The organism is Actinoplanes sp. TBRC 11911 (assembly GCF_012933445.1).
In the GTDB taxonomy this organism is placed as follows: Bacteria; Actinomycetota; Actinomycetes; order Mycobacteriales; family Micromonosporaceae; genus Actinoplanes.
Genome location: NZ_JABBNC010000003.1, coordinates 113,840 through 229,182 on the forward strand (window position 1 = coordinate 113,840; position 115,343 = coordinate 229,182).

Annotated in this window: 99 protein-coding genes and 1 pseudogene (2 of these 100 running past the window's edge); 47 read left to right on the plus strand and 53 right to left on the minus strand. The window is 70.1% G+C overall.

Annotation, left to right across the window (positions count from 1 at the left end; all coding sequences use genetic code 11):
• Both HH310_RS06300 and HH310_RS06305 read left to right on the plus strand, forming a co-directional pair.
• Positions 1–502, plus strand: the 3' portion of a protein-coding gene (locus tag HH310_RS06300; protein WP_169174465.1) for an MOSC domain-containing protein. Its footprint begins 311 nt before the window's first position; the window shows 502 of its 813 coding nt (coding positions 312–813); its start codon lies beyond the left edge, outside the window; the stop codon is at positions 500–502.
• Between the two features lie 43 nt (positions 503–545).
• Positions 546–1,538 carry an expansin EXLX1 family cellulose-binding protein gene (locus HH310_RS06305; RefSeq protein WP_312033870.1) on the plus strand — a complete coding sequence of 331 codons (993 nt, stop codon included), beginning with the start codon at positions 546–548 and terminating at the stop codon, positions 1,536–1,538.
• A 39-nt stretch (positions 1,539–1,577) separates the two neighbouring features.
• Here the strand turns inward: HH310_RS06305 and HH310_RS06310 are convergent, their stop codons facing one another.
• Entirely contained in the window at positions 1,578–2,123 is a 546-nt protein-coding gene (locus tag HH310_RS06310) for a cyclopropane-fatty-acyl-phospholipid synthase family protein (protein ID WP_169174466.1), read from the minus strand.
• Between the two features lie 81 nt (positions 2,124–2,204).
• Here HH310_RS06310 and HH310_RS06315 point away from each other — a divergent pair, with 81 nt between their 5' ends.
• Positions 2,205–3,443 (plus strand): hypothetical protein, encoded by a 1,239-nt coding sequence (locus tag HH310_RS06315; RefSeq protein WP_169174467.1) that lies wholly within the window; start codon positions 2,205–2,207, stop codon positions 3,441–3,443.
• Here HH310_RS06315 and HH310_RS06320 read toward each other — a convergent pair.
• Both HH310_RS06320 and HH310_RS06325 read right to left on the minus strand, forming a co-directional pair.
• Positions 3,440–6,361: a LodA/GoxA family CTQ-dependent oxidase gene (locus tag HH310_RS06320; RefSeq protein WP_169174468.1), complete on the minus strand. Its 2,922-nt coding sequence runs from the start codon at positions 6,359–6,361 to the stop codon at positions 3,440–3,442. The genes HH310_RS06315 and HH310_RS06320 overlap by 4 nt on opposite strands.
• A gap of 11 nt (positions 6,362–6,372) precedes the next feature.
• On the minus strand, positions 6,373–7,908 hold the full coding sequence (locus HH310_RS06325) for a S8 family serine peptidase (protein ID WP_248293757.1): 1,536 nt from the start codon (positions 7,906–7,908) through the stop codon (positions 6,373–6,375).
• Positions 7,909–8,033: 125 nt separating this feature from the next.
• On the opposite strand from HH310_RS06325, the gene HH310_RS06330 reads away from it, so the two are divergent.
• Entirely contained in the window at positions 8,034–8,441 is a 408-nt protein-coding gene (locus HH310_RS06330) for a hypothetical protein (RefSeq protein ID WP_169174470.1), read from the plus strand.
• Positions 8,432–9,487 carry an NAD(P)/FAD-dependent oxidoreductase gene (locus HH310_RS06335; RefSeq protein ID WP_169174471.1) on the plus strand — a complete coding sequence of 352 codons (1,056 nt, stop codon included), beginning with the start codon at positions 8,432–8,434 and terminating at the stop codon, positions 9,485–9,487. The genes HH310_RS06330 and HH310_RS06335 overlap by 10 nt, the downstream gene beginning before the upstream one ends.
• Here the strand turns inward: HH310_RS06335 and HH310_RS06340 are convergent.
• Positions 9,478–12,393: a helix-turn-helix transcriptional regulator gene (locus HH310_RS06340; protein WP_169174472.1), complete on the minus strand. Its 2,916-nt coding sequence runs from the start codon at positions 12,391–12,393 to the stop codon at positions 9,478–9,480. The genes HH310_RS06335 and HH310_RS06340 overlap by 10 nt on opposite strands.
• 156 nt (positions 12,394–12,549) lie before the next feature.
• Here HH310_RS06340 and HH310_RS06345 point away from each other — a divergent pair, with 156 nt between their 5' ends.
• Positions 12,550–13,149 (plus strand): adenylate/guanylate cyclase domain-containing protein, encoded by a 600-nt coding sequence (locus HH310_RS06345; RefSeq protein WP_169174473.1) that lies wholly within the window; start codon positions 12,550–12,552, stop codon positions 13,147–13,149.
• A 10-nt stretch (positions 13,150–13,159) separates the two neighbouring features.
• Here the strand turns inward: HH310_RS06345 and HH310_RS06350 are convergent, their stop codons facing one another.
• A complete protein-coding gene (locus tag HH310_RS06350) occupies positions 13,160–14,314 on the minus strand; it encodes an NAD(P)/FAD-dependent oxidoreductase (protein WP_169174474.1) in 1,155 nt (384 codons plus the stop codon).
• A 288-nt stretch (positions 14,315–14,602) separates the two neighbouring features.
• A complete protein-coding gene (locus tag HH310_RS06355) occupies positions 14,603–15,439 on the minus strand; it encodes a hypothetical protein (RefSeq protein ID WP_169174475.1) in 837 nt (278 codons plus the stop codon).
• Between the two features lie 189 nt (positions 15,440–15,628).
• Between HH310_RS06355 and HH310_RS06360 the strand changes: the two genes are divergently transcribed.
• Positions 15,629–16,726 carry a helix-turn-helix domain-containing protein gene (locus tag HH310_RS06360; protein WP_169174476.1) on the plus strand — a complete coding sequence of 366 codons (1,098 nt, stop codon included), beginning with the start codon at positions 15,629–15,631 and terminating at the stop codon, positions 16,724–16,726.
• Complete coding sequence (locus HH310_RS06365) at positions 16,723–17,898, plus strand: hypothetical protein (protein WP_169174477.1); 1,176 nt, start codon at positions 16,723–16,725, stop codon at positions 17,896–17,898. Before HH310_RS06360 ends, HH310_RS06365 begins: the two co-directional genes overlap by 4 nt.
• Here the strand turns inward: HH310_RS06365 and HH310_RS06370 are convergent.
• The 8 genes from HH310_RS06370 to HH310_RS06405 form a co-directional block, all read right to left on the minus strand.
• Positions 17,873–18,334: an N-acetyltransferase gene (locus HH310_RS06370; RefSeq protein WP_169174478.1), complete on the minus strand. Its 462-nt coding sequence runs from the start codon at positions 18,332–18,334 to the stop codon at positions 17,873–17,875. The genes HH310_RS06365 and HH310_RS06370 overlap by 26 nt on opposite strands.
• 116 nt (positions 18,335–18,450) lie before the next feature.
• Positions 18,451–19,986 carry a histidine ammonia-lyase gene (gene hutH / locus HH310_RS06375; RefSeq protein ID WP_169174479.1) on the minus strand — a complete coding sequence of 512 codons (1,536 nt, stop codon included), beginning with the start codon at positions 19,984–19,986 and terminating at the stop codon, positions 18,451–18,453.
• Complete coding sequence (gene hutI, locus HH310_RS06380; protein WP_169174480.1) at positions 19,983–21,134, minus strand: imidazolonepropionase; 1,152 nt, start codon at positions 21,132–21,134, stop codon at positions 19,983–19,985. The genes hutH and hutI overlap by 4 nt, the downstream gene beginning before the upstream one ends.
• Entirely contained in the window at positions 21,131–22,408 is a 1,278-nt protein-coding gene (locus HH310_RS06385; protein WP_169174481.1) for a formimidoylglutamate deiminase, read from the minus strand. The genes hutI and HH310_RS06385 overlap by 4 nt, the downstream gene beginning before the upstream one ends.
• A complete protein-coding gene (locus tag HH310_RS06390) occupies positions 22,405–23,574 on the minus strand; it encodes an allantoate amidohydrolase (RefSeq protein ID WP_396027498.1) in 1,170 nt (389 codons plus the stop codon). Before HH310_RS06390 ends, HH310_RS06385 begins: the two co-directional genes overlap by 4 nt.
• Complete coding sequence (gene hutU / locus HH310_RS06395; protein WP_169174483.1) at positions 23,574–25,208, minus strand: urocanate hydratase; 1,635 nt, start codon at positions 25,206–25,208, stop codon at positions 23,574–23,576. Before hutU ends, HH310_RS06390 begins: the two co-directional genes overlap by 1 nt.
• A gap of 16 nt (positions 25,209–25,224) precedes the next feature.
• A complete protein-coding gene (locus HH310_RS06400) occupies positions 25,225–26,055 on the minus strand; it encodes a MurR/RpiR family transcriptional regulator (RefSeq protein ID WP_169174484.1) in 831 nt (276 codons plus the stop codon).
• A gap of 32 nt (positions 26,056–26,087) precedes the next feature.
• Positions 26,088–26,348 (minus strand): hypothetical protein, encoded by a 261-nt coding sequence (locus tag HH310_RS06405; protein WP_169174485.1) that lies wholly within the window; start codon positions 26,346–26,348, stop codon positions 26,088–26,090.
• 1,197 nt (positions 26,349–27,545) lie between these two features.
• Here HH310_RS06405 and HH310_RS06410 point away from each other — a divergent pair.
• Both HH310_RS06410 and HH310_RS06415 read left to right on the plus strand, forming a co-directional pair.
• Positions 27,546–27,983, plus strand: coding sequence for a hypothetical protein (locus HH310_RS06410; RefSeq protein ID WP_169174486.1), 438 nt, complete (start codon positions 27,546–27,548; stop codon positions 27,981–27,983).
• On the plus strand, positions 27,980–28,810 hold the full coding sequence (locus HH310_RS06415) for an HTTM domain-containing protein (RefSeq protein WP_312033871.1): 831 nt from the start codon (positions 27,980–27,982) through the stop codon (positions 28,808–28,810). Before HH310_RS06410 ends, HH310_RS06415 begins: the two co-directional genes overlap by 4 nt.
• Here HH310_RS06415 and HH310_RS06420 read toward each other — a convergent pair.
• Genes HH310_RS06420 through HH310_RS06430 form a run of 3 tightly spaced genes read right to left on the minus strand, consistent with a single transcriptional unit; the run spans position 28,769 to position 31,493 of the window.
• Positions 28,769–29,164 carry a thiol-disulfide oxidoreductase DCC family protein gene (locus tag HH310_RS06420; RefSeq protein ID WP_169174488.1) on the minus strand — a complete coding sequence of 132 codons (396 nt, stop codon included), beginning with the start codon at positions 29,162–29,164 and terminating at the stop codon, positions 28,769–28,771. The genes HH310_RS06415 and HH310_RS06420 overlap by 42 nt on opposite strands.
• Positions 29,165–29,209: 45 nt before the next feature.
• Positions 29,210–30,043 (minus strand): MIP/aquaporin family protein, encoded by an 834-nt coding sequence (locus HH310_RS06425; protein ID WP_169174489.1) that lies wholly within the window; start codon positions 30,041–30,043, stop codon positions 29,210–29,212.
• The gene (locus HH310_RS06430) at positions 30,003–31,493 is read right to left on the minus strand and encodes a class II fumarate hydratase (protein ID WP_312033872.1); all 1,491 of its coding nucleotides are present in this window, start codon (positions 31,491–31,493) and stop codon (positions 30,003–30,005) included. Before HH310_RS06430 ends, HH310_RS06425 begins: the two co-directional genes overlap by 41 nt.
• Positions 31,494–31,649: 156 nt before the next feature.
• Between HH310_RS06430 and HH310_RS45245 the strand changes: the two genes are divergently transcribed.
• The gene (locus HH310_RS45245) at positions 31,650–32,933 is read left to right on the plus strand and encodes a LuxR C-terminal-related transcriptional regulator (RefSeq protein WP_169174491.1); all 1,284 of its coding nucleotides are present in this window, start codon (positions 31,650–31,652) and stop codon (positions 32,931–32,933) included.
• On the opposite strand, the gene helR is transcribed toward HH310_RS45245, so the two are convergent.
• A complete protein-coding gene (helR, locus tag HH310_RS06440) occupies positions 32,926–35,115 on the minus strand; it encodes an RNA polymerase recycling motor ATPase HelR (RefSeq protein WP_169174492.1) in 2,190 nt (729 codons plus the stop codon). The two genes, HH310_RS45245 and helR, sit on opposite strands and share 8 nt — an antisense overlap.
• A gap of 174 nt (positions 35,116–35,289) precedes the next feature.
• On the opposite strand from helR, the gene HH310_RS06445 reads away from it, so the two are divergent.
• Together HH310_RS06445 and leuS are read left to right on the plus strand one after the other, a co-directional pair.
• The gene (locus HH310_RS06445; protein ID WP_312033873.1) at positions 35,290–36,624 is read left to right on the plus strand and encodes an FAD-dependent oxidoreductase; all 1,335 of its coding nucleotides are present in this window, start codon (positions 35,290–35,292) and stop codon (positions 36,622–36,624) included.
• A gap of 10 nt (positions 36,625–36,634) precedes the next feature.
• A complete protein-coding gene (leuS, locus tag HH310_RS06450) occupies positions 36,635–39,034 on the plus strand; it encodes a leucine--tRNA ligase (protein WP_169174494.1) in 2,400 nt (799 codons plus the stop codon).
• 78 nt (positions 39,035–39,112) lie between these two features.
• Here the strand turns inward: leuS and rdgB are convergent, their stop codons facing one another.
• The 4 genes from rdgB to HH310_RS06470 form a co-directional block, all read right to left on the minus strand.
• Positions 39,113–39,730 carry an RdgB/HAM1 family non-canonical purine NTP pyrophosphatase gene (gene rdgB, locus HH310_RS06455; protein ID WP_169174495.1) on the minus strand — a complete coding sequence of 206 codons (618 nt, stop codon included), beginning with the start codon at positions 39,728–39,730 and terminating at the stop codon, positions 39,113–39,115.
• Positions 39,727–40,455, minus strand: coding sequence for a ribonuclease PH (gene rph, locus HH310_RS06460; RefSeq protein ID WP_169174496.1), 729 nt, complete (start codon positions 40,453–40,455; stop codon positions 39,727–39,729). Before rph ends, rdgB begins: the two co-directional genes overlap by 4 nt.
• A 354-nt stretch (positions 40,456–40,809) precedes the next feature.
• A complete protein-coding gene (locus HH310_RS06465) occupies positions 40,810–42,015 on the minus strand; it encodes a glycosyltransferase (RefSeq protein ID WP_169174497.1) in 1,206 nt (401 codons plus the stop codon).
• A 59-nt stretch (positions 42,016–42,074) separates the two neighbouring features.
• A complete protein-coding gene (locus HH310_RS06470) occupies positions 42,075–42,821 on the minus strand; it encodes an MBL fold metallo-hydrolase (protein ID WP_169174498.1) in 747 nt (248 codons plus the stop codon).
• Positions 42,822–43,083: 262 nt separating this feature from the next.
• Here HH310_RS06470 and HH310_RS06475 point away from each other — a divergent pair, with 262 nt between their 5' ends.
• The gene (locus HH310_RS06475; protein WP_312033876.1) at positions 43,084–43,494 is read left to right on the plus strand and encodes a hypothetical protein; all 411 of its coding nucleotides are present in this window, start codon (positions 43,084–43,086) and stop codon (positions 43,492–43,494) included.
• Position 43,495: 1 nt separating this feature from the next.
• Here the strand turns inward: HH310_RS06475 and HH310_RS06480 are convergent, their stop codons facing one another.
• The 5 genes and pseudogenes from HH310_RS06480 to clpS form a co-directional block, all read right to left on the minus strand.
• On the minus strand, positions 43,496–44,461 hold the full coding sequence (locus HH310_RS06480; RefSeq protein ID WP_169174499.1) for a PLP-dependent cysteine synthase family protein: 966 nt from the start codon (positions 44,459–44,461) through the stop codon (positions 43,496–43,498).
• Positions 44,462–44,466: 5 nt separating this feature from the next.
• Positions 44,467–44,781: a MoaD/ThiS family protein gene (locus HH310_RS06485; RefSeq protein ID WP_169174500.1), complete on the minus strand. Its 315-nt coding sequence runs from the start codon at positions 44,779–44,781 to the stop codon at positions 44,467–44,469.
• A gap of 71 nt (positions 44,782–44,852) precedes the next feature.
• A pseudogene (locus HH310_RS06490) lies at positions 44,853–45,343 on the minus strand (Mov34/MPN/PAD-1 family protein).
• Positions 45,344–45,406: 63 nt separating this feature from the next.
• Positions 45,407–45,907 carry a DUF2017 domain-containing protein gene (locus HH310_RS06495; protein WP_169174502.1) on the minus strand — a complete coding sequence of 167 codons (501 nt, stop codon included), beginning with the start codon at positions 45,905–45,907 and terminating at the stop codon, positions 45,407–45,409.
• A 21-nt stretch (positions 45,908–45,928) separates the two neighbouring features.
• On the minus strand, positions 45,929–46,219 hold the full coding sequence (gene clpS / locus HH310_RS06500; RefSeq protein ID WP_169174503.1) for an ATP-dependent Clp protease adapter ClpS: 291 nt from the start codon (positions 46,217–46,219) through the stop codon (positions 45,929–45,931).
• A gap of 94 nt (positions 46,220–46,313) precedes the next feature.
• On the opposite strand from clpS, the gene HH310_RS06505 reads away from it, so the two are divergent.
• The 5 genes from HH310_RS06505 to HH310_RS06525 all read left to right on the plus strand — a co-directional run bounded on the left by HH310_RS06505 (position 46,314) and on the right by HH310_RS06525 (position 51,145).
• Entirely contained in the window at positions 46,314–47,600 is a 1,287-nt protein-coding gene (locus tag HH310_RS06505; RefSeq protein WP_169174504.1) for a nicotinate phosphoribosyltransferase, read from the plus strand.
• A 12-nt stretch (positions 47,601–47,612) separates the two neighbouring features.
• Positions 47,613–48,191 carry an isochorismatase family protein gene (locus HH310_RS06510; protein ID WP_169174505.1) on the plus strand — a complete coding sequence of 193 codons (579 nt, stop codon included), beginning with the start codon at positions 47,613–47,615 and terminating at the stop codon, positions 48,189–48,191.
• Between the two features lie 58 nt (positions 48,192–48,249).
• Entirely contained in the window at positions 48,250–49,530 is a 1,281-nt protein-coding gene (locus HH310_RS06515) for an MFS transporter (protein WP_169174506.1), read from the plus strand.
• 116 nt (positions 49,531–49,646) lie between these two features.
• Entirely contained in the window at positions 49,647–49,967 is a 321-nt protein-coding gene (locus HH310_RS06520; RefSeq protein WP_169174507.1) for a multidrug efflux SMR transporter, read from the plus strand.
• Between the two features lie 443 nt (positions 49,968–50,410).
• Positions 50,411–51,145, plus strand: coding sequence for a TetR/AcrR family transcriptional regulator (locus HH310_RS06525; RefSeq protein WP_169174508.1), 735 nt, complete (start codon positions 50,411–50,413; stop codon positions 51,143–51,145).
• A gap of 1,819 nt (positions 51,146–52,964) precedes the next feature.
• On the opposite strand, the gene ctaD is transcribed toward HH310_RS06525, so the two are convergent.
• Positions 52,965–54,722 (minus strand): cytochrome c oxidase subunit I, encoded by a 1,758-nt coding sequence (ctaD, locus tag HH310_RS06530; protein WP_169174509.1) that lies wholly within the window; start codon positions 54,720–54,722, stop codon positions 52,965–52,967.
• A gap of 122 nt (positions 54,723–54,844) precedes the next feature.
• Positions 54,845–55,960 (minus strand): FAD-dependent monooxygenase, encoded by a 1,116-nt coding sequence (locus HH310_RS06535; RefSeq protein WP_396027499.1) that lies wholly within the window; start codon positions 55,958–55,960, stop codon positions 54,845–54,847.
• Between the two features lie 129 nt (positions 55,961–56,089).
• Between HH310_RS06535 and HH310_RS06540 the strand changes: the two genes are divergently transcribed.
• Complete coding sequence (locus HH310_RS06540) at positions 56,090–56,461, plus strand: VOC family protein (RefSeq protein ID WP_211191863.1); 372 nt, start codon at positions 56,090–56,092, stop codon at positions 56,459–56,461.
• Here HH310_RS06540 and HH310_RS06545 read toward each other — a convergent pair.
• Positions 56,458–57,123: an AraC family transcriptional regulator gene (locus HH310_RS06545; protein WP_169174512.1), complete on the minus strand. Its 666-nt coding sequence runs from the start codon at positions 57,121–57,123 to the stop codon at positions 56,458–56,460. The genes HH310_RS06540 and HH310_RS06545 overlap by 4 nt on opposite strands.
• Before the next feature lie 39 nt (positions 57,124–57,162).
• Between HH310_RS06545 and HH310_RS06550 the strand changes: the two genes are divergently transcribed.
• Both HH310_RS06550 and HH310_RS06555 read left to right on the plus strand, forming a co-directional pair.
• On the plus strand, positions 57,163–58,230 hold the full coding sequence (locus HH310_RS06550; protein ID WP_169174513.1) for a DNA polymerase ligase N-terminal domain-containing protein: 1,068 nt from the start codon (positions 57,163–57,165) through the stop codon (positions 58,228–58,230).
• A 42-nt stretch (positions 58,231–58,272) separates the two neighbouring features.
• On the plus strand, positions 58,273–59,616 hold the full coding sequence (locus HH310_RS06555) for an MGH1-like glycoside hydrolase domain-containing protein (RefSeq protein ID WP_169174514.1): 1,344 nt from the start codon (positions 58,273–58,275) through the stop codon (positions 59,614–59,616).
• On the opposite strand, the gene HH310_RS06560 is transcribed toward HH310_RS06555, so the two are convergent.
• From HH310_RS06560 to HH310_RS06570, 3 genes are read right to left on the minus strand one after another with little or no spacing between them, the layout of a single operon-like run.
• Positions 59,613–60,698, minus strand: a complete 1,086-nt coding sequence (locus tag HH310_RS06560; protein ID WP_169174515.1) for an S-(hydroxymethyl)mycothiol dehydrogenase — start codon at positions 60,696–60,698, stop codon at positions 59,613–59,615. The two genes, HH310_RS06555 and HH310_RS06560, sit on opposite strands and share 4 nt — an antisense overlap.
• Before the next feature lie 18 nt (positions 60,699–60,716).
• Positions 60,717–61,175 carry a MarR family winged helix-turn-helix transcriptional regulator gene (locus tag HH310_RS06565; RefSeq protein WP_169174516.1) on the minus strand — a complete coding sequence of 153 codons (459 nt, stop codon included), beginning with the start codon at positions 61,173–61,175 and terminating at the stop codon, positions 60,717–60,719.
• A gap of 35 nt (positions 61,176–61,210) precedes the next feature.
• On the minus strand, positions 61,211–62,905 hold the full coding sequence (locus tag HH310_RS06570; protein WP_169174517.1) for an EAL domain-containing protein: 1,695 nt from the start codon (positions 62,903–62,905) through the stop codon (positions 61,211–61,213).
• A gap of 365 nt (positions 62,906–63,270) precedes the next feature.
• On the opposite strand from HH310_RS06570, the gene HH310_RS06575 reads away from it, so the two are divergent.
• A complete protein-coding gene (locus HH310_RS06575) occupies positions 63,271–64,890 on the plus strand; it encodes a restriction endonuclease (protein ID WP_169174518.1) in 1,620 nt (539 codons plus the stop codon).
• Here HH310_RS06575 and HH310_RS06580 read toward each other — a convergent pair.
• Positions 64,858–69,021 (minus strand): AAA domain-containing protein, encoded by a 4,164-nt coding sequence (locus HH310_RS06580; protein ID WP_169174519.1) that lies wholly within the window; start codon positions 69,019–69,021, stop codon positions 64,858–64,860. The two genes, HH310_RS06575 and HH310_RS06580, sit on opposite strands and share 33 nt — an antisense overlap.
• 100 nt (positions 69,022–69,121) lie before the next feature.
• Here HH310_RS06580 and HH310_RS06585 point away from each other — a divergent pair, with 100 nt between their 5' ends.
• Positions 69,122–69,949, plus strand: coding sequence for a hypothetical protein (locus tag HH310_RS06585; RefSeq protein ID WP_169174520.1), 828 nt, complete (start codon positions 69,122–69,124; stop codon positions 69,947–69,949).
• Positions 69,950–69,991: 42 nt separating this feature from the next.
• Here the strand turns inward: HH310_RS06585 and HH310_RS06590 are convergent, their stop codons facing one another.
• Both HH310_RS06590 and HH310_RS06595 read right to left on the minus strand, forming a co-directional pair.
• Positions 69,992–70,354 (minus strand): DUF2795 domain-containing protein, encoded by a 363-nt coding sequence (locus tag HH310_RS06590; RefSeq protein ID WP_169174521.1) that lies wholly within the window; start codon positions 70,352–70,354, stop codon positions 69,992–69,994.
• An 83-nt stretch (positions 70,355–70,437) separates the two neighbouring features.
• A complete protein-coding gene (locus HH310_RS06595) occupies positions 70,438–71,106 on the minus strand; it encodes a hypothetical protein (protein WP_169174522.1) in 669 nt (222 codons plus the stop codon).
• Between the two features lie 1,156 nt (positions 71,107–72,262).
• Here HH310_RS06595 and alr point away from each other — a divergent pair.
• From alr to HH310_RS06625, 6 genes are all read left to right on the plus strand, one after another.
• On the plus strand, positions 72,263–73,396 hold the full coding sequence (gene alr / locus HH310_RS06600) for an alanine racemase (protein ID WP_312033880.1): 1,134 nt from the start codon (positions 72,263–72,265) through the stop codon (positions 73,394–73,396).
• The gene (locus HH310_RS06605) at positions 73,393–74,712 is read left to right on the plus strand and encodes an AAA family ATPase (RefSeq protein WP_169174524.1); all 1,320 of its coding nucleotides are present in this window, start codon (positions 73,393–73,395) and stop codon (positions 74,710–74,712) included. Before alr ends, HH310_RS06605 begins: the two co-directional genes overlap by 4 nt.
• Positions 74,713–74,716: 4 nt before the next feature.
• Positions 74,717–75,835 (plus strand): beta family protein, encoded by a 1,119-nt coding sequence (locus HH310_RS06610; RefSeq protein ID WP_248293759.1) that lies wholly within the window; start codon positions 74,717–74,719, stop codon positions 75,833–75,835.
• On the plus strand, positions 75,768–76,619 hold the full coding sequence (locus HH310_RS06615) for a bifunctional DNA primase/polymerase (protein WP_169174525.1): 852 nt from the start codon (positions 75,768–75,770) through the stop codon (positions 76,617–76,619). The genes HH310_RS06610 and HH310_RS06615 overlap by 68 nt, the downstream gene beginning before the upstream one ends.
• A gap of 27 nt (positions 76,620–76,646) precedes the next feature.
• Positions 76,647–77,324: an activator of HSP90 ATPase gene (locus tag HH310_RS06620; RefSeq protein WP_169174526.1), complete on the plus strand. Its 678-nt coding sequence runs from the start codon at positions 76,647–76,649 to the stop codon at positions 77,322–77,324.
• A 300-nt stretch (positions 77,325–77,624) separates the two neighbouring features.
• Entirely contained in the window at positions 77,625–79,367 is a 1,743-nt protein-coding gene (locus HH310_RS06625) for a SpoIIE family protein phosphatase (protein ID WP_312033882.1), read from the plus strand.
• 117 nt (positions 79,368–79,484) lie between these two features.
• On the opposite strand, the gene HH310_RS06630 is transcribed toward HH310_RS06625, so the two are convergent.
• The 3 genes from HH310_RS06630 to HH310_RS06640 are packed head-to-tail and all read right to left on the minus strand — an operon-like array spanning position 79,485 to position 82,482.
• The gene (locus HH310_RS06630) at positions 79,485–80,906 is read right to left on the minus strand and encodes a hypothetical protein (protein ID WP_169174528.1); all 1,422 of its coding nucleotides are present in this window, start codon (positions 80,904–80,906) and stop codon (positions 79,485–79,487) included.
• Entirely contained in the window at positions 80,903–81,931 is a 1,029-nt protein-coding gene (locus HH310_RS06635) for a hypothetical protein (RefSeq protein ID WP_169174529.1), read from the minus strand. The genes HH310_RS06630 and HH310_RS06635 overlap by 4 nt, the downstream gene beginning before the upstream one ends.
• Positions 81,928–82,482: a hypothetical protein gene (locus tag HH310_RS06640; protein ID WP_169174530.1), complete on the minus strand. Its 555-nt coding sequence runs from the start codon at positions 82,480–82,482 to the stop codon at positions 81,928–81,930. The genes HH310_RS06635 and HH310_RS06640 overlap by 4 nt, the downstream gene beginning before the upstream one ends.
• A gap of 152 nt (positions 82,483–82,634) precedes the next feature.
• Here HH310_RS06640 and HH310_RS06645 point away from each other — a divergent pair, with 152 nt between their 5' ends.
• A complete protein-coding gene (locus tag HH310_RS06645) occupies positions 82,635–82,919 on the plus strand; it encodes a DUF427 domain-containing protein (RefSeq protein WP_169174531.1) in 285 nt (94 codons plus the stop codon).
• A 16-nt stretch (positions 82,920–82,935) separates the two neighbouring features.
• Here the strand turns inward: HH310_RS06645 and HH310_RS06650 are convergent, their stop codons facing one another.
• Positions 82,936–83,331 (minus strand): hypothetical protein, encoded by a 396-nt coding sequence (locus tag HH310_RS06650; protein WP_312033883.1) that lies wholly within the window; start codon positions 83,329–83,331, stop codon positions 82,936–82,938.
• A 426-nt stretch (positions 83,332–83,757) separates the two neighbouring features.
• Between HH310_RS06650 and HH310_RS06655 the strand changes: the two genes are divergently transcribed.
• A complete protein-coding gene (locus tag HH310_RS06655; RefSeq protein WP_169174532.1) occupies positions 83,758–84,984 on the plus strand; it encodes an NAD(P)/FAD-dependent oxidoreductase in 1,227 nt (408 codons plus the stop codon).
• Here the strand turns inward: HH310_RS06655 and HH310_RS06660 are convergent.
• Positions 84,981–86,270, minus strand: coding sequence for an MFS transporter (locus tag HH310_RS06660; protein WP_169174533.1), 1,290 nt, complete (start codon positions 86,268–86,270; stop codon positions 84,981–84,983). The two genes, HH310_RS06655 and HH310_RS06660, sit on opposite strands and share 4 nt — an antisense overlap.
• A gap of 71 nt (positions 86,271–86,341) precedes the next feature.
• Between HH310_RS06660 and HH310_RS06665 the strand changes: the two genes are divergently transcribed.
• From HH310_RS06665 to HH310_RS06710, 10 genes are all read left to right on the plus strand, one after another.
• The gene (locus HH310_RS06665; protein WP_211191832.1) at positions 86,342–87,316 is read left to right on the plus strand and encodes a GlxA family transcriptional regulator; all 975 of its coding nucleotides are present in this window, start codon (positions 86,342–86,344) and stop codon (positions 87,314–87,316) included.
• An 84-nt stretch (positions 87,317–87,400) separates the two neighbouring features.
• The gene (locus HH310_RS06670; protein ID WP_169174534.1) at positions 87,401–89,068 is read left to right on the plus strand and encodes a GspE/PulE family protein; all 1,668 of its coding nucleotides are present in this window, start codon (positions 87,401–87,403) and stop codon (positions 89,066–89,068) included.
• Between the two features lie 115 nt (positions 89,069–89,183).
• Positions 89,184–90,311 carry a type IV pilus twitching motility protein PilT gene (locus HH310_RS06675; protein WP_169174728.1) on the plus strand — a complete coding sequence of 376 codons (1,128 nt, stop codon included), beginning with the start codon at positions 89,184–89,186 and terminating at the stop codon, positions 90,309–90,311.
• 4 nt (positions 90,312–90,315) lie between these two features.
• Positions 90,316–91,548: a type II secretion system F family protein gene (locus HH310_RS06680; protein ID WP_169174535.1), complete on the plus strand. Its 1,233-nt coding sequence runs from the start codon at positions 90,316–90,318 to the stop codon at positions 91,546–91,548.
• A 78-nt stretch (positions 91,549–91,626) separates the two neighbouring features.
• Positions 91,627–92,121, plus strand: a complete 495-nt coding sequence (locus tag HH310_RS06685; RefSeq protein ID WP_169174536.1) for a prepilin-type N-terminal cleavage/methylation domain-containing protein — start codon at positions 91,627–91,629, stop codon at positions 92,119–92,121.
• A 78-nt stretch (positions 92,122–92,199) separates the two neighbouring features.
• Entirely contained in the window at positions 92,200–92,982 is a 783-nt protein-coding gene (locus tag HH310_RS06690) for an A24 family peptidase (protein ID WP_169174537.1), read from the plus strand.
• Between the two features lie 30 nt (positions 92,983–93,012).
• Positions 93,013–94,038 carry a type IV pilus assembly protein PilM gene (pilM, locus tag HH310_RS06695; protein WP_169174538.1) on the plus strand — a complete coding sequence of 342 codons (1,026 nt, stop codon included), beginning with the start codon at positions 93,013–93,015 and terminating at the stop codon, positions 94,036–94,038.
• Complete coding sequence (locus tag HH310_RS06700) at positions 94,038–94,733, plus strand: hypothetical protein (protein WP_169174539.1); 696 nt, start codon at positions 94,038–94,040, stop codon at positions 94,731–94,733. The genes pilM and HH310_RS06700 overlap by 1 nt, the downstream gene beginning before the upstream one ends.
• A 5-nt stretch (positions 94,734–94,738) precedes the next feature.
• Positions 94,739–95,314: a type 4a pilus biogenesis protein PilO gene (gene pilO, locus HH310_RS06705; RefSeq protein WP_169174540.1), complete on the plus strand. Its 576-nt coding sequence runs from the start codon at positions 94,739–94,741 to the stop codon at positions 95,312–95,314.
• Positions 95,315–95,370: 56 nt separating this feature from the next.
• Positions 95,371–96,021 carry a GntR family transcriptional regulator gene (locus HH310_RS06710; RefSeq protein ID WP_169174541.1) on the plus strand — a complete coding sequence of 217 codons (651 nt, stop codon included), beginning with the start codon at positions 95,371–95,373 and terminating at the stop codon, positions 96,019–96,021.
• Between the two features lie 43 nt (positions 96,022–96,064).
• Here the strand turns inward: HH310_RS06710 and HH310_RS06715 are convergent, their stop codons facing one another.
• On the minus strand, positions 96,065–97,681 hold the full coding sequence (locus HH310_RS06715) for an esterase-like activity of phytase family protein (protein WP_169174542.1): 1,617 nt from the start codon (positions 97,679–97,681) through the stop codon (positions 96,065–96,067).
• A gap of 146 nt (positions 97,682–97,827) precedes the next feature.
• Between HH310_RS06715 and HH310_RS06720 the strand changes: the two genes are divergently transcribed.
• Complete coding sequence (locus HH310_RS06720; RefSeq protein ID WP_169174543.1) at positions 97,828–98,265, plus strand: PleD family two-component system response regulator; 438 nt, start codon at positions 97,828–97,830, stop codon at positions 98,263–98,265.
• A gap of 39 nt (positions 98,266–98,304) precedes the next feature.
• Here HH310_RS06720 and HH310_RS06725 read toward each other — a convergent pair whose 3' ends face one another.
• Genes HH310_RS06725 through HH310_RS06735 form a run of 3 tightly spaced genes read right to left on the minus strand, consistent with a single transcriptional unit; the run spans position 98,305 to position 102,363 of the window.
• The gene (locus HH310_RS06725; RefSeq protein ID WP_169174544.1) at positions 98,305–100,569 is read right to left on the minus strand and encodes a hypothetical protein; all 2,265 of its coding nucleotides are present in this window, start codon (positions 100,567–100,569) and stop codon (positions 98,305–98,307) included.
• A 43-nt stretch (positions 100,570–100,612) separates the two neighbouring features.
• Positions 100,613–101,644 carry an S-adenosylmethionine:tRNA ribosyltransferase-isomerase gene (locus HH310_RS06730; protein WP_169174545.1) on the minus strand — a complete coding sequence of 344 codons (1,032 nt, stop codon included), beginning with the start codon at positions 101,642–101,644 and terminating at the stop codon, positions 100,613–100,615.
• Positions 101,641–102,363: an SDR family oxidoreductase gene (locus tag HH310_RS06735; RefSeq protein ID WP_169174546.1), complete on the minus strand. Its 723-nt coding sequence runs from the start codon at positions 102,361–102,363 to the stop codon at positions 101,641–101,643. Before HH310_RS06735 ends, HH310_RS06730 begins: the two co-directional genes overlap by 4 nt.
• A gap of 137 nt (positions 102,364–102,500) precedes the next feature.
• Here HH310_RS06735 and HH310_RS06740 point away from each other — a divergent pair, with 137 nt between their 5' ends.
• Positions 102,501–103,931, plus strand: a complete 1,431-nt coding sequence (locus HH310_RS06740; protein ID WP_169174547.1) for a hypothetical protein — start codon at positions 102,501–102,503, stop codon at positions 103,929–103,931.
• Here HH310_RS06740 and HH310_RS06745 read toward each other — a convergent pair.
• Genes HH310_RS06745 through HH310_RS06765 form a run of 5 tightly spaced genes read right to left on the minus strand, consistent with a single transcriptional unit; the run spans position 103,901 to position 110,039 of the window.
• A complete protein-coding gene (locus HH310_RS06745) occupies positions 103,901–104,782 on the minus strand; it encodes a protein phosphatase 2C domain-containing protein (RefSeq protein ID WP_169174548.1) in 882 nt (293 codons plus the stop codon). The two genes, HH310_RS06740 and HH310_RS06745, sit on opposite strands and share 31 nt — an antisense overlap.
• Positions 104,772–105,449 (minus strand): VWA domain-containing protein, encoded by a 678-nt coding sequence (locus tag HH310_RS06750; protein WP_169174549.1) that lies wholly within the window; start codon positions 105,447–105,449, stop codon positions 104,772–104,774. The genes HH310_RS06745 and HH310_RS06750 overlap by 11 nt, the downstream gene beginning before the upstream one ends.
• On the minus strand, positions 105,446–107,089 hold the full coding sequence (locus tag HH310_RS06755) for a hypothetical protein (protein ID WP_169174550.1): 1,644 nt from the start codon (positions 107,087–107,089) through the stop codon (positions 105,446–105,448). The genes HH310_RS06750 and HH310_RS06755 overlap by 4 nt, the downstream gene beginning before the upstream one ends.
• On the minus strand, positions 107,089–109,275 hold the full coding sequence (locus tag HH310_RS06760) for a hypothetical protein (RefSeq protein WP_169174551.1): 2,187 nt from the start codon (positions 109,273–109,275) through the stop codon (positions 107,089–107,091). The genes HH310_RS06755 and HH310_RS06760 overlap by 1 nt, the downstream gene beginning before the upstream one ends.
• A complete protein-coding gene (locus tag HH310_RS06765) occupies positions 109,272–110,039 on the minus strand; it encodes a hypothetical protein (protein WP_169174552.1) in 768 nt (255 codons plus the stop codon). The genes HH310_RS06760 and HH310_RS06765 overlap by 4 nt, the downstream gene beginning before the upstream one ends.
• 241 nt (positions 110,040–110,280) lie before the next feature.
• Between HH310_RS06765 and HH310_RS06770 the strand changes: the two genes are divergently transcribed.
• The 3 genes from HH310_RS06770 (at position 110,281) to HH310_RS06780 (ending at position 112,766) form a co-directional block, all read left to right on the plus strand.
• A complete protein-coding gene (locus tag HH310_RS06770; protein ID WP_248293760.1) occupies positions 110,281–111,699 on the plus strand; it encodes a GAF domain-containing sensor histidine kinase in 1,419 nt (472 codons plus the stop codon).
• Positions 111,692–112,318 carry a response regulator transcription factor gene (locus tag HH310_RS06775; RefSeq protein ID WP_312033884.1) on the plus strand — a complete coding sequence of 209 codons (627 nt, stop codon included), beginning with the start codon at positions 111,692–111,694 and terminating at the stop codon, positions 112,316–112,318. Before HH310_RS06770 ends, HH310_RS06775 begins: the two co-directional genes overlap by 8 nt.
• Before the next feature lie 148 nt (positions 112,319–112,466).
• Entirely contained in the window at positions 112,467–112,766 is a 300-nt protein-coding gene (locus HH310_RS06780) for a hypothetical protein (RefSeq protein WP_169174554.1), read from the plus strand.
• 300 nt (positions 112,767–113,066) lie between these two features.
• On the opposite strand, the gene HH310_RS06785 is transcribed toward HH310_RS06780, so the two are convergent.
• The 3 genes from HH310_RS06785 to HH310_RS06795 all read right to left on the minus strand — a co-directional run.
• Positions 113,067–113,219, minus strand: coding sequence for a hypothetical protein (locus HH310_RS06785; protein ID WP_169174555.1), 153 nt, complete (start codon positions 113,217–113,219; stop codon positions 113,067–113,069).
• A gap of 557 nt (positions 113,220–113,776) precedes the next feature.
• On the minus strand, positions 113,777–114,433 hold the full coding sequence (locus tag HH310_RS06790) for a hypothetical protein (RefSeq protein ID WP_169174556.1): 657 nt from the start codon (positions 114,431–114,433) through the stop codon (positions 113,777–113,779).
• A 41-nt stretch (positions 114,434–114,474) separates the two neighbouring features.
• Positions 114,475–115,343, minus strand: the 3' portion of a protein-coding gene (locus HH310_RS06795) for a glycosyltransferase 87 family protein (RefSeq protein WP_169174557.1). It continues 283 nt past the right edge of the window; 869 of the gene's 1,152 nt are visible here — the last part of the coding sequence; its start codon lies off the right edge, out of view; its stop codon occupies positions 114,475–114,477.

The following is a 115,343-nucleotide window of genomic DNA, read 5'->3' on the forward strand; positions in this document are numbered from 1 at the left end:
CGGGTGGATCGGGGCGTTCCTCGGGCGCGAGGCGCGGCTGGTCTGGCAGGCCGATCCGACGGTGCGGCCGATCAGCTCGCACGCCGAACCGGACGATCGGGTCAGCTTGGCCGACGCCTTTCCGGTGCTGCTGTCGAACGAGGCGTCCCTGTCGGCGCTCAACGACTGGCTGGTCGAGGCCGGCCAGGAACCGGTGCCGATGACCCGCTTCCGGCCCAACCTGGTGGTCGGCGGCGCCGCGGCCTGGGACGAAGACACGTGGCTGGGCAAGCGGCTGCGGATCGGGGAGATGACGTTTCGGGCGGTGTCCGCGTGTGGGCGTTGCGTGGTCACGACCACCGATCAGGAGACCGGGGACCGCGGCCGCCAACCGCTGCGGATGCTCGGCGAGCGGCGCCGCTTCGGTACCGAGCTGCGGTTTGCGATCAACCTCATCCCGTACGGGCCGATGGGCCTAATCCGCCTGGGTGATCCGGTCTCGGTTGTCTTAGCGGACTCTTAGAAGAGTTGCCGTCCGTACGGGGTGCCGCGCAGCATGGCTCAGCGTGACCGGACGTTGGATCGGCTTTGTTACGCCTCGACGACTCGCAGCGAGCGGCGCCGTCCTGTTCGCCGCCGTAGTCGGCATCGCGCTGCTGCTGCAGAACGGCGGGTCGGCCTGCGCGGCACCGCCGTCCACGTCAGCGATCAAAGGCGACGCCAAAGCAGCACTGTCCACCTCGGCGATCAAAGGCATGGCGCCGCCGTCTACCTCGGCGAGCAAGGGCAAGGCCACCTTTTACGATCTCGGCGGCGGGACCGGGAACTGCTCGTTCCCCAGCGCCCCGGCCGATGATCTCTTCGTGGCGCTCGGGCCGGTGCAATACGCGGCGGGGGCGGCCTGCGGCACGTATCTCGACGTCACCGGGCCCAAGGGCAAAGTGCGGGTCAAGGTCATCGACTCGTGTCCGCCCTGCGAGCCGGGGCACATCGACCTGAGCCGCACGGCGTTCAAGAAGATCGGCGCCGAGGTGGACGGGGTCATTCCCATCACATACAAAACCGTGAAAAATCCGGTTTTGTCGGGGGCGCTCGGCGGGCTGAGTGTGCGGATCAAGGAGGGCGCCTCGCGCTACTGGTTCGCCGCGCTGATCGACAACCACGGGACGCAACTGACGTCGGTCAAGGTGGCGACCGGCAGCGGCGCGTTCCGCACGGCCCACCGCGAGGACTACAACTACTGGATCATCGACAGCGGCGCGGGGCCGGGACCGTACAAAATCAAGGTCTCTGATGTGTACGGGCGGACGGCCACGCTCACCGGCATCACGATGACCCCGGAGCGAACCCAGAAAACGACGGTGCGCCTGGGTGGCACCCCGAAGCCCGCCGCCACCAAGAAGCCCGCGAAGAAGGCCGCACCCGCCGCGACGCCACGCCCGCCTTCGTCCCCACCCGTGACAACCGAGGCAGCACCGGCCGCGCAACCTCTGACGACAACCCTTCCCGCCGACGCCGCAGCAAACCTCGCCGCCCGTCCGGCCTCCTGCCAGGGCTGACCGCCTACTTCACGGAACGCGCCCGCCGGGCGGGACCGGTCAGGCGGGGCGGGTTGCCTTTACGCACTGCAGGCCGTTTTCGGTGATTACCTCTGTGGTGAAGCCGGCCTCTGCGAAACGGTCCCGGGCGCGCGCCGCGATCTGGTCCGAGCGCCCCGGCGTCGGCCCCCGGCCCCAGCAGGCGAACATCGCCCCACCCGGCACGAGCAGCCGCCGGACCTGGGCGAACTCCGCGCGCGCCGGGCCGATCCAGAACAAGCTCACATTAATGGAGAAGATTTTGTCGAAGGCGCCGTCCGGGAAACCGGCCTCGCTGAACTCCGCCACCTGCACCACCGCCCGGCCGTCCTCGATGTAGGACGCGTTGCGGGCCGTCGTTCGCTTGACCGCCGTCGCCGAGCGGTCGATCGCGGTCAGCACGCCGCGGCCGGGGGCGAGGCGCTCGGCGACCAGGGACACGGCCGTGCCGCCGCCGCTGCCGATCTCCAGGATTCGGTCGGCGGGCTGGATGTCGAGGCGCTCGACGGTCCAGCGGATCCGGGCGCCGGCGTCGCCATTCAGGCCGGCGGACGGGCTAGGGGCCATTCCCCCACGATAAGCGCAAGATCCCGGACCAGCCACGGGCAGAAAAAGACCAAGATCACGAACCGGCTATGGTCTGCGGCCGTGAAACTTCTTCCCGTTGCGGCGGGCATTTTGATACTGGCGCTCTCGGCGTGCTCGGCTGCCGAGGGCGCTAGCGCTACCCCATCGACGTCGCCCGACTTGCTGGAGTACTCGGCGCCGCCCCAGACGGCCTACGAGAAAGCCGCTGATCTCCTCGACGACCAGGCCCAGGCCATGCTCGACGGCAACGAGCAGAAGTGGCTGGCGGCGATCGACCCCGGCAAGCCTGCGCTGGTGGCGCAGTACCGGGCGATGTTCGAGTCGTTGCACACGCTGGGCGTCGCCAACTTCGGGTACCGCCAGAAGAATCTGCGATCGAAACCGTCCTCGCCGAAGATCGAGATGGCCACGACGATCGAGTACTGCATGAGTGCCTGCGGTCTCGGGTCGGTCGATCCGCCGACCCCCTCGGTGCATCAGTACGTGACGGTCGAGACGGTCGCCGGGCAGCAGCGGATCACCGCGATGCGGGTCGAGCAGAGCAAGGACAACCTCGACCCGGTCCCGTGGGAGGAGAAGGACCTGGTCGTGCGCTCCGGTAAGCGGGTGATCGTGGCCGGCCCGCACAGCGAGGCGAGCAACCTCGACAAGGTGCTGGCCGCGGCCGAGCAGGCGGCGACGCTCAACGACCGGTTCGCCGCGATCGAGGAGAACCCGCAGACGCGGTACCGGGTCTACGTGGCGGACGCCAAGGCGTGGAAGCGCTGGTTCGGCAAGGCCGGCACGAACGGCGCCGTCGGTTACGCGTACAACATCGGCGGCCCGGACACCGAGGTGGTGCTGCGGATGGACGAGTTACGGCGCAGCAAGCAGGACCTGATCTCAGTCGTGAAGCACGAGATGGGTCACGTGGTCACGTTGAGCGACCTCAACACGCAGAACGACGACGACATGTGGCTGTCCGAGGGCGTGGCCGAGTACATCGGGGAGTACCCGAAAGCGGCGACGCAGAGCCTGCGCATGGCGGTGGTCCGCGCCTCCGGGAAGCGGCTCACGACGATCGCCCAGCCCGCCCTGGCCGACGACGCCTCGATCGTCGCTGCCAATGTGTACTACGGGTTCAGCCACCTTGCGGTCGACTGCATGGCCAAGACGTACGGGGAGAAAAAGCTTTTCGATTTTGTGAAGGTGAAGATGCGGGAGGGCTTCAGCTACGACGACGCGTCCCGCAAGGTCTACGGCAAGCCGTTCAAGACCGTCGACAAGACGTGCGTGGCGCGGATCCGCAACCAGGTCTAATGCGCGGAGCCGTGCCCGAGCAGGGTGCCGCGCGGATGGTCGGCCACCTCCTCGGCCGATGACGCGAACACGAGGTGCCGGACGGTCCCGGTCGGTGCGGGTGGTGCCGGCGCCTCGGTCGCCGGTTTGAACGCGACCCGCCGGCCGGGAGGCGGCGGCGACGACGGCAGCGAACGGATCCAGTCCGCCCAGTACCGTTGCTCCTCGTCGGTGAAGACGCGGTACATGTGGCCGCCGAACCGCATCTGCGCCATGAACGGGCTGCCGTCCGGGTCGCCCGGCACCACCTGACCGCTGCCCACCAGCGCGTCGAGCATCTGCCCCGGGTTCTCGAACAGGTTGTTGGACATCCCGGTCTGCGGCGCCACCCGGGCGTGGTTCAGGCTTCCGTACTTCTTCTTGTGCTCGATCATGGCGATGACCCGATCCCGCGTACGCGTCGGCGACGTCACCTTCGCGGCCAGGTCCGCGCCGAGCGTGCCGGTGGTGCGGAACGCCACGTACCCGTTCCACACGCGCCGCCACTGCTCCTGCCGGCTGTCGTCGGGGAAGCGTCCCAGGTAGCGCTTCACCGCCCGCTTCGCGATCCCGCCGTGCCCCTCGTGCGCGTTGTCGATCGCCACGTGCAGCGCGTAGTACGTCGAGTCCAGCTTGTGGTGCTCGAGCAGCCGCTGCGTCGTGGTCAGCTCCACCGACTCCCACTCCAGGAACAGGGTCATGCCGAGGATCTCGGGGAAGAACTGCTCGGTGAACTGGGAGACGACCAGCTGGAACAGCGGCAGCGTGAACGCCGATTCGAGCAGGGTGTCGTCCTGGGCGTACTCGATGCTGGACAGCGGTGCGGTCTGGATGCGGACGCTCTCCAGCGTGCGGGTGAAGACGTTGGCGTGGTTCTGGCCCGGGTCGCCCTCGCCCACCTCGTCCAGCCAGATGCGGGTGAGGAAGCCGGTCAGGTCGTCGATCGGCCCGATGGTGGCGACATTGCGCAGCCACACCCCGTCGGTCTGGTTCAGCGGTCCGGACTGCCGCAACCTTTCCACCACATCTTCCCGCGTACGGAACAGCGAGTCGGACGCCGGATCGTAGCGCCCGGCAGTGTCCACGAGAGCGTCGTAGATGCTGTCCATGCGGGCGTCGAACGCGCGTTCCTCGTACCGGAAAGGCTTGAGGTCGGTGTCGGTGAACGGGTCTTTCTGCTTCGCCGCCGCCGCCTCGAGGAAACCGTTCGCCAACTTCCACGCCATCGGCAGGAAGTCCGGGTACTGGTACAGGTTGAGCATGATGTGGAAGTAGTCGCGGTGCCGGAGCCCCACGTACGAGGGGCGTTCGGTCTCGACAACGACGCCGTCGGCGGTCGGCTTGAGGAAGCCGAGCTGCGGCCATTCGTCCACCATCTCGCGGTGCCTCCTGTCGTTGCGGCCCTGCGCCGGGGAGACCGGCAGCTGGTCGCCGATGCCGCGATCCCACCGCCACCGGGGGAAGGCGGTCGTCTTGATCGCACGGTCCGCGGTGCTGCCGTCCGGGAACAGCGCCGCGGCCACCGCGTGGTAGTCCTGCTCGACGATCACGTCGTCCGGGCGCTGAGCCGGCCACCACAGATGCCGGCAGTCGGTGAAGTCGGCCTGCCACGGCACGGCCATCCGCTCGGTCATGCAGCCGGGCACCTGGTCGCCGCGGAACCGGAACGGCGCCGCGTACCGGTCGGGGTCGCGGCAGAGCGAGCTCATCTCGATGCCGGGGAAGAACGGCCCGCCCACGCAGGCTTCGAGGGCGGCCCGGTCCAGTCTTTCCGGTTCGGTCGCCGTGGCCGGGGGATCGCCCACGGTGAAATGGCCGTCCGCCCACAAGGTCAGCCGCTGATATTGCAGCGGGGTCACCGTGAACCAGGTTTGCGGTTCGCCCGGGGTGCCGGCGCCGCCGTCGCCGGAGAGCTGCGGCATGTACGCCGGGGTCGCCTGCCGACGGGCGGTGGCCTCGTCCGCGATGGTGTGCGGCACCCGGATCAGCCCGACGATGCGGCGCCGCGCCTGCGCGCCCGCCTCGCCCGGGTCACGCAGCAGCGCCAGGTGATCCGGTTCGAGGAAGTCGCCGAAGCGTTCCACCACGCCGTCCCGGCTCGCGGCGTACCGGTGCCCGCGGGTGGCCGGCCCGCTCACCCACTGGTAGCCCATGGCCCGCGCGAGCAGCGGCACGATGTCGTTGTCGAAGGACACCTCGCCGGGCGGTTTGATCCAGTCCTTCTCCCAGGCGACCTGCTCGGCCACGTCGTACAGGGTGACGAGGTTGCTGATCGCCGGGGCGAAGTCGGGCGGCGCCACCACCACCCAGGCCGGGCGCACCTCGATCTCCTGGCCGTCGACCACGACGCGGGCGGTGACCGGCCCGTCCGCGGTGTCGTCGTGCCAGCCGTCGTTGTCGGCGAAGCTGGGCAGTGGCTTGTCGTCCGGTTCCGACCCGGAGCGTCCGTGACCGCCGAGCACCAGCAGCCGGCCCTGCTCGTCGGTGCGCAACTCGCCCAGGTAGACCGGGTGGCCGAGGAAAGTGCCGCCGTCGAAGGTGGCCTTGGCGGCCGGTCCGCTCACCGACCGGGTGCCCGGGTCGATGACCAGGCGCTCCTCGGCGACGCCCTCGTTGCGCCGCGACGGTCCACCGCGGACGGGCAGGAAGACCTGCGCGGCGCCTTTGCGGTTCACCAGGTGTGCGGTCCAGGTGATGTCCGCGTCGGTGCCGGTCAGCTCGCGTACGGGCTGGTCCTGCTCGTTGTAGGCGAAGATCCGGAACCGGACCGCCTGCCGCTTCACCCGCCCGGCCGCGTCTTTGTAGGACGAGGGCTCGTCGAGGAAATACTCGTCGGGGCTGTCGCCGACGCGGGCGATGCCGATGGCGGGATGAATGGCGCAGTAGGCGATCCGGTCCATGCGTGCCACCTCTATCCGGCGAGTTTGACTGCTACCTGAACGGCGTTGCCCGCGTTCACCCGGCCGAAGCCGTACCGCGCACTGTGGCCTCGCACGTCGTACTCGCCCGGGGTGTCGTCGATGCGGTCGGACGTCTCTCGCAGGATGTTCTTCACCTCGTCCCAGCGCAAGGCCGGATTGGCCGCCAGGATGAGGGCCGCGACGCCGGCCACGCCCGGGCAGGCGCTCGACGTGCCGCCGAACGAGTTGGTGTAATCGCCCGCGGCGTCGCCGAGCGTCACGTCACCCGAGTTGTAGCCTTCGCGTCCGGTGCGGTCGGTGGTCCAGATCCCCGGCGTACGCGACGGCTCACCGTTGCTGCTCGGGAAGGTGCACCAGACGGCGTCGCCGAAGTCGCTGTACCGGCTCTGCTGCCCACGGTCGTTGCATGCGGCGACCGCGATCACCTTCTCGTAGCTGGCGTAGCCGTCGTTGTCGACGCTCTCGGCACCGTTGCCGGCCGCCCAGGTGATCACGCAGCCCTTACCGCCGCGACCCTTCGTGACCGCGTACTCGATGGCCAGCCTGGTGTTGTCCGGCAGCGGCACCACCTGCTGATGCACCGGGTCGTTGGGCACCCACCACTTGCCGTCCATCGGGCCCCAGCTGCACGAGATCACGTCGGCGCCGTGGTCGGCGGCCCAGACGAACGCGTCCGCCTCGTCCTGCGAACCGAGACCGGACACCAGCCGCACCGCCATGAGCCGCGACTCGGGTGCCACCCCGGACGCCTGGCCGGTGCCGTCCCCGCAGGCCACGCCCGCGCAGGCGGTCCCGTGGTTGTCGCCCTCGCTGGGCCGCGGGCTGTCCGTCCGCGGCCGGCTGACCGAGTGCGGGGCGACCAGCTTGCCCGCCGAACGGAACTCCTGATGGTCGATGTCCACGCCGTCGTCGATGACGCAGATCGTGGTGCCCTTGCCGCGGGTCACATCCCACGCCGCGACCACGTTGGCGTGCTCGTCGATGTCGGCGCCGCCGATCATGGCCCGGCCCAGGTGCCACTGCTGCCCGAACATCCCCATCCGGGCCACCTCGCGGATCAGCTCGGGATGGCAGTAGTCGACGTCGTCGCGGTCCAGCAGCGCCTCGGCCACCGTGAAGATCTCGCGCCCGGTCCCGGCCGGCGCGCCGGCGAAATACCCGAACGGAGCCCGGCTCTTGATCTCCAGGCCGGCGTCGGCGAGCACCCGCTCGGCAACCTCGGCACGCACGTCGTCGCGGAACTTGACGAAGACGTTCTCGGTGTAGACGACCGGCGCGCCGAACTGGTCGCGCAGTCCACGCCCGGCGAACTCGACCTCGGGGTCCGCGTTGATCGCTTCGGACAGCGCGGCGGACGACCCGGCCTCGGCGGCGTAGACGCCGACGCCCGCGGACGCGAAGCCGAACAGCGGGGCGAGCTGTTCCTGGGCCCGCCGCGCGTCCTCGGACAGCGGGGAGACGTCGTGCCGCGCTCCGCGTCGCGCCGACCGGATGACCACAAGGTCGTCGTTGTCCTGGAGTTCCATTCGGTATCCGGAACTGCCTCCGAACCGGCAGCTGAGCATGGCGATCCCCCTTCAGTCAGGATGCATGCCTTCACCCTGCGCAACTCAGCTCTTGCGGACAGCCTGGTTCACGACAGACTGGGGTGGTGAAAGCGTCGGAAATCCTTCCCGGTGCACCCGTTCGGCTGAGTGGCGACCTCCGTCTGGCCGAGGACCTGGTCGCGGTGCACGGCGACGCGGAGCCGGTGGTGGTGCCGGTCGCCGCCGCCGCCGGCCGGCTCGGCCCGGTCTATCGGCGGGTGCCGGGCGGCGATCCGGTGGTGCCGACCGGGCGGGTGCTGGTGCGGTTCGCCGGCGACGCCGACCGGGCCACGATCCTGCGGGCGGCCGGGTACGAGGTCGCCGGGACGCTCGGCTACGCGCCGGACGCGGTGTGGGCGCGGGCCAGCGACGGCGGTGTGCTGGGCGCACTGTCGCATCTCGACGAGCTGGCCGCCGCGAAAGACGTGGTGCACGCCGAGCCGGAGCTGCTCGGCGAGCGGGCGTGGCGCTGACCCGCACCGTCGCCGTGCTGGGCTGCGGCCCGTCCGGGACGGCCACGGCGATCACGATGACCCACGCCGGGCTCGACGTGATCCTGATCGATCCGGACCGTGCACCGGACTGGGAACCGGGCGAGGGCCTGCCCGCGGTGGCCGCCGGTGCGCTGCGCACGCTCGGCGTCTGGCCCGCCTTCCAGACCGCCGGGCACCTGCGCAGCAGCGGTTTCCTGTCGTGCTGGGGCTCGGACGAGCCGGCGTTCCGATCCGCCATGCTCGACCCGCGCGGGCCGTCGTGGCAGCTCGATCGGGCCCGGTTCGTCCGGATGCTGCGCACCGCGGCGGGCTCTCCGGCGGCGCGCCGCCTCACCGGGGCCCGGCGCGACGGTTCGGTGTGGACGATGTCGTTCGCCGATGACAATCCGCCGATCACCGTGGATTTCGTGGTGGACGCAACCGGCCGCGGCAGCGTCCTGGCCCGCCTGCTCAACGTGCACCGCCGGGTGGACAGCCGGTTGGTCGGCATCGCGGCGGTGCTGGCCAACCCGGACCCCGCCGACGCGGCCAATCTGCTGGAGGCCGTGCCGTACGGCTGGTGGTACGTCTCGCGGGTGCCCGGCGACCGCCTGGTGGTGGCGCTGTTTACCGACGCGTCGATCGCGGGCCGGGACCGTCTGACCGCGCTCGAGTCGTGGACGCTGATGCTGGGGGCGACCCGCCGGGCCGGGCGCCGGGCCGGGTGGCCGCGGCTGCGGATGCTGAGCGCACTGCACACCGCGGCCTCGGGAAGTTCGGCACTCGAACGGTTCGCCGGTCCGGGCTGGCTCGCCGTCGGGGACGCGGCCTGCGCACACGATCCGCTCTCGGCGCGCGGCCTGCACGACGCGCTGACCGGCGGCATCGCGGCGGGCGAGGCGATCGCGGGCGGCTCGATCGACGACTACGCCTCGGACGTGGCCGCCGGATACCACCGATACCTGACCGAACTGGACTGGTATTACCGCCAAGAAACCCGTTTCCCCGGTACGCCGTTCTGGACCGCTCGCCAGAGTCAGTCCTGACCGCCGAGATGCAGACGATGGGCGATGGCCGCCGCCTCGACCCGGTTCGCCGCGTTCAGCTTGCCGAGAATGTTCGACACGTGCACGCTCGCGGTGCTCTCGCTGATGAACAGGGCCCGCGCGATCTCCCGGTTGCGCCGCCCCTCCTTGAGCAGGATCAGCACCTGAAGCTCGCGGTCGGTGAGGTGGAACGGATGTTCCGGTGCGGCCGGGTCCGCCAGGGCCGGTGCGCCGAGGTCGATACGCGCCCGGTCGGCGAGCGCGGTGATCTCCTTGAGCAGCATCCGGGCGTCCAGCTCGGTTGCCGTGCGGTGGGCGCCGCGCAGCACCTGGGCGGCCCGCGGGTCGCGCTGCCGGACCAGGCCCTCGCACTGGCGCCACCGCGCGTACGCCGCCGGATGCGGTCGTTGCAGGCCGTCCCAGCCGTGCGCCACCTCGCCCCACACGGCTGGGTCGGATTCGCCGGTCAGCCGCGCGAACTCCGCCTCGCCCATCGCCGCGTCCACCGCGGCCTCCGGGAACGACCGCTGCCGAATGTCCATGCCCTGCCAGAGCGACGCGGCCCGGGAACGCAGTTCGGTGCCGCGCTCCCGCACCTGGGCGACCGGCCGGCCGCGGGCCCGCCGCCGCTCCGCCTCGTCCGCCTCGATCCGCAGCCCGAGCACGCATAACGCCACCGCCTGCTGGTCGTCGCCCCGGCCGCCGACGATCGCGAGGCCGGCCTCGACCTCGTCGTGCGCGGTCGGATAGTCCTCCTGCCACATCGCCCGGACCGCCGCCGCCGCGTGCACGAGGCCGTGGTTGAGCGGGTCGTCGTTGTTCTTGAGCTGCTCCATGGCCTGCTTGATCTGCTGCGCCGACTCCTCCGGCCGGTCGCGCGCGGCGGCCAGCTCGGCGAGCGCCACGAAGGTCATCAGGGCGCGTGCGGTCGCGTGATGGCTGGCCAGCAGCAGATCGGCGACCTGCTCGGCGCGCTCCCAGTGGCCGGTGCGCCACAGCACCAGGACGATCGAGTCCAGCATGTCCAGCATGGGCGGGAACATCACGCCGACGTCGCCGCTCCAGGCGAGCGCCTCCTCGGCGGTGGCCACCGCGTCCGCCGTCCAGCCCACGAAGTCCAAGGCCAGACACAGATGGTTGTACGCCCCGCAGACGCCCTCGACGTCGTCCTCGGCGCGCGCCACGCGCAGTGCCTCGCGCATCCGGCCGATTCCGGTCTCCGGATCGCCGTGCATGGCGAAATGCCAGCCGGACGTCTTGAGACCGAGGACCTCTTCCCGTCGCCGGCCGGCGTCGCGGGCCAGCCGCAGGGTCTCCTCCCACAGCGGCGCCGAGTCGACGTACCGGCCACGGTTCGACAGCGACTGGGCCAGGGCGGCGGTGACCCGGGCGTGCTCGGCGGTCGCGTCGCTGCCGGCGAGGAGGCGATAGGCCCGGGTGTACGCGGTCAGCGCGCGAGCGCCGTCGACCCGATCCAGGTAGGTGCCGAGTGCCTCGTGCAGCAGGGCGCGGCCGACAGTGTCTCCCTGGTCGGTCGCGGCCAGCGCTCGTTCGACCAGGTCGACCGCGGTCTCGTGCTCGCCCGAGTCGTGCGCGCAGCGGGCCGCGGCGGCCAGCACCGCCGCCTTGTTCTCGCCCGGTTCGTCCACTTCGTCCCAGAGGTCCAGCGCGCGCAGGAAGTACGTGAGCCCCTCGCGGTACGCGCGCACCTCGGCCGCCGCGCGACCGGCGGCCACCACCGCGGTGAGCGCGCGCGGCAGGTTTCCGGCGGCCGCCCAGTGGTGCGCGACCACCGCGGTGGCCGTGGATCGCGGGCCGTCCCGCCGTTCGGACAGCACCTCGGCGACGTGGCCGTGCAGCCGGGCGCGCTCGCCGGGGAGCAGGTCGGAGTAGACGGCCTCCTGCGCGAGGGCGTGCCGGAAACGGTACGAGTCGGTCGTGTCGATCTGGAGCACCCGGTTGGCGACCAGCTCGCGCAGGGCCGCCAGCAGCGCGTTCTCCTCCAGGTCGCTCACCGTGGCGAGCAGCGGGTGGCCGATCCGGCGGCCGATCACCGAGCACAGGCGCAGGACCGACTGCGCGTCGGCGGAGAACGTGGCGACCCGGAGCAGTACCACGTCGCGTACGTGCGGAGGAACCTGCTCACCGAGACCGCGCGCCTCGAAGATCTCCTCCGCGAAGAAGGCGTTGCCGCCGCAGAGATCGGCGATCTCGTCGACGGCGGCCGCCGGAAGGGCGGCACCGGCCAGGTTGGTCAGCAGAGCGCCCAGCTCATCGGCGTCCAGCGGGGACAACGGCAGGTGGTTCATGAACCCGCCGCGGAACAGCTCGACCAGCGCGGCCGGCAGCGGACCGGCGGCCGGCTCGTCGTCGCGATAGGTCACCATCAGCAGGACGCGCTCGCGCCGCAACGCCACGGTGAGGAAGCTGAGCAGGTCGAGACTCGACTGTTCGGCCCAGTGCACGTCCTCGATCACGAGCAGAACCGGTTTAGCGATGGCGAGCTGCGCGAGTAGCGCCAGGAACACATCGAACAGACGGGCTTGATGGCTCTTGTCGCCGTCGTGCGGTTCGAGCAGCTGATCCAGCACGGCGAAGCGAGGCCCGGCCAGCTCGGCCAGCGACCCGGCGTCGTGATCGCGCAGGAGCCGGCGCAGGGCGTCGAGAATCGGACCGTACGGCAGACCGCCGGTGCTGATGCGGAAGGATGCGCCGGCCACGACCTGACCGCCGTCGGAGAGCACCCGATCAACGGTCTCCTGCACAAGGCGCGTCTTGCCGACCCCGGCCTCACCGGAGATCAGAATGCCCGAGGCCTGTCCGTCGCGGACGTCGCGCCACACGCCGTCTATCTCGGCGAGCTCCGCTTGCCGGCCGACCAAGGGGGAGAAACGTCTCCGCCGCACGTCCGGATTATGGCAGCCCGATTCGAACAGTGGCATCCGCTTTACCGCTAGTGGAGCTTCTAAGGGTTCTGACGGCGTGATCCTAGGAGTTCTTCGGATACCCCTTATCCGCGCGCACGTCACCCTCGATGTCGGGAATCCAACAGAGGGGGGAAAATGATCGACACTCTGGCTCCGGTCCCGCTCATTTCCGTGCCCGGTGGTCTGCCGCCGTTGAACATCCGGCCCACCGCCGAGCCTCGTCGCCGGAACGTGGCGGTGCTCTTCGCCGACATCTGCGGGTTCACCAAGCTCGTGGAGAGCGTCGAGCCGGAGAAGGTGTACGACATCATGCGGCCGCTTCTCGACGTGCTGGTCGGCTGCGTTCACCAGCACGGGGGCGAGATCCAGCAGGTGCTCGGCGACGGCTTCATGGCGGTCTTCGGGCTGCGGCACGCACAGGGGAACGAGACGTCACGGGCGTTCGCGGCGGCGCGCGCCATGGTGCGCGCGGTCGGACTCGGCCAGCCGGACGTACACATCGGCGTCGAGTCCGGCGAAGTGCTGGTCACGAGCTCGTGGGAACCGGCGACCTTCGGCGTGTGGGGGCACGCCGTGAACCTCGCGCAGCGGTTGTGCACGGTGGCCGGTCCGGGCGAGATCGTGCTGGGCCCGGCCGCGTTCGCCGGCACGCCGTGTTCGTCGACGGTGGTCGACGCCCTGGTCCAGGTGAGGGGGATAGCGGACCCGGTGCCGGCGCACCGCATCATCGGGTAACCGGCGCTGCTCACACCGGAGGAGCGACCTCCGGTGTGAGCCGCTCCCGGCCGAACCAGCGACGCACCCGGTCGGCGCCGAACTCGTGCTTGTCGGCACGGTAGAGCTCGGAAGCGTCGTCGAACCGGCCGGACGGACGCTGCCCTTGCACGAAGGTGACCTCGACCCGGCCGACCTTGTCCGCGCCGAACTCGACGTAACAGATGCCCCGGCCGCCGTAGGTCGCGGTCGCCTGGCCGTCGCTGTGCCGCGCGATGATGCGCTCGGCCACGATCGCCGCCTGCCCTTCGGCGAAGACCCCCGCCTTGGGGGTTCCGACGCTGGTGACGTCGCCGATCGCGTACACGCCGGGGTATCGGGTTTCGAGGGTGAGCGAGTCGACCGGGATCCAGCCGTCGACGGCCATGCCGGAGTTTCGCACCACCTCCGGAACGCGATGGACCGGTACGCCCAGGAAAAGGTCGAACGGCATCTCGTCACCGTCGGCGAAAACGGCCACCCGGCGCTGCGGGTCGAGCGAGCGCACGATCCGGTTCGGGTGCCAGGCGATGCCCCGCTCCGCGAACGCGGCGAGCAGCGCCGCGGAGGCGTCCGGCGACGGCGGGATCGGGGCCGGTAGGGGCATGACCAGCGAGATCTCGTGCGGGATGCCGCGGGCCGTGAGGTAGTCGTCGGTCATCAGGGCCGCTTCGCTGGGCGCCGGCGGGCACTTGAACGGCGTCGAGGTCACCGCGACGATCACCCGCCCGCCGGTGAACCGCTCGAGCACGTCGCGGGTCTGGAAGGCGCCGGCCTCGGTGTAGAACTCGTGGCCCGCCTCGACCAGCCCCGGGGTCGCCTCGGGGTGCAGGTCGGCACCGAGCGCGACGACCATGATGTCGGCGGTGAACCGCCCGGCGTCGGTCTCGACACTGCGCCCCACCGGGTCGATCGCCCGGATGGCGGCCCGGACAAATCGGACGCCGGGCTTGACGACCTCGGCGTAGGGATGGTGCACCGCCGTGGGGGTGGCGCGGCCGAACATGACGTCGAGCTTGGCGAACCCGAACACGAAGCCGTCGGCCTTGTCGATCAGGGTGACCTCGGCGTCACCTCCGAGGGCGGCCGAGAGCCTGGTGGTGAGCTCGAGCCCCCCGAAGCCCGCCCCAAGAACAAGAACACGCATGTCAGCCCCCTGGATCTTCCGCAGCTCGCCCCAGTGTGCCGGACAAATTTGGATCCCGTGTGACGTCGTTTCGGCGGATGCGGGGCCGGATATCGACGGCGTACGGTGCGACTGTGGCCAGACACACCCGCCAGCTCTGGTACGCAGTCCTCGCCACGTGGGCGATCGCCCCGGTGGCGGTGGGGTTCGGGATGCTCGCCGCCCGGCTCGCGCGACCGGATCACCGGTTCGCGGTGGCGCTCGGGGCGACGGTGGTGTTCGGTTTCACTGCCGCCGCGCTGGCGGCGTCTATGGTGCGCCGTCGGACCCGCTGGCTCCGCCCTGCGGACCCGCCTGCCGAGGCCCACCGGGTCTGAGAAGTTGCCGGGCGAGCACGAGGCCGGAGCCGCCCAACACGGAAACGATGCCCGCTCCGGCGACAATCATGTCTTGATGCACGGTCATATCGGGTGCGGCGTGGTATAGGGCCAAGAAGATCGCGACATACAGCGCGCCGAGCGTTACCACGATGGCGACGACCTTCAACAGTTCGAATGTCTCGTAGAGGAGATACCGGAATAGGGTCTGGTCATCATCTGTCGCTCGGGTCTTGTGCCAAATGCGAAATTGCCAGTAGGTGCGGGGTCCCGGAGTGGGCGCGGCGGTTGCGGCCCGCCGCTGCTCTGCGCGACTCCGCGCGACGGCCTCGCAGACGACCGTATCGATCATCGAGCGGACGTCCTCGTCGACCGGTGCGACAGTCGGCCACGGTTCGCAGTTGTGCAGGATGACCTTGCAGACCTCGAGCGGCGCCTTGCCCTCCCGAAGACTCTCCTGCTCGCGCAGGTCAAGACCGAGAACCGCGTCGAACCGCTTCGAGGACGCTTCGATCAGTTCGAAGACCAGATCGCCAAGCCGGTCGGCCCGGGTCGCAAGTTCGAGAGCGTCCGCCTGGACGTCGGCGTCCACCGTCGACTCTGCCGTGAGATGCACAAAATGTCGCTGTTTCTGATTGAGCCAATGCGCGGGGAGGCTCTCGTCGCCGGACAGAAGGGCCAAGGCGAACTCGCGACGATATTTGATCTTGATATGCCGAAAGCATCTCACTAGCAGCAGCTTTTTCGTAAGCGGCGGCCGGTTCGGCATAGGAGGCCACCCCCCAGCCATTACCTTTAGGGCGTAGTGTTTAATGCACCGTAACACAGTAGACAACACACGAATCAGCACCGCTAAAGTTGATTATAGTTGAGTAAAGTGGCCTTTGTTTAGCGAGTAAGAAATGTCAAGCGCGGTGTCGGACGGGAAATGCGCAGGCCGCGACGGGCAGGAGGTGCAGTGGTGATTACCCCGGCGGCGGAACAGTTGGCCCACCGGCTCCGAGTGCTTCGGGACGAGTCCGGGCTCCGGCAGAGTGAGCTGGCGGAGATCTTTACCAAGGACGGCAGGAAGGTCGGCGCGGCCGCGATCTCCTCCTGGGAGAGGCAGCGGAATCCCGTCCTGGTGCCGGAAAACCGGATCGAGCCGTACTCACGGTTGATCGCCCTCACCGGCAACCCACCCAAGCTGCCGGCCGAGGACGACCTCACCGCACCGCAGCGCGCGAAACGCGACGAAGTCCTTCTCGACCTCACCGTGCTCTTCGACCAGGCCCGTGGCTGGTCCGGAACGACCGAGTCGTCTCGCGTCCCGACGTACCGGTCGTGGTTCTTCGCCGACAACGGACCCGTGGTGATCATCGCGCCGGACGCGGGAGACGAGGCTCGCGGACCGCTGGCCGAAAGCACCCATCCGAACTACACCGCGCTGCACCGGTTCGCCGACCAGGATGCGCTGGTCGAGCTGCACGGCCACATCCGGGCCGAAAACGATCCGGCGCTCCCGGTGTTCTTCAAGCGTGCGTCGAGGGTCATCGCCGATGATCTGTCCGGCCACCTCGTCCTGATCGGCGGAATCGGATGGAACGAGGTCACCCGGCGTCTGCTCAAGCTGCTGGAACGTCTACCGGTACGCCAGTTCGAGAGTCCTGAACTGACGAGCGGGGACATCTTCGCCGTCGGTCACGGCGCGGCGGAGCAGCGCTTCCTCCCGGTGTGGTCCCGCGCCAACGGTGGATCGGCTCCCGAGCTCGAGGAGGATGTGGGGCTGCTGGCGAGGGTGCCGAATCCGTTCAATTCGAGCAAGACGTTGACCCTGTGCAACGGCATCCACAGCCGCGGTGTCCTGGGCGCGGTGCGGACACTCACCGATGCCCGGATCCGGGAGGCGAACGAGTCCTACCTCGCCGAGCATTTCCCGGACGACGAGTACGGCCTTCTCGTACGGGTCCCGGTCTTTCGTGGTGAAGCGCTCTCGCCCGATCTGCAGGACCCCGAGAACATCCTCTATGCCTGGCCGCAGAACCCCGGCTCGAAGCCCCGATGGGATCGTGTATGAGCAGGCACCACGCCCATCACCACCGGCTGCTGCGCAAGCTCGACTGGGGCCCGGCCACGCTCTCGTCGCGGCGGCCGCTCGACGCGATCATCATTCCCGCGTCGCGTAAGGCGCATCGGCTCGGCCCGCTGATCGACCTCGCCTCGCTGTGCGACACGCCGCTCGTCCTGCTCGCCTCGCATGACTGTGACATCAACGAGGCGGCAACGCTGGTGGCGAGCCGGCCCGGCAGCGCTCGGGTTGTCCTGGTCGATGTGCCGACCGAGATTGACCAACCCGCCCTTCGGCTCGCGACCTCGGACAAGCGGGTGCGGGCGTTCAGCGGCGATCGGGACAGCAACCTCAGTCTGAAGCGGAACATCGGTCTCCTGCTGGCCCGGCACCGCGGCTGGCAAAAAATCATGTTTCTCGACGACGACATCACCGACATCACGCCGGACGACGTGAATCGCGTCGCCTACTACCTCGACACCAACTTGTTCGCCGGCTTCAAGACGCTGCAGTTTCCGGACAACTCGGTGGTCTGCCATGCCAACCGCCTGGCCGGCCGGCCGCAGGGGATCTTCGTCAGCGGCGGCGCGTTGGGTGTGAACACCGCCGGCGACCGTGCCCTCGACGTTTTTCCGGACGTCTACAACGAAGACTGGTTTGCGTTCGCCGGCGAGGTGCAGCGGCACGGCGTCGCCCACGTGGGGAACATCGGGCAGCTCGAGTTCAATCCGTTCAAGGACCCCGCGCGGGCGACGTTCGAAGAGTTCGGCGACTTGCTCGCTGAAGGGCTCTACGCGCTCTTCACCGACGTCGGCGGTCTCCATCGGGCTACCGAGAACTACTGGGCGAGGTTCATCGAGGACCGCGCGAAGTTGATCGAAGGAATCCAGCTTGACCTCGCGGGACACGAGACACACGAGAAAGTTCAGGCCACCGAGTCCCTCAAGGAGGCATGGAAGCAGCTGCACACGATCCAGCCCGCCGACTGTGTGGAGTTCCTCGGCGTCTGGGAACAGGACCGCCAGCAGTTCGGCCAAGCGAGTCGCCAGGCCACCAGACGCACGCTCGACTACCACGCCGCCTTCGAGGAGCTCGGCTTGAAGAGCTGGCAGGAAGCACGATTCGGAGTGGCGAGAATGCCCGAGCTCGCAGAGGTCAACTCGGCAGGAGCGCCGCGCTGAGCCGAAGCTGCTCCTCCACCCGGCCGCTCGGATGCAGCTTCTGGCGTACGTCAGTCCGCTCGAAATGCAGCGACTCGTAGAGGCGGATCGCGGCCGGGTTCGGGTCCAGGACCCATACGAAGACGTCGTGGTCGTGCACCTCGTGGAGGAGCCGCTGAATCAGCCGCGAGGCGATGCGCCCCCGGCGATGTCGCGGGTGCGTCCACACCGACTCGACGTGCGGTCGTCCCTTCGCCTCCTCGGTGAGGCGGGCCAGGCCGACCGTCATACGGTCGGTCCGTGCCACCACCCAGAGTCCGGTCTTGAACGAGCGACGCCACGAATCCTCGTTCCAGGTCGATTCGTGCGGGTCAGTCGGCAAGAGGGACTCCGGGGCGTCCTGCAGTGCGGCGAGGCGGGCGTCGCGCGCCAGGCGCCAAGCGTCCTCTCGGGTCAACAGCCGGACCGCTGTCGACCCAGGGTGTTGGCCGGCCATCCGCACCCCTTCACATTCGGTGACCACCTCGGAACACTGGGCCTCCTCAATGTGATACCCCGAACGCCGCCGCGCGACTAGGCCAGCGGCCCCACGCTCGCCTCGATCTCCGCGCGCAACCCCCGCCCGAACACCACCCGCCGCGCCTCGTCCATCACCGGGGCCAGGAACAGGTCAGGACCGGGCTCCCCCGCCGCCGGGGCCAGCGCCGCCATCGCCGCCCGACCGGCGGGGGACGGCCGCAGCGGCGCGCGCAACTGCAGCCCGCGCACCGCGGCCAGCAACTCCACCGCCAGCAGACTGCCCACGTTGTCCAGCACCGTGCGCAGCTTTTTCGCGGCGGCCCAGCCCATCGAGACGTGGTCCTCCTGCATGCCGCTGGTCGGCAGCGAGTCGACCGACGCCGGTGCGGCCAGCCGGCGGTTCTCCGCGACGATGCCGGCCGCCGTGTACTGGGCGATCATCAGGCCCGAGTTGACGCCGGCGTCCGGGGAGAGGAACGGCGGCAAGTTGCGCGAACGGGTCACGTCCAGCAGGCGGTCCACCCGGCGTTCGGAGATCGCGCCCACCTCGGCGGCCGCGATCGCCAGGTAGTCGGCGGCGAAGCCCAGCGGCGCGCCGTGGAAGTTGCCGGTCGACTCGACCCGGCCGTCGGGCAGGACCACCGGGTTGTCCACCACGGACACGAGCTCGCGGGCGGCCACCGACCGGACGAAGTCCAGCGTGTCGCGCGCGGCGCCGGCGACCTGCGGGGCGCAGCGCATCGAGTAGGCGTCCTGTACGGCGTGCGCCAGGTCGTCGCGGTGCGAGTCCATCACCGCCGAGTCCTGCAGCAGCTTGAAGATGTTCGCGGCGGACGCGGCCTGGCCGGGGTGCGGGCGGATCGCGTGCAGCTCCGGCAGGAACGGGCGTTCCGAGCCGAGCATCGCCTCGATCGCCAGCGCCGCCGTCACGTCGGCCATCGCGAACAGGTGCGACGCGTCGTCGATGGCCAGCAGCAGCATCCCGAGCATGCCGTCGGTGCCGTTGATCAGTGCGAGGCCTTCCTTCGCGGCCAGGTCCAGCGGCGCGATCCCGGCCTGGTGCAGCGCCTCCGCACCGGCGACCCGGTTGCCGTCCTTGCCGAGCACCCAGCCCTCGCCGAGCAGCACCAGCGCACAGTGCGCGAGCGGCGCCAGGTCACCGGAGGCGCCGAGCGAGCCGTGCTCCGGCACCCACGGGGTGATGTCGTGGTTGAGCAGGTCGGCGAGGCCGTGCGCGAGGCGCGGGCGGACGCCGGAATGGCCGAGCGCGAGCGACCGCAGGCGCAGCAGCATCATGGCGCGCACCACCTCGCGGGGCATCGGGGCGCCGACCCCGGCCGCGTGCGAGCGGATCAGCGCGTGTTGCAGTTCGGCGCGCCGGCCCGGTTCGATGGACGTGTTCGCGAGGGCGCCGAAGCCGGTCGACACGCCGTAGACGGGACGGCCGGACGCCTCGATCGAGTCGACGATGGAACGGCTGCGGGCCATCGCGGCGACGGTGGCGTCGGCGATCTCGACCCGGGCATCGCCGCGGGCCACGGCCTGGACGTCGGCGGCGGTGACGCCGGTGGGCTGAACGGTCACGATCATTGCGGCACTCCGTCGAGCAGAACGGTTCTGATCAGGGGAACCCCGGGCCGGTAGGCCAGGTGCAGGTGGGACGGCGCGTCGAGCACCGTCAGGTCGGCTTTCGCGCCCACCGCCACGCGGCCGATGTCACTACGGCGCAGGGCACGCGCGCCGCCAAGCGTTGCGGCGGCGATGGCTTCGGCGGGGGTCATCCGCATGTCGCGGACGGCCAGTGCGATACAGAACGGCATCGACGTCGTGTACGACGAGCCGGGGTTGCAGTCGGTGGCGAGCGCGACGTGCACGCCGGCGTCGATGAGCTGGCGCGCGTCCGGATAGGGCGACCGCGTGGAGAACTCGGCCCCGGGCAGCAGCGTCGCCACCGTGTCCGAGCCGGCCAGCGCGTCCACGTCCTTGTCGCTCAGATGCGTGCAGTGGTCCGCGCTGGCCGCCCCCATCTCCACGGCGAGCCGCACCCCCGGCCCCTCGACCAGCTGATTCGCGTGCACCCGAAGGCCGAGCCCGTGCGCCAGCCCGGCGGTCAGCACCCGGCGGGCCTGGTCCTCGTCGAAGGCGCCGCGATCACAGAAAACATCGACCCATTTCCCGTACGCCGCGGCAGCGTCCATCATCGGCCCACAGACCAGATCGACGTAGTCGTCCGGCTTGTGCCCCTCGGGAACGACATGCGCACCGAGGAAGGTGGTCTCGGCGGTCAGCGAGGCGGCGATTCGCAGCGACCGGGCCTCGTCCTCGACGCTCAGCCCGTACCCGCTCTTGATCTCGATGGTCGTGGTGCCCTGCCGCCGGGCCTCGGCGACCAGGCGGGCGGCGTTGCGGCGCAGTTCGTCGTCGGTGGCCGCGCGGGTCGCCGCGACCGTCGTCCGGATGCCGCCGCCGGTATACGGCTCGCCGGCCATCCGCGCGCCGAACTCGGCCGCCCGGTCCCCCGCGAAGATCAGGTGGGCGTGGCTGTCCACGAAGCCGGGCAGCACCGCGGCACCCTCCGCGTCGATGCGCCGGTCCGCGGCGGGGGCCTGCGCCGACGGTCCGACCCAGGCGATCCGGTCACCCTCCACGGCGACGGCGGCGTTTTCCCGTACGCCTAAGAGCCCTTCACCATCCGCGTTGGTGACGAGTTCGCCGATGTTGTCGATCAGCAGGCTCACCGTGCCTCCACCAGCTCGCGGGCCACGTCGATGCTCGTGTGCCGCCCGTCCGCGACGATCGTGCGACCGTCCGCGATCACGTGCGTGACGTCCGAGGCGGTGGCGGCGAGCACCGCCTGCGCCGGATCGCTGCCCGCGGTGTGCACCCCGTCGAGGCGTACGCACACCAGGTCGGCGCGTTTCCCGGCGGCGATCTCACCGGCGTCGGACCAGCCGATCGCCGCGTGCCCGGTGGCCGCCCCGACCAGGTCGCCGACCGTGAACCGGCCGCGCTCCTCGCTGGCCAGCCGCTCGTTCATCTCCAGAGCGCGCAGCTCTTCGAACATGTCGATCACCGCGTGGCTGTCGCTGCCCAGGCTCAGGCGGGCGCCCGCGTCGGCCAGCCGCCGGGCCGGTCCGATGCCGTCGGCGAGGTCGCGCTCGGTGGTCGGGCAGAAGCACACGTGCTGGTCGCCGAGGATCTCGACGTCGCGGTCGGTGAGGTGGGTGGCGTGCACCGCGACCGTCGCCGGCCGCCAGACACCGTGCGCCGCCAGCAGTTCCGCGGGCGTACAGCCGTGGACCGCCTGGCACTGCTCGTTCTCGGCACGCTGCTCGGAGAGGTGGACGTGGACCGGTAAGCCGTCGGTGCGGTCCGCGAACGTCGACATGACCTCGTGCGGGACGGCCCGGACCGAGTGCAAGGCGGCACCGATCTTCGAATGCTGGTCCGCGCGCAGAAGATCAGTCCGCGCGGACCAGCCGTCGAGGTCGCCGTCGCCGAACCGGCGCTGCACCCCGTCGAGCGGCTTGCCGTCCACACCGGACGTCAGATACAGCGTGTCGAGCAGCGTGATCCGGATACCCGCGTCGGCGGCCGCGGCGATCAGGGCGTGGCCCATCGCGTTCGGATCCGCGTACGGCCGGCCCTCGGGGTCGTGATGCAGGTAGTGGAACTCGCCCACCGCGGTGATCCCGGACAGCGCCATCTCGCCGTAGACCGCGCGCGCCAGCCGGTAGTAGCCGTCCGGATCCAACCGGCCGGCCACCTCGTACATCAGATCGCGCCAGGTCCAGAAGCTGCCGCGGTTGCCCTGCGTACGCCCCCGCAACGCCCGATGGAACGCGTGCGAGTGCACGTTGGCGAAGCCGGGCAGCACCAGGCCGTCGAGCCGCTCCCCGGCCGGCGCCGCGTCGGGCGTGACCGCGTCGATCGTGCCGTCGGACACGTCGATGCGGACGTTCCGGGCCAGACGGCCGCCTGTCCAGGCGTACGGGGAAAAGAAGGTTGTCATGTCAGATCCCGCAGAACCTTCGCGAGGGCGTCGATGCCGGAGAGGCAATCCTGCTCGTCGGCGTGTTCGGCGGGTGAGTGCGAGATGCCGGTCGGATTTCGCACGAAGAGCATCGCCGTCGGCACGTGCGCGGAGAGCACCCCGGCGTCGTGACCGGCACTCGTCGGCAGGATCGGCACGCCGCCCAGCAGGTCCGCGAGCCGGTCCGCGAGCGAGGTGTCGAAGTCGACCTCCGGGCTCTGCGACTCGGGCGTGACGGTGAGCTCGGTGCCGTCACGCCCGGCCCGCTCGGTCGCCCGCTTCACCACCGCGTCCACGACCGCGCTCAGGGTGGCGTTGTCCTCGGCGCGCGCGTCCAGCCAGCTGCGCACCACCGACGGGATCGCGTTGGTGGCGTTCGGCTCGACCTCGACCCGGGCCATCGTGGCGTGCGCCCCGGCCAGCCGGGCCTCCTTGTTCGCCGCCAGCACCGTGTACGCGTAGGTCAGCATCGGGTCGCGACGGTCCGACATCTTGGTCGTGCCCGCGTGGTCGCCGTGCCCGGTGAAGTCGAACCGCCACCGCCCGTGCGGCCAGATCGCGCTCGCCACGCCGACCGGCACCGCCAGCGCGCGGCCCTGTTCGATGTGCAGTTCGACCAGCGCGCTGATCCGCCGGTCGAGCCCGGGCAGCAGACCGGCCGGCAGATCGCCCAGCGCCTCGCCGAAGGTGACGCCGTCCACGTCCCGCAGGGCGGCCGCCCGCTCCGGCTCGATCGCGCCGGTCAGCAGCCGGGAGCCGAGACAGGGCAGCCCGAAGCGGCCGCCCTCCTCGTCCACGAACGCCACGATCGCGATCGGTTTCGTCGGCGCGTAACCCTGTTCGCGGAGACGGTCCACGGCGAGGAAGCCACTGACGATTCCTAACGGCCCGTCGTACGCCCCGCCGTGCGGCACCGAGTCGAAGTGCGAGCCGGTGAGCACCGCGTCGTGTGCCCACGGGTCGCCCCACCAGGCGAACAGGTTGCCGTTGCCGTCGTCGGTGACCGGCATGTCGCGGCGTGCGGCCTGGTTGCGGAACCAGTCGCGCAGCACCAGCTCGGGTTCGGTCAGCGCGTACCTGAGGTAGCCGTTGGCGCCCCGGCCGATCGGCGCGATACCGTCCCAGAGTTCGCGGAACGTCGGCATCATTTTTCCGCTTTCATCGGGATATGTACGTCTTTGGCGGCGTCGGAGGTGTAGCCGGCGTCGACGTGCCGGATCACGCCCATGCCCGGGTCGTTGGTGAGCACCCGTTCGATCTTCTGCCCAGCCAGCGGGGTGCCGTCGGCGACGCACACCTGCCCGGCGTGGATCGACCGGCCGATGCCCACCCCGCCACCGTGGTGAATGGACACCCAGCTGGCCCCGCTCGCGGTGTTGACCAGCGCGTTCAGCAGCGGCCAGTCGGCGATCGCGTCCGAGCCGTCGAGCATCGCCTCGGTCTCCCGGTACGGCGAGGCCACCGAACCGGAGTCCAGGTGGTCGCGGCCGATCACGATCGGGGCGCTGAGCTCGCCGCGGGCGACCATGTCGTTGAACCGCACACCGGCCTTGTCCCGCTCGCCGTAGCCCAGCCAGCAGATCCGCGCCGGCAACCCCTGGAACGCGACCCTCTCGCCGGCCATCTTGATCCAGCGGGCCAGGCCCTCGTTCTCCGGGAAGAGATCCAGGATCGCCCGGTCGGTCTTGGCGATGTCCGCCGGGTCGCCGGAGAGCGCGGCCCAGCGGAACGGCCCCTTGCCCTCGGCGAACAACGGCCGGATGTACGCCGGGACGAAGCCCGGAAAAGCGAACGCTCGTTCATAGCCGCCGAGCTGCGCCTCGCCGCGGATCGAGTTGCCGTAGTCGAAGACCTCGGCGCCGGCGTCCAGGAATCCGACCATCGAGGCGACGTGCCGGGCCATCGAGGCGCGGGCCCGGTCGGTGAACTCCTCCGGCTTGGCGGCGGCGTAGTCACGCGCGTCCTCGAGCTCGACGCCGACCGGGAGGTACGACAGGGGGTCGTGCGCGCTGGTCTGGTCGGTCACGATGTCGATGCCGACGCCCTTGACCAGCAGCTCCGGAAACACGACCGCGGCGTTGCCGACCACGCCGATCGACAGCGGCGTCTTGTCCTTCTTGGCCTGTTCGGCCATCCGGACGGCCTGCTCGAGATCATCCGCGATGACATCCAGGTAGCGGGTGTCGACGCGGCGCTGCAGCCGGGTCCGGTCCACGTCGACGATCAGGCAGACGCCGCCGTTCATGGTCACCGCGAGCGGCTGCGCGCCACCCATGCCGCCGCATCCCGCGGTCAGCGTCAGCGTCCCGGCGAGCGAGCCGTTGAACCGCTTGGCGGCGACGGCGGCGAACGTCTCGTACGTGCCCTGCAGAATGCCCTGCGTACCGATGTAGATCCAGGAGCCGGCGGTCATCTGGCCGTACATGGTCAGGCCCAGCTTCTCCAGCCGCCGGAACTCCGGCCAGGTGGCCCAGTCGCCCACCAGGTTCGAGTTCGCGATGAGCACGCGCGGCGCCCACTCGTGCGTGCGGAACACGCCGACCGGCCGGCCCGACTGCACCAGCAGCGTCTCGTCGTCGGTGAGGTCGTCGAGCTCGCGCACGATCGCGTGGAACGACGGCCAGTCCCGGGCGGCGCGACCCGTACCGCCGTACACGACCAGGTCGTCGGGCCGTTCGGCCACGTCGGGGTCGAGGTTGTTCATCAACATCCGCTTGGCGGCTTCTTGCGGCCAACCCTTCGCCGTGTACGCCGTGCCGCGTGGAGCCCGGATCACCATGCTTCGTCGTCCTCCCTCACGCTACGAAAATGTGTCGTCGGGCCACGGCGGCCTCGAACTCTTCCAGACGCTGCTGCACCGACTCGGGTGCCGCGTCGCACATCGCCTGGAGCAGCACCATCGCCATCGCCATCGGCCCGGTGTGCAGGTCGAAGACCAGTTGCGTGCCGACCGCGGCGGGCAGCACCACGTCCACCTCGTGGGCCACCGGGCTGAGCGCCGAGTCGGTGATCGCGACGACCCGGAACCCGGCTTTCTTGGCCTCTCCGATGGCGTCGAGCGACTCGCGCGGGTAGCGCGGCAGCACCAGGGCCAGCATCGCACCGGCGCCGGCCGCGCGGGCCTGATCGAGCTGGTCGAGCATCTCGGTGCCACCGTTGGCGATGACCCGGACGTCCGGGTGCACCTTCGCCGCAAAATATCCGAAATATGCGGCCAAAGGGGCCGCCGATCGCAGCCCGAGAACCGGCAGTGGCCGGCTCCGAATCAAAAGATCAGCAGCCTTCTGTACGTCGTCGAGCCGTTCCAGCTGATCCGTCAGCCGCCCGAGATGCTCCGCCTCGGCCTGCAAGGCGAGCTGCATCGCGTTCCGCTTCCCGTTCCCGCTCGGCCCGCCGGTCATATGCCGCAGCTCCCGCCGCAGCGCCGGATAGCCTTCGTACCCGAGCGCGACCGCGAACCGCGTGACCGACGGCTGGCTGACCCCCGCGAGGTCGGCAACCTCGGCCGCGGACAGATAGGCGGCCTTGCCGGAGTGCTCGACCAGGCAGTGAGCGATGCGCCGCTGGGTGGGCGTGAGGCGCGCCCCTTGAAAGAGCTCCCCCACGCTGACAGGCACGTCATTCACCCGCCCAGCGTATGCATAAAAACTTTCAGAGGCTAGCCCCGGCACGCGCGCACCCACTTCCCGCCGCCCGCCCGCCCAACCGCCAGCCCGCCCAACCGCCAGCCCGCCCAACCGCCCGCCCGCCCAACCGCCAGCCCGACCGCCAGCCCGACCGCCCGTCCGTCCGCCCGCCAGCCCGACCGCCCGTCCGCCAGCCCGTCCGTCCGCCCGTCGCGCAGGTCGCGCACGTCGGTGATCATCGCGCGCCCACTCCCCGTCCGCCCGCTCGCCCGTCCATCGCCAATCCCTCGCATATCCGACATTTCATTAAATTGTGGTATCGACTGGGCCGCTGGACGGCTGGGCTCAGCTCGCGGCTGCGCCGGCGCTTCCATTCCGTGGGACGGGCGGCCGCCTATTGAGACGCGCGCCCGCATCTTGGAACCACCGTCCGCGATGTGGGATTCCTGTCCATCGTAGACAGTGTTTTGTCGCGTAACGAGGCTTTCGTCCAGCAGGTTTTCCCGGCCGAATGTAGACCTTGGATACTTATGGCTCGTATGTGGGCGCAACTCTCCAAGGTTCACAAAAATCCACGATGTGACCGCGGTGTCCACATAGCGGAACTGTTCAGCTGTTTCTCGCGCCGCTCACGCTCCGATGAGTTGACCATGCGCGGCGGACCTGCGCGGACCGTCGCTGTGGGGAGCCGGGACCTTCCGGTCGTGGCGGCTGCCCACACCGGGGTGGGGGTGCCTGCGGTGTGGGCAACCGCAACCTCCTCGGCGTCGCGACTGCCCACACCTGGATGGGGGTGGCTGCGGTGTGGGCAACCGCAACCTCCTCGGCGTCGCGACCGCCCACACCTGGATGGGGGTGGCTGCGGTGTGGGCAACCGCAACCTCCTCGGCGTCGCGACCGCCCACACCTGGATGGGGGTGACTGCGGTGTGGGCAACCGCAACCTCCTCGGCGTCGCGACCGCCCACACGAGGGTGGGGGTGACTGCGGTGTGGGCAACCGCAACCTCCTCGGCGTCGCGACTGCCCACACCTGGATGGGGGTGGCTGCGGTGTGGGCAACCGCAACCTCCTCGGCGTCGCGGCTCCCCACGCCCGGGTGGAGCGGCCACTGTGGGGAGCTGGGACCTGCCCGGGCCTGGCGGCGTCGCCTCGCACGGGGACTCGCGGCCGACGGAACCAGCTGAACGGTTACAAATAGCGGGACTGCCCGGTGCCGAGCGGATCGCCGCAGCGCGTCAACTGGCACAACCGCGCTACCGGCCCGGCCGTGACCAGGTCGTCACTGATCGCCTGCGACCACGGTTAGGACCTTCTCGTCCAGGACTGAGCAAACCGCCTCGGCTCACCGTCGACTTCGGGCAGTCGCCGGTCGTGGTGAGACCTGGGAACGCAAAAGGGGTCGGCGGGGGCGAGCCGACTGGCGCACAAGAACTTCGACTCATACAGGCGGGTCTGCGCCTGTTGCGCGCCGGCGGTACGGTGCCCGTCGATGATTCAGCTCTCTCGGCGGGGTCGGCGGGCCCGCGTCGGCCTCGCGCTCGCCGTGTTCGGCGTGCTGCTGGTGGGCACCCTCTGGGGCACCGACGACGACTTTCCGTTCGGGCCGTTCCGGATGTATTCGACCGCCCCTGGGCCCGACCAGGATGCCAAGGACACCCGGGTGGAAGGGGTCGACGCGGCCGGGCGGACCGTGGCGCTGACCGAGGCGAACACCGGGATCCGGCGGGCCGAGATCGAGGGGCAGGAGCAGGCGTACGCGGCCGACCCGGCGCGGCTGGATCAGATCGCGGACGCGTACCTGGAGCACACGCCCGGGGCCGAGCCGCTGCGGCAGGTGCGGATCGTGGTGCGCTGGCACGGGGTGCACGACAGCCGGCCCACCGGCACCTACCGTGACGACGTCGTAGCACAATGGACGATGCCGTGATCTCGCGATGGTTCACCGCGCCGGTGCCGCTCGGCCGGGTCGCCGCCTTCCGGACGCTGGTCTATCTGTTCGTGGTCGGTGACCTGATCGTCTTCACGCCATGGATTCGCGGCCACGCCAACACCCCGGGCGATCTGTACCAGCCGCTTCGCGTCGGGCGGATGCTGCACCTGCCGGTGCCGGACGCGGCGCTCGTGCACGGCGTTTTCTGGGCGCTGCTGGTCGCGGCGCTCGCGGCGGCGACGGGACGCCTGCCGCGGCTGCTCGGTGTGCTGGTCTTCCTGCTCTACAGCGAGTGGATGGTCATCGGCATGAGCTACGGGAAGGTGGACCACGACCGGTTCGGCTTTCTCGTGGCGCTGGCCGTGCTGCCGACGGTCGGTGCCGCGCGGCACGGCGACCAGCGCACCTCCGAGGCTGCCGGATGGGCGTTGCGCGTCACGCAGATCGCCGTGGTCTGCACGTACTTCCTCGCCGCGCTCGCGAAGCTGCGGTTCGGCGGGATCGACTGGCCGACCAGTTCCGTTCTGGCGCAGGCCATCATCCGCCGGGGCACCCCGCTGGCCGACCTGATCGCCGGGGTGCCGGGGCTGCTGATCCTCGCGCAGTTCGGCATCCTCGCGTTCGAGCTCGCCAGCCCGTTGATCTTCTTCGTGCCGGAGCGGCGGCGAAGCTTGGTGGTGGCGTTCTTCTACTCGTTCCACCTGGTCACGTTCGCGACGATCACGATTTCGTTCGCGCCGCACCTGGTGGCGCTGGCCAGCTTTCTGCCGTTGGAAAAGCGCCTACGAGCCGCGGAGCCGGTCGCGAGCACTCTGCGGGAGTGAACACGCCGCGGTGCCGCCGGGCATGAGGTGGCGATGCTTCGCGACCCAGCGGTACGCGGGCCACGCCACCGCCCGCACCGGCCGGAGCCCGAGGACCGCGCCGATCGGGCGCCAGCCCTTTCCGGCGTCGCGCAGCAGCGCGGCGATGCCGTCCGGGCCCGCCGCGATCACCGAGTGTTCGGGGTCGACCCACTGCACGGCCGTCTCGGCCTGCTCCTGGGTGAGGCCGAGGGCCGCGAGATCGGTGAACTGCCACGGCACCACCGAGGCGCGGGTCGGGATGCGGCGCTCGATGAAGCGGGCGCACGACGAGCAGAAGGCGCAGTCGCCGTCGAAGACGAACACCGGATTCACACGACGAAGCCTACGCCGATCAATTCCCGGCCCACCCGCAACGGCTCAGGCCGCCCGGTCGAGCGGTGTTCCCTCGGCGGCGACGGCCTCCTCCACCTTCGCCGAGCCGCGCAGCAGGTATGCCACGCCGACCGCGACGGCCGCGCCGACCACCGGCCCGACGAGATAGACCCACCACGTGGACAGGTCGCCGATGGCGAGAGCGGGCCCGAAACTGCGGGCCGGGTTCATCGACGCGCCGTCGTACGGGCCCCCCATGGTTCCCCAGGCCAGGATGTACGCCCCGACGGCCACCGGAACGAACGGGCCGTTGAGCTTGGGACCGTTGGCCAGGTTGATCACCATCAGCACCAGCCCGAACGTGATGACCGCCTCGAACGCGGCCGCCTGAGTCGAATGGCCGGGCTTGGGCAGGGTGGCGGCGAGGTTCCCGGCGGTGCCGAAGAACGCCCGCGCCAGATAGGACCCGCAGACGGCCGCTCCGAACTGGACGATCCAGTAGGCACCGGCCATCACCCAGCCGATGTCGCGCCGCAACGCGAACGCCAGCGTGGTCGCCGGGTTGAAGTGTGCCGAGATGTCGCCGAGGAAGTAGACGGCGACCACCAGCCACAGCGCCGACACCAGGGAGAGCACCAGCACGATCTGCCACGGCTGCAGACCGCGCCCACCGTATCGGGCCAGGATCGCCGCCCCGCCGGACAGGATGAAGGTCAGCCCGGCCGTGCCGAGGAACTCGGCGAGCAGTCGCCGCAGCCGGTGCCGCGGGTTGGCCCAGTCGGCGTAGCCGCGCTGCCCGCCGACCGATGCGATCAGCGCGGCCTTGCCGATCGGCTCGTCAGCCTTTGCTGGACTGTGCGACAACATTGTCGGCGACATCGGCGGTCCCGGGGCGGGTGAGGGCGAGCGGGTTGACCACGCGGTCGAACAGGTCCTCGCTGACGCCGTTGGCGAGCGCGGCCTGCTTGAGGTCCAAGTCGTGGTCGATGGCGTAGTACGAGATCGCGGCGGCCTTGTCGTATCCGATGACCGGGGACAGCGCGGTCACCATCATCACCGAGCGGTCGATGTTCTCGGTCAGCCGCGCCTGATCGAGCTCGGTGCCCTCCACCATGAACTCGCGGAAGTGGTCACACATGTCCCCCAGGATCAGCGCCGAGTGCAGGTAGTTGCTGATCAGGATCGGACGGAACGCGTTGAGCTCGAAGTTGCCCTCGGCGCCACCCATCGTCACCGCCACGTCGGACGCGATGACCTGGATGGCGACCATGAGCATGGCCTCCGCCTGGGTCGGGTTGACCTTTCCCGGCATGATCGACGACCCCGGCTCGTTGGCCGGAAAGACCAGCTCGTGGATTCCGGTGCGCGGGCCCGATCCGAGCCAGCGCAGATCGTTGGCGATCTTGAACAGGGTGACCGCCGCCGCCTTGAGCGAGGCATGGGCGCGGACCATCCGGTCCAGGGTGCCTTGCGCGACGAATTTGTTGGCCGCGGTCTCGTACGCGACGCCGGTCATCGACGCGATCTCGGCGGCGACCTGCTCACCGAAGCCGGCCGGGGCGTTGAGCCCGGTGCCGACCGCGGTGCCGCCCATGGCCAGTTTCCGCAGGCCACGGGTGGCGTGCTCGACCTCGGCGATGGCGTCGTCCAACGCGCCCGCGTAGCCCGACCATTCCTGGCCCACGGTCAGTGGCGTGGCGTCCTCCAGATGGGTACGGCCGATCTTCACCACGTCCGCCCACCGCCGCGACCGGCGTTCCAGCGCGTCTCGCAGCCTGCGCAGGGCCGGAACGGTTTTCTCGGTCGTCATGGCGTACGCGGCAATGTGCATGGCGCTCGGGAAGGTGTCGTTGGACGACTGGCCCATGTTCACGTGGTCGTTGGGGTGGATGGGCGCCTGGGAGCCGAGGGTGCCGCCGACCAGTTGGATGCAGCGGTTCGAGATGACCTCGTTGACGTTCATGTTCGACTGCGTGCCCGACCCGGTCTGCCAGACGTACAGCGGAAACTCGCTGTCCAGCGCCCCACTGATGACCTCGTCGCACACCCGCTGGATCAGCTCGCCCTGCCACGCCGGCATGCGCCCGGCGCGGGTGTTCACGACGGCCGCGGCTTTCTTCACATAGCCGTACGCGTGGTACACCTCCTTCGGCATGCGATCGTCGCCGATGTTGAAGTGCTGCAGGCTGCGTTGCGTCTGCGCGCCCCAGTACCGGTCCGCCGGCACGTCGACGTCACCCAGGCTGTCGAACTCGCGCCGCGTCCCGGCCACCCGTAGTCCGATCGGCACGTCGAGAATCCTCGGCGCGGTGTGGTTCTGTTCCGACACGATAAGAACCTTCGTTCTCGCGGCAACTTTCATGATTCGTTGGACCGGGCAAGGCTCACGCCCGGTTTTGTGATGAGGCATCGCACGATTTTGGTGATTCGCCAGTGCGACGCAGATCATTCCGATACGAAGAGTGGTCACACATATCCTGGGCGTGTGCAGCCTTCCGCCTCGGCTCCCGTCCGGTGCGGGCTCATGGCCCGCTCGGCGCCCCTGGCGCTGCTGCGCGACGCTGGTCGCGTGACCGTGCTGTCCGCGCCTCCGGGCAGCGGCAAGACGATGGTGCTGCGGTCCTGGATCGCCACCGATGACCTGGCCGGACGCGTCGCGTGGGTGTCCGCGCCGCGGGATGCGCAGCGTTTCTGGATCTCGATCGCGGACGCGCTGCGCGGCACGGCGGCCGGGTCGGCGCTGGTACGGCCGCTGACGCCGGCCCTCGGCCTGGACGGCTGGGCGGTCGTCGAGCGGCTGCTGGCCGATCTCGCGCCGCTGCGGGAGCCGGTCTGGCTGATCATCGACGACATGCAGGACCTGGCCGCGGACGCGCTACACCAAGTGGAGCAGGTGGTCCTGCGCGCGCCGCCCGACCTGCGGCTGGTGCTGGCGAGCCGGCACGACATGCGGCTGGGGCTGCATCGGCTGCGGCTGGAAGGCGAGCTGACCGAGATCCGTGCCGCCGATCTGCGCTTCACCGTCGCGGAGGCGCGGGACCTGCTGACCGGCGCGGGCGTCCGGTTGTCCGACGCCGCGCTGGCGCGTCTGCACGAGCAGACCGAGGGGTGGGCGGCCGGGCTGCGGCTGGCGGCGTTGTCGCTGGCCGGCTGCCCTGATCCGGAACGGTCCGCGGACCAGTTCTCCGGCGGCGAGCGGACGGTCGCCGAATACCTGCTGGCCGAGGTGCTCGACCGGCAGGACGAACGGGCGCGCCGGCTGCTGCTGCGCACCTCGGTGCTGGACCGGGTCAACGGCGAGCTGGCCGACCTGCTGACCGGTGGGTCCGGCGGCGAGCAGATCCTGCACGACCTGGAACGTGGTGGTGCGTTTGTGGTGTCGCTGGATGCGTACGGGAGCTGGTTTCGTTATCACCGGCTGTTCGCCGAGCTGCTGCGGCGGGAACTGCGGCGGACCGCCCGCGACGACATCCCGGCGCTGCACGCGGCCGCGGCGACCTGGCTGGTCGAGCACGACTGTCCGGCCGAGGCGGTCCGGCACATGCACGAGTTGCCGCAGGCTCCGATGCTGCCCGAGCCGCTCACCGGCAGTGAGGCTCGCGTGCTGCACTATCTGCCGACGCACCTCACCGCCGCGGAGATCGCCCAGCAGCTGCACCTGTCGGTGCACACCGTCACCACCCACCTGCGGCATCTGTACGCCAAGCTCGGCGCGCACCGGCGGCACGAGGCGGTCGACCAGGCTCGCGCCCTCGGGCTGCTCACGTGAGGACGACCAGCCGCTGGGTCGCCCGGGTCATCGCCACGTAACGGTCCACCGCTCCCTCAATTCCTTCCCCGTACGCCTCCGGTGCCACCAGGATGACGAGGTCGAATTCGAGCCCCTTCGACAGCTCGGGGGTGAGGAAGCGTACGCGGGAACGGGTTGTCCTGACGTCCGTTGTGCTGATGACGCAGGCGATGCCCTCGTCGTGGGAGTCGAGCCAGGTGTCCAGGATGGACTCCAGGTCTGTCGTCGAGCCGTGCGTGACCGGGACGCCGCCGGTGCGGATCGAGGTGGGTACGTTGGCGTCCGGGAGCACGGCGCGGATGACCGGCTCGGCCTCGGCCATGACCTCGGCGGGTGTGCGGTAGTTGATCGTGAGCGACGCCTGGTTGATCCGGTCGAAGCCGACCCGCTTGAGACGCTCCGGCCAGGACTCGGTGAAACCGTGCCGGGCCTGGGCGCGGTCGCCGACGATGGTGAAGCTGCGGGACGGACAACGCGATAGCAGCATCTGCCACTGGGCGTCGGTCAATTCTTGGGCCTCGTCCACCACGATGTGCGCGAACGGGCCGCTCAAACCGCTTACCACTCCGGTCGGCAAACCAGCATCATCGACCAATGACTCCCGCATATCCTCGCCCCGCAGCATCGTCATCAGGCCTTCCCCATCGTCGAAGACATTGGAGTCGAGCAGGTCGTCGACGACACGTGACATGCGCTCGCGCTGGGCCGTGAGCGCGGCGTCGCGCTGGTGCTTGATGCGGGACGCCGACGAGTCGCCGAGCCGCTGGGCGGCCGCGTCCAGGAACGGCAGGTCATCGACGGTCCACGCCTGAGCGTCGGCGCGTTGCAGCCGCTGGATCTCGTCGCGGGTGAGCCACGGCGCGCACCTCCGGAGGTAGGCGGGAACCGACCACAGGTCGCCGACGATGTCGGTCGCTTCGAGCAGGGGCCACGCGCGGTTGAAGGCGGTGCGTAGGTCGCGGTCCTCGAGAAGCGACCGGCGCACGAATGCCTCGGGTTCGTCGCCGTCGTATTTGTCCATCAGGAGGGAAAGGAGTTCTTCCCAGACCTCGTCGCGTGCCTCGTTGTGCGGCGTGCCCGGGCCGGGCGCCTCGAACGCCCGGGCCCAGTCGGCGGCGCTCAGCCGGATGCCGGACTCGCCGGCCGAGAGAGTCATGCCCTCGGTGGGTGGCTCCTCGTAGAACCGGACGGCCGCGTCGATGGCCTTCACCAGGTCGGCAGACGACTTGAGGTGAGTCACCGACGGGTCGGTCTCGGGCATGGCCGTGGCACCCTCCGGGACGAGGTCGCGCAGGGTGCAGGACTGCACGCCCTCCTCGCCCAGGCTCGGGAGGACGTCCGAGACGTAGGCCAGATACGGCTCGTGTGGACCGACGAAGAGCACGCCACCGCGGCGGTGCCCCAAGCGTGGGTCGGAATACAGCAGGTAGGCGGTGCGGTGCAGGGCCACGACGGTCTTTCCGGTGCCGGGACCACCGTCGACGGTCAGGGCGCCGCTCGAGCCGGCTCGGATGATGGCGTCCTGGTCCGCCTGGATCGTGCCGAGGACGTCGCGCATCCGGGCCGAGCGGTTGGTGCCCAGGCTCGCGATGAAGGCGGACTGGTCGTCGAGCGCGGCGTTGCCCTCGAAGCCGTCGGGGGTGAACACTTCGTCCCAGTAGTCGCTGATCCGGCCTTGGGTCCAGCGATAGCGGCGGCGGCTGGCCAGGCCCATCGGGTTGGCGTGGGTGGCGCCGAAGAACGGCTCGGCGGCGGGTGAGCGCCAGTCGACCAGCAGCCGTCGGCCCGAGCCGTCGGTGAGCCCGAGCCGGCCGACGTAGACAGGCCCGGCGTCGTCCGCGGCGGCATCGCCGCGGCCGTTTACGGCGGCGTCGTCCGCGGCGACCATGCGGCCCAGGCACAGGTCCAGGCCGAAGCGGCGCAGGGCGCGTAGCCGCGCGGTCAGGCGGCGGATCTCCTGGTCGCGGTCCAACGCCCTTCGGCCGATGCCGCCGGGGCGCTTGCGTTCGGCGTCCAGGCGGTCGGCGAGGTCGGCGATCGACTCTTCGAGGCTTTGCGCGATGGCCGCGAAATGCTTCTCGTCCGCGCTGATGAGGTTCGGGTCGGCCTTCGCGGCGAGGTTGGCGGGCAGGGCGAAAGCGCTGGCGATCAGCGGTGGCATGTCATGAGCTCCGAACGTTTCCGCAGGTCACTGGCTTCGAGTGACGATTCTGCGGCACCACCCGGGTCTTGCCGCAAGCCCCGTACCGTGCTATATGTTGGAGGTGGAAAGGTGTGGTTTCTCCCTTTCCACCTCTCCCAGCAGACTCCCCCGCCACACGGTTTACTTGCCACTGTGGAGGACAGGGCGGTAGTCATCGGGGCCGGCATCGCCGGTCTGGCCGCCGCTCGGGTGCTCAGCCGTCGATTTTCGAGCGTCACCGTCCTCGATCGCGACACGCTTCCCGACCAGGCCGAGCCGCGGCGCGGGGTGCCGCAGGGCGCGCATCCGCACATCCTGCTGATCTCCGGGCTGAACGAGCTGAACGAGCTGTTCCCCGGCTTCGAGGCGGAGCTGATCGCGGCCGGCGGCAGCAAGTTCGACACCGGGCTGGGCCTGGCCACCTTCCGGTACGGTCGCCGCTCCCGACGCATCCCGACCGGACTGTCGCTGGTCTCGGTGAGCCGGCCGCTGATCGAGACGATCGTCCGCAAGCGGGTGGCGCGGCTGCCCGGCGTGGCGATCCGCGACGAGATCGCGGTCTCCGGCCTGGCCGGCTCCAAGGGCGTCGTCACCGGGGTCGTGCTGGACACCGGCGAGACGATCAGCGCCGATCTCGTGGTGGACGGCACCGGCCGGGGCGCGCGATCCGATCGGTGGCTGGCCGCCCTCGGCTTCCCCGCGCCGGACCAGGCCGAAGTCAAGATCGGGGTGGCGTACTCGACGCGGGTCTATCGCCGCCGGCCCGGCGACATGATCGACTGGCAGGCCGCGTTCACCGTGCCCGAGCCGCCGGCGCAGAAGATCGCCGGGATGGCGCTGCCGGTCGAGGGCAACCGCTGGCTGGTCTCGATCGGGGGCTGGCACGTGGCCGAGCCGCCGGACGACCCGGAGCAGCTCGATCGGTACGCCAAGGCGCTGCCGGACACCCTGGTCGGCGACGTGATGAGCCGGGCCGAGCCGCTCTCCGAGGTGGCGGTCGCGCGTTTTCCGTCCAGCCGGCGCCGGCTCTTCGAGAAACTCGACCGGCTCCCGGCCGGATACGTCGCCGTGGGTGACGCGATCTGCAGCTTCAACCCGATCTATGGGCAGGGCATGACCTGTGCGGTGCAACAGGCCGGGGCCCTCGGGCGCGTCCTGGACCGGCACGAACGGCGGTCGGACGCCTCGATGGCCCGGGACTTCTACGCCGCCGCCGCGACCGTCATCAGCACGCCGTGGCAGTTCGCGGTGGGCGGCGACTTCAACTATCCGGAGACGACCGGGCCGCGGCCGCGAGGCGTACGGCTGCGTAATTGGTATGCACGGCAGATCTCGTACGCCGCGCAGATCGATATCGGTACGAGCCGGATATTTAACGCGGTGCAACAATTGCTGATCCCGCCCGGGGTGCTGTTCCGGCCGGTGTTCGTCGTCCGGACGCTGCTGCTGGCGAGAAAACGTCGGCGCGAGGACACGGCGGCACGATAGCTTCGCGACCATGGCGGACTACGATTTCGACGCGATCCAGCAGCGGTGGCGGCCGGTGTGGGACCAGCTCGACCTGTTCGCGGCCGGGACGGGGACGGGCGAGCGGCGCTATCTGCTCGACATGTTCGCCTACCCGTCCGGCGATCTGCACATGGGACACGCCGAGGCGTACGCGTACGGGGATGCGATCGCCCGGTACTGGTTCCATCGCGGCTACGACGTGCTGCACCCGATCGGCTGGGACTCGTTCGGGCTGCCCGCCGAGAACGCGGCGATCCGGCGCGACCTGAACTCGGCCGACTGGACGTACGCGAACATCGAGACGCAGGCCGCGTCGTTCCGCCGGTACGCGACGTCGGTCGACTGGCGCGCCCGGCTGCACACCAGCGACCCGTCGTACTACCGGTGGACACAGTGGTTGTTCCTGCGGTTGTTCGAGCGGGATCTGGCGTACCGGAAAAGGTCCGCGGTCAACTGGTGCCCGGTCGACCAGACGGTGCTCGCCAACGAGCAGGTGATCGCCGGGCATTGCGAGCGCTGCGGCAACGAGGTCACCAAGCGCGACCTCACGCAGTGGTTCTTCCGGATCACCTCGTACGCCGATCGCCTGCTCGACGACATGGCCGGGCTGGAGGGGCACTGGGCGGCGCGGGTGCTGACCATGCAGCGCAACTGGATCGGGCGCTCGCCGGGGGCGTACCTGGACTTCGTCGCGGGCGACACCACGATCTCGGTGTTCACGACCCGGCCGGACACGGTTTTCGGGGCGACGTTCCTGGTGCTGGCGGCCGATTCCACACTGGCCGCGTCGTTGTGCACCGACGCGTTGCGGGACGAGTTCGAGGCGTACCGGGAACAGATCGGCCATGAGTCGGAGATCGACCGGATGTCGCCGGAGCGGGCCAAGACGGGGGTGTTCCTGGGGGTGTATGCGCGGCACCCGTTCAGCGGGGTGCGCGTGCCGATCTGGGCCAGCGACTACGTGCTGACCGGCTACGGCACCGGCGCGATCATGGGGGTGCCCGCGCACGATCAGCGTGACCTGGAGTTCGCCCGCGCGTTCGACCTGCCGGTGGTGCCGGTGAGCGCGGACTCGCCCGACGGTGCCGGGGCGACGCCGGCCGACGGGATGCGCGTCAACTCGGACTTTCTGGACGGGCTGATGCGCGACGCCGCGATCGAGCGGGTGGTCGAGGAGGCGGTGGCCCGCGGCGTGGGGCGGCCGGGCGTGAACTACCGGCTGCGGGACTGGCTGGTGTCGCGGCAGCGGTTCTGGGGCTGCCCGATACCGATCATCCACTGTCCCCGGTGTGGGAGCGTGCCCGTCCCGGACGATCAGCTGCCGGTGACGCTGCCCGACCTGCGCGGCGCCGACCTGGCTCCGAAGGGTGTGTCGCCGCTGGCCGCGGCCCGGGACTGGGTCGAGGTGTCCTGCCCGTCGTGCGACGGCCCGGCGACCCGGGACACCGACACAATGGACACTTTCGTCGACTCGTCCTGGTATTTCCTGCGATATTGCTCCCCGGCGTACGAGTCCGGACCCTTCGACCCGGCGGCGGTGGCTCGGTGGGCGCCCGTGGACCAGTACGTCGGCGGCATCGAGCACGCGATCCTGCACCTGTTGTACGCCCGGTTCTTCACGAAGGTGCTCAAGGACATCGGGCTGATCGACTTCGATGAGCCGTTCCGGTCGGTGCTCAACCAGGGTCAGGTCATCCTGAACGGCGCCGCGATGAGCAAGTCCAAGGGCAACATGGTCGACCTGGCCGAGCAGATCGACACGTACGGTGTGGACGCGGTACGCCTGACGATGCTCTTCGCCGGCCCGCCCGAGGACGACATCGACTGGGCGGACGTGTCGCCGTCGGGTTCGGTACGGTTCCTGACCCGGGTGCTGCGGCTGGCCGGCGAGGTGGCCGCGCCGCTCGGCACCGACCCCGCGCACGGCGACCCGGACCTGCGCCGGATCACGCACCGCCTGCTGCGCACGATCACCGAGCAGGTCGAGCAGCATCACTTCAACGTGGCCGTGGCCCGCACGATGGAGCTGACCAACGCGGCTCGCCGGATCGGGGCGGCCGACCCGGCCGTGCGCGAGGCCGCCGAGGCGATCGCGGTGGTGTTGTCGCTGTTCACGCCGTACGCCGCGGAGGAGATGTGGGCGCGGCTGGGCCACGCGCCCGGAATCGCCCGCGCCGGCTGGCCGGCGATCGACCCTTCGCTGGCGGCCGAGCCGACGGTGGTGTGCGCGGTCCAGGTCAACGGCAAGGTCCGCGCCCGGTTGGAGGTCCCGGCCGACATCTCCGCGGCCGAGTTGGAGACGCTGGCCCTGGCGTCCCCGGCGGCGCAGGGCGTGACCGTTGTCCGCACAGTCGTGCGCCCGCCCCGGCTGGTCAACCTCGTCGTCTGAGGCGCGGAGGTCAGCCCGCCGGGTGCCGCGCGGCGAGGTCAACCCGCCGGACGGCGCGCGAGGTCGGCCGATCAGAGGTCAGCCCGCCGGCAACTCTTTCGCGATCACCTTTGCCAGCTCTCGGAACGCCTTGCCCCGATGGCTGATCGCGTCTTTCTCCGCGGGGCTGAGCTCCGCATTCGTCCGGGTCTGGCCGTCGCCGAGGAAGATCGGGTCGTATCCGAAGCCGCCCTCGCCGCGCCGCTGCCGCAGGATCCGGCCGGTCTGGCGGCCCTCGACCAGGTGCTCGCGGCCGTTCGGCAGCACCAGCGCCGCCGCGCACACGAACGCGCCGCCGCGGTGGGCGTCGTCCACGTCGCCGATCTGCGCTAACACGAGATCGAGGTTGGCCGCGTCGTCGCCGTGCCGGCCGGCCCAGCGCGCGCTGAACACCCCGGGCATCCCGTTGAGCGCGTCCACCGCGATGCCCGAGTCGTCGGCCACGGTGGGCAGTCCGGTGCGCCGCACGCCCTCGCGGGCCTTGATCAACGCGTTCTCGCCGAAGGTCAGCCCGGTTTCCGGCACGTCGGGATAGTCCGGGAAGTCGGACAGCCCGACCAGCTCGATCCGGCTCGCCCCGAGCGCGAGGTCGAGAATGCGCTGCAGTTCGACAAGCTTTTTCTTGTTCGCCGTGGCGAGGAGCAGCCGTGCGCTCATGCCGCGAGCGCCTTCTGCTGCGCCGACGCGAGCTCCACACACCCGAGGACGGCCAGGTCGAGCAGCGCGTCCATCTGATCTCGGCGGAACACGCCGTTCTCCCCCGTGCCCTGCACCTCGACGAAGTCGCTCTCGCCGGTACAGACGACGTTCATGTCGACCTCGGCGGCGACGTCCTCGTCATACATCAGGTCGAGCCGCGGCTCGCCGTCGACGATGCCGACGCTGACCGCCTGGATCGAGCGGTGCATGACCCTCTCGATCTTGCCGGCCAGCGCCTTCCGCTCGGCCAGCCAGGTCACCGCGTCGTGCAGGGCGACATAAGCCCCGGTGATCGCCGCCGTCCGGGTGCCGCCGTCGGCCTGCAGCACATCGCAGTCGAGCACGATGGAATTCTCGCCGAGCGCCTTCAGGTCGATGCAGGCCCGCAGGCTGCGCCCGATCAGCCGGGAGATCTCCTGCGTGCGGCCGCCGACCTTGCCCTTGACGCTCTCGCGATCGCCGCGGGTGTTGGTGGCGCGCGGGAGCATCGCATACTCAGCGGTGACCCAGCCCAGACCGGAGCCCTTGCGCCAGCGCGGCACCCCCTCGGTGACGCTGGCGGTGCACAGCACACGGGTATTACCGAACTCGACGAGCACGGACCCCTCGGGGTGCATGCTCCATCGCCGCGTGAGGGTCACGGGTCGCAGCTGGTCGGCCGATCGGCCATCGGGTCGCGCCATGCCCGCAACCTTATGCGGAACCCGTCAGCGACGCTCAAACCGGTCCCCGCCCTGTGGATAACTCGAAGATCAACTTCCGGATTCCGTACGGGATCGCGAAAAGTGACGCATCGGGATTCCCGGCCGGGCGGTCCCTTACGGCCGCTTCTCGCCTCCGGCCGATGCGTTGCCCCCGAATTAATTCTTCGGCCGCGACGATCACCGATCCGAAAGGGACAGAAAGCTTAAGCAAGGCAGAAATCCGACAAATATGCGAATCGGCGCATGCGATATAGCCACGCGGCAATGGCCCGCTGCCTCGAAAAAGAGACAGAGGTCGATAACTGTTGCGATTACCTGGGGCTACGTCAGCGATTAGGCGTAACGCGGCGTGGTCGCGTCGTCGGGCGTCGCCGGACGCGGAACGGCCGGACGGAGGATGGCGCCGGGACCCTTCCGGGCGACGGCCGCGGCCACTTCGGGCAACGCGTGATGAGCCCGCAGAAAACCGTCCACAGCGCGCTGCCAGCCGAACTGCTCGGCGCGCTCACGAGCCGCCCGGCGGCGCTCCTTCGCCGGACGGTCGATCAACTGGCGGACACCCTCGGCGACGGCCTCCGCCGTGCCCGCGACCGCGACCCCGGCGTCGGCCACCACCTCGGGCAACGCGCTCGAAGCGTTGACCACCACGGGCGTACCACAGGCAAGGGCCTCGAGGGCCGCGAGGCCGAACGTCTCCACCGGGCCCGGCGCCACCACCACGTCGGCGCTGGCCAGCAGCGTCGCCACCGCGGACCGGTCGGCGATGTGCCCGGCGAACCGGACCGGCAGGCGCGCCGCGCGATAGGCCAGCGCGGTCCGCCTGGCGCCGTCTCCGGCGACAGCGAGCACCGCGGGCACCTTCTGGTTGCGCAGCACCCCGATCGCGTCCACGGCGAGCTCAGGGCGCTTCGCGGGGGACAGCCGGCTGCAGAAGACCACGAGCAACTCGTCCGGCCGGGCGAACCGCTCACGAACCGCCGGGTCGGCCCGGTCCGGGTGGAAGACATCGAGGTCGACGCCGAGCGGGACCTCGGTCAGATTTTCCACGCCGACGCGGCGGAACTCGTCGGCCGCGAACGCCGTCGTGCACAGGATCTGATCGAAATGCTCGGCGGTGCGCAGGTTGAGGTGGTCGGCGACCGAGTCACGCTTCGGGACGCCCCAGACGCCGAGCAGGCCGGCCAGGCTCTCGTGCGACACCATCATCGACCGGACGCCCCGGCGCCGCGCCCACAGGCCGGTCCAGCCGAGCGTGGCGCGATCGGAGACCTCGAGGCGGTCCGGCTCCAGCGACTCGAGCAGCTCGGCGAGCTTGCGGCGCCCGGTCATCACGCGATGACCGCCGGTGCGGGGAAGTGGCGCGCTGGGCATCGTGATGACCCGGCCCTGCGACGTCATCCGGTCGGTGCGCTCTCGTCCGGGAACGATCAGCACCGCCTCGTGGCCGGCCCGTTGGTATCCCTCGCCGAGGTTACGCAGCGCCGTTCGGAGGCCACTGGAATGCGTCGTCACGAAGTTGGCCAGGCGAACGATGCGCATGCAGCAACTCCAAGATCACGACCCGGTGGTGCGACAGCTCGCCCGATGGGGCCCCGGGCTCAGAGATCGTAGCGAGCACCCGGGCGCACGACCTCCACCGGCCCCGCGTAAGCGGCAACGGCGCCATCCACAATAGATGCCTCGCTGGCCCAAGCGGGAACGAGATGGGTCAGCAGAAGGCGCCCGACATCGGCCTTGGTGGCCGCCTCGCCCGCTTCACCCCCGGTGAGGTGCAGTCCGGGCGGATTGTTCGCACCGTCGACGTAACTAGCCTCACACAAAAACAGGTCCGCTCCGGCCGCCAGACGCACGAGCGGCTCGCACGGCGCGGTGTCCGAGGAATACGCCAGCACCCGGCCACCGTGCTCCACGCGTACGCCATAGGTCTCGATGGGGTGGTTGACGCGGTCGACCGTGATCGTGAATGGGCCGATCGGGAACGTGCCCGGCTGCAGCCCGTAGAACGTATAGACGTCGTCGAGCGGCTCGTTGTCCGCGCTGTACGCCGCGGAGATGCGCTCGGCGGCACCCAGCGGCGCGTAGACCGGCACCGGCGGCCGCGGCCCGGCCGGGTCGTAGCGGCGCACCACGATGTACGTGCAGGCGTCGAGCATGTGATCGCAGTGCAGATGCGTGAGCATGATCGCGTCAACGCTGTTCATGTCCGAATAACGCTGGAGCGCGGACAGTGAGCCCGAGCCGAAATCGATCAGCAGCCGGAAGCCCTCAGCCTCGACGAGGTAGGCGGAACAAGCCGACTCGGGGCCGGGAAAACTGCCGGCGCAGCCGAGGACGGTCAGTCGCATACGGGTCCCTCTGGCTCACGCTGGGTCGACCACGCCCCGCCCGACCGGTCCGTGGTGACGTCGTCAGACCAGTCATTCACGAGGCGAAGCGTACGCCGGGACCTGCGTGCCACGTAAACGTCTGATCGATTTGTCGCTAAATCGACAACGTACATCACATCATCGGTGACCTCGACCATTAGCGCATTTCCCGTTACGTCCGGTGAGTCGTTTCCGTTGCACAAAGTGAGGAACTCGCGAGACGGAACAGACGGAGGCACTTGTGACCACGGTCGAGCAAAGCCGCACCTCGCGTACCGAAGCAGTGGAGATCATGCCGTTCGGTGGCTGGGAGCGTACACCGGCAGCCGTCGTTTACGGCGAAGCTGAGACGCTTTTCCGGTTTCCGGCACCCGACGATCCGGCGCCCAGCACGGCCCGTTTGCTGACCATGTCGCTGTACTCGGCGGCGCTCGGTCTGGCCGGGGTCGGCGTGTCGGTCCGGGCATTCGTCACCGTGCTCGGCGGCGCCTCGGTCTGGTACGTGCCGGTGCTGGCGTTCCTCGGACTGGTCAGCGTGGCCCTGGCGGTGGGCTCGTTCTTGTCGATCCACCGCCCGGCCCTGCCGTGGCTGCTGCTGATGGCCGCCACCGGCCCGCTGGCGATCGATGTGATGATCGCCGTGATGTACTGACCTACGCCCAGAGCTGCCCGTCGAGGGCTTCCTCGGCGTCGTTGAGGGTGCCGACGTAGGCACCCGTCGACAGGTACTTCCAGCCGCCGTCCGCGACCACGAACGCCACGTCCGCGCGCTTGCCCGCCTTGACCGCCTCGTGGGCGACGGCGAGGGCCGCGTGCAGAATCGCGCCGCTGGAGAAGCCCGCGAAGATGCCCTCGACCTCGACCAGCTGGCGGGTCCGCAACACGGCGTCGCGCGTGCCGACGGAGAACCGCCGGTCCAGCACCGACGGGTCGTACAGCTCGGGGACGTACCCCTCGTCGATGTTGCGGAGTCCGTAGACCAGCTCGCCGTACCGCGGCTCGGCCGCGATGATCTGGATGCCCTCGACCTTTTCCCGCAGGTAGCGGCCGGTGCCCATGAGCGTGCCGGTGGTGCCGAGACCGGCCACGAAATGCGTGATCGTGGGCAGGTCGTGCAGCAGCTCCGGACCGGTAGTCTCGTAGTGCGCGCGGGCGTTGGCCGGGTTTCCGTACTGGAACAGCATCTTCCAGTCGGGGTGCTCGGTGGCGATCTGCTTCGCCGTCGCCACCGCCTGGTTCGAACCGCCCGCGGCCGGCGAGAAGATGATCTCCGCGCCGTACATGCGGAGCAGCTGGACCCGCTCGGCGGACACGTTCTCCGGCATCACGCAGACCAGGCGGTAGCCGCGGAGCTTGGCCACCATGGCGAGCGAGATCCCGGTGTTGCCGCTGGTCGGCTCGAGAATGGTGTCGCCCGGGCGCAGATGGCCGGATTCCTCGGCCTCGCGCACCATGAACAGGGCCGGCCGGTCCTTGATGCTGCCGGTCGGGTTGCGATCCTCCAGCTTGGCCCACAGCCGTACCGGCGGTGCCCCGTCGGGCACCGTCGGCGAAAGGCGGGGCAGGCCGACCAGCGGCGTGCCGCCACAGGCGTCCAGCAGGCTCTCGTAGCGAGCCATGACGGCTAGATTCCCAGGAACGCGGCCGCGGCCGCGAAGCCCAAGGCACCGCCGGCGACGGCCGGCAGGATGGTGATCGAGTCACCGTCGTTGAGCGTGGCGTCGAGCGAGCCGAGGAAGCGGACGTCCTCGTCGTTGACGTAGATGTTGACGAACCGGTGCAGGCCGCCCTCGGGCGTGAGAAGCCGGCCCTTGAGGCCGCCGTGCCGGGTGTCCAGGTCGTCGATCAGGGCGGTGAGCGTGCCGCCGGAACCCTCGACGATCTTGGCACCGCCGGTGTAGCTGCGCAGGATCGTGGGCACGCGAACTTCGATAGCCATGGTTATGAGGCTCCTACTGGTTGAGTCGATACAGCGGGTCGAACGTCGAATTGGCCGGATGAGGTCGTTTCTCAACGACACTCGTAGACGACCGACACGGGGCTCTGCCCGAACATGTACGACTGCACAGCGCTCGCAATCACGCTTCCACCGTCGCATCCACGATGTTGATCTCTTCCTCGGTCACCGCACCGTCCACGATGCGGAACGAGCGGATCTCCTCCGAGTCCGGCTCACGGGTCGAGACGAGCATGTAGTGCGCGCCCGGCTCACCGGCGAACGAGACGTCGGTCCGCGACGGGTACGCCTCGGTCGCCGTGTGCGAGTGATAGACGACGACCGGTTCCTCGTCGTTGTCGTCCATCTCGCGCCAGACCCGCAGCTGCTCCATCGAGTCGAACTCGTAGAACGTCATCGACCGCGCCGCGTTGTCCATCGGGATGAGACGTGTCGGCAGGTCGCTGCCGATGGGCCCGGCGACCACGCCACAAGCCTCGTCCGGGTGGTCCCGGCGAGCATGGGCCACGATCGCGTTGACGATCGCGCTGTCGATGGTCAGCACGCCAAACACCCTACCGTGCGTGTTATCGGGCCGTCTCAGGCCGGACAGTGGCCGTGACCACACCTACTCGATCTCGGGCAGCGCGTTCAGCAGCGATTCCTGCAGATAGCCCAGGTACGCGTAGACGCTGAGCTGGAAGACCCGGCTGGACCCGGGGTCGTGCAGCACGGCCTCGTCGAGCTCCTCGGCGAGGTCCGTGTCGGCCCGGATGTCCAGTCGCGTGCCCATGGCCAGCCGCGCGTCGTTGATCGCGCGCAGCCACGCCTCGGCGGCCTCCCCGTCCAGGCGTACCTCGCCCTCGCCCTCGTCCGGCAGAGCCGCCAGGATCGCACCGGCCTGATCGATCTTGCCGGTCTTGAGCTCGCCTTCGGTATACAGCCGGAACTCGGCGGAATCGTCCGGCCGTTCCGGATAGATGTCCGGGAACAGCCGTGAGACCACCGGGTCGGTGTGGTCCATACCGTCGGTCAGCAGACCGACCACCTCACCGGCGACCTTGCGCAGCACGCGCACCTCGTCGACCGCGAACGTGGCCACACACTGTCTGCCGTTGCGTCGGAACATCTGCCCTCTCCCCGCCGGTGCTCAGTCCCGGTCCACCGTCGCCCAAAGACCGTATCCGTGGAGCTGATTGGCGTCCATCTCCATGCGCTCGCGAGCGCCGGACGTGACGACCGCTTTGCCCTTGTTGTGCACGTCGAGCATCAACGCCTCGGCTTTCTCCCGGCTGTAGCCGAAGAGCTTCTGAAACACCCAGGTCACGTACGACATGAGATTCACCGGATCGTCCCAGACGATCGTGACCCACGGCCGATCGACGGCCGGTGCTTCCTCGACCTCCGGCGTCTCGACGGGAGCGACCTGTGGCAACGCCATGCCCCCCATGGTGCCACCGGATTCGCCGCATCGGTGAACCGGAACGCCGATCCGCAGGTCAATGCACCCTTCGTAAGGGGCATAGGGTGGTCTCGTGAACTCCTTCGCTCCCGCGTTGATGACCGACCAGTACGAGCTGACCATGATCAGCGCAGCCCTGCGGGACGGCACCGCGGACCGGCACTGCGTCTTCGAGGTCTTCGCGCGGCGGCTGCCCATCGGCCGGCGCTACGGGGTGGCGGCGGGCCAGGGCCGGCTGGTCGAACTGGTCCGCGACTTCCGGTTCACCGCGGCCGAGATCGACTTCCTGCGCGACGCCGGGATCGTCGACCCGCCCACCGCCGACTGGCTGGCGTCCTACCGCTTCACCGGCGACATCGACGGGTACGCGGAGGGCGAGCTCTTCTTCCCCGGTTCGCCGATCCTCACGGTGTCCGGCACGTTCGCCGAGTGCGTGCTGCTGGAGACGCTGGTGCTGTCGGTGCTGAATCACGACTCGGCGATCGCGGCGGCGGCGGCCCGGATGGTGACCGCGGCGCGCGGCCGGCCGATCATCGAGATGGGGTCGAGGCGTACGCACGAGGACGCCGCCATCGCCGCGGCCCGCTCGTCGTACCTGGCGGGTTTCGCCTCCACCTCGAACCTCGCGGCCGGCGCCCGCTACGGCATCCCCACCACGGGCACGTCGGCGCACGCGTTCACGCTGCTGCACGACGACGAGTCGACGGCGTTCGCGTCCCAGGTGGCGGCGCTCGGCAAGAACACGACACTGCTCGTCGACACGTACGACATCGCGCAGGGCATCCGCAACGCGATCGCGGTGGCCGGGACCGACCTGCGGGCCATCCGGATCGACTCGGGCGACCTGTCGGTGCTCGCCCAGCACTCCCGCGAGCTGCTCGACTCCCTCGGCGCCACCGAAACGAAGATCATCGTCTCCGGCGACATGGACGAGTACTCGATCGCGGCGCTGGCTGCGGAACCGGTCGACATGTACGGCGCGGGCACGGCGGTGGTCACCGGGTCGGGCGCGCCGACCGCCGGGCTGGTCTACAAGCTGGTCGAGGTCGACGGCAAGCCGGTGGTCAAGCGCTCCGAGCACAAGGCCACGGTGGGCGGCCGCAAGACCGCGGTCCGCCGGCACAAACCGACCGGCACGGCCACCGAGGAGGTCGTGGTGTCGCAGGGCGTGCCCGACCGCGAGCCCAACGACCGCCTCCTTCAGCAGCCCCTGGTCACCAACGGTGAGATCGTGGACCAGGCGACCCTCGCGCGGTCGCGGGAACACCTCCGCGAATGCCTGATCTCGATACCGTGGGAGGGGCTCAAGCTCTCGGCCGGCGACCCGGCCATTCCCGTCACCATCGTCCCGACCGCATAGGGGTTGGTTCCCGTGTCTCGCGCGTTGATCATCGTCGACGTCCAGAACGACTTCTGCGAGGGCGGTTCGTTAGCCGTGGCCGGCGGCGCCGCGGTCGCCGCCGGCATCTCGCTGGTCTTATCCGGTACGCCCGAGCGGTGGGACCACGTGGTCGCCACCAAGGACTGGCACATCGATCCGGGCGGCCACTTCAGCGACCACCCCGACTACCTGGACACCTGGCCCACGCACTGCGTCGTCGGCTCCACCGGGGCCGACTTCCATCCCGAGCTGCAGACCTCCCGGATCGAAGCGATCTTCCACAAGGGTGAGCACGCGGGCGCGTACTCGGGCTTCGAGGGCCACACTTCACAGGGCGAGGAGCTCGCCACCTGGTTACGGTCGCGGGACGTGACCGAGGTCGAGGTGGTCGGCATCGCGACCGACCATTGCGTACGCGCGACCGCGCTCGACGCCAAGGGCTTCGGCTTCGACACGACGGTCCTGCTGGATCTCACCGCCGGGGTGTCCGACGGCACGACGCAGGCCGCGCTCAAGGAGTTCGAGACGGCAGGCATTTCCACCTCCGGTACGCCCGTGGTGGCCCCCTAATCACTTTGGTTTTTGTCGTACCCCCATAGCAGGATGTCGTTCGGAGGTCAGGAACGACATGCTGCTCAAGCCTTACCGCGAAACGCTCGCCCTGCCCGGCATCAAGTCGCTGCTGGCGGTGGCGACGCTGGCGCGCATCCCGATCGCGGCCGGCGCCGTCGTGGTCACCCTGCATGTCGTCACCGACCTGGGCCGGGGCTACGGCGCCGCCGGGCTGGTCGGCGCCGCCCTGACCATCGGCGGGTCGGTCGGCGCCCCGGTGATGGGCCGCCTGATCGACCGCCGGGGCCTGCGCCCGGTGCTGTTGCTGACCACGATCGCCGAGGTCATCTTCTGGACCATCGCGCAGTCCCTGCCGTATTGGCCGTTGCTCGCGCTGTCGCTGCTGGGCGGCTTCCTGGCGTTGCCGGCCTTCTCGGTGGCCCGGCAGTCGATCGCCGCGCTGAGCCCGGAAGAGCATCGATTACCCGCCTTCGCGCTCGACTCGATGACCACGGAGCTCAGCTTCATGGCCGGGCCGGCCCTGGGCGTGCTGATCGCCACCGGCGTCAACCCGCGCGCGGCCATGCTGACGCTCGCCGCCGGCATCCTGCTGGCCGGCGTGGGGCTGTATAGGCTGAACCCGCCGATCCGCGCCGCCCACGAGGCCCCGATCGCCGCCGGCGAGCACGTGTCCCGCCGCACGTGGCTACGCCCCCGCTACGTCGCCGTCCTGGCCGTGACGATGGCCGCGACCCTGGTCCTCTCCGGCACCGACGTCACGGTGGTCGCCGTCCTCCGGGAGAACGGCGAGGTCGGCTGGACCGGCTTGGTGATGTCGTTGTGGGCGTTCTACTCGCTGCTGGGCGGCTTCGCGTACGGCACGCTGCACCGGCGCCTCTCCCCCGTGACGCTGCTGGCGCCGATGGCCGTCCTGACGATCGCCGTCTCGCTGGGCGGCGCCCACTGGTGGCTGCTCGCCATCCTGCTGCTGCCGTGCGGCGCCCTGTGCGCTCCGACGATCACCGCCACCGCCGACGCCGTCTCCCGCATGACGCCCGCCTCGGCGCGTGGCGAGGCCATGGGTTTGCATAATTCGTCGCTGACCGCCGGGGTGGCTCTGGGCGGCCCGCTGGCCGGTCTGGCCGCCGACTCGCTGGCCCCCGTGTGGGGTTTCGCCGCCGTCGGCGGGGTCGGCGCGCTGATCGCGTTGGCCGTGCTGCCGGCCGAGTTGCGCCGCTCCGCTTCCCCGCAGCCGCCGATCCCCAGCCAGCCCACGCCCGAGGCGGTCGCCGACGCACTGCAGACGGGCGCCGCCGGCCCCGCCGACCAGTTCCCGACGTCGGCCGGCCGCACCTGATCTTGTTTACTGTGCGTTTGCTTCCAAACACGAAGTGACAGACGTAACTCTTTGCAGGCCGCCACCCATCTTGTACGTTCGTACTTGTACGGACGTACAAGACCGGGGAGGCAACCGTGGCATACGTTTTCCTCCTAGGCGCGATCAGTGCCGAGGTCGTGGCAACCAGTCTGCTCAAGTCAACAGATGGATTCACCCGCCTGTGGCCCACCGTGGCGGTGCTCGGCGGCTACGCGATCTCCTTCGTGGCGCTGTCCCAAGCTGTCAAGGGCGTACAGGTCGGCGTCGCATACGCGGTGTGGTCCGCACTGGGCACCGCCGCGATCGTCGGCATCGGAGCAATATTCCTGGGAGAGCCCATCACTTTGGTCAAGACGATCGGCGTAAGCCTGATCATCGCCGGCGTGGTAACCCTCAACCTGGGCGGCGCCCACTGATGCCCACCACCGACACCCCGCCCCCGACAAGCCAGCCCGTCCCCACCCGCGCGGCCCCCCACCGCGCCGGCAAGCACTAATGCCCACCAGGCAAGCCCCCCGCACCCCCACCCGCGCGCCCCACCAGGCCGCCCGGCGCCGCCCGACGCCAGGCGCAGGGGGCTCGCGCGCCCCCTACCACCGCGAAAGCCCGCTCACCCCCGCCCCCGCCCCCGCGAAACGCCTGCTCGCCCCCGGCACCCCGAAAGCCAGCTCGTCCCCCGCTATCGCGAAATGCCTGCTCGTCCCCCGCAGCGTGAAGAGCCTGTTCGTCCCCCGCACCGCGAAAAGCCTGCTCGTCCCCGGCACCGCGACCCGCAACCGGGTAGGTGCTCCCTAATGCCTACCGAAAAAAGCCTGCTCGTCCCCGGCACCGCGACCCGCAACCGGGTAGGTGCCGCCTAATGCCTCCTTACCCCACCCCCCGGGTGGGCGGCTCCGACTCGCAAACCCCCATCGAGCCGGAGTCGCCCACCACCCCGGGAAGTGCGCGTAAGCGCGCCGGCGCGGAAACCCCGGCCGGGTCCGAACCGCGGGAAGCGACAGCGCCCGGCACCGCCGACCCGGCCACTCGGGAGCGACGGGTTCAGCGGGCACGCGATCCGGAAGCGCGCAAGCGAGCCCTGGCCGACGCGGTCATCGAGATCGTCGCGGAGGTAGGCATCGGCCGGACCACCCACCGCGCCGTAGCCGCACGTGCCGGCCTCCCGCTGGGCGCCACCACGTACTACTTCCCCACACTGGACGATTTGATCGCCGCTGGCCTGGCCCAGGCAACCGACGCCATGACCGCCGACCTGCACTCGTGGGATGAACGCCTACGGTCAACACCCGACCTGGCCAAAGCTCTCGTCGAACTGGTAGCCGAATACCTGATCGACCGCCGACGGGTCCAAATCGAGTACGAGCTCTACGTGGCCGCCGCCCGCGACGTCGAACTCCGCTCCTTCGCCCTGGCCTGGCTCGACGGCCTCAACGACCTCCTGGTCCCCCGGGTAGGCCTCGACGCCGCCCAAAACATCTCAGCCTTGGTCGACGGCGCAATGATCCAGTCCGTAGTAACCGGCAAGCCCTTGAACGAGCCCCTCCTGACAGCCGCCATCAAGCAGCTGACCCCACCAGCCCCCTCCCCAACCTGACCCCACCGCCCGCAACCCGACGACCAGCAACCAGCTCGCCCGCCCGGTCCGGCGTTGCGATCGCGGTTGCCTGCGCCGGTGGCAGGTCGCCGCCCGGCGCCCCGGTCCGGCGTCGCGATCGCGGTTGCCCGCGCCGGTCGCAGGTCGCCGCCCGGCGCCCCGGTCCGGCGTCGCGATCGCGGTTGCCCGCGCCGGTCGCAGGTCGCCGCCCGGCGCCCCGGCACGGCCCCTCGCCTTCGCGCGGACCGCACGAGCCACGCGACGGCGCGGGCCACGCAGACGGCAAGTCGCCGGGTAGGCGGTGCGCCGCGGCCCATGCCACGCATATCCGAAATTTCCGATGCTGGCCCGACCGACTGGGCACGCAAGGCACCGCCGGGGCCGCCGGTGGCAGGTGGGGCGTCGAAGGCCCGATGGGTCCGCCGGAGACCCGATGCGTCCCGGCGCAGACCCGATGCGTCCCGGCGCAGACCCGATGCGTCCCGGCGCAGACCCGATGCGTCCCGGCGCACACCCGATGCGTCCCGGCGCACACCCGATGCGTCCCGGCGCACACCCGATGCGTCCCGGCGCAGACCCGATGGGTCCCGGCGCAGACCGGTGAGCCCGGCGCCGACCGGGGCCAGCCCCGCCGCGCGCGGCGCTTCCATTTCGTGGGACCGGCGACCGCCTACTGAGACCGGCGACCACGTTCTGGACGCGGCGTCCGCGATGTGAGACCGTCGTCCATTGTGGAGGGACGGTTTGCCAGAAAATATGGCTTTCGCCCAGCGGGCTTTCCCGGCCGGGCGCGAACCTTGGAGAGTTATGGCTCGTATGTGGGCGCAAGTTTCCAAGGTTCACAAAAGTCCACGATGTGACGGCTATGTCCATATAGCGGGACGGCCAGCTCGCGCGAGCGGCACGGCCAGCTCGCGCGAGCGGCACGGCCAGCCCACGCTCGGCCCGCTGATCGACGCGGCCTGGGCCGCGGCGGCGAGCAGCACGTTTGAGGCAAGTGGATCATGCGCAAGCCTGACGATCGCCGCAGGCGCAGCGGTCCGGGTTGCTTGATCAGGCGGCCGAACGGCCCCGGGCCGCTCATCAAGATGGCCGAAACGGTGAGCCACCGCCAGGCACAAGGTAGCCACCCGGCCCGGCCAAGCAGCCAGCCAAGAGCGAGCCACCACCAGGCAAAAGATGATCGCCCAGCTCAGCCCGGCACCCAGACCCAAGCGACCACCCGCCGACCGCGACGCGACCGACCAGCCCAACCCGGCACCCCAGACGCAAGCGACCACCCGCGAGCCGGGACGCGACCGCCCAGCCCAACCCGGCACCCAGACCCAAGCAACCACCCGCTAGCCGGGAGGCGACCGACCAGCCCAACCGGCACCCAGACGCAAGCAACCACCCGCTAGCCGGGAGGCGACCGACCAGCCCAACCGGCACCCAGCTGCGAGTAAGCCACCGCCCAGGCGTGACATGCTGAGCGCAAGGCGGCACGGTTCGCTCCCTTAACCCACCACCCAGATCTGCCCGCAGAAACTGAAAGGCAAAGGCCGACCCCAGCGCGGCAGCCGGATCATTCACCGCAAGGGGACCGGCCAGGCCAGCCATGCACGAAGCAGCGAGAAAGCCACCGCTCAGCCGCCACCTGACACCATGCAAGGTGGGGGGACGAGGGTGCCCCATCACGGCATAAAAGCGATCCACCAAGCCGTGATGGGGCACCCTCGTCCCCCCACCGTCCAAGCGTGAGAAAGCCGTGACAGCCCCAAGGGCGAACAGCAAAACGGCCCGCCCCCAAACAGCGGGGAGCGGGCCGGAAAGGCTGCGACTAATGGTCGCGCGGGTCGGAGATGTCCTCGTGGTACGAAGCGCCACCGTCGGAATCGCGGGTCAAAACCCGCGCCCCACCCTCAGGCGGCCCGGCAATCGACTGCTCCCCGGCGGCCAGCTCGGGGAACTTCGCGTCGAAGGCCGGCCGCTCGGAGCGGATCCGGGGCATGCGGTCGAAGTTGCGGAGCGGCGGCGGTGAGGACGTGGCCCACTCGAGGGAGTTGCCGTGGCCCCACGGGTCGTCGACCGTCACGACCTGGCCGGTCTTGTACGACTTCCACACGTTGTAGATGAACGGCAGCGTCGACAATCCGAGGACGAAGGAGCCGATCGTCGAGAACGTGTTCAGGAACGTGAAGCCGTCGCTCGGCAGGTAGTCAGCATACCGGCGGGGCATGCCCTCGGTGCCGAGCCAGTGCTGGACCAGGAACGTGCCGTGGAAGCCGATGAACGTCAGCCAGAAATGCACCTTGCCCAGCCGGTCGTCGAGCATTCTGCCGAACATCTTCGGGAACCAGAAATATATGCCCGAGAACACCGCGAACACGATCGTACCGAACAGCACGTAGTGGAAGTGGGCGATCACGAAGTACGAGTCGGAGACGTGGAAGTCGATCGGCGGGGCCGCGAGCAGCACGCCGGAGAGGCCACCGAAGAGGAACGTGACCAGGAAGCCGATCGCGAACATCATCGGTGTCTCGAAACTTATCTGGCCCCTCCACATCGTGCCGATCCACACGAAGAACTTCATGCCGGTCGGCACCGCGATGAGGAAGCTCAGGAAGCTGAAGAACGGCAGCAGCACCTGGCCGGTCACGAACATGTGGTGGGCCCACACGGACATCGACAGCGCGGCGATCAGCAGGGTCGCGGCGACCAGGCCCTTGTAGCCGAAGACCGGCTTGCGGCTGAACACCGGGATGACTTCGGTGATGATGCCGAAGAACGGCAACGCCACGATGTACACCTCGGGATGGCCGAAGAACCAGAAGAGGTGCTGCCAGAGCAGTGGACCGCCGGTATTCACGTCGAAGACGTGGGCGCCGAGGATGCGGTCGGCGGCGAGGGCGAACAGCGCGGCCGCGAAGAACGGGAAGACCATGACCACCAGCAGGCTGGTGACCAGGATGTTCCACGTCAGGATCGGCATGCGGAACATCGTCATGCCCGGCGCGCGCAGCGTCAGGATCGTGGTGATCATGTTGACGCCGCCGAGGATGGTGCCGAGTCCGGACAGGGCCAGGCCGACCACCCAGAGGTTTCCGCCCATGCCGGGCGAGTGCAGCGAGTCGCTCAGCGGCGTGTATGCGAACCAGCCGAAGTCGGCCGCGCCGCCCGGCGTCACGAAGCCGCTGATCGTCGTTATACCACCGAACAGGTACAGCCAGTAGGCGAACGAGTTAAGCCGCGGGAACGACACATCCGGCGCGCCGATCTGGATCGGCACCACGAAGTTCGCGAAGGCGAAGACGATGGGCGTCGCGAAGAACAGCAGCATGATCGTGCCGTGCATCGTGAACAGCTGGTTGTACTGCTCCGGCGAGAGGAACTGCATGCCCGGCCGAGCAAGCTCGGCGCGCATCAGCAGTGCCATCAGGCCACCCAGCATGAAGAACACGAAGGCCGTGATCATGTACATGATCCCGATCTGCTTCGCGTCCGTCGTGCGCAGGATCCTGGCGATCGCCGAACCCTTGACCTGCCGTCGGACCGGATAGGGCCTGGTCACGATCGGCTTAGGCGCAACGGTCGTCACGGATAGCCTCCGTCGTCTCGTTCGTACCGCTCGGCACGTCTTGATCTAGTAGGCGTACCTCGCAGGCAGAATAGTCCCCCACGGACCCTGTCCGGGCGCGGGGTTACCAAAGAGGTCTTCGCCTATAGCGGCTGTACGAGCTCGCGATAGTGCTCGGCGAAGATCCGCAGGCCGCGACGACGGAGCATCGGATCCCGCAAGGCGGGCGGAACATCACGTGTGCGGTCGCGCTCCCTGGTACGGTCACGAACTTCTCCGCACCGAGGTCGGCGGCGGTTTTCGTACGCCCGCAGGGCCGCCCCCACGTCCTCCGGGGACTTGCGCAGCTCGTCGGCGAGCACCACCGCGTCCTCGAACGACATCGCGGCCCCCTGGGCGAGCGTCGGCGCCGTCGCGTGTGCGGCGTCACCGACCAGCACGACCGGCCCGCGCGACCACGTGTCGAGGACCACTTCATCGGTGCGGGCGACCGACACCGTCTCCATCGCGTCCAGGATCGCCGGCACCGGCCCGCCGAAGGCCCCGAACTGGTCGCGCAGGTGCGCGAGCGGATCCGCGGGGTTCGGCGCGTCCGGCGCCGTCTCGTCGATATAGCAGTACTGCTTGCGCCCGCCCATCGGCATCGCCACGAAGGACGACCGGCGCCCGAGCAGCGCCGTCCAGTCGCTGAGCGGCGGGCCCCCGGCGACCACCGAGCGGTAGACGATCTGTCCGGTCGGGACCGCCGGACCGCCCAGCCCGGACTTGGCCCGGATCGTCGAACGCCGCCCGTCCGCCCCGACGACCAGGTCGTACTCGGCGACCCCGCCGTCCGAGAACTCCACCTTGGCGGCGCTGTCGAAGACCTCCAGATCCCGTACGCCGGTCTCGTAGCGCACCTCGCCGCCGACTCCGGTGAGCAGGACCTGCTGCAGGTCGGCCCGGGACAGCGCGCGGGACTCGCCGACCCCGGCCCAGAGCCCGGCGACGTCCATCTCGAACAGCCCGCGCCCGCGCGAGTCGAGGAACACCTGCCGGAAGATGAGGTCGCCGAGCGGCCGAAGCGGGGCGTCGAGCCCGAGCTGGCGCAGGGCGCGTGCGGCGTTCCCGGGGAGATAGATGCCGGCACCCGGCACGGTGCTGGCCGGTAGCGCTTCGACGACATCGGGCCGATAGCCGGCGAGCCGCAAGGAACGAGCCACGGCCAGACCGGCGATACCGGCGCCCACCACGAGGATGCGCAACCTCATCGCTGCAATGCCTCCCACCGGTCGGACACGCGTCGGAGCCAAGACACTACCCCGAGCCACGAGATCGGGAAACCCGCGATCATCGACGCGTCCGATATGTTCAAGACGACCATGCTTTCCCCCAGTAGCGTCGACGGCATGTCACCAACCTTCGATGCAATCGGCCTGGCGGTGGCCGACATGGCAACCTCCCTGAAGTTCTATCGGCGGCTCGGCTTGGACATCCCGGCCGAGAGCGATCACGGGCCGCACGCCGAGGCCACGCTGCCCGGCGGCATCCGGCTGATGTTCGACGCGCAACCCGATTCGGCCGGGCCGAAGAACGGTCCGAGCCTGGCCTTCCTCTGTGAACACGCGAGCGAGGTCGACAAGGTTTACGCCGACCTGTCAGATGCCGGATATGTCACCACGAGGGCGCCCTGGGACGCCGAATGGGGACAGCGTTACGCGGTGCTGAAAGACCCGGACGGTTACCAGGTCGAACTGTTCGCCTGGCTGCCGAAGAGCTAGACGGCCAGCAGCGCACCCAGCGGGACGCCGGCCATCGCCCGCACCTCACGGGCGAGATGGGCCTGGTCGGCGTATCCCGCGTCGGCCGACACGGCGGCGAACGGCTGCCCGTCACGCGCGAGCGCGACCGCCCGCTGCAACCGGTAGACCCGATGCAGGACCTTCGGTCCGTACCCGAACGCGAGATTGCTTCGCCGTTGCAGCTGGCGGGCGCTCAGCTCGAGCCGCTCGGCAATCGCCCCGACCGGCAGCCCGCGCCGCGCGGCCCCGGCGAGCGCGACCATCGCCCGATCCGGCTCCCGCCAGCGCCGTGCCGCGGCGGCCTCGAGCGCGGCCAGCGGGTCGGCCGCCTCGGCGAGCCGGCGCACCGCGGCCGCGGGCCACAAACTGTCCAGCGGCACCTGAGCATCGACGAGCTCGGAGGCCGGCACGCCGAGCACGCCCGGGCCGGTACCCGACCCGAACCGCAGCGCGAAGCACCGGGTGCCCACCGGCATGGCGGACACCTGGGCCGTCGTGTCCGGACCCGCGACGAAGACCGTGCCGTCGCGCCAGATGATGTCGAGGCAGCCGTCCGGCAGGATGCGTTTCCGCTCGCCCGCTCGAGCCGAACTCCACCAGGCGACCACGTGCGGCAGCATCGACGCTCGTTCGTCGTACATGAGTTCACCCTGCCAGAGGGGTACGACAAGAATGAACCCATGACGGACCGGCTCGACGAATACCGCCGCAAGCGAGACGCCGCGCGCACCCCCGAGCCGATCCCGGACAGCCACCCCGCCGAGACCCAACGGCAGCGCTTCGTCATCCAGCAGCACCACGCCCGCAGCCTGCACTGGGACGTGCGTCTGGAACGCGACGGCGTCCTGGTCAGCTTCGCCGTCCCGCGCGGTCTCCCGCGCGACCGCGAGCGCAACAACCTGGCCAAGCACACCGAGGACCACCCGCTGGAGTATCTGGTCTTCGACGGCGAGATCCCGGCCGGCGAGTACGGCGGCGGCCGGATGACGATCTTCGACAGCGGCACCTACGAAACCGACAAGTGGCGCGACGACGAGATCGGCGTGACCTTTCACGGCGACCGCACCAACGGGCGGTACATCTTCTTCCAGACCGACGGCGCGGACTGGATGGTCCGCCGGATGGACCCGCCCGAACCCGGCTGGGAACCGATGCCCGACCGGATAAGCCCCATGCTCGCCGTCGAAACCGAGGCACTGCCCGCCGATGACGACGAGTGGGCGTACGAGATGGGCTGGGGTGGGCGCCGGGTCGAGGCGTACGTGAGCGGTGGCCGGGTGCGTCTGCTCGACGCGAGCGGGACCGATGTGACCAGCTGGTATCCGGAGGTCCGGGCGATGGGTCCGGCGCTCGCGCCGACCGAGGCCGTGCTGGACGGCGAGATCGTGGCGTTCGACGGCGCGCGACCCGACGCCCGGCTGCTGGAGAGGCGCACGGCGCCGAGGGACGCGGCGGCGGCGAGACGGGCGGCCGAGCGGACCCCGGTGCAGTTTCTGGCGTACGACCTGTTGTGGCTGGAGGGGCACGCGACAGCGGAACGGGTCCGTTACGCGGAGCGACGGGAGTTGCTCGAAGGTCTCGGCATCGAAGGTCCGAATTGGCAGACCCCGCCGTATTTTCCCGGAGGCGGAGAATTCGCGGTGGAAGCAGCACGCGCGCAAGGTTTGCCCGCCGTGGTGGCGAAGCGCCTGGACTCGCCATACCTCCCCGGCCAACGGAGCCGGCTGTGGCGGAGAGTAACGTCGTAAGCGTCTGCGCCGCTCCCCGTTCATCTACGATTCACAATTGAGATGTCTGCAGAACTCTGGAATTCCGCTGCCCACGTCCTCGACGACAACTGGTCCGGCGACCACATGGTCCCGTCCCGCCGCCTCTACCCCCACCAATGGAGCTGGGACACGGCCTTCATCGCCGTCGGCCTGGCCTATGTGAACCCCAGCCGCGCCTGGCGCGATCTCCGCAGCCTGTTCGAGGCCCAGTGGCCGGACGGCCGGGTGCCGCACATCGTGTTCGACCCGGCCACCCCGGAGAACAACTATTTCCCCGGCCCCGCGTTCTGGGACGTCCCGGCGTACGGCCGGCGCCCGGCGCACGGCAGCACCGGCATCGTCCAGCCGCCGCTGCACGCGGTCGCCGCCTGGGAGGTCTACCGGCACGCGTCGGCGCACGGCGCGACCTGCGCGCACGAGGCGCGCATCGAGCTGGAGTGGCTCTACCCGAGGCTGGTCGCGCAGCAGGAATACCTGCTGGTCAGCCGGAATCTCAGCGGCTCCGGGCTGGCCGCCATCGTGCACCCGTGGGAGTCCGGTCTGGACAACAGCCCGGCCTGGGACGCCGCGATGGCCAACGTGCCGGCCGACATGTCGCTGCTGGCCACGCACAGACGGCGAGACCTGGAGGTCGCCGACGCCACGCACCGGCCGACCGACGTGGACTACGCGCGGTACATCGGTCTCGTGATCAGCTATCGCGACGAGGGCTACTCGGACAGCGCCCGGCACGCGTTCGCGGTGGAGTGCCCGTCGTTCAACACGATCCTCGCCTCGGCCGAGCTCGCGCTCGCGCAGATCGCCGGTGAGCTGGGCATGCCGGCCGAGGCGGACGCGCACCGCGAGCGGGCGCACCGGATCACCACGGCCATCGTCAAGCACCTGCGGAACCCGGCGACCGGCACGTTCCACGCGCGGGACGTGCGCACCGGCACCCTCAGCCCGGAGCATTGCGTGAGCGGGCTGATCCCGCTGATGCTGCCGGATCTGGACCCCGAGCACGTCGAGGCGATCGTGGCCGAGGCCCGCTCGCCGCGGTTCGGCCTGCCGGAGCAGACCGAGCTGCCGGTGCCCAGCTACGACCGGACGGCGCCCGGCTTCGACACGCTGCGGTATTGGCGCGGCCCGATCTGGATCAACATGAACTGGCTGCTGCGCCGCGGCCTGCTCGTGCACGGCCGGATGGACGAGGCCGAGGACCTGCGCACCGCGATGATGCGGCTGGTGCACCGCAACGGCCACTTCGAGTATTTCCACCCGATCAGCGGGAAGGGCCTCGGCGCGCCGGCGTTCAGCTGGACCGCGGCCCTCGCCCTGGACCTGCTGGCGGACAGGTCGGTGCCCGCCTACGCGAGAGCGGCCTAGAGGACGACCACCGAGCGGAGCACGCCGCCGGTGGTCATCCGGGCGAACGCGTCCTCCACGTCGTCCAGCGTGATCTCCTCGGAGACGAACGCGCCCAGGTCCAGGCGGCCCTGCAGGAACAGCGACGTCAGCATCGGGAAGTCCCGGGTCGGCAGGCAGTCGCCGTACCAGCTGGACTTCAGCGCCCCGCCGCGCGCGAACACCTCCAGCAGCGGCAGCTCCAGCTTCATGTCCGGCGTCGGGACGCCGACCAGCACCAGCGTGCCGGCCAGATCACGGGCATAAAAGGCTTGCTCGTACGTCTCCGGGCGCCCCACCGCCTCGATCACGACGTCCGCCCCGAAGCCCCCGGTCAGCTCCCTGATCGAGGCGACGACGTCGGCCGACCTCGCGTTGACCGTGTGGGTGGCCCCGAACTTGCGCGCCCACTCGAGCTTCTGGTCGTCGGTGTCCACCGCGATGATCGTCGTAGCGCCGGCCAGCTGCGCCCCCACCACGGCCCCGTCCCCGACCCCGCCGCAGCCGATCACCGCGACCGAGTCGCCCCGGGTCACGCCGCCGGTGTTGAGCGCCGCCCCGATCCCGGCCATCACACCGCAGCCGAGCAATCCCACCGCGGCGGCGCGGGCCTGCGGATCGACCTTTGTGCATTGTCCGGCGGCGACCAGCGTCTTCTCGGCGAACGCGCCGATCCCGAGCGCCGGCGTCAGCACCGTGCCGTCCTCCAGCGTCATCTTCTGCTTGGCGTTGTGCGTCGCGAAGCAATACCACGGTTTGCCCCGTAAGCAGGCACGACAGGTGCCGCAGACGGCCCGCCAGTTCAGGACCACGAAGTCGCCCGGCGCGAGTCCGGTGACGTCCGGGCCGACCGACTCGACCGTCCCGGCCGCCTCGTGCCCGAGCAGGAACGGGTAGTCGTCGGTGATGCCGCCATGCCGATAGTGCAGGTCGGTGTGGCACACCCCGGATGTCTGGATCTTGACGACGGCCTCGCCGGGACCCGGGTCGGGCACCAGGATCGTCGTCGTCTCCACCTTGGCGCCCTTGTCACGGGCGATCACGCCACGCACTCGCTGAGTCATTCACACAGGTTAAGACCGTCAAACATCCAACGGAGACTCCAGCAGCGACTCGGCCACCTTCGCGAGCTGCCGCACCTGGGCCGCGGTGAGCCGGTCGAACACCAGCTTCTGCACCGCTTCCGCGTGCCCGGGCGCGGAGTCGACCACCTTGTCGTAGCCGAGGTCGGTCAGCACCGCGATCTGCACCCGGCCGTCGCCGGGATCGCGCTCGCGGCGCACCCACCCCTGGCCCTCCAGCCGCGCCACCACGTGCGACAGGCGGGACAGTGAGGCGCTCACCTTCTTGGCCAGCCGGCTCATCGCCAGCCGCCGGTCGGGGCGCTCGGAGAGGGTGGACAGCACGATGTACCCCATGTGGGTCAGCCCGGCGTCACGCTGCAGCTGTGTCTCAAGCGCCGCCGGGACCTTGACGAGCACCTCGACGAACTGACGCCATGTCTGCTGTTGGTCGTCGCTCAACCACCGCGGCTGGTCCATGTAGGAAGGTTAATGGTCGACGCAATCGAAGACCCTCACCGGTGGGGCAGCAGCACCGGGGACGGCTTGCCGATCAGGTAGCCCTGGACGTAGTCGACGCCCAGCTCCCGCAGCAGGCGCAGGGTGGGCTCGTCCTGGACGAACTCGGCCACGGTCCGGATCCCGTACGCCTGGCACACCTGCACCAGGGCGCGCACGAGCACCTGGTCCTGCGGATTGTCCACCAGGTCGACCACGTACTCGCCGTCGATCTTGACCAGGTCGATCGGGAAGATCCGCAGGTAGCGGAACGACGCGTAGCCCGAGCCGAAGTCGTCCAGCGCGAGCTCGCAGCCCAGGTCGCGGATCCGGTCCGCGAAGCGGCGCGCCTCGCTCAGGTTGCCGATCAGCGCCGTCTCGGTGATCTCGAAGGTGAGCTGTTCGGGCTTCACGCGGTACTCGTCGATCAGCCGGACCACCTCGTCGGTGAGCCGCGGATCGCCGACCGAGCGGCCGGACAGGTTGATCTGCAGGGCCCTGTCCGGCTGGTCGGCGGCGAGCTGCATGGCCCGCTCCACGACCCACAGGTCGATGTCGTAGACGGCGTCCAGCCGCTCGGCCGTGTCCAGCACCTGCGTCGGCGATTGCGGCCCGTACGCCTCGTCGAGCACCCGCAGCAGCAATTCGTGCCGGGTCACCTCGTTGGTCTGCAGTTCCAGGATCGGCTGGGCGTACAGCGTGAACCGGTCGGTGCCGAGCGCGTCGGCGACCCGGCTGCGATACGACCCCTGCCGATCGCGCACCGGCACCGGATGAGCGATCGTGGTGAGCGTCTTGTCCGATTCGCGCGACTCGCGCCAAGCGTGCTCGGCGTCGATGAGCAGCTCGTGGCTGCCCGCCTCGCCGTCCGGAGTGAATCGGACCAACCCGCCCCAGGCCAGCGCGTGCAGCCACGTGTCCGGCAGCACGAACGTCTGCGACCGCACCGCCTCGACCAGCAGCTCGGCCTCCCGGCGGGCCATCGGCCAGGAGACGCCGGCCAGCAGCAGGCCGATCTCGTTGGCGCCGACCCGGCCGACCTGGGCGCTCTGCTGGGCCACGCCCTCCAGCACCCGGGCGGCGCGGTGCAGCAGGTCGGCGTTGCGATCCGGGCGCGCGGTGTCGTCCTCGCCTCCGTTGCGGTCCGGCTGCACCCGGATGACCAGTACGGCGCCGCCGCCCCGGCGCTGGGCGCGGTCGATCTCGTCGGCGAAGCGGGCCCGGGTGAGCAGTCCGGTGGCCGGGTCCGGGTCGATCAGCGTGGACTGCACGGTCTCGCCGCGGCGGGCCAGCCGGGCGACCTCGCGACGGGCACGCTCGCGGGCGGTCACGTCGGCGACCGTGCCGCGGATGCCGCGGACCGTGCCGTCCGGGCTCTTGACCGGCTCGAACCGGCAGTCGACGTCGAACCAGCCGCCGTCCGCGCGCATCAGCCGCAAGGTCGTCTGCACCGGCTCGCGGCTGGTCCAGGCCTGGGTGATCGCGCCGAGCGCCTTCGCGTGGTCGTCGCGGTGCACGTACCGGGCGAGGACCTTGCGGCTGACCTCGTCCTGGTGCGGCGGCTCGCCGATCATCGCGCGCAGCGCGCCGGACCAGACGATCTGATCGCCGGCCGCGGTGTACGAGAACCACGCCGGGCCCCGGTCCTCGGCCGGTTGCCGTGGCTCCGGGAGGGCAGGCTGAAGCCGCGGGCGCTCCTCGGGTGCCGCCATGCGTCCGCCACCTCCCCCCGGACCGTGTTGAAACCCCTCGACTATTACGACCCGTCACGGGCCCGATATAACAGTGGACGCGCGCATCAATGTTTTGAGCGCTTCCCCAACAAAATCCTCAAGTGCAGGTCCTCGCCCGATCAGAGTAGGGAATTAACCGATCGGATGACCACTGCGCTGCGTAGTTTTGGACGTGGAATATCGTCATCTCCATGACGGACAGTTACTGCCCGTGCTGATTGTGGAACCTTCTGCGACTCCTACCCCCTGATGCGTAGGCCATTCACGTTCGGCGACGACAAGAACTCGATCGCGAACCGATGGATATGGTGGCGTTTGGACCACTCGGTGAGCGAGGACTCGGCATGGGGATCATTCGGGACATGCAACGCGTAGCCGCCACGCAGGCGGCCGCGGAGCACCAGGCGCAAACCGCCGCCACGCAGCAGCGTGAGCGGATCCGGCGCAACGCCGACCTGGCCATCGCGGCGGCCCAGCAGGCGGCGTCCGACATGGAACGCCAGCGGGAGCGCCAGCGGCTGTACACGGAGGCCCGCTCGGCGGACGCTGCCGCGGCCAACGCCGAGGTGCGGGCCCGGCTCAGCGCCCTGGACGCGCTGCTGCTCTCCACCCTCGACGTGGACGATCACATCGATCTTCAGCAGTTCAAGAAGCCGCTGACGGTGCCGCCGTTCGACCCGGGACCCCTCGGGCGGCCGTTGCCGGAACCGAGCTGGACCAGTTACGTGCCGCCGCAGCCGCGCGGTGTGGGAAAGATCATCGGCGGCGACCGGCTGCACCAGCATCAGACGAACAACGCGCGCAAGGCCTACGACGACGCGCGTGGCCGCTGGGCGGAGGCGGAAGAGCGGCGCAAACGGCAGCTCGCCCGGCTCCGGAGGGCGTACGAGGAAAAGGTCGGCAAGTACGAGGCGCAGCGCACCGCCTACAACGCCGAGGTTGATCGCTTCGCGGCCGCGGTGGCCGCCGCCGACCCGTCCTCGGTGGTGGAGTATTTCGCCATGGTTCTCGGTAACTCGGTGTATCCGGACGACTTCCCGCAGCACTTCCGCCTGGCGTACCTGCCGAAGCAGAAGCACCTGCTGATCGAGTATCACCTGCCGCCGATCGAGGTCATCCCGATCGTCAAGGAGTACCGGTTCGACCTGGTACGTGATGATCTGACCGCGATCCCGCGCGACGAGTTCGAGATCCGCCAGCGGTACGTCGACATCATCGCGAAGGTCTCGCTGCGCACGATTCACGAGGTCATCGAGGCGGACCGGGGCGCGCTGGTCGGGCAGGTGTCGTTCAACGGCATCGTCGACACGATCGATCGGCGTACCGGCGAGTTCGTCCGGCCCTGCCTGGTCTCGGTGAAGACGAGCCGGGACACGTTCGCCGCGATCAAGCTGCGCCGCGTCGACGCGGTCGCCTGCGTCAAGCATCTGCAGGGCGCCCTGTCCACGGCCCCGGACGAGCTGGCCGGCGTCACCACGAAGATCGATTTCGACCGGGACGCGGACCGCGACTTCACCGAGGAGTTCAACGTGCTCGCCGAGATCGACGAGCGGCCCAACCTGCTCACGCTGACCGACCAGGCATGGGAGCAGCAGCTCACCGACCTGTTCGGGGTGATGGGCCTGGAGATGAACGGGGCGGCCACCACCGATTCGGGCCTGCGCTGGCGCGCGACCGACCCGCGACCGATCTTCGGCGGCACGGTGATCGTCTACGCGACCCGGGAGCACTCGGCGGGCGCGGGGAAGGTGCACGCTCTGGCCGGGGCCGTCGAGGCGACCGGTGCGACGAAGGGCATCCTGGTCTCGCTCAACGGCATCGACCCGGAGGCGTACGAGGCGGTGGCCGGTCGCCCGCTGGAGCTGATCGACGGCCCGGCGCTGGTCGGGCTGCTCGCGAATTACTGCCGGGTGCAGGCCCGCATCGAGCACCTAGTCGAGGACCGGGCGCAGGAGCCGGGATAGTTCGTCCCGGCCGGCCGGGACGATGCCGAGCTCGTCGATGCGCTGCCAGACCGGGTGCATGGCGGCCTCCGGCGAGCGGGCGAAGATGCTGCCCCGGATGCGCACGAAGACGCAGTTGCCGACGCGTTCCAGCACCGACTGCCGGCGCATGTCGCTCTCCCACTGCTCCGGGCCGTGGTAGGCGTCGCCGTCGCACTCGATCGCGAGACGCCGGCCGTCCGGGGCGTTCAGCACGAAGTCGATGCGGTACGCGCCGATCCGGAACTGCGGGATCGGGCGGAAGCCGCGCGCGGTTAGGCGCTTGAAGACGTCGCGCTCGAAGTCGCTCTCGCACAAGTCAAGCTGAGCCGGCACCGCCACGTCGAAGACGTTCGCCGCGTAGGTCAGCAGCAGGGCGCGGGCGTCGTCGGCGAGCAGGGACCCGGGGCGTACCGAATGGAAGATCCACAGCTGGTCGCGGGCGCGGGAGGCGGCCACATTGATCCGCCGGTGGTATTCGCGCTTGGTGAACGCGGCGACCCGCGGATCGTTGTCCGAGACGACCATCGACACCAGCACGACGTTGCGTTCGTCGCCCTGGAACGTGTACGCGTCGCCGACCCGCATCCGGCGTGCCTGGATCTCGTCCTCGCCGATCGTCTCGCGCAGCAGGTGCAGCAGGTACCCGGCCTGGCCACTGGTGCTGAGCAGCGAGATCACGCCCAGCGTCTTGCCGCCATATTCCGGATTTTTCACGATTTCGGCGACCTGTCGCGTCAGCGCCTCCGCCTCGGCCACGTTCACATCGCCAAAACCAGACAATTGCTGCCGTACGCCTTCGGGCAGGAACACCGTCCGCAAAGGCGCCAGGCTCGGCCGGTCGGCGCGCAACGGCATGATCTTGCCGTCGTAGTAATGCCGCGACGAGAACTCGATGATCTGCGGAACGCACCGGAAATGCTCGGTCAGCAGGATCCGCTCCGGCGACCGCCGCACCGCGTGGTCGTACAGCGAGGACTCCGGGTCGAAATGCTCGGCCGACGGCACGTCCCCGAGATGGCTGCGGATCAGCGCGGACACCGTGCCGACGAAGCCGAGCTGCGGCCCGATCTGCTGATCGTCGCCGACCACCACGGCCCGGTCCGCGAGCGAGAGCACCGGCAGCGCGAACAGGTCGGCCTGCGACGCCTCGTCGACGATCACCACGTCGAAGTGGGCGCCGCCGGCGAACTGCTCGATCGCCCGGTCCACCGACATGACCCAGACCGGGACCGCCGCCACCGCCGATTCCATGGCCCGCTGCGCGTGTGCCTGCCATGCCGCCGCGGTCCGGCCGGTGCCCTTGCCGATCTTGCGAAGGGCCGTGGTCCAGTCGGCCAGAGCGGCCCGCCGCCGGTCGTCCAGGCTGCGCGAGACCTCCAGCCACGCCGAGGCGACCACGAGCTCGGCGGTGCGGCGCCGGATCTTCTCGCGGGCGTTCTCCACCCGCTTGGCCAGCACCGCCGGGTCGACGGTGCCGATCACCTCGTCGAACCAGGTCTGCGCGTGCCGCCAGCCCCACGCGTCCAGGCAGGCCCGGCCGGAGACCGGCGGCACCCGCCCGGCGTCGATCAGGCCGGCCCACTCGGGCGCGGCGGCCGCGAGCCGGTCCCGCAGCTCGGCGAAGCGCGCGACATCGCCGCGCAGCCCGGTGAGCCGGCGGACCTCGGCGATCGCCTCGTCCCAGCCGTCCAGGCTCGGCCAGGCCGCGGCGAGATGCGGCCAGGGCGCGAGCCGGGCGGCCACGTCGGCGTCCTCGTCGACGAGCGCGTCGAGGGCCGGCACGGCGGGCGCCTCGTCGAGCAGGTCGGCCACCCGGGCCAGCGACGGCGGGTCCAGGTCGAGATCGTGCTGCGGGACCACGGCCGCCAGGCGCGCGGCGAGGGCGGGCCAATGGCGTACGTCCCAATCCAACGATTGACCCGCGTCGGCCAGCAGCGTGCCCGCCCAGAGCTCGGGATCGCCGGCCGGGGCCGGAATCGCCAGCCGGTCGATCCACTCCGACCAGTGGTCGCCGAGCCGGCGCCTGGTCCGCTGCCGGTTGACCCACGCCTGCGCGACGTCGACGTCCTCGACCGTGCGCAACGGCTCGTCGTCCACCCGCACGTCGTCGGCCAGGCGATAGAGCTGCGCCTGCAGCAGTCGGCTCAGGCCACGGCCGGACGCGAACCGCTGCCTGATCTCGGCGAGCTGGGCCAGCAGGCGTTTCGGTTCCGACGCGTACGCCTCGGGAATCTCGACGCGGTGCCCGGCGAGCGTGCGGGTCTGGGTCGCCAGCTCGGCCAGCAGCGCCTCGGTCGCGGTCACGTGATCGGTCCACACCTGACGCCAGTGCGGGTCGTTGAGCAGCCGGCCGAGGCGATCCGTCCAGCCACCCTCGCGGCGGCGCAGCCAGGCGAGCGCCTCCCGGAGATCGTCGCGCAGGGCGGTGAGGTCCTCCAGGCGTACGCGGGGAAGGTCGAGCCCTTGATCGGCCAAGCGCGACACCTGCGCCGAGAGTGCGTCGCGCTCGGCTCGCCGGTCCCGCACGGCGGACGCGTCGGGAAGATCGGCGGTCTCCGGCAGCGGCTTCGGCGCCGCCTGACGATCGTGCGGGGACAGCTCGGCGGCGAGGCGCAGCAGCGTGCCGAACTCGTCGGAGGACAACGGCGGCGGCCCCACCACCGGGTCCGGGATGCCGGCTCGCGTGGTGGCGTGCTCGCGCAGCCAGGCACCCACCTCGACGGGCGTCTGCGGAACGCCGTCGATCGGGTACGTCACCGCCTCGTTCTCGGCGACCGCGCGCAGGCCGCTCAACGCCCGGGCCAGCTCGCGTTCGGCGTCCTCCAGCGTGCGGGTGAGCCGCTCGACCCGTCGGGCCTCCGCCTCCTTGTCCAGGGTCGCCGCGCGGTCGGCCAGCTCACGGGCGGCGAGCTGGAGCTGCACGAGCTGATCGGTGGTGCGGCCGAGCACGGCCAGGCAGAGCGAGCGGATCTCCTCGGGCAGGCCGTCGCGGAGCACCCGCAGCGGGTCCTCCTTCTGGGCGACCACCAGGACCCGCTTGCCGTTCGCCATGAGGTGGCTGATCAGGTTGCGGATCGTGTGCGTCTTGCCGGTGCCGGGCGGACCCTGGACCGCGACGTTGCGATGGTGCGCCAGGCGACGCGCGATCGACTCCTGGGCCTCGTTGGTGGGCAGCGGCATGAGCAGGCGCTCGCCGACCCGCGCCCACTCCTTCGGGTGGTCGTCGGGCATGCGCAGCCGGCTGGGCTCGTGGGCGACGATCGCGGCCAGCGCGCCGATGCTCGCGGTGTCACCGTTGAGCAGGCGGTCCCGCAGGTTTTCCAGGAAGCCGCGCAGCAGCCGCTGTTTCGGCCGGGCGAACAGGACGGCGGCGTCCCTACGCACGCCGCCGTCGAGGCCGAGCCGCTTCTCGGCCCGGGTGAACAGGTCGTGGCGCTGCTCGGCGTCCCAGAGGTCGGTCTCGATGGTGCCGGCCGGGCCGGCCAGGGCCAGGAGCTGGCGGAGGTAGCGCTCGTCGAGGCCGGTGAGCGCGTCGGTCTGGAGCCGGCTCGGGCCCGCCGGGGAGACCGAGATCAACGAGCGGTCGGGGTCGTACTCGATCAGCATCGGGGTCGCGACCAGGGGATAGTGCACGCGCTCGCCGTTGACCACGGTGTCCAGCAGGCCGTGGCCCCAGACCAGCTCGGTGGTGGCGGCGGTCATGTCGAGCTGGTGCATGAGGTCGAAGAGGCGGCGGTGCAGGAGGCGGGTTTTCTCGGCCTCGCCCGTCTGGTACGCCCAGGGGCGCCAGATCTGGTCGCGCCAGCTCTGAAATTCGGGGTCTTCAGGATTGTCGGCGTCCATATTGCCCGCGTCCCCGCGCAGGCGGCTGCGGAGCGCGGGTGGGACCGGTGGCGGCGGCGGCAGGTCGGGCAGACCCACGCGCAGCCAGGACGTGCCGTCGGCGGCCGGGCCCAGCTCGCAGGCCGGATGGTCGGGCAGCGCGTCGAGAAGGTGGGCGTCGGCCGGGATCACGCGGGCCGGACGCTCCATCTGCGCGCGCACGGCAAGGAGGTAGTCGGCGACGGCGACCGCCCTGTCGCGGATCGTCGTGGGCGACTCCTCGGACATCCTCCGTAGTTTAGGCGGACCACGCTCGAAGACTCTCCGGGGTTGTCGCATCACGGTAAGGTGATGGCTACTAATCTGCGTCGATATCTTGGGAGCGGCGTTGAGCGACATTCCGTACGGCCCTTACGGTCAACCTCAGACGCCGTTCCCCGCGCCCGACGACCCGCTCGTCAGCGCGGACTTCAACGGCTGGTGGAACCGGTCGATGCGGCTGCTCTCGGCGACCTGGCGGCCACTGGTCATGATCCAGTTGCTGTGGGCGATCCCGCTGCTGATCATCACCATCGTGTCCAACCTGGCCGGCCAGGCGGAGGACACCGGCTCCGATGGCGATCTCACGGCGTTCATCCTGGTCGGGCTGCCGGTCATCGCGGTGACGTTCCTGCTCGGGCTGGTCACCACGCTGGCCACGCTGCACGTGCTGGTGCAGCACGTGACCGGCCATCAGATGTCGGTCGGATGGGCGCTGCGGGCCGGTCTGAGCCGGGCCGCGGCCATGCTCGGCTGGGGCATCCTGGGCGGGCTGATGATCCTGGTGGGCATCGCGCTCTGTGTCCTGCCGGGCATCTACGTCTCGCTGGTCTTCATGATCCTGCCCGCGGTCGTGCTCCTGGAGCGCACCAACGCGATCGCCCGCTGCTTCCGGCTCGTGCACGCGCAGACCGGCCCGGCGCTGGGCCGGATCGCCACGATCTTCGCGGTGAGCGTGGTGTTCGGCCTGGTGGAGAATGCGCTGACCTCGCTCATCGGCGGCGGCTATTTCGCCGGCGGCGACGACGTCAGCACCGGCGCCGGCATCTTCGCGGCCATCGTCTCGACGGCCGTTTCGGTGTTGTCCGGCGTGGTGATCGCCCCGCTGGTCCTGGCCGCGTACGCCGACATGCGGGCCCGCCACGAAGTGTTCGCCACAACGCAGCTGCAGCCATGAATGCCAGCCGGAAACCCCGGATCCGGCTGAGCGCGCGGCCGCTCAGCCCGTGTGGCGGCCGACGGCCTCCCAGATCTCGTGGACGTTCGGGTATTCGACGTCGCCCGGCAGCCGGTCAAGGGCCGCGAGCACGTCGTCGGGTGCGTCGAGGTTCTCGGCGCTGCGCTTGAGCCCGTCCTTGCGGCCGGGCAGCGCGGCGAGACCGATGTAGCGGCCGAACCTGCTGAACGCCTCCCCCTCGGAGTCGTCGAGGATCTCCGCCGCGTCCGGTTGGTCCTCGCCCGGCGGTTCGGCCTGGCGCCATTCCTCGGCACGTCCGTCGTTGACGCCTTGGACCGTGCCGCGGATCTCCTGGCTCATCTCATCGTCGACGCGGGGCGAGTGCTTACTGCTGCCACGTTCCATGGGATGCCGTTTCCCACCCGCACGCAGGCTAAACCGCCGCCGGCGCGGAGGACCCCGGCCGCTCGGGGCCGGGGTCCTCGTGATCAGTCGAACTGCATGCGCCGGGGCCGAGGGATGACCGGAGGCGGCAGCGGCAGATCGTCCATGTGGCTCCAGTTGAGCGTGCCGTTGTCGGTGGACTTGACCTCACCGAGGCAGGCCCGCAGCAGGCCGAGATGCGGTGCACCGGCCCACCCGGCGATCACGACCTCGGGCTTCGGGTCGATGGTCGCGATGGCCGCACAGATCTTGGCGACCTCACGCTCGTCGACGGCGTCGAGCGGGAGCGGCATCTCGGCTTGCGACCTCCGCCAAGGCGGTCCGAAGCGGCGCAACAACTCTCGCGCGAGCCGGCCGAACGAGCGGCCGACCGGGGCGTCCCGCATGGAATAGCGGGCGGACTGGCCGTAGCACCACGGCACGACGACGTGCCCGTTGATGACGACGAGCTGGTAAACGGACCGGGGAACACTGATGATCTCGGCACCGGGCAGCGTGCCGAGGAACAGTACGAGCTCCTCGTAGGGAAGCGGCCATCGCGGATTCGCGAGTACTCGTTCCATGGTCTGGGTCATGGCGGGATGGGTGTGGATCTCCCGGTCGATCGCGGTGCTCAACGCCTCCGGAACCCGGGTCCACAGCTCGCCGGCGACCCTGTCGCCGAACTGCTCGATTACCCACTCGCTAGGACCGACCAGAACGTCTGGGCGCATTCGTTACCACCACCGTCCGTGTCGCTGGCGTTACTGCTGGCTAGAAGAGTTCCACTTCCGGTGATCGACTGGAAGACCGGACTTCCCACATCGCAGAAACGTCCGTGAATGAAATCCAGCCGACGATCAAATCAATTGCCACAGCGACGGAGCAGCGGCGCGAGCAGCGGCGCAAACATGCAACTTGCACGGCGAACCGCGCGTGCAAGTTGCATGCCGCCCTTGCTATTCGCGCCGTGCGTCAAGTGCATCACTCAGATATTTCAATCCGATGACCATCGCGCGAACATCACCCCCCGCGAAGGATCCACATAGCCCTCACCAGCAGCCACGTCGCTCGTCGATCTCCAGCACAGCCATTTCCCGTACGCGTCCCCGCAGCCCCGGCACGCCACCGGCTCGCCGAAAGTTCCGAAGCCGACCGGCACCTTCGCGCGAAGGTCACCAGCGGTTGCTTGACTAGTCAGCTGTCAGATTTCCGTCAGTAGCCCGAATCTCGGCCCCGCCGGTACCGTTCTGAGCGATAAGCCGGTTTTGGCCCCTACCGCTGTCCACTTGGTGGAATGTCCACAGTCGACGTCAACCGCCGAACGGATGAGTCGCGCGGCCCGCTCATCCAAGCCGCGCACCCCGAACCGCCACGCCCGAGTCCATCGATACTGTTCAGTTTTCGCACGCTCACCCGATCGTGGCCCTCCCCCGACGGCGGCCGAGGACCGCGGCCGACCTCGGTACGCCGCACCGCGCACCCCACTGATCGCCGTCCGCCCGGCATCCATTACCCCGCACGGGACGCGGCTGGCCTGCGCAAATGCCTCGAAGCGCAATATGCGGGACGGTCACCGATTAATGGCGGCGCCAATAGCTTTTCTGGATTCACTAAAAGCAACAATCCGCTGCCCGCCACGACATCGGACGCGGCGGCGCGCGGGCGTACAAAAGCGCGGCAATTTCCTCCAATTTTCAACCACCGCCAATCGCGGACGCGTCAACCACTCGCATCGCGAACGATCGGCCCGGGAGCCGGACCGTCGGTGACGAATGCGGGACTCACCGTATGCCCGGCGGTGATCCATCGGCAGTGCCTGTGGATAACTTCGAGGCTCGGTGCCCGCCGGCCCTACGATCGGCAGGTCGCAAACGAAAGGGGCCGAGGGTGGCGTTGGAGTGGGCATTGGCCCGGGTGGAGGCGCGGATCGACCTCGACGCGCTGCGCGGCAACGTGAAAGCGCTGGTCAGCCGTGCGGGCGAGGCCGATCTGATGGTCGTGGTCAAGGCGAACGCGTACGGGCACGGCCTCGTCCCGGTGGCCCGCGCGGCGCGTGCGGCGGGCGCCCCCTGGCTGGCCACCGCGCTGCCCGAGGAGGCGCTGGCACTGCGCGCGGCCGGCGTCGACGGGCGCATTCTGACCTGGCTGTGGACGCCCGGCGGGCCGTTCGCCGAGGCGATCCGGGCGGATCTCGACGTCTCGATCAGCGGCCAGTGGGATCTGGCCGAGGTCGTGGCCGCCGCGCGCAAGACCGGCCGCACCGCGCGCATCCATCTGAAGATCGACAGTGGCCTCGGCCGCAACGGCTGCCCGATCCGCGAGTGGCCCGACCTGGTCGACGCCGCGGTCAAGGCGCAGGCCGACGAGAGCGTCAACGTCGTCGGCCTCTGGTCACATCTGGCCATGGCCGAGTCGCCCTGGCACGCGTCGGTGGCCGAGCAGGTCAAGGCGTTCACCGACGCGCTGCGGCTCGCCGAGCAGGCCGGGGTGCGCCCCGAGGTGCGCCACATGGCCAATTCCGCCGCGACCGCGCTGCTGCCCGACACGCGTTTCGATCTGGTCCGGACGGGCCTGTCCACCTACGGCCTGCCCTCCGCGCCCAACGTGGCCGAGGGTCTGCGCCCGGTGATGACGCTGGCCAGCCGCTTCTCGTCAGTGAAGCGGGTGCCGGCCGGCCAGGGCGTCAGCTACGGCCTGAAATATCGCACCGCCCACGAGACGACGCTGGGCCTGGTCCCGGTCGGCTACGCGGACGGCATCCCGCTGCACGCGAGCAACCGTGGCCCGGTCTGGGCGGCCGGCAAGCGGCGGACGGTCGCCGGCCGGGTCGCGATGGACCAGTTCATCATCGACCTGCACGGCGATCAGGCGCAGGCCGGCGACGAGGTGCTGATCTTCGGCCCCGGCGACCAGGGCGAGCCCACCGCGGAGGACTGGGCGCGCGCCGCCGACACGATTCCGTACGAGATCGTCACCCGCATCGGCGCCAGCGTCCCCCGCGTCTACCTGGGCGAGCGATGACGACGCCGGCCGTCGAGGCCGCCCGGGTGATCGACGCCGTGCTGCGTGACCTGCGCGAGGGTGACCATCGGGGGGTCGTGGTCGACTCGCCGCCCGGCGCGGGCAAGTCGACGCTCGTGGTGCGCGCGGCCGGCGTTCTCGCCGCGTCCGGCGAGCCGCTGATGATCGTGGCGCAGACCAACGAGCAGGTCGACGACCTGATCGAACGCCTCGGCACGCGCTCGCCGCGGGTCGGGGTGGGCCGGCTCTCCGCGGTCGACTACGAACCGTCCGAGCGGGTGCGCGCCCATCCGAGTTGCCGGGTCGGTGCCAAGGTCACCGATCTCGGGGCGCCGGCCGTCACCATCGCCACCGCCGCCAAGTGGGCCACCGTGACCGACGGGTCCTGGCCGTGGGCGATCGTCGACGAGGCGTACCAGATGCGCTCGGATGCCCTGCTACGCGTCGCGCCCCGGTTCCAGCGGGCGTTGTTCGTCGGCGATCCGGGCCAGCTCGATCCGTTCTCGACCGTCGAGGTGGACCGCTGGGTCGGCCTGTCCTGGGACCCGATGCAGAGCGCCGTCGCCGTGCTGCTGCGCCACAACCCGGACCTGCCCGTGCACCGGCTCCCGGTGTCCTGGCGGCTTCCGCAATCGGCGGCGCCGGTGGTGGCCGAGGCCTTCTATCCGTTCACCGGCTTCCGGTCCGGGACCGGGCCCGGCGACCGCACGCTGCACTTCGCCAAGCCCGCGTCCGGCCCGCTCGACGACGTGCTCGACGAGGCGGCGGCGAGCGGCTGGGGGCTGCACGAGTTGCCGGCCCGGTTCACGATCCGCACCGACGCGGAGGCCGCCGCCGCGTGTGCTGAGCTGGCCGCACGCGCGCTCGGCCGGGAGGCCGGCACCACGTCGGAGTCCGGCGGCGGGTCCCTCACGCCGGACCGGATCGCGATCGGGGCCGCGCACCGCGACCAGGTGGCGGTGATCCGCTCGCTGCTCCCGCCGGAGGCGGCCGGGGTCACCGTCGACACCGCGAACCGGCTCCAGGGCCGCGAGTACGACCTGACCGTGGTGCTGCATCCGTTGTCCGGGCGCCGCGACGCCACCGCGTTCCACCTGGAGTCGGGCCGGTTGTGCGTGCTGACCTCGCGGCATCGGCACGCCTGCGTGGTGGTCGCCCGCGCCGGGATAGCCGAGCTGCTGGACGCCCACCCCTCGACCGAGCCGGTGCACCTCAACGTGCCGGTCAAGTTTCCGGACGGCTGGGAAGCCAATCAGTCCATGTTGGCGCATTTGCACCACACGATGTCGCGTATCCGACAGGAGCCGCCACTTTAAGTGAATGGCGGTCTTCACGACGGCGGGCTCCATGCAGGACGGCGTCTATCGGCCGATCTTGCGGCCGCGCCGCGGCGAACTGGCGGCTCTCGCGCACCTCTCGGCTGACGATGCCACCCGCGTCATGCCGATCCTCGAACTCGAGCCGGGCACCGACATCGTGCCGCTGATCCGGCAGTTACCGCCGCGGACCGGGGCGATCGCCGTCGACTTCGGCGGGATCCCGGATCGGGGCGACCGGTTCGTGGCGCCGCCGCTGCGGCTCGCCGAGGAACTGGCCGGGCTGGGTGTGGCCATGTTGCCGGTGCTACGGGCGTACGAAAGCAGTCGTCGCCTGGCCGCCCACGGCGTCGCCGCACGGATGCACCTGCGTCGTGCCGTGCTGCGGCTCCGGCCGCACATCGACGCCGGAAGCCCGGCCACCGCCGACGCCGTCGCCGAGCACGTGCTGGTCGGCGCCGGGCCGGATCCCGACGCCGTCGATCTGCTGATCGACCTGGCCGAGACGGCCTGCGTGACGCACGCGTCGCTGGTCGAGGAGCGCTGCCGGCGCGTGCTGCGCTGGGCCCGCGGGATGCCGTGGCGCTCGGTGAGCGTCGCCTCCGGAGCGATGCCGCCCAATCTGGACGACCTGCCCACCGATCAACCGGTGGCCGTCGGACGGCTCGATGCTCGCGTGTGGATGCGCCTCGGCGATCCGGGACTGGGCTATGCGGACTACGGCGTCACCTCACCGGTCCGGCGGCACGATGTGCGGCGGCATCGGCAACTGCCCACGCTGCGGTACACGGCGGAGGACCAATGGTGGATCTACCGATGGGCGCGGCGGGGCGGGCGCAGCGACGATCGGTGTCACGACCTGTGCCGCACGCTGGTGACCTCGGAGCATTGGCCCGGGGCCCGCTTCTCCTGGGGTGACGCGGAGATCGCGCGGCGCTCCCGGACGGCCCCGGGGGCGGGCAGTTCGGCGAGTTGGATCTCGTGGGGCACTTCGCACCATATCGCCCATGTGCTGCACGGCCTGCGCTCCGGAAAACTGTCGTACGCTTGTTCTAATGTTGCTGACAGCCGCGTTGGCATACGCCCGGCACGGGATCCCCGTCCTGCCGGTGCACACGCCTGACCCGCGCGGCGTTTGTTCCTGCGACAGAGGAGCCCGATGCGAGCGTTCCGGCAAGCACCCGAGACTGCGACATGGCCTGACCGAGGCCACGACCGACCCGCGCGTGATCGAGATGTGGTGGGGTCAGTGGCCCGACGCGAATGTCGGGCTGCGCACCGGCATCACGATGGATGTGGCCGACATCGACTCACCCGAGGGCTGGCACGGGCTGAGCCACCTGCTCGGCGGCGAGTTCCCGCCGGGCCCCCGGGTCCGCACCGGCAGCGGCGGCTGGCATCTGTGGTTCCGCCCGACCGGCTTCGGCAATCGCGTGCGCCTGCTCCCCGGGCTGGATTGGCGTGGCGCCGGCGGTTACGTGGTCGCCCCGCCCTCGCGCCACGCCAGCGGCGGAGACTATCGCTGGGTCCGCCGTCCGGGTGACGACCTCCCGGCCGCGACGCCCGCGCTGCTTTCGCTGATCGAGGGCCCGGCGCCGGCGCCCGTCGTGCATCGGGCGATCGCGCATCCGGACCGCTATGCGACGGCCGCGCTCACCGCGGCGGCCGACCGTGTGGCCCGGGCCCCGGTGGGCAGCCGCAACGACACGCTGAACAGGGCGGCGTTCGCGCTGGGCCGGCTCGTCGGCGCCGGCATGCTCGATACCGGGGCGGTCGTCCGCGAGCTGGACGCGGCGGCGCGGTTCGCGGGTCTCGGCCGGGTCGAGACGCGCCGCACGATCCGGTCCGGGATGAGCGCCGGGCAGCGGCAGCCGATCAATGCGGAGGCGGGCCGCCGCGTGGCGTGATTTGCTCATTGCCCCAAAGATGGGTGGATGACCGATCAACGCGGACTGAAGCCGTACGAAGTGGAAGTCTCCGTGGACGCCGGGCGGGACGAGGTCTGGGAGTCCGTCACGCAGCCGGCCGTGCTGCACCAGTGGTTCGGCTGGGACTACGACGGCCTCGACGCGGAGATCCAGCAGATCTTCGTGAGCGAGGCGACGCTCTGGGCGCCCGAGCGGATGGGCTGGGCCGACGGCTCATTCCTCCAGGTCGACGGGGATGACGATAGTGCGCGGGTGCGGGTGGCCCGCGAGGGGTTCGGGGAGGCCGGACCGGACGACTACGACGCGATCGAGGAGGGGTGGCGTGCGTTCCTGATCCAGTTGCGGTTCCTGCTGAGCCGGCGGCCGCAGGGGCGGCGGCGGACGCTCTACCTGACCGGCCAGACCACCGGCCGGCAGGCGCTGGCGCTGGTGGACGCCGAGTGGCAGCGCGACGGCGCCCGCGTGGCCTGGGCGGTGACCGGCGACGGGCACCTGGTCGTCGCGGCCGGCCGGGTGCCGCTCGACGAGCACGAGGCCGCGCACGTCGAGATCACCGTGTCGACGTACGGGCTGGACGACGCCGCCTTCGAGACCCAGCGGGAGGAGTGGACGAAGCGGTGGGCGCCGGTGGCCGCCTATGCGCGCGTGACGGCCGCCGGCGACCCGTCGCCAGGCGCCGCCTGACCCGAGACGTGACCCGCGTCGCAGCGATCACCCAGCTCAGCGACCACTGACTGAGCAGCGTGACCGATAACACAAAGCGACCGCACAACCCCAGAACGCAAGCACGAAGGGGCAAACAATGGCCGGTCGTCGACTGTAGATCAACCAAAGAAGGGAGGACACTTGCAGCACTCGGGCGATCGGTGACAAGGCCGGTACCCTGTCAGGCGCCGGACCAGCCGGGGGGCGACGTTGCTGCGGGGAGACTTGGCCGAAGAGGCGCCATTGGGCGTCCTCACCGATCCGGCACGGCTACGGTCCGTGTCGCGACTCGGCGTCGGACCACGCCCTGATCCCGCCTTCGACCGCATCGCCGACATGGTGGAGCGGCTCGTCGACGTGCCGGTCGCGGCCGTCACCGTGATCACCGCGGATCGGCAGTTCTTCCCCGGGCAGGTGGGCCTTCCGGAGGACCTCGCCGCGAGCCGGGAGATGCCGCTGAGCCTCTCGCTCAGCCGGCACGTCCTCGAGGAAGGGGCGGCGCTCATCATCCCGGACGTTCGGGAGGTTCCGTATATGCGGGACAACCAGTCCATCCGGGACCTGGGCGCCATCGCGTTCGCCGGCGTGCCGCTCACCGACTCCGACGGCCTGATCCTCGGCACGATCGCGGCGATGGACCAGGAACCAAGGGTCTGGACCCCGAGCGAGATCGCGCTGCTCGACCAGCTCGCCGAGGTGTGTTCGTCGGAGCTGCGGCTGCGCATCGAACGCGAGATCGCCGAGGAGGCCCGCCGGCATGCCGAGTCCGCCCACGACCAGATCAGCCTGCTGGGCGAGCTGACCGAGACGCTGTCCGCCCCGATGGCCCTGGACGAGTCGCTCGGACGGCTCGGCCAGCTGGTCGCGGGCCGGCTCGCGGATTGGTGCCTGGTCGCGCTCGCCGAGGCGAACGGCCGGGTGCGTCATGTGTCGGCCGCGCACAGCGCACCGGCGTACGCGCAAGACGCGGCGAGGCTCGCCGAGCTGGCCGTGTCCGCCGAGCCCGACCTGAAGGCGTTGATCCTCAAGGTGCAGCGCACCGGCGGCCTGATCCGCCGCGACGCCGTCGACCCGAGCCTGCTGCGCGACAACCTGGTCACCGCCGAACTGGCGTCGACGGCCGAGCGGCTGGGCTTCGGATCCTTCTTGATCGCGCCGATCACCGCCCCGGTCACGCGGCGCATCCTGGGCGCGTTGCTGCTGGTCAACGCCCCGGGCAAGCCGCCGTTCGGGGAGGCCGAGGAGCAGACCGCCACGGAGATCGGCCGCCGGGCGGGCCTGGCCGTGGACAACAGCCGCCTGTACCGCAACCAGCGCCATGTCGCCGAAGTCCTCCAACAAAGCATGCTGCCCGACTTGCCGCACATTCCGGGCATCGACATGTACGCGCGCTACCTCCCCGCGCAGGGCGCCAACGCGGAGGTGGGCGGCGACTGGTACGACGCGTTCGCCCAGCCCGACGACAGCGTCATGCTCGCGGTCGGCGACGTGTCCGGGCACGACATCGAGGCCGCCGCGACGATGGGCCAGGTGCGCAATCTGGTGCGCGGCGACGCGTACGGCCGCCAGGACGACCCGGGCCCGCTGCTCGCCCAGCTCGACCGCGCGTTGCACGGCCTCGGCGTTCCGGCCGCCGCGACCGCCGTCCTGGCCCGCGTCCGGCGCGAGGCCGGCCACTATCACGTCGCCTTCGCCAACGCCGGCCACCCACCGCCGATCCTGCTCACCCCCGACGGCACCATCGACGTCTGGTGGGCGCCGCCCGAGCCGCTGCTGGGCCTGCTCCCCCGCGAGGCCCGCACGACCCACCACCGCGACGTCCCACCGGGCTCGACGCTGCTGCTCTACACCGACGGCCTGGTCGAACACCCCGCGCGCCTCATCGACGAGGGCATCGCCCGCATCCGCGGCGTCCTGCAGGGCAACGCCGCCCTCCCACCCGAGGAACTCTGCTCCCGCCTGATCGACTCGACCTCCCGCCGCACCGACGACATCGCCCTGCTGGCCGTCTGCCTGCGCTGACCAGAAAATCCATTTGATACGGGATTTTCCAAAAGTCCCGTCACCGCAGCACCGCCAGCTGCAACAACAGCTCCTCACGCCGGACCGGGCTGGCCCGCCTCCGCAGGCCGCGCGCACCTACGCGGGCTGGGCTGACTCGTCGTGCGACCCAGGTGGGCCGCCGTGCGTCCATGGCGTGTCGGACGGGTCGGGAAACGCGCTGCCCGGCCGATACGCCTCGCTCAGCGTCGTCAGCAGCAACCGCTCACCCACCGCCGGCACGCTGCCCGGGTCGGCCACCAGCTTGCGACCCATCCCGCCGGACAACTCCAGCAGCACATCGGTCCCCGTCGGGGTGGGCGTCAACGAGATCACCCGGGCCTTCTGGGACGGCCGCGCCGGCGACGTCAACGCGGCGCCGACCTCCACCCGTACCGGCTCCGACGTCGCGACCATGATGCGCGGGCGCAGCACCGGTCGCTTCCCCGTGTCGTCGACGCGGTCCGGGTTCGCCAGCGTCACGACGCCGCCGAACGCCGAGCCGGCCAGGCGGTACTCGGCCATCACCAGCGGATCGTCGAAGGCACGCTGCACGGCGTACCGGGTCGCGGCGTTCTCCAGGCGCTGCAACCGGGCCGCCGCGGCCACGGCACCGTCGCGGCGGGGCTGCGGGGCGCCGCCCTCCTCGAGATGCTGGACAAAAGCCGTGTACGCGTCCCGGTCGCCGTCCCACCGCGCGCCGACGCGACCCCCCTCGGGCAGCCCGGCAAGCAGCTCCAGCGCGTGCCACATCTGATTCCAGGTAGGAAGCAGCAGCTCTCGCAACACCGTCGGCAGATCGGGCGACGCGTCCGCGATCAGCGGCGCCAAGACCCCGTTGTCGAACGCCGGATCGGTCGCCGGCCCCGCGACCGGCCCGGTCTCGGCCTGGCGCGCCGCCTCCGCACCCTCGGTGATCCAGGCCATCAGCGACCCGAGGTGCGCGTCCTCGGCACCACTCTGGCCGGTGGCCCAGTGCAGCCCGAGCGCCTGGACCGCGTTCGGCAGCAGCGCCGACCCGGGCACCTCCGCCGACGACGCGAGAAAGGTCAGCCACTGGCCCAGCAGCGGAACCGACGGCGGCACCGGGTAGTCGCCGTCCAGGCGCCGGAACCGGGTGGACCGGCCGAAGAGGCGGAGGAAGTCGATGCCGCCGGTGTTCGGCAGCCACACCTGCGGCGCGTCGGTGAACCGGTGGCGCACGTCGCGGCCACGGTCCACCGCGACGGCCTCGGTCAAACCCTGGAACGACGTCAGGTACGGCAGAAGCAGCTCGGCCAGGTCGGCGGCGAACCCGAAGCGCTCGTCCCGGTTGCGCGGCTGACGCACCACGAACAGCCGCGGGTCGCGCACCGACGTGCCGGCCATCGCGGCCAGCGGCGCGTGCGCCTCGCCGGCCATCGCGAGCGGAACAAAAACGAACGGTCGTTCGTGGACATGCACGTGGCGAACGGTCGCGATGGGTTGTGCACGCCCGGACACGACGGCTTGCGCCCGGGCGAGGGCGACGAGCGTACTCAAGAAAGCGCCTCGTCGCGCAAGCGAGCCGCGGCCTGGAGCAACGCCGCGGCCTCGGTCTGATCGTCGGCCGGCGGCAGCGTGCCGGAGGCGAGCGCGAGCACGTCCTCGACGGTCTCCACGCCGCCCAGCGCCTCACGCACCGAACGGCCCAGCGATCCGGTCGTGCCGGCCGCCTCGGAGCGGCAGTACATCGACAGCTCGCAGGTGGACAGACACTCCGGTGCGTACCGGGCCGCCACCTCGGACAACGACGAGATCAGCGTCGATGCGGGGAGCGCCACGTCGAACGAGACGCCCGGCGGCAGCGCGTCGATCAGCGCGGACACCGACTCCAGCCGGGAAAGCTGGCGGCGCAGCGTCGACAGCTGCTTGCGGACGTCGATGACCACCGCGACCGGGTTGAGCGAGAAGTTCTCCGGGCAGACCAGCGTCACCTCGTGGCTGACCCGCTCGTCATCCAGCAGGCGGCGCAGCGCCAGGACGTAGACCGCCGCCTGGATGGCCGCCGCCGAGACCTTCGCGCTGTCCGCCTGGCCGTCGATGATCGCGAACGACTTGATCTCGACGACCCGGACCTGGCCGGAGCGCTGGAACGCGATGAGATCCGGTTCGAGGTAGACGGTCTGGCCGGCCACCGGAAGGGTCAGCAGCGGATGATCGACGAGCCCGGCGTCGCCGGCGGCCAGCAGCTCCCGCGTCCGGGCGTGCCGCGCGGTCAGCGTGTCGTCGGCGTCCGCACCCAGGTCGTCGTAGCCGGCTTTCTCCGCGGATAGGAGGGTACGCAGCATCGCGCCGCCGTCCGCCTTGAGCATCGCCTCGAACGCGTTGCCCCGGGCCAGCGCGAACCGGGACTGCCCGAAGTCGCCGGGAAAGCCGATCCGCTCGGACAGCCGCACCTTGTCGACGCCGGCCGCGTCCAGCACGGCCCGCCGGTCGCAGCCGGGGTTGCCGGTGAGCGCGGCGATGGTGCGGGCGTTGTGCCGCTTGGCCGGTGCCGGTCCGCGCAGCCGGTCGATCCGGTTCACGCGCCGCCTCGCTGTTGCGGAACGGCCGGTACGCCGTACAACTGCTGGTCGGCGGGCAGCGCCTCGGCGCGCCGGACGGCGGCCTCGTGCAGCCCGGACTCGGCGGTGAGCGCCGGCTCCAGCGCGGTGAGCGCGGCACGCGCGGCTTGCGCGAGATCCAAGGATTCCACCCCATCGGGTACGCGTTGGGCCAGGGAACGCAGCAGTCTGTCCGCGGAACGAGGCGCCGAGGCACGGACGCCGGCGAACTCGGCGACCCGGACGATGGCACCGAGCTCGTCGGCACGCTGCCGGGCCGGGGTGACGACCCGGCGGTCGAGCGGCCATTCGTCCAGGGCGATCAGGCCGGCCGCCGGGGTCAGGTCGGGAGTCAGCGCCGCGCAGAAGCCGGGCGTCCGGGCGCGCAGCAGCCCGGCCAGGCCGGACATGTCCAGGTCACCGTCGAACAGCGCGGCGTGCACCGCCACCACGAGCCGGGCCGGCGCGGGCGCTCCGAGCAGCAGCAGCGCGTGGCGTGCCTGCTCGATGGTGCTCGGCAAGGTGCTACTCAACCGGGCCGCTCTCTCCGGGGGTCCTGAACGGTCGACTCTAGATCTTCCTACAACAGGACAGCAATGTGGGGACGAGTCCGCACGTTTCACCCGGAACAGCGATTAATACTCGCATATCGGACGGCCGATGGGGAGCGCGCTACTTTCGTACTATGCCGAAGGCCATCTGGAACGACGAAGTGATCGCCGAGAGCGACGACACCGTGGTGCTCGAGGGCAACTATTACTTCCCGCGGTCATCGTTACGCGAGGACGTGCTGCTGCCTTCCGATACGCACACCGTCTGCCCGTGGAAGGGTAAGGCGTCGTATTACACGCTCAGCGCGAACGGCCACACCACTCGCGACGCGGTCTGGTATTACCCGGAGCCGAAGCCGGATGCCAAGGCCGTCATCGACCGGGTCGCCTTCTGGAAGGGCGTCCGCATCGAGGCCTGACCGCCCGACGGCCCGCTCACGCGTAGCGCGGGTGGGCCTCCTCGATCGAAGCGACCTCCAGATATTTCAGAAACTTCTCCTGCTCGGACACGTCGAGCGCGCCGAAGGCCTCGTACGCCGAGGCCCGCGCATGTTCCGTGCCGCCCGCCAGCAGGGCGATGATCGCCGACCAGGCGAGTGACACGGGGTCGAAGACCCGGGCGTTGCGCAGCGAGCTGAGCCGGCTCAGCATGGCCACCTTCGTCGCGGCGTCGTCGTCGGTCGCGATGCGGTCGGAGAGCTCGAACAAGGCCCGGCCCCGGTACGGGTGCTCGGCCTCGATCAAGCGGGTGAGCTCGGCGTTCGTCATCGAATCGACGGCCGGAGCCGGTCCGCGGCGGGGCAGCGGCGGCGGGGTCTTCTCAGCGGCCACGGCTGTCTCGCCCGCTCTCGAAACCGTGACCCGGTGACTGCTGCGGCAGGGTCGGCGTGTTCTGAAAAGTCGGGAATGGGATCACCGGTAAGGACGGTTCCGGCACTCCGGTGTCGTTGCCGTTCGGCACGGAGGCCAGCGACTCCAGTCGATCCCCGAGATTTCCATCGGGCACAGTTTCGTCCTCCGTTTGCCGACTTCGCACCTGTTTGCAACCTATGAGATCACGGTCGCGCAACATCCGTCCGGACGCCCCCACGGATCACCGTATCCGTCACTCGACACATTGACCTGCTTGCCCGACCAAAGTCGCCACCAAAGCGGCCGGAGTCGTTGGCGAGGGCGACAAACAACACCGCGATGAACTCCGATGATCTTTCACCCGTTTCGTCCGGGGACGGAGACACGCGGTGCGAAAGGTGAAAGATGACGGAGAACCGTACGGCGTACATCATCGGAGCCTCGATCGCCGGCCTGCTCGCGGCGGCCGCGCTGAGCGACCGGTTCGGCCGCGTGGTGCTGCTCGAACGCGACGATCTCGCCGACGACGAGCGGGGCCGCCGCGGCGTGCCGCAGTCCCGCCACATCCACGGACTGCTGAGCCGGGGCCTGGACGCCATGGAGACGTTACTGCCCGGTCTGACCGGCGAGGTGGAAAAGGACGGAGCCCCGACCGGCGACATTCTCGAGGACTATCAGTGGCTGGCCGACGGGCACCCGCTGCCTCGCGTGCCGAGCGGACTCCGCGCGCTGTCCGCGACCCGCCCGTTTCTGGAGCGCCACATTCGGACCCGGGTCGCCGCGCTGCCCGGCGTCGAGTTCCGCACCGCACGCACGGTCACCGGGCTGATCGCCGCGCCGGACGGGCGGATCACCGGGGTAGCGACCGACGCGGGTGACCTGACCGGCGCCGACCTGGTGGTAGACGCGTCCGGCCGCGGCTCGCGATCGCGCCGGTGGCTCGCCGACCTCGGCTACCCGGAGGTGGAGGTGGAGAACCTGGACATCGGTCTCACCTTCGTCTCGCGCTACTTCACTGCGGAGGGCCAGGACCTCGGCGCGCCGCTGGGCACGCTGAGCGGCGCGTACCCCGAGCAGCCGTACGGGATGAACGTGGCCCGGGTGGAGAACGGGATGGTCCAGCTGACGATCTCGTGCATCGCGGGGTCGCCGCCGCCGAGGGACCACGATGAGATGGTGGCGCTCGCCGAGCGGCTGGAAGCCGATGTCGCGCTGCCGCTGCTGCGGACGGCCGAGCCGCTGAGCGCGATCACCTCGATGAGGTTCCCGCGCGAGCAGCGGGTGCGGTTCGACCGGATGGACCGGTTCCCGGACGGGTTCCTGGCGGTCGGCGACGCGGTCTGCTCGTTCAACCCGACCTTCGGACAGGGCATGACCTTGGCCGGGTTGCAGGCGCTGCTGCTGCGCGAGCGGGTGGACGTGGGGTTCCTGGCCGAGTCCGCCAAGCTCGCCGACGTGCCGTGGGCGATGGTGTCGAGCAACGACCGCCGGTACGGCCCGGACGCCGTGCCGGACCCGTACACGAAAAGGCTTCGTGCGGCCCTGCCCGGCAGTCCGGACCTGGCGAAGATCTACCTCAGCGTGGCGAACCTGGTGCTGCCGCCGAGCGCGCTGCGCGAAGCGTTCGCCTAGGCCTTCGCCGGCACCGCCAGCCCGATCCCGGGCGCGATCGGCTTGAGCTTGCCGCCGGCGAAGAGCATCAGGCTCAGGATGCTGGCGAACACCGCCAGGCCACCGGCGACATACCAGGCCACCGTGTACGCGCCGAGCTGGTCCCGGACCAGGCCGGCGCCGGTGGCCGCGATCGCCGCGCCGAACTGGTGCGACGCGAAGACCCACCCGAACACGACCGGTCCGGACGCCCCGAAATACTCCCGGCACAGCGTCACGGTCGGTGGCACGGTCGCCACCCAGTCCAGCCCGTAGAACAGGATGAACAGCACCATGCTCGGGTGCGCCGACGCCGCGAACAGCGACGGCAGCACGAGCAGCGACATGCCGCGCAGGAAGTAATACCCACCTAGCAGGATCCGGCTGTCCACCCGGTCGGTGAGCCACCCGGACGCGATGGTGCCGGCGATGTCGAACAGCCCGACCAGCGCGAGCAGGCTCGCCGCCGTGGTCTCCGGCATGCCGTGGTCGTGCGCGGCCGGGATGAAGTGCGTGCCGACCAGCCCGTTCGTGGTCGCGCCGCAGATCGCGAAGCCGCCCGCGAGCAGCCAGAACGCCCGGGTCTTGGCGGCGTCCCGCAGCGCGCGCAGGGCGATCCGGGCGGCGCCGTGCGGGGCGATCGGCTTCGGCTCCTCGAACGAACCGCCATAGGCACCGATGCCGAGATGCGCCGGGTGGTCCTTGAGGAACCACCAGACCAGCGGCACCACCAGCAGCGCCGCGGCGGACACGGTGAGCGCGGCGACGCGCCAGCCGTGGCCGGAGGTGAGCGAGGCCAGCACCGGCAGGAAGATCAAATTGCCGGCCGCACCGCCCGCGGTCAGCACGCCGGTGACCAGGCCGCGCTGCTTGACGAACCAGCGACCGGCGATGACCGCGACGAAGCCGAGCGCCATCGAGCCGGTGCCGAGCCCGACCAGGACGCCCCAGAAGAGCACGAGCTGCCAGCTGGCCCGCATGAAGACGGTCAGCCCGGAGCCGGCCGACACCAGCACGAGAGCGGCCATCACCACGCGCCGGATGCCGAAGCGTTCCATCAGCGCGGCGGCGAAGGGCGCGGTGAGGCCGTAGAGCAGCAGGTTGACCGAGACGGCTGCGGAGATCGTGCCGAGCGACCAGCCGAACTCGTCGTGCAGCGGCCGGATCATCACGGACGGGGTAGCGCGGAACCCGGCGGCGCCGACCAGCGCCACGAAGGCGACGGCGGCCACGAACCAGGCCGGATGGATGCGGTAGGACTTCGTCACGTGATCGATTGTGGTAAACATCGGCCGTGCGGACGAGTGGCCGGGAGGCCATCGTGCGCAAGAATCGGGCCATGCGTCCTCATCAGATCGCGGTGCTCGCTCTCGACGGTGTGGTGGCGTTCGACGTGGGTTCGGCAGTGCAGGTCTTCACCGCCGCCCGCCGCGCCGACAAGGAGTCGCTCTACGAGGTGCGCGTCTGCGGCGAGGGTCCGGTCCGTTCCGAGGGCGGCTTCACTGTGACGCCCGATTTCGGCCTGGACGCCTTGCAGACCGCGGACACCGTGATCGTCGCCGGGATCCACTTCGGCGGCCCGGTCACCGATGGCACCTTGCCGGGAAATATCCGGCAGGCCCTCCATAAGGCATATAACCGAAATGCCAGGATTATCTCTATCTGTACGGGCGCGTCCGTGCTCGCGGCCGCGGGCATGCTCGACGGCCGCACCGCGGCGACCCACTGGGCCTGGGCCAACCGCATCGGCTCGCTCTACCCGCGGGTGAACTGGAACTTCGACGTCCTGTTCGTCGACGACGGCGACATCCTCACCTCGGCCGGCGTCGGCGCCGGCGTCGACCTGTGCCTGCACATCGTGCGCGGCGACCACGGCACCGAGGTGGCCAACCGGGCGGCCCGCCGCTGCGTGGTGCCCCCGTGGCGGGACGGCGGCCAGGCGCAGTACATCGAACGCCCGATCCCGCACGCCGGCGGCACCGGCACCGCACCCACCCGGGCCTGGACCCTCGACCGGATCGCCGAGCCGGTCAGCCTGGAGGAGATGGCCGCGCACGCCCGGATGAGCATCCGCACGTTCACCCGCCGCTTCCGGGACGAGACCGGGATGAGCCCGCGGCAGTGGCTGCTCAGCCAGCGCGTCGCGCACGCCCAGCTGCTGCTCGAATCGACCGACCTGGGGATCGAGACGGTCGCGCGGCGCTCCGGGCTGGGCAGCGCCACCGCGTTGCGCCAGCACATGCAAGCGGCGATCGGGGTGGCACCGAGTACCTATCGGCGAACTTTCCGGCATCCGGTGCAGTCCGCGTCATAACGTGTAAGGGCGGTCAGAACTCAGCTTGCCGCGCAGACGTCCGATGAGACGGTGCAAGCTGTAGCCGCCGCGACCGAGGATGACATGGACCAGACTTTCCGCCCGCTGCTCGACGCGCTCAAGCAGATCGGCGTCGATCCGCTTGCCGTGGACGCGGCGGCGGACGAGGCGCAGCGCAGCGGCCGGTCGGTGCGCGCGGTCCTGATCAACGACCAGGTCGTCACCGAGGAACAGTTGACCACGGCGGCCGCCACGGCGTTCGGGATCAACACGATCGACCTGGCCAGTTTCACGCCGGACCCGGTCGCACTCAAGCGCATCCCGTTGTCCGTGGTGCTGCGTCATCGCGTACTCGGGCTGGCGTTGTCCGACGGTGAGCTGACGGTCGGCGTGACCGACCCGGGCGACGTGGTGGCGCTGGACGACGTGCGCGCCGCGACCGGATTGAACCTGCGCCCGGTGGTGGTGGCCCGCAGCGAGGTCCGGCGGATCATCGAGAAGCTCCAGCGCGAGTCCAGCGACCTGGCCGACTTCGCCGACGAGGAACTCGACGACCAGTCCGCGATGGCCGCGCAGGCGACCAGCTCGGACGACGCGCCGATCGTGCGGTACGTGAACAACCTGATCGAGCAGGCGGTCATGAACCGGGCCTCGGACCTGCACCTCGAGCCGATGGAAGACGACATGCGGGTCCGGTACCGGATCGACGGCGTGTTGCACGAGGTGGACGTGGTGCCGCGCGGCGTGATGTCCGCGCTGCTGTCCCGCATCAAGATCATGTCGGGCGTCGACATCACCGAGAAGCGGGTGCCGCAGAACGGCCGTATCACCGCGATGATCCGGGACCGGACCGTCGACCTGCGCACCGCCACGCTGCCCACCGTGTGGGGCGAGAAGATCGTGCTCCGCGTCCTGGACACCGGCGGCATCGACCTGGACATGAACAAGCTGGGCTTCTCCCAGCACAACCTCGACCGCTTCGCGGCCTCCTTCGGCAAGCCGCACGGCATGGTCCTGGTCACCGGCCCCACCGGCTCGGGCAAATCCACCACCCTGTACGCCACGCTGGGCCGGATCAGCAAGCCGGAGATCAACGTGATCACCGTGGAGGACCCGGTCGAGTACCGCCTGCGCGGGATCAACCAGGTGCAGGTCAACGCCAAGGCCGGCCTGACGTTCGCGGCGGTGCTGCCGGCCATCCTGCGCTCCGACCCGGACGTGGTGCTGATCGGCGAGATCCGCGACGGCAACACCGCCCAGATCGCGGTCGAGGCCTCGCTCACCGGTCACCTCGTGCTCTCCACGCTGCACACCAACGACGCGCCCGGCGCGGTCACCCGGCTCACCGAGATGGGTATCGAGCCGTTCCTGGTGGGCTCGTCGCTGGACTGCGTGCTGGCCCAGCGGCTCTCCCGGCGGCTGTGCGACTGGTGCAAGGAGGCGTACCTGCCGACCGAGGAGGAGCTGATCGGCGCGCGCTGGCCGTTCGAGGACCTCGCCGTGCCGGAGGTGCTCTACCGCCCGGTCGGGTGCCGCAACTGCGCGAACACCGGCTATCGCGGCCGGATGGCGATCCACGAGGTGATGCCGATCTCGCCGGAGATCGAGTCGCTGACGATCCGCCGGGCCGCGGCCGGCGAGATCCGCGAGGTCGCGCTCGACCAGGGCATGTACGAACTGCGGGCGGACGGTCTCGCCAAGGCGGCCGGCGGGTTGACCTCGGTGCGCGAGATCTCGCGCGTGGCGGTCTAGCCTAGCCCGCTCGTGGGCGATTCGCCCCAATCTCCCGGAATAGCTCCTAAACCCGCCTCCGGCAGTGCCGAATTTAGGTGTCGCCAAAGTCGCGACCAGGAGATTGCCGGTGCACATGGACACGCTCGACTACCACCAGGTTCCGCCGCAGGCCGCCCCGACCGAGACGCCGGGCGACCTCGCCGTGCTCAACCAGATGCTGGTCACCCTCGTCGAGTCGCGCGGCTCCGACCTGCACCTCACGGTCGGCACCCCGCCGCAGATCCGGGTGAACGGCTCGCTGCGCCCGCTGCCCGGGTACGGCAACCTCAACTCGGCCGACACCGCGCTGCTGGCCCGGGCGGCGGTCTCCGCCGAGCAGTGGGACACGTTCACCGCGAAGTCGGAGCTCGACTTCGCGCACAGCATCGTCGGCGTCTCCCGGTTCCGCGGCAACCTCTACGTGCAGCGCAACTCCTGCGGCGCGGTCTTCCGGGCCATCCCGCACGAGATCAAGCCGCTGGACGCGCTGGGCATGCCCGACTCGGTGGCCCGGTTCGCCTCGCTCCCCCGTGGCCTGGTCCTGGTGACCGGCCCGACCGGCTCCGGCAAGACCACCACGCTGGCCTCGATCCTCGACCTCGCCAACCGCACCCGCGCCGCGCACATCGTCACCATCGAGGACCCGATCGAGTTCCTGCACCCGCACAAGCGCTCGGTGGTCAACCAGCGCGAGGTCGGCGCCGACACCGAGACGTTCGCGAGCGCGCTCAAGCACGCGCTGCGCCAGGACCCGGACATCATCCTGGTCGGCGAGCTGCGTGACCTGGAGACCACGGCGACCGCGCTGACCGCGGCCGAGACCGGTCACCTGGTGCTGGCGACGCTGCACACGCAGAGCGCCACGCAGACCATCGACCGGGTCATCGACATCTTCCCGCCGCACCAGCAACTGCAGATCCGGGCCCAGCTGGCGGCCAGCCTGCAGGGCGTGGTCACCCAGGCCCTGGCGCCGAAGGCGGACAACACCGGCCGCGTGGTGATCTCCGAGATCCTCACCGCCACCCCAGCCATCCGCAGCCTCATCCGCGAGGGCAAGTCCCACCAGATCCCCTCGTTCATGCAGGCCGGCGGGAACGACGGCATGCTCGCCTTCGACCAGCACCTGGCCGAGAAGGTCCGCGAGCAGATCGTGTCCATGCCGACCGCCCTGGAGCTCTGCCACTCGCAGGAGGAGCTCAAACGTCTCGTCGGACGGATGTGATCGGATGCCGGCCACCAAGGTCTTCCGCTACAGCAGCATCGACGCCACCGGCCAGCGCACCAAGGGCACGGTCGAGGCGCCGAACGAGGCGGCCGCCACCCAGGCGCTGCGCCAGCGTGGCGAGACCCCGCTCGAAGTCGCCGAGGCCGGCGGCGGCCTGGACCGGGACATCAAGATCCCCGGGCTGGGCAACCGGGTCAAGCTGAAGGACCTGGCGATCTTCGCGCGGCAGTTCGCGACGATGACCTCGTCCGGCATGTCGCTGCTGCGCTCGCTGGCGATCCTCGAGGAGCAGACGTCGGCGCCGGCGCTGAAGAAGGCGATCGGCGAGATCCGCGCCGAGGTCTCCGGCGGCGTGGCGCTGTCCACCGCGATGGGCCGGCACGACCGGATCTTCCCCCGGCTGATGATCGCCATGATCCGGGCCGGTGAGACCGGCGGCATGATCGATCGCGCGCTCGAGCAGATCGCCGACAGCCTGGAGAAGGACAGCGCGCTCCGCAGCAAGATCAAGAGCGCGATGACCTACCCGGCGATCGTGCTGTCGTTCACCTTCCTGCTGATCGCCGCGGTGCTGATCTTCATCGTTCCGATCTTCGAGAACATGTTCAAGAACCTGGGCGGCCAGCTGCCGGCGATCACCCAGTTCCTCGTCGACGCGAGCCACAACATGTGGTGGATCGGCCCGCTGATCCTCGTCGTCGGCGTGAGCAGCTCCGTCACGTACAAGCGGCAGATGCGCGTCAGCGCGGACTTCCGGCTGAAATCCGACCGCTTGAAGCTGAAGATGCCGGTCTTCGGGTCACTCTTCCGCAAGCTCGCGATGAGCCGCTTCGCCCGCAACCTGGGCCTGCTGCTCAACGTCGGCGTCCCGGTCATGCAGGCACTCGCGGTGGTCGGTGAGACAACCGGCAACGAGGTCATCAACATCGCCATGAAGGACGTGCAGAACGCCGTACGTGACGGCCAGCCCATGTCCTCGGCGATGCGGCATCACGACATCTTCCCGGCCATGGTCACGCAAATGGTCGAGGTTGGTGAAGAAAGCGGTCAGATCAGTCAGATGCTCGACAAGGTTGCCGATTTCTATGACAGGGAAGTCGACAGCGCTGCCGAGTCCCTGACCGCGTCGATCGAACCGATCATGGTGCTCGTCATGGGGGCCGTGGTCGGCGGGATGGTGATCTGTCTTTACCTTCCGATGTTCACCATCTACCAGAACATCCAGAGCAACTAGCTCAGGAGCACCAAGGCCGGACTCCCGCCGGCCGACGCCCGCCCACCCCACCCCCTGAACGCCATGGAGGCACCCTCAATGCAGGACGTCATCAACCGGCTCCGCAACAAGAAGGACGACGAAGGCTTCACGCTCATCGAGCTCCTGGTCGTCGTGGTCATCATCGGCGTGCTGGTCGCCATCGCCGTGCCGGTCTACCTGAACTACCGCAAGGGCGCGGCCGACAAGTCGGCCCAGTCGGACGTGCGTGGCGCCGTGAGCACCATCGAGCAGTACTACACGGACAACGGCAACAGCTACCCGAACCCGAGCCCGGCGGCCACGAGCAAGACCGCGAGCTTCAGCCTGTACGGCGCGACGGGTACCAGCTCCGGTGGCCCGACCGCCGGCCAGTCCGGTGGCTGGATCACGCTGTCCGACAAGACCACGCTGTCCTACATCTACGTGTCCGCGTCGTCGTCGTACCTCGTCTGCGCCACCAACAGCGGCGGCAGCGGCAAGGTCTACCTCTACGACAGCACCAAGGGCGGCTCGGTGGCCACCGCGAGCGTCGCGATCGGCACCTGCGCCTGATCCGGCTCCGAGACGATCCGGGTGGTGCCCCCGCCGGCGCCACCCGGATCTCCCGCACCGGCCTGAGGAGGATCGGACATGCTTGAGCTGCTGCTGCTCACCGTGACCGCGCTGCTCGGTCTGGCGGTGGGATCGTTCCTGAACGTCGTGATCTACCGGGTACCGCGCGGCGAGTCGGTCGTCAGTCCCGGGTCGCACTGCCCGCACTGCGGCAGCGCGGTGCGGAGCCGGCACAACATCCCCGTGCTGAGCTGGCTCCTGCTGCGGGGCAAGTGCGCGGACTGCCGAGGCCCGATCAGCGGCCGCTATCCCCTGGTGGAGGCCGGCACCGCGGTGCTCTTCGTCGCGGTGGCCGCCAAGTTCGGACTGTCCTGGGAACTGCCCGCCTACCTCTACCTGGCCGCGATCGCCATCGCGCTGGCCGTGATCGACCTCGACGTCAAGCGTCTGCCGAACGTCATCGTCCTGCCGTCGTACGTCGTCGCGCTCGCCCTGCTGGTCCCGGCCGCGATCGCCGAGCACAGCTGGGCGGCGATCGTCCGGGGCGCGGTCGCCGGCATCGTGCTCTACGCGTTCTTCTTCTTCCTGACCATCTTCCGGATGGGCATGGGCGACGTGAAACTGGCGGGGCTGCTCGGCCTCTACCTCGGCTGGCTGGGCTGGAACGCCGCGGTGGTCGGCGCGTTCGCCGGCTTCCTCATCGGCGGCCTGGTCGGCGGGCTGCTCTGGCTGATGCGGCTGGCCGACCGCAAGTCCCGCTTCCCGTACGGGCCGGCCATGCTCGCCGGCGCCTTCGTGGCGGTCTTCGCCGGACCGGCGATCGCCGACTGGTACCTCTCCCTGGCCGTCCCGGGCGCCTGACGCCCCGCTCTCCCCCGCGAAAGGATCTTGATGGCAGGCCTCATCCCCATCGGGCTGGACATCGGCACCTCCTCCATCCGGGCCGTCGAGGTCCGGCGTGCCAAGGACGACTACACACTGTCCAACTTCGGCCAGATCCCGCTGCCCCCCGGCACCATGCAGGGCGGGGTCGTCCAGGACCAGGTCGCCGTCACGGCGGCACTCAAGCAGCTCTGGGCCGCGCGCCACTTCGCCACCAAGAACGTCACCGTCGGGGTGACCAACCCCCAGCTCGTGGTCCGCGAGATGGCGGTGTCCAAGCTGCCCGCCAAGGAGATGCGCCAGTCGCTGCCGTTCCAGGTCAAGGACGCGCTGCCGCTGGCCGTGGAGAAGGCGCTGCTCGACTTCTACCCGCTCGAGGACCCGGGCGACAGCCCCACCGTGCGCGGCCTGCTCATCGCGATGCCCCGGGATGCGGTGACCGGCCTGGTCAGCGCCGTGGAAAAGGCCGGGCTGCACGTCAAGGGTGTCGACCTGGACGCGTTCGCGCTGCTGCGCGCCGCGTCCCGGCTGGACGCCCAGGTCGAGGCGATCGTCGACATCGGGCTCGACGTCACCAGCGTGGTGGTGCACGCCGACGGCGAGCCGCTGATCGTCCGGACCGTACCGCGTGGCGGCATCGAGATCACCGAGACCATGGCCGGCCGGCTCGGCATCTCGCCGGCCGAGGCAGAACAGCTCAAGTGTCGCTTCGGCCTGCACGGCGATGGCCGCGCGGAGACCGCCGAGGCCGCCGTCGAAGCGGTCCGTCCGCTGGTCAGCGAGCTGCGCAGCTCGTTCACCTACCTCGCCTCCGGCGAGCGGCAGAAGCAGGTCACCCGCCTCGCGATCTGCGGCGGCAGCGCGCTCATGCCGGGCCTGGCCGAGCACCTGCAGAACGAACTGCGGATCGGCGTCATGTACGCCGACGGGTCGAGCCGGCTGCGCGACACGCGCCGCGCCAAGCTACCCGGCTTCGAGAGTTTCGTCCCGTCGGCCGCCGTGTCGATCGGCCTCACCCTGGGAGCGGCAGCCTGATGGCCCAGACGACCGGGCTGCTGCCCATCGACCCGGCGGTCTCGCCGCAACAGGTCAACCGCATCCTGCCGATCCGCGCGAACCTGCTGCCGAGCGAGATCACCTCGGGCCGCAACGCGCGGCGTGTCCGCATCGGACTGGCCGCCGCGGCGCTGGTCGTCGTGCTGCTGCTGGGCGCGTGGTATGCCATCGCGGCACGCTCGGTCGGCACCGCGGAGAAGAACCGGGACTCGATCGCCGACCAGGTGCGCGGCGCGCAGACCCGGATGAAGTCTCATCAGGAACTGACCAGCACCGTACAGGACAAAGAGACGATCACCGAGACGCTCGGCAAGCTGCTCGACCAGGACCTGCCCTGGGCCACCCTGGTCGACAAGGTCCGCGGCGCCAGCCCGGCCGGCCTGGAGACCGCCTCGATCACCGGCACCCTCACCACCGACGCCACCACTGCCACCACCACCGGCACCGCCGCCGCGCCGATCGGCATGCTGACCGTCATCGGAAACGCGGACGACAAGAAGACCATCGCGAACTACGTGGACGCGCTCGGCAAGGTCAAGGGCATCGCGAACCCCTACCTCACGACCGCGAGCGAGGGCGCGAACGACCAGGTCTCCTTCACGATCACCGCGGACATCACGACCGACGCGCGGTGCGGCCAGTACACCAAGTCCTGCGCGACCGGAGGGAAGTGATGGGTATGCGGCGCACCGACCAGGTGTGGCTGGCCGGCGGGCTGGTCCTGATCCTCGCGCTGATCGCCGGGGGCTGGTTCCTGTTCATCTCGCCGAAGTTCGGTGAGGCCGACGACGTGGACGCCGAGGCGGACACCGCGCAGAGCCAGCTGATCAAGCTGAACAAGGAGAACGCCGCGCTGGACCAGGAGGAGAAGAAGAAGGCCACCTACGTCGCGCAGCTCAAGGTGAAGCAGACCGCGCTGCCGACCCGGTACGACATGCCAGCCTTCGTCCGCCAGCTCCAGGACACCGGTACCAAGTGGGACGTCAACATCACCCAACTGGGTGTCGGCTCGCCGGTCAGCTCGGTGTCGGTGCCGTCCGCGGTGGAACTACCGATCACGTTGACCGCGGACGGTGACGCGGCCGATCTCACCAAGTTCCTCACAGCGCTGCAGAGCGGATCCCGGGCCGTGCTGGTCAAATCGGTGGCCATCACCTCGGACACGACCAGCACGCAGGCCAGCATCCTGATCTCCGCGTTCTGCGTGCCACCGACCGGGAAAACCACCGTGAAGGACAGTTGCGAAGCGTCCTAGTTCGAACTCGGTGGGTGCCGGCAACACCGTCTGGTAACCGTGAGTACAGTGCCCGTATGTCTTACGCGGTCCCGCCGACCCGCACCGCGGCGGTCGTGCGCCAGCTGCGCAACGAGATCGTCACCGGGGAGCTGCCTCCGGGCACCCTCATCAAGGACGCCGAGCTGGCCGGGCGGCTCGGCGTCAGCATCACGCCGATCCGCGAGGCGATCGCCCAGCTCTCCGTCGAGGGCCTGATCGACATCGCGCCGAACCGCACGCGGCACGTCACCCGTGTCACCCAGAAGAACGCACTTGAGCTGATCGACGTGATGACCGTGCTGGCCTGCGCCGGTTTCGAGTGGGGCGTCTGCAATCTGACCGACAACCACCTCGACCTGATGCGGCAACGGCAGCGGGAGTTCGTCGAGGCGTTGCGGGCCGGCAACACCGTGGCGGCCTGGGCGGCCGGCGCCGACTTCAGCACCATCGTGATCCTGGCGAGCGGCAATCGCGAGCTGCAGTCCATGGTGGATCTGGTGGTCGCGCGCACGATGCGCATTCTCGCGATGACCGCCGAGAGTGACCTGTGGAGCACGTGGATCGAGGGCCACGACGCGATCATCGCGCTGCTCGCGACGGGCGACCGGGCCGGCGCGATGGCGCGATACCGCCAGATCTACCTGGACTACCGCTCGCGGGTGGAACACGAGCTCCTCGGTCAGTGAACTGCGGGAGGCGGCCCGGACCGGGCCGCCTCCCCTGATGGGATCAGCGCACGCTGATCGTCACGGTGGCCGTGCTGGTCGCGGCCGGCAGCTTGCTCATGTCGACCTTGAGGAACTCGCCCTGATCCTGCAGTCCGGTGGTCGGCGAGACCTTGGTGTACAGCGTGAACGGCGTGGTGGCGCTCTGCGTGAGGCCGTCGATGCCGAAGTCGCTGTCGTTGCTGATGACGAGGTAGCGGCCGCCGGACAGCGCCGCCACACCCTCGACCTTGTCGTGCGAGAAGAACTTCGCGGCCGGGTCGAGAGTGGTGAGCAGGTTGGTGACGTCGAGGAACGGCGCCTTGCGCACCGGCTTGACGCCGGCCGCCGCGAGGGTGGCACCGGCCGCGGCGGTGGTCTGGTCACCGACGGTGGCCTCGACGGTCTTGCCGTTGATCAGGTATCCGCCCTTGGCCGCGTCGTAGCCGGGCGCCTTCGGCCCGACGTCCGTCGCCCCGGTCAGGTCGATCTTGAAGATCTTCTTGAACGCGGTGGGCGGGAAGTTGCCGTCCCGCTCGTCGACCAGGAACTGGGTCGACGACAAGGCGGTGATCTCGCTGACCGCGGTGCCGTTGACCTTCGGGTCGTCCAGCAGGTAGAGGTACTCGTGGGTCGCGTGGGTGCGCAGGTTGACCGTGACGATCCGGATCGGGCTGACGTTGCCGCCCTTCGGGGTGAGGTCCGGCTGCTGCAGCGCCGACTGCATGACGCCGACCAGGGTCTGCCCGTCCGGGGTGATCGTCAGGCCCTCCATGCCCTTGTTCGGGATCCGGTTCGCCAGCTCGGCGGGCAGGGTGCCGTCGGCCGGCGAGAACCGTCCGATCTGGCGCCCGTCACGGTCGAAGTGGGTGATCAGCGGGCCGTACTCGTCGGACACCCAGAAGGTGCCGTCGGGGAGCGCGACCAGCCCTTCCGAGTCGTAGCCGGTGGTGTCCGCGGGGATCGGCTTGCCGTTCAGGTCGGTGATCGTCTCACCGGTGTTCGCGCTGGTGTTGACGTGACCGGTGTACGGCGTCCCGTTCGGCAGCTTGAGCGTGATCGTCTTCTCGAGCACCGCCCGCCCGTCGCTGGCGAACCGGAACTTGCCGATCTGCGGGTGGAAGTTCGGCAGCGGTTCCACCTTGGTGCCGTTCGGCCCGTCCACGTTCGGGCCGCGGTCGGTCAGCCCGTAGTACTCACCGGCCCGCCCCGGCACCTGCGTCACCGCGGAGCCGAATCCGCCGCCGCCGATGGTCACCCCGCCGATGGTGGCCAGCGGCGCGATGTGCGTGGTGTAGAGCTGCACCGCGTCGCTGACCGTGTAGGTGAAGCTGTCCTTGCCGTGGAAGCCCTTGGCCGGGACGTAGCGGAACGAGCCGTCCGGGTTCAGCGTCAGCGTGCCGTGCCCCGGGTCGGTGTGATCGATCAGGGTGAGCGGGTCGCCCCGGTCGTTGCCGAATACCCCGTGCCGCGCGTCCACGCTCGCGGTGCCGGAGGTCTTGTAGCTGTCGTCGCGGGCGTCCAGGGCGTTCCCGCCGTGCGCGCTCGCCGCGCCCGGCGTGACGAGGGTCAGCGCGAGCGCGCCGGCCCCGGCGAAGCCGAAGGCGATCCCGCGCGTACGTCGACTTGATCGTGAGTTCATGGCGGAAGCGTCCGGCGACCGGGTGGCCGAGGCGTAAACGCTGAATGATCTTGTGCTTGCTCCCACTCTGCAACCCGGTTCTCACTGAACCCGGTCCGTTCCGGTCGATCAAGGCGCTGTAGCCACCGTCCGCCTTAGGAGCAGCCATGACCGCGGTCCTCACCGAAACCGACGCCTTCACCCTGGCCCTCAGCTCCGCGCCGCTTCCGGCCCCGGCCATGCCCACCGTGCTGATCGCCGACGACGATGACGACGTGCGCGACGTCATCGACTTCAAACTGCAGGTCGCCGGCTTCCGCACGCTGACCGCGGACAACGGCCGCTCGGCCCTGAACCTCGCGCTGGACCGGCGCCCCCGGCTCATCATCCTGGACGTGACCATGCCGCAGATGGACGGCTTCGCGGTCTGCCACGAGCTGCACGCCCGCCCGCAGACCGCGGAGATCCCGGTCCTGATGATCAGCGGCACGGACCGGGCCGACATGGGCTTCGCGGCCGGCGCCGACGACTTCCTGCCGAAACCGTTCACCCAGGCCGAGATGCTGCGCCGCGTGGGCTGGCTGCTGATGTCCGACGGCCGCTGAGGCTGGGTCCGGCCGCTACGGCCGGACCCAGCGTTCTTGCTACGCGCTCTGGCGGCCGATCTGGAACTGCGACCCGTCGGTCCCCGCCTCGAAGAGAACGGTGAGCGGCTCGTTCGGGAGGTTGCAGGTGATCGTCCGGTCGGCGAACGGCGCGACGGTCGACCCGCAGAGCCGCTGCCCCGTGGTCGCGTTGAAGACGGCCATCGTGGCCCGGCTGTCACCGGAGGTGCGATGCCAGGTGATGGTTTCGCGGGAGGTGTGCTGGTCCGCGTCGATGCGGTAGCAGGTCGCGAACCGGTCCGCGTCGCTGGTCGTGGTGCCGGTCAGCAGCGTCGCACAGGACGACGGATCGTTGGTACGCACGAAGGCCGCGTTGAACGCGGCCGGCGGGTTACCCAAGTCCTCCCGGAAGACCACGCTGTACGGTGCCGTCCCGCTCAGCTCGCACGGATCCTGATCGAGGGCCCACCACGTATCGCACAGGTAGTCACCGTCAGCGTTCACGACGTACGCGAACGGCCGAGTTGAGTCTTGCGCGTCGCCCGGCAGCGCCCGGACGATCTGGGAGCCGGACGGCAGGTCAATCTCACGGCAGAGATGCTGGCCCGGTGTGCTGAACTCGGCTTGGAACTGCGCGAGCTCGCCGACAGCCGGACAGCCCGAAGGCTGGATCGGGAGAAACGCCGTGACGTACCGGAAGTCGTTGTCGATGACGTCGCCGTCGAGCACCATCGTGTATCGGCCGGCCGCCGGAAGATCACAACGCGAACTGTCGTCGCAGATCCGGTGGCCGGTTCCGTCGTAGACCGTCGCGTACTGCTCGTAGTTATTCGCGTCGTAGCTGCGGATCTGGAAGGTGCCGGGCTTGGTGACCGCCAGGACTCGGCAGCGGATCGGGCCCATCGCCCCGGCCGGGTCGGCGTTGTACGTGCCCGGCTTGATCACCGGACAGCCCGCCGGTTGGGAAAGGCGGCGCACCTGAAGCGGGTAGGTCTCGTCACCGTCCAGCCCCATCGTGTCGAGGTACGAAATCACGCGGTAGGTGCCGCTGGCCGGCAGCACGCAGCCGTCCTCGGTGTAGTCCGGTGTTCCGCAGACCTCATGGCCGGTGCTGTCGACCAGCCAGGAGGCGACGGCGCTCGATCGGTAGGTGACCACCCGGTCGCCGGCCGACCCGGCGAACGTCCGGCAGTTGGTCTGCACAGCCGACACCTGCCGCAGCGACAGCGCGTCCGAGGCCCAGGACAGGCTCGTGCCGCCGACGCACCCCGTGTTCTTGGTCAGCGAGGGCAAGGCGATCCGGTACGAGATCGGCGTCCAATCCTGATTCGACGTGATGACGGTGTAATCGCCCTCGGCCGGCAGATCGCAGTACCGGAACCGGTAGTCCTGGCAGACGACCTTGCCCGCGTCGTCGTATACCTGGTCGGCAATCGCGCCGTCGCTGGCGATCCGGACGCCGATCGGGCCGGCCGCCGGGACGTGCACCTTGTTACAGGCGATGCTGCCTTGCTTGGCGTCGAGAGAACCACTTCCGACGTCAGCCCCGGGGTCACCGAACGCGGCCGGCTTGAGCACACCGCAACCGGCCGCGTTCGACAGGCGCGGCATCCGCAGCGTGTACGGCGTCGCGGTGCCGTAGGACTCCAGCAGGTTCAATGTGTATGGACCGGCGGTGGTCAGGGTGCACTCGCGCGCGTCCCGCACCTGGCACACCGGCTGATTCGCCGCGTCCAGGATGTCGCCCTGGACGTCGCCCGCCCCGGCCGGGTCCCACAGGTGCAGGACGCTGCCGACCGGCTGGTTAAAGCGGTAGCAGTCACCGGCCGATCCGGCCGGCAGGTTCCCGTCCGTCCCGGCCGAGGCGAACGAGAAGAACGACGCCGGCAGCGTATTGCAGGAGCTCGGTGTCCGCGTCGACTGAAGGGCAAGGGTGTAGTCGCCGCTGTCCTGGAAGTAGAGGAAGACGGTCAGCTTGTAGGTGCCCGCCGCCTTGAGCTGGCACTGTCCGGAATCGGTGAGCACGAAGCAGACCTGCGCGCCGGTCGGACCGGTGATCCTGGCCTGAAGGGTGCCGCCGCTGCCGCGGGTCAGCATCGTGTGCACGATGTCGTTGGGCTTGGTGGTGGTGAACCAGTAGACGTTCTCGTCGGCACCATTGATCGATGGGCACTCGGCGATCTGGCCGAAGGCCAGCGTGCCGCCGCAGTTCGCGGCCGCGGCGGACGCAACCGCCGGGACACCGGCAACGCCGGCGATCGCCATGAGTATGGAGCTGACGAGAGTGAGCAGACGTAGCCGCATGTGATCTCCCCGTACGGCCTCGCTGGGGCGCGAGGCCGCGAGATCATGCCATGGGAGATCGTCGACCAGCAATACCGTTCCGGGAGGGCAACAAGAGGTGCACGTCGCCGAACTCGTGCCACCGGTAGCGCTCGCGCAACGCCGCAACGTAGCCGGCCCGCAGCGCCTGCTCACCGGCCACCGCGGTCAGCATCATCAGGTGTGAGGCCCGCGGCTCGTGCAGGCCGGTGAGCAGGCCGTCCACCGTAGCGATCCGATGTTCTGGGCCGATCACCAGATCGGTCCAGCCGCGGGCCGCCCGCAGCCGCCCGCGACCGTCCACGGCGGACTCCAGCGCGCGCACCACCGTGGTCCCGACCGCGATGACCCGTCCACCCCCGTGGCGGACGTGATCGATCAGCCGGGCGGTGGCCGGTCCCACCGCGAACCACTCCGGGTACGGCGGCTCGTCCACCTCGGCGGAAGCGACGCCGGTGTGCAGCGTGATCGGCGCGACGAGAATTCCGCGTCCGGCCAGCTCGGCGAGCACCCGCCCGGTGAGTGGCCGGCCCGCGCTGGGCATCTCGGCGCTGCCGGGCTCGGTGGCGTACACGTTCTGGTACGCCGACAGCGGCCACTCCCGTTCCGTGTACGAATACTGGATCGGCCGCCCGTGCGCGCTCAGATAGGCGACCATCGAAGCGGGCACGTCGGCGTCGGCCACCCAGAGCCGCGACGTGTACGGCTCGCGCAACGTCAGCGTCCCCTCCGGGATCTTCAACCGCATCCCGGCATACCCGTCGTCCGGGCCGCTGCGGTCGGGCCGGCGCAGCTCCACCAGCCAGGAGCCGTCCGCGCGCTCGCCGGACACGTGCACGACCGCGCCGGCCACCGTGTCGAGCGCCGCCGGCAACGTCGCCGAGTTGTTCACCACCAGCAGGTCACCGGCCGCGAGCAGGCGAGGCAACTCGGCGAACCGATGATGGCTCACCTCGATGCCACGGCTCACCAACAGGCGTACGTCATCGCGCTGCCGGCCTTGCGCCTCGGCCGGCTCCCGGGCTTCCAGTTCGTCCGGCAGATCGAAATCGATCATGCTGTGGTCGCAGTCGTCGCCGGCGTCGCCAGCTTCGCCGCGAGATAGCGTCCGGACGGCGGGCGGTGACGCAGCAGCCCGAGCAGGTGCGGCACCACCGTCTCGGGCAGCGGCAGATGCGTCATGTCCTCGCCCGGCGAGGCGTCCTGGTAGAGCCGCGTGCGCATGTCGCCGGGGTCGACCGACCAGACCCGCAGGTCCGGTTCCTCCCGCGCGAGCACCGCGCTCGCGTGATCGAGAGCAGCCTTGGACGCCCCATAACCACCCCATCCCACGTACGCCTCGACGGCCGCGTCCGAGCTGATCGCCAGCACCGCGCCGTCCGCCGACACCCGCAGCTGCGGCAACAGCAACTGGGTCAGCGCGATCGGGGCCAGCACGTTGACCTCGAACGTCTCCAGCAGATCGGGCAGCGGAAAGTCGGCCAGCGCCGGTAACGGGCTGCCGCCCAGTGCCGAGGCGTTGTGCACGACCAGATCCGCGCCGCCGAGACGATCGGCCGCCTCGGCGAGATCGGCGCGATGGTCGTCGTCCACCACGTCGCCGGCGATCGCGGTCACCGTGGTTCTCCGGCCGAGCGCGGTCGCCGCTTCGTCGAGATCGGACCTGGTCCGGGCATCGATCACCAGATTCCAGCCCTCGCCGGCCAGCCCGTCGGCCAGCGCCCGCCCGAGTCCCCGCGACGCTCCGGTCAGCACCGCGACTTTTGTCTTCGTCATGGCTTCAGGCTGCCCGCGGCGGGGTCCGGGCCGAATCGGTCCGCGGACGGCTTTCCCCCGGGACCTTGGTCCTAGGACCCGCGCCATGTAGGTAATCGGACACCGAGCGCGCGGACGTGGGCCGCTAGCGTCGATGTATGGGGCTCGCGGCGATCACTCCGGACGCTCTGGGCGAATTGACGGTCATCGGTTCGGGTGGGCAGGGGACCGTGTACGCGGCGCCGGGGCAGCTGATCGGCGGCCGTGCGCCCGCGGTCTACAAAGAATTCGCCGACCCGGTCCGCAAGACGCTGAACCTGCGTGCCCTGGACGCGATGATCCGGCTGCGCGACGAGGTGCCGGCCTCGGTGGGCCACTGGCTCGACGAGACGATGGCCTGGCCGGCCGGGGTGGTGAAACGCGACGGCGAGGTGACCGGCTTCGTGATGCGCCGGGCGCCGGAGACCTTCCATACCGAGATCCGGTTACCGCGCCGGCGGGCGAGCCGGCTCGCGCAGGTCGAACTGCTGCTCAACGACGAGCGCTACCTGGCCGGCCGGGATCTGCTGATCGACGACGGCTTCCGCCTCGAGTTGCTCTTCGACGTCGCGCGCACCCTGGAGACGCTGCACGGTCTCGGCATCGTGGTGGGCGACCTGTCGCCGACCAACCTGCTGTTCAGCCGCGAGCGCCGGCCGCGGTGCTTCTTCCTGGACTGCGACTCGATGCGGCTCGACGGCTCATCTGTTCTGGAACAGGCCGAGACGATCGACTGGGAGACGCCGGGCAACGAGGAGATCGCGACGACGGCGACCGACTCGTACAAGTTCGCGCTGCTGTGCGTGCGGCTCTTCGCCGGGGATCAGAGCACGCGAACGGCGTCCGCGGTGGACCGGGCCGGGACGCCGCTGCGGGGGCTGGTCGAGCGGGGGTTGTCCACCGATCCGGGGCGGCGGCCCCGGATGAGCCAGTGGCGCCGGGCGCTGGTGTCCGCGCAGCCGGGTCCGGCCGGCCGGCCCCGCCGGTCGGTGCGCAAGTTGCCGGTGATCGCGGCCGTGGTGGCGGTGGTGCTGCTGGTCCTGCTGGGGCTGTCGGTGCGCGGCTGTGCCGGCTGGGTGTCGAGCAATACGTCCGGCGGTCGCGCCTCGGAACAGGCGGACGGGGTTGCGCGGGTGCTGGACACCAGCGGGAAGACCCGCGACCGGCTCGACGCGGCACTGGCCGGCCTGGTGTCGTGTGCCGACCCGCAGAACGCCGGGGCGGGTCTGCGTTCGGTGGTCACCGATCGCCGCGCTCAGGTGGAACGCACCGCGGGCCTGCGCGTCGAACTGCTGGCCCGCGGCGAGGAGCTGCGCAAGCTGCTCAACGCGGCACTGGTTCAGGCGCGGCGCGCGGCCGAGGCGTACGCGGCGTGGGCCGCCGACGTCGGCCGGGACGGATGCGGCTCGGCGGCGATGCGCGACGCCGACCGGCGGCGCGGGGACGCGACGGCTCGCCAGGCCGACGCCGCCTGGGGCCGGTTCGTGGCGCTCTGGAATCCGATCGCCGACGAGTACGGTCACCCGCGCGTGTCGGTCCGCGACCTCTGACGCGGCCAGATCGCCAGGAGCGTGCGGTCGTCGTCGAACGTCTCCCGGGAGAAGTCGACGTCGTGCGCGAAGGTCAGCGGCGGTCGCGGCACCGCCAGTCGTTCCGCCAGGTACGCCCCGACGCTGCCGGACCCGTCGCCCAGCGGCTCGGCGATCCCGTCCGTCCCGACGACCAGCACATCGCCGGCGGTGAGCACGCCACCGCGAGTGACCACCTCGGGGACCCGCGGCAGGGCCGTCACCTCGGACGGCACCAGCGGGGTCGCGGCCGGCTCGAACAGCGTGCGGAAGCCCCCGTCGTGCAGGATCCAGGCACCGCCGTCGCCGATCCGTACCAGCTCGACGTTCGGGCCGTCCGGGCACGGCCGGACCAGGCCGGTGATCAGCGTGGTGGCCATCTGCCGCTCGGCTCGCTCCGGATCCGGGCTGTCCAGGCCCAGCACCAGCCCGGCCTGCCGCACCACCTGCCAGGCCGCGCGTTCCACCACGTCCGGCCACCGGGCCCGGCCGTCGTCGTCCAGACCGGACAGCACGGCGGTCACCGCGGCCCGGCAGGCGGCCGTCGCTCCGATGTGGGCGAGCGGCGTGGACGACACCCCGTCGGCGATCGCGAAGACCACCGACCCGGTCACCGGGTGGTGGACCGCGGCCGCGTCGTCCTGCCGGGGCAGCCCCTCGTACCGGTGGGCGTAACCGCGCACGGCCGCGAGCCGGACGATCAGGTCGTCGGTGGCCCAGCCGTCCGCGACGGTGTCCGGGCGGTACCAGGCCGAGGACGCCGGCCGTGGCTCGAAGTCGGCGCCGGGCGTGCCCACCGCGATCGAACCCCAGTGCGGCTCCTCAAACGACATCGATGGCCATCTCGAAACCGTCCGGCTGCTGGACGACGAGCCGCGGCGCGCCCGGGCCGCGGGCCCGCACCGAGTGGATGATGCTGTGCGTCAGCGCGGTGCAGAACCGCGCGATCGCCGATCCGACGTCGATGCCGGCCAGCGCCACGAACGCGAACTCCGGCCGGGTGGCCAGCCGCAGGATGACGTCGGCCCGGACGCTGCCCACCCCGAACGCGATGATGTTCGGGGCCTCCGGTGTGCTGTCGCGGTCGATCAGCTCCCGGTACGGCGTACGCCAGGCGTTGTCGTTCGGCTGCCCGTCGGTGAGCATGAACACCGCGGGCCGGTAGACGGCGAAGCCCTCCTGTTTCAGGCTGCCCACGTCGGCGTGCAGGCGGTGCCGCAGGTCGGCGAAGACCTCGGCGTAGTTGGTGCGGCCGCGACTGATCAGCCCCGGCAGGTGGTCGGTGCGGCGCAGGTCGGCGAGGCGCATCCGCTCCCGCACGTCGTCGGCGAACCCGATGATCGAGAAGCGCACCTTGGCCGCGGCCATCGGCTGCCCGAGCAGCGCCTCGTGCAGTTCGGCCAGCCCGCGATTGAGATCGAGAAGGTGCGCTCCCATCGACTGCGACTCGTCGGCCAGCACGTACACCGGCAGCAGTGTGGCCTTCGGCGCGGCGGTCATGTCGCCTCCACGCCCGCGGGGGTGAAGCCCTCCGGCGGCGCGACCGCCTTCCGCGCCCCCGGCTCCCGGACGCGATCGAGCAGATCACGGACCGTGAAGTCGCAGAAATGGCGGACCGCGATGATGGGGTCCTCGTCGGCCGACACGAAGTAGGCGTTGCCGGGCTCGGTGGCGATGGCCCGGACCAGGTCGCGCGTCGCGCCGCCGACCCCGAACGCCACGATCTCCGGCACCCGGGTCCGCGCCTCGGGATCGGTCAGCCGATGCCGGTCGGCCGTCCAGTTGTCCTCGGCGGAACTGGCGCAAAGCACGTACACCAGCGGGTCTTTGAGGTCTTGCCCGGGTGGCACCTTGTCCATGTCCTCGTCGATGCGCCGGGCGAGAGACCCGAAGAGCACCGCGTACGCCGCCTCGCCGCCCACGGCCAGCGCCGGCATCTCGCGTGTGGTGCTCGCGATGTCGAGTGACAGGTGCGGGGTGAGGTGGCGGGCGAAGCCGAGCACCGCGAGACGGATCCCGGCCGCCGCGGGGTTCCCGGCGATGCGTGCGAGCATCTGCGGCAGCTCGTTGTTCAGGCACGGCAGGAGCGCCTCGGCCTCGACCGACTCGTCGAGCACCAGATAGACCGGCTGCACGTCGACGACCTCGGGCGCGTCCTTCGGCAGCACCGGCGGTTCTTTCCACTCGTCGCCCAGGTCCGACTCGACCGGCACCGGCGCCGGCACGAGCAGCAGATGCTGCAGCATCTCCGGCAGGAGTTTCTCCATGTCCGCGGCCTGCACCAGGTTGTTGTGCACCATCGAGTTGAACAGCTCGGCGGTGCGCTTGTTGTACTTCTCCTGGTGCTCCATCCACGCCTTGCGGTGCTTGATGATCAGATCCAGCGCACCGGGCGTGTCGTCCGGGTGGCGCGCCAGGTGGTGCCGCACGATCTCGTACGCGTCGAGAACGCGGCCGTCCATGCGCTGGAACTCCAGGTCCGCCATGTCGCGTTCGAACTCGCGGTTCATCCGGTGCAGCTCGCCGCGCTGCTGTGCGGCCAGCAACTCGACCTTGTGCTCGTCCCGGGTGAGATGCACGCGGCGTTCGGCGTCCTTGCGGTCCTGCAGGTAGCGGGTGGCCTCCTTGTCGGGCAGCAGCCGCGGCGCGACGTAGAAGACGGTGATGCCGTCCGGGAGCACGTCGTCGCCGTCGAACCGGCTGACGATCTCGCTCTCCGCCAGCTCCGAGTCCTCGATGTCGTACTTCCGGGTGATCTTCCGGAACTCGTCGGTGAGATGGGCGTACACGACCTGCTGGAGAGGGTTGGCCAGATTGCGCCGGACGATCTCCTCGGGATCGTGCACCCGGAACCCGACCTCGACGTCCGCGATGAAGCGGTAGAAGTCGCCGCGGGCCGGCAGCGGTGTGCTCATCATGTACGCCCGGCGGCGATGGTGGCTCATGTCCACGTCGTAGCGCCGGCGGTACCTGGTCCGCAGCTGCTCCCGGAAGGTCATCGGCCGCCAGTCCGGATAGGAGCCGAGCTCGCCGGCGTTGGTCGCGTACACGACGCCGATGTTCGGCGGGCGGCCCCGGGACGGCATCCCCGGCAGTACCGCCGACACCTCGGTGATCAGTCGCAGTTGTGGCGTGGTCATCAGCCCTCCGTCCGTGCCTTGAGCGCCTGGGTCACGGCGGCCGTGGTGTCCGGCAGCCGGAAGAGCGCGTCGGGCCAGTTCCAGCTTTCGGCATGCCGCATGACGATGGCCCGGGTGCGCGGGCTGGTCGCGGCCACCGCTTTCAGCAGCCGGATGAAGGCGGTGAGCACGTCGGGGTACGAGTCCGCCCAGTCCGCCCAGTCGTTGAGCGCCCCCGACGCGTACGGCTCCATGACGCTGGAGTTGAGCAACCGGACCCAGCAGGTCACCAGCATCGGGCGCAGCTCGGGGCGGCGGTCGGCCAGAAACAGCAGGCCCGGCCAGATCTCGGTCTCCTGCTCGCCGTTCTTGCCGACGTCGACATACCACTGGACGTGCTGGGCCACGTGCTGGAAGACGAACTGGGCGCACAGTGTCCGCCGGGGATCACCTTGCCATTGCGCGATGCGTTCCAGCAGCACCGGTCCGTACCGGTCGTCGTCCTCCACCAGCAGGTCCGCGACGCTGTTGCCGATCCCCCAGGCCACCCGCCAGTCGTTTACGGTGGCCAGCGCGTCCAGCTTGATCAGCGCCGGTTCCAGGAAGATGGGCGCGAGCGCGTGACCGCGGATCCGGGCGGAGGTGGCCTGCGCCTGCCCGTTCTGGGCGTTGCCGTGCAGCCGGTTCGCCATCCGGCGGACCGGGTGATAGAAGCGGCTGTCCTCGGCCGGGATCCGCATCGCGTACGCCACCACGTCCCAGGACCAGGGGTTGTCGTCGAGCGCCATCTCCCGCAGCGCGTGGTTGTGGACGAAGTCGAAGGCGTAGGTGGCCAGGACGCCGAGCGCGGTGCCGACGTAGGTGCGGACGTCCAGCGACGGCGTGGTGGACAGGTCGCGCAGCCAGTCCAGGATCGGCCGCTGGAACTGGTATTCGTGCCACACGTGGTCCAGCACCGAGCGGGGCCGGTCCCGGTCGATGTATTCGATCACTTCGATGGGCGTACGGCCGAAGTTGCCGAACTCGGTCTTCTGCCTGGTCCGGGCGCGCAGCATGCGCAGCATCTCCCGGCGGCTGGTGGTGAACGGATCCCGCCACGGCGGCTGCAGCATCGGGGTGCCGTCGGAGACCACCTGCGGCGGCCCGTCCAGGATGTCGGTGAGTTTGCGGGCCGCGCGCGCCACGTGCTCGTAGGGCAGGCCGTTGAGGACCGCGAGCGCTATCGCCATGCTGCGCGACGGCACGTCGGGAAGCGCTCCGAACCAGATGTCGAAGTCCTCGACGACCCGTTCGCCGAGCTGACGGCGGAGCCGCTCGACGTCCACGCGCTCGCCGTCGAACTGCTGGTCGATCATCAGCGCCAGGTTCGCGGCGATCTTGACGGGGATCCCGTCGCCGAACGCCTCCTCGATCACCTCGGCGACCCGTTCGTCGGCCAGGATGCGGTCGGTCATCGCGGCGGCCGCCTCACCGTCGAAGCGCTCGGTCAGCCGCCAGCGCAGGTGGCTGGCCAGGATGTCACGATGCGGACGCGGCCGGCCGAGCGAGACGGCGAAGTCGCGGACGTCGTCGTCGTTGAGCACCAGGTCCACGTCGAGGGTGAGCACCATCCGGGCGTCGCGTTGCTCGAGCGCGGTCGCGATCTGATGCAGCACCCAGCCGTCCAGGCGAGCCTTGCCGGTCGGGTCGCTCAGCAGGAATCCGGCGCCGATCGGCAGCGGCTTCTCGGCGGTCGCGTCGGTCTCCAGCCAGTGCGGGAACCGGTGCAGGTCGACGTCGCGCTCCAGCTGGTAGATCGGCCGGTCGGAGGGAACCTGCAGGAGCCGGATCGCGGCCGCCACCCGCCCGTGGCCGGACCCGCCGCGCAGCAGGACCAGGCGTCGATCGTGGACGGCCGCCCGGGTGCGCTCCCAATCCTCCGGATCGACGAACGCGTGCCGTACCGGATCGCTGAGCGCGATGTCCACTTCGCGCAGTGGGGCCGGTTCGGCGCCGCCGACGCGCAGGATCAGCTTGTCGCCGCCGACCTGGTCGCCGCGGATGTACATGTTCCGGGCGCGGGTCAGCTTGCGGCGTGTGTCGGTGGCTTCGGTCGCCTGTCCGCCGCCCGCGCCTTGACCTCGCAGGATGCCGTTCAGGTTGGCTTCGGCCTCGGCGGTTGACTCGCCGGCCGCGTCGGCTGTCACGTCGCCTGCCGCTTCCGTCATCGCTGATCACCGCCTTTACGGTGGCCGGTCTTGTCGCCGCCGGCATGGTGGACCGTCTTGTCGCCGCCGACCTGGTCGCCGTGCACGGTGACATTTCCGGAATTGTGGATACCGCCGCCGGGCGGTCTGGCCGTCGTCTCCGGGCGTGGCGCGCTGGTCTGCGGTTCCGCCTTTTGCCCTGGGGGATACGACCGTCCGGGCACGCTGATCCAGGCCCTCGCGCCGGACATCTCCTTCACGTTCAGCACGGTGGGCGCGAACGAGGCCGCGTCGATCAGCGCATAGTCGTGGCGTACGACTCCTTGATAGATCTCGTCGGACACGATCAGCGCCATCCGGGCATCCGGTGCGGACTTCAACGCGGTCCGCAACGGCTGCGCGTCGACCAGCCGGCACGCGGTGTTGATCGCCTCGCCCACCCAGCCGGTCTCGTCGCGCTGACAATTCCCCTGGTGCAGGGCCACCCGCAGACGCATCCGATGCGCTTCACTGAACATCGCCGCCTTCTCGCCCAGCATCGCGTCGAGCGTGCGGACGAACAGCCCGGCCAGCGTCACCGTCGACGTCGTCGTGGGCACCAGCAGGATCAGCCCGTCGCCGACGTCGAGCGTGTCCAACGTGTCCCAGTCGACGCCGGCGCCCGCGCACGACTCACGGACCACCTGGTACATGGCGCGACGCAGCGACGCCTGGAACGGGTTGAGCCGGGACCCGAAGCTTTCAATGTCAACAACCACAATGGCCCGGAAGGTGGGTACCGCCATAGCCACCCCTTTTGGTCTTTCCTTTTGCCCAACCTAAGTGGCCTCCGGCGCGCAGGCCATACATCCGTCGTCCCCAATACTTACCCACAGCGATACTAAGGTCACCATAATCAAGAGCTTTTGCCCCCGTACGCCCGTGTACGTCCTTTCTTTGCCGTCGTTCTCTGTCGGGAAGCGGACCGCCCCGGACCTTGGTCCTAGGACCCCGGTTCTGGCACGTATCGGCGGTTATCGTGGGCGGATGAGCGCCCCCAGCCGCGACGAGCTGCGCACCGCCCGGCGCCTTTCCGCGGCCCTGCTCGCGGTCAGCGACCAGCTCACCGTGCCCGAGGTGCTCCAGACGATCGTCGACACGGCCCGCGAGCTCGCCGGCGCCGAGTACGCCGCGCTGGGCGTGCCCGACGACAACGGCTCGTTCGCCCAGTTCCTGGTGGCCGGCGTCAGCCCGTCGGTGCAGGCAGCGATCGGCCCGCTCCCCCGCCAGCACGGCTTCCTCGCCCTGATGCTGCGCGACCCGGCCCCGCAGCGCCTCGACGACATCCGGGCCGACCCGCGGTTCGGCTGGTGGCCGGCCGCGCACCCGATCATGAAGGCGTTCCTGGGCGTGCCCGTCGTCGGCAACGGCGAGATCCTCGGCGCGCTGTTCCTCGGCAACAAGGAGGGCGGCTTCACCGCCTCCGACGAAGAGCTGGTCGGCGTGCTCGCGGCCCACGCGGCGATCGCCTTGACGCACGCCCGCCTCTACGACCGCAACCGCGAGCTGACCATCGCCGAGGAGCGCGCCCGGATCGCCCACGACCTGCACGACGCGGTGGCCCAGCGCCTGTTCGGCCTGCGCCTGACGGTCCAGGCCGCCGACCTGCTGCTCGACCGCGACGTGGACGCGGCCCGCTCGCGGCTGGCCGAGGTGTCCACGCTGGCCCGCGAGGCCGCCGAGGAACTGCACGCCGCCGTCCTGGAACTGCGCCCCGCCGACCTGGCCTCCGAGGGCTTGGCCGGCGTGTTACGCAAACAGGCACAAATCCTGGACCGCGCGTACGGCGTACGCGTGCGTTTCGAGTCGGACGACCCCGTGCTGCCGCAGTCCCAGCAGATGGTGGTGCTGCGGGTGGCCCAGGAGGCCCTGCACAACGCGATCCGCCACGCGGGCGCCACCACGGTCCGCGTGACGCTGACCTCGCCCCCCGCCGGTTCGTCGTCCCCGGCTTCCGCCAGCTCGTCCCCAGCCTCCGCCGGCTCGTCCCCAGCCTCCGCCGGCTCGTCCCCAGCCTCTGCCGGCTCGTCCCCAGCCTCTGCCGGCTGGTCCCCAGCCTTGGCCGGTTTGTCTCTGGCCTCCGCTGGTTTGTCCCCAGCCTCCGCCGGCTCATCCCCAGCCTCCGCCGGCTCGTCCCCGGCCTTGGCCGGTTTGTCCCTGGCCTCCGCTGGTTCGTCCCTGGCCTCCGGCGGCTCGTCCCCCGCATCGGCCGCGCCGGCCCGGCCGTCCGGGGCGGCTCTCGAAGTGTCCGACGACGGCGCGGGCTTCGATGTGCAGGCCGCGATGCGGGCCGGCCTGGGTTTACGGTCGATGCGCGAGCGAGCGTGCGCGGTCCGCGGCAGCCTGGAGATCCGCTCGACCCCCGGCGCCGGCACCGTCGTACGCCTGGAGGTGCCCGGTGACTGACCCCCCGATCCGCGTGGTGATCGTCGACGACCATCCCGCCGTACGCCGCGGCCTGCGCACCTTCCTCGAACTGGCGGACGGCCTGGAGGTCACCGGCGAGGCAGCGGACGGCCCGGCGGCCCTGGAGTTGATCGCCGCCACCGCCCCGGACGTGGTCCTGCTGGACATGGTCCTGCCCGGCATGGACGGCGTAGAGGTGCTGCACGAGATGCGCCGCCTCGCGTTACCGGCCCACGTCCTGGTGGTCACCAGCTTCACCGACCGCAGCCGCCTGTTACCCGCCGTGCGAGCCGGCGCCCGCGGCTACTTGTCCAAGGACGTGGACCCCCAGGCCTTGGTGGCCGCCGTCCGCTCGGTAGCCGCCGGCCACTTACTTCTGGAGCCCTCAGCCGCCGACGCGCTGGCCGGCGCCGTCCCACCAGCCCTGCTCACGGCCCGGGAGCGCGAGGTCCTGGCGCTGATCGCGGACGGCCGCTCCAACCGCGAGATCGCCCGCGCCCTGGTCGTGGCCGAGAAGACGGTCAAGACCCACGTATCAAGCATCTTGCTGAAACTGGGCCTGGCCGACCGCACGCAGGCAGCCCTGTACGCCGTCCGCTCCGGCGTCACCCTCCACTGATTCCTCGGGCTGCTCGGTGGCGGCGAGGGCGAGATCGACAGCTAGAGACCTTTCGCGTCAGCGGTCTCGGCGCCGATCGACTTGCTGGCACGCCATCGGGTCGTGTCGACTTTTGCTGCTCGCGTCGTCTGGGCGGGTCGCTCCGCCGATGGCAGCCCAACTCTTCGCCGGCCAGGGCATCGAGGACGCCAAGAGCTTCCTGCGCAGGTCGTTCCGTAGCGCCGGCGACCGGGTTCGCAGCGCGGCGGCCGGTATTTGCTGCGTATCGCCGAGCGGGTCGCGTCGGTCGGCGATCGTGGCCGCCCGCAATGCCATTATGTGGGATCCGTGTCCGTTGTACGGGATTGGCGACCACATGGTGGCGGCGGGTCCGCATCGTGAGAACGACGTCCACAGTGGAGTGCCTTTACGCCGCTTTCATCCCCGTTTGGTCGGCCGTTTTCTCTGACGTTTCGTAGACCTTGGATACTTAGGGCTCGCATGTGGGCGTAACTCTCCAAGGTCTCGGCCAAATCCAGAATGTGGTCGGGATCGCCACATAGTGAGATGGACGTACGAGCCGCGCGTCGACCTGCAGACAGGTGCGGCTCGACGCGCATCTCGGCCGCGGATGTCGGCCGCGAGTCGCGAGTCGCAGAACAATTGCAGGTTGCGGGCTGCCGGTCGCCGGTCGCTCGACCCGTACGGCATCGAGATCCGCCGCGGCCAGGCTTGGGACACGGATCCAGACCCCGACCCGAAAACGTCTCTAGCCGGCGTCGTCGATGACTTCACGCAGCATTCGCGCGAGATCGCTCAGGAATTGAGCGGCCCCGGCGTCCGACGGGTCGGCGAGAACCCAGTTGCCGTCCCAGCCGACCAGCCGAGCCAACGTATCCGGCGGCCACGAGGCGGCGAGCACGGACTCGAGCGATCTCCCGATTCATCGCGGTGTGGTCCGTCCATCGCAGCGACCAGTTGTCCGGACGTTCCCATTCGGTGTCGCCGTAGATCCGTCCCTCGACCGTTTGACTGCCGGATCCCTCCGGAGCGGGATGTCCGGTCCGTGCCGGGCGAGCGTGTGCGCGCCGTCAGCCTGGTGGCCGGCGTCGTTCCGAGCGATGTTGAACTCGGGCGGCTCGGTGCCCAGCCGGTCATACACCCGCATGACCCGGCCCAGCTCGGTTTCGCCCTGGTGGGATGTGGTCGCACTGGCGTTTCCCACAGTCGGCCGTCCGGCGCGAGCGGCTGCGGCGATGCGTTCCTGGGCGCGCCGGTCCGCCGTTCGGGTAGGCCTGCACCTTCGGGAAGTCCGGGTCGTTGGATGCTGTCCCGTCGTCCGCTCCGGAGCCGGGCGGACGGCGTCCGGGCGGGGGCGTCCCGCCGTCGTCGCCTCCGCCGCCGCGGCGTGGACGTGGCCGGCCGGTCAACGCGACGTCAGCTCCACGCCCGGCGTCAATAGCTGAAGAGCGGGCGCGCTCAGTTTCCGCCGCAACCGCCGCCCCCGCAGCCGGGCATGCCGCCGCCCTCCGGGTAATTCGTCGGGGAATCGGCGGCTCGGTCGCGGCTCCACGGTGCCCGATACGCTTTCCCGGTCCCGCCGATGTGTTCGAGACAAACCACCCCGGGCATCTCGAAGCACCGTCCGCGACCGCCGCAATCGGCGAGATAATGGCGGCCGCCGTCGACCCCGAGCTCGCCATCCACCCGGAAGAGCAGCGGCATTCGGCCGGGTTCGTCCTGCTTGGCCAGTCGGTAGGTGACGGCGAGCCCTGACCCCCGGTTCGCCGAGGCCGCCGATTCGGTCATCGCCGATTCGGGTGTGTGATGCAGGAACCGGCCGAACGCGCTGTCGCAGAATTCCGCGTATTCACGCGTGTGCAGAACCAGCTCGTGCCACATGTCGTCGACCACCGTGGACGGCATCGCGAGCTGGGCCTTCGGGCTGCGCGCGACGAGCCGGAACCACTGGCGGGTGCCGGCTTCCGCGGTGCGCACATCGCCCTCGGAAAGGTCCGGGTAATGGAACGAGAATCGGCTGCGGACACTAGCCGGAATCTCATAAGAATCGATGACCGCTAAACGACGATCGGTCCCCCTGTTCCGAAGCATGCGCACAGCGTGCACGCCCGGCACTACGACGGCAATAACCCGTCAAGAGGTCGGACCGATCACTTTCACCGCAGATCGACAAGGGAGTATGCGAGCGGCCGGACCGTCGCCCGTATCCGGTCCCAAGCCACCGCCACCAAAAGGCCGAGCGAGATCCACACATAGGCGTTGCTGCCGGGAAACGCCGCCCATCCGGTCGGGTGCGCGAACCAGAGCCACACCAGACTGCTGCACATCACGACATAAACACCGGCAAGCGGCGCCACCCGCCGCCACCCCGGGACCGAGAGCGCGCGCTCGACCAGCAGAAACAGCGCCGGCATCACCCAGACAAGGTGGTGCACCCAGGTGATCGGGCTGATCAGGCACCCGACGATCCCGGTCGCCGCGAAGCCGACGCCCAGGTCCGAGGTCCGCACCAGCCACACCCAGAAGACCACTACCAAACCAACCGCGACCAGCCAGTACGCCGACGGAGCGTCCAGACGAGCAAGGACGCCGCGCAGCGACTGGTTCGAGACGTACTCGAGCTTGCCCACCCGACCGGTGTCCCAGAGCGCGTCCGTCCAGAAGGTCAGCGACTCCTGCGGTGCGATCACCAGCGTGAGCAGCGTCGCGGCCACCGCCGTGCCGGCCGCGGTCGCCGCCGCCCGGTATTGGCGCGAGACGATCAGATAGCCGATGAACACCGCCGGGGTCAGCTTGATCGCGGAGGCCAGGCCGATGCCGACACCCGCCCAGCGGCCGTTCGGCAGCGACTTGAAGTCGGCGCAGACCAGCACCAGCAGGACCAGGTTGACCTGGCCGTAGCTGAACGTGTCCCGGGCCGGCTCGAAGAGCACGATCGCGATGAAGGCGAGCGCGAGCGGGGTCCAGCGCGGCCAGCCGTGCTGTTCCAGCATCGGCACGACGAACCAGCGCAGCAGCAAGACCA

Excerpts from the sequence above, each read along its gene's own strand:
- HH310_RS06740 (WP_169174547.1), top strand. The coding sequence starts at position 102,501 with ATGGGGCTCGCGGCGATCACTCCGGACGCTCTGGGCGAATTGACGGTC.
- HH310_RS06310 (WP_169174466.1), bottom strand. The coding sequence starts at position 2,123 with ATGGCCCCTAGCCCGTCCGCCGGCCTGAATGGCGACGCCGGCGCCCGG.
- HH310_RS06675 (WP_169174728.1), top strand. The coding sequence starts at position 89,184 with ATGGACACGCTCGACTACCACCAGGTTCCGCCGCAGGCCGCCCCGACC.
- HH310_RS06680 (WP_169174535.1), top strand. The coding sequence starts at position 90,316 with ATGCCGGCCACCAAGGTCTTCCGCTACAGCAGCATCGACGCCACCGGC.
- HH310_RS06525 (WP_169174508.1), top strand. The coding sequence starts at position 50,411 with ATGCCTCCTTACCCCACCCCCCGGGTGGGCGGCTCCGACTCGCAAACC.
- HH310_RS06545 (WP_169174512.1), bottom strand. The coding sequence starts at position 57,123 with ATGTACGACGAACGAGCGTCGATGCTGCCGCACGTGGTCGCCTGGTGG.
- HH310_RS06615 (WP_169174525.1), top strand. The coding sequence starts at position 75,768 with ATGTTGCTGACAGCCGCGTTGGCATACGCCCGGCACGGGATCCCCGTC.
- HH310_RS06590 (WP_169174521.1), bottom strand. The coding sequence starts at position 70,354 with ATGGAACGTGGCAGCAGTAAGCACTCGCCCCGCGTCGACGATGAGATG.
- HH310_RS06355 (WP_169174475.1), bottom strand. The coding sequence starts at position 15,439 with ATGCCGAACCGGCCGCCGCTTACGAAAAAGCTGCTGCTAGTGAGATGC.
- HH310_RS06715 (WP_169174542.1), bottom strand. The coding sequence starts at position 97,681 with ATGAACTCACGATCAAGTCGACGTACGCGCGGGATCGCCTTCGGCTTC.
- HH310_RS06365 (WP_169174477.1), top strand. The coding sequence starts at position 16,723 with ATGAGCAGGCACCACGCCCATCACCACCGGCTGCTGCGCAAGCTCGAC.
- HH310_RS06575 (WP_169174518.1), top strand. The coding sequence starts at position 63,271 with ATGGGGATCATTCGGGACATGCAACGCGTAGCCGCCACGCAGGCGGCC.
- HH310_RS06730 (WP_169174545.1), bottom strand. The coding sequence starts at position 101,644 with ATGATCGATTTCGATCTGCCGGACGAACTGGAAGCCCGGGAGCCGGCC.
- HH310_RS06720 (WP_169174543.1), top strand. The coding sequence starts at position 97,828 with ATGACCGCGGTCCTCACCGAAACCGACGCCTTCACCCTGGCCCTCAGC.
- HH310_RS06385 (WP_169174481.1), bottom strand. The coding sequence starts at position 22,408 with ATGACAACCTTCTTTTCCCCGTACGCCTGGACAGGCGGCCGTCTGGCC.
- rph (WP_169174496.1), bottom strand. The coding sequence starts at position 40,455 with ATGGCGCGACCCGATGGCCGATCGGCCGACCAGCTGCGACCCGTGACC.
- HH310_RS06595 (WP_169174522.1), bottom strand. The coding sequence starts at position 71,106 with ATGCGCCCAGACGTTCTGGTCGGTCCTAGCGAGTGGGTAATCGAGCAG.
- HH310_RS06515 (WP_169174506.1), top strand. The coding sequence starts at position 48,250 with ATGCTGCTCAAGCCTTACCGCGAAACGCTCGCCCTGCCCGGCATCAAG.
- HH310_RS06485 (WP_169174500.1), bottom strand. The coding sequence starts at position 44,781 with ATGGCTATCGAAGTTCGCGTGCCCACGATCCTGCGCAGCTACACCGGC.
- hutU (WP_169174483.1), bottom strand. The coding sequence starts at position 25,208 with ATGGTGATCCGGGCTCCACGCGGCACGGCGTACACGGCGAAGGGTTGG.
- HH310_RS06755 (WP_169174550.1), bottom strand. The coding sequence starts at position 107,089 with ATGACCACGCCACAACTGCGACTGATCACCGAGGTGTCGGCGGTACTG.
- hutH (WP_169174479.1), bottom strand. The coding sequence starts at position 19,986 with ATGATCGTGACCGTTCAGCCCACCGGCGTCACCGCCGCCGACGTCCAG.
- HH310_RS06655 (WP_169174532.1), top strand. The coding sequence starts at position 83,758 with ATGACGGAGAACCGTACGGCGTACATCATCGGAGCCTCGATCGCCGGC.
- HH310_RS06735 (WP_169174546.1), bottom strand. The coding sequence starts at position 102,363 with ATGACGAAGACAAAAGTCGCGGTGCTGACCGGAGCGTCGCGGGGACTC.
- HH310_RS06540 (WP_211191863.1), top strand. The coding sequence starts at position 56,090 with ATGTCACCAACCTTCGATGCAATCGGCCTGGCGGTGGCCGACATGGCA.
- HH310_RS06645 (WP_169174531.1), top strand. The coding sequence starts at position 82,635 with ATGCCGAAGGCCATCTGGAACGACGAAGTGATCGCCGAGAGCGACGAC.
- leuS (WP_169174494.1), top strand. The coding sequence starts at position 36,635 with ATGGCGGACTACGATTTCGACGCGATCCAGCAGCGGTGGCGGCCGGTG.
- HH310_RS06765 (WP_169174552.1), bottom strand. The coding sequence starts at position 110,039 with ATGGCGGTACCCACCTTCCGGGCCATTGTGGTTGTTGACATTGAAAGC.
- HH310_RS06495 (WP_169174502.1), bottom strand. The coding sequence starts at position 45,907 with ATGTTCCGACGCAACGGCAGACAGTGTGTGGCCACGTTCGCGGTCGAC.
- HH310_RS06320 (WP_169174468.1), bottom strand. The coding sequence starts at position 6,361 with ATGGACCGGATCGCCTACTGCGCCATTCATCCCGCCATCGGCATCGCC.
- HH310_RS06570 (WP_169174517.1), bottom strand. The coding sequence starts at position 62,905 with ATGGCGGCACCCGAGGAGCGCCCGCGGCTTCAGCCTGCCCTCCCGGAG.
- HH310_RS06480 (WP_169174499.1), bottom strand. The coding sequence starts at position 44,461 with ATGGCTCGCTACGAGAGCCTGCTGGACGCCTGTGGCGGCACGCCGCTG.
- HH310_RS06665 (WP_211191832.1), top strand. The coding sequence starts at position 86,342 with ATGCGTCCTCATCAGATCGCGGTGCTCGCTCTCGACGGTGTGGTGGCG.
- HH310_RS06610 (WP_248293759.1), top strand. The coding sequence starts at position 74,717 with ATGGCGGTCTTCACGACGGCGGGCTCCATGCAGGACGGCGTCTATCGG.
- HH310_RS06390 (WP_396027498.1), bottom strand. The coding sequence starts at position 23,574 with ATGCCGACGTTCCGCGAACTCTGGGACGGTATCGCGCCGATCGGCCGG.
- pilO (WP_169174540.1), top strand. The coding sequence starts at position 94,739 with ATGCGGCGCACCGACCAGGTGTGGCTGGCCGGCGGGCTGGTCCTGATC.
- helR (WP_169174492.1), bottom strand. The coding sequence starts at position 35,115 with ATGCCACCGCTGATCGCCAGCGCTTTCGCCCTGCCCGCCAACCTCGCC.
- HH310_RS06700 (WP_169174539.1), top strand. The coding sequence starts at position 94,038 with ATGGCCCAGACGACCGGGCTGCTGCCCATCGACCCGGCGGTCTCGCCG.
- HH310_RS06470 (WP_169174498.1), bottom strand. The coding sequence starts at position 42,821 with ATGCGACTGACCGTCCTCGGCTGCGCCGGCAGTTTTCCCGGCCCCGAG.
- HH310_RS06345 (WP_169174473.1), top strand. The coding sequence starts at position 12,550 with ATGATCGACACTCTGGCTCCGGTCCCGCTCATTTCCGTGCCCGGTGGT.
- HH310_RS06780 (WP_169174554.1), top strand. The coding sequence starts at position 112,467 with ATGGCAGCCCAACTCTTCGCCGGCCAGGGCATCGAGGACGCCAAGAGC.
- HH310_RS06750 (WP_169174549.1), bottom strand. The coding sequence starts at position 105,449 with ATGACCGCCGCGCCGAAGGCCACACTGCTGCCGGTGTACGTGCTGGCC.
- HH310_RS06605 (WP_169174524.1), top strand. The coding sequence starts at position 73,393 with ATGACGACGCCGGCCGTCGAGGCCGCCCGGGTGATCGACGCCGTGCTG.
- clpS (WP_169174503.1), bottom strand. The coding sequence starts at position 46,219 with ATGGCGTTGCCACAGGTCGCTCCCGTCGAGACGCCGGAGGTCGAGGAA.
- HH310_RS06410 (WP_169174486.1), top strand. The coding sequence starts at position 27,546 with ATGATTCAGCTCTCTCGGCGGGGTCGGCGGGCCCGCGTCGGCCTCGCG.
- HH310_RS06325 (WP_248293757.1), bottom strand. The coding sequence starts at position 7,908 with ATGGAACTCCAGGACAACGACGACCTTGTGGTCATCCGGTCGGCGCGA.
- HH310_RS06710 (WP_169174541.1), top strand. The coding sequence starts at position 95,371 with ATGTCTTACGCGGTCCCGCCGACCCGCACCGCGGCGGTCGTGCGCCAG.
- HH310_RS06550 (WP_169174513.1), top strand. The coding sequence starts at position 57,163 with ATGACGGACCGGCTCGACGAATACCGCCGCAAGCGAGACGCCGCGCGC.
- HH310_RS06350 (WP_169174474.1), bottom strand. The coding sequence starts at position 14,314 with ATGCGTGTTCTTGTTCTTGGGGCGGGCTTCGGGGGGCTCGAGCTCACC.
- HH310_RS06620 (WP_169174526.1), top strand. The coding sequence starts at position 76,647 with ATGACCGATCAACGCGGACTGAAGCCGTACGAAGTGGAAGTCTCCGTG.
- pilM (WP_169174538.1), top strand. The coding sequence starts at position 93,013 with ATGGCAGGCCTCATCCCCATCGGGCTGGACATCGGCACCTCCTCCATC.
- HH310_RS06555 (WP_169174514.1), top strand. The coding sequence starts at position 58,273 with ATGTCTGCAGAACTCTGGAATTCCGCTGCCCACGTCCTCGACGACAAC.
- HH310_RS06560 (WP_169174515.1), bottom strand. The coding sequence starts at position 60,698 with ATGACTCAGCGAGTGCGTGGCGTGATCGCCCGTGACAAGGGCGCCAAG.
- HH310_RS06685 (WP_169174536.1), top strand. The coding sequence starts at position 91,627 with ATGCAGGACGTCATCAACCGGCTCCGCAACAAGAAGGACGACGAAGGC.
- HH310_RS06725 (WP_169174544.1), bottom strand. The coding sequence starts at position 100,569 with ATGCGGCTACGTCTGCTCACTCTCGTCAGCTCCATACTCATGGCGATC.
- HH310_RS06745 (WP_169174548.1), bottom strand. The coding sequence starts at position 104,782 with ATGTCGTTTGAGGAGCCGCACTGGGGTTCGATCGCGGTGGGCACGCCC.
- HH310_RS06425 (WP_169174489.1), bottom strand. The coding sequence starts at position 30,043 with ATGTCGCCGACAATGTTGTCGCACAGTCCAGCAAAGGCTGACGAGCCG.
- HH310_RS06760 (WP_169174551.1), bottom strand. The coding sequence starts at position 109,275 with ATGACGGAAGCGGCAGGCGACGTGACAGCCGACGCGGCCGGCGAGTCA.
- HH310_RS06465 (WP_169174497.1), bottom strand. The coding sequence starts at position 42,015 with ATGCGCATCGTTCGCCTGGCCAACTTCGTGACGACGCATTCCAGTGGC.
- rdgB (WP_169174495.1), bottom strand. The coding sequence starts at position 39,730 with ATGAGCGCACGGCTGCTCCTCGCCACGGCGAACAAGAAAAAGCTTGTC.
- HH310_RS06770 (WP_248293760.1), top strand. The coding sequence starts at position 110,281 with ATGAGCGCCCCCAGCCGCGACGAGCTGCGCACCGCCCGGCGCCTTTCC.
- HH310_RS06690 (WP_169174537.1), top strand. The coding sequence starts at position 92,200 with ATGCTTGAGCTGCTGCTGCTCACCGTGACCGCGCTGCTCGGTCTGGCG.
- HH310_RS06580 (WP_169174519.1), bottom strand. The coding sequence starts at position 69,021 with ATGTCCGAGGAGTCGCCCACGACGATCCGCGACAGGGCGGTCGCCGTC.
- HH310_RS06670 (WP_169174534.1), top strand. The coding sequence starts at position 87,401 with ATGGACCAGACTTTCCGCCCGCTGCTCGACGCGCTCAAGCAGATCGGC.
- HH310_RS06565 (WP_169174516.1), bottom strand. The coding sequence starts at position 61,175 with ATGGACCAGCCGCGGTGGTTGAGCGACGACCAACAGCAGACATGGCGT.
- HH310_RS06405 (WP_169174485.1), bottom strand. The coding sequence starts at position 26,348 with ATGCGAGGGATTGGCGATGGACGGGCGAGCGGGCGGACGGGGAGTGGG.